The organism is Yoonia vestfoldensis DSM 16212 (genome assembly GCF_000382265.1).
Lineage (GTDB): Bacteria > Pseudomonadota > Alphaproteobacteria > Rhodobacterales > Rhodobacteraceae > Yoonia > Yoonia vestfoldensis.
On sequence record NZ_KB907985.1, the window covers coordinates 1 to 114,447 of the forward strand.

The following is a 114,447-nucleotide window of genomic DNA, read 5'->3' on the forward strand; positions in this document are numbered from 1 at the left end:
ACCACCAACCTGAGCTTCAGCGAATGGGCCAGCGTCTTTGGCGATGCCAAAATGACCACGGCACTGCTCGACCGTCTCACCCATCGCTGCCACATCCTCGAAACCGGCAATGACAGCTACCGCTTCAAGGCCAGCTCCGAAACAGCCAAGAAAAAGCGAAAGGAGACACCACCATTGACGCCATCATAATACGCAGATCATAACGACTGGGTGGGTCAGATCTCGATGAAAATGCCGGGTCAGTTCTCAGTGACAATCAACAACCGCTGTTCCAATGAAAAGCCGGTTTCTACCCGCTGGTAGAGTTATGACGCATTCCCTGGTATCAGCCAGTCGAAGGTTAAAGTCCGCTCTGGACTGCCAGATCGGCAAGGACGGCGGTGGTTGCATAGGGGCAGCAGTTGATCATCACGAAACTGATTGGTGGCCTTGGAAATCAGATGTTCCAATATGCCGCTGGCCGATCACTTGCCATGCGGCACGGCGTGCCGTTGCTGCTTGATATTACGGAACTGCGGTCTTATCCGAAACACCAAGGCTACCAGTTCGAAGATGTCTTTGCGGGGCGCTTCGAGATCGCCGGGCTGATCCCTCTTATCCGGGTTCTGGGTCGAAAGGCGCGCAAGGTGCCCAAAACCGTGGCCGTGGTCTCGCCGAAATGGCCCCCTATGGGCGACCATGTCTGGGTGCGCCAAAGAACCCATGATTATGATGCCGCCTTTGAGAGCATCGGCGCGGATTGCTACCTGAGCGGTTTTTGGCAGTCGGAGAAATACTTTGCCACCATCGCCCCGCAGATCAGGGAAAGCTTTCGGTTCAAAGAAGCGTTGACTGGCGCAAATGCCGCCATCGCCAGTCGGATGAAGGAAGCACCGTCAGCGGCGATACATATCCGGCGGGGTGACTATGTGACCGACAAAGGGGCCCATGCATTTCATGGACTCTGCGCTTGGGATTATTATGACGCGGCGATCGACCACATCAGCCGCCATGAACCCGATGCGCGATTTTTCGTGTTTTCCGACGACGTCGTCGCAGCGCAAGAGCGGTTTGCCAATCGGCAACGAGCAGAGGTGGTCGCCGTCAATTCTGGGCGACACAGCTATCGCGATATGATGTTGATGGCGCAGTGCAAGCATCAGATTATCGCGAATTCGACCTTTAGCTGGTGGGCTGCATGGCTTAACCAGAACCCGGACAAGATTGTCGTGGCGCCCGGGACGTGGTTCTCGGGCAATGATGGGCAGATCAAGGATATTTACTGCAAAGATTGGATTGTCATTTGACGGGACGCATGCACCGGCAGCGTGTGCGCTATAAAAGAAGAATAACGCGACTTAGGGGCAATTTCAGACTTGCTCTACGCTGGCTGCGCGCTGGCAAAAGCGGACTAGCGCCCGTTGTCGGCACAGCGACAGGTCTAGGGCGATGTGACGTCGTCTACATTAACCTTGCCCACCGTGTTGACCGGCGGGACCACATCGAATCCGAACTGGTACGTATGGGCGTGTCTTCGTTTGAGCGTTTCGACGCGATCGAGAACAACCTCGGGGCGTTGGGCTGCGCCATGTCGCACCGCGCAATCCTGCGTCAGACGCAGCTGGCAGACGGGCGCTTACTGATGGTGTGCGAGGACGACTGCGCGTTCATCCTCGCGAGGCCAGAGATCGACGCGCTAATCGAAGCGTTTTATCAAGACGACCGACTGGATGTCCTTTGCCTCGCCTATAACGCCGCAAATGGGATCAAGGTGTCACGCTGGTTACGAATCACGTCGGACACGCAGACGACGTCGTGTTATATCCTCAAAGCGCACATGATCCCAAGCATGCTCGAAATCGCTGAGATAAGCACTGCAAAACTTTTGCGAGGGGAACCCGTCCCAATTGGGGCCATCGACATCGTCTGGAAGAAGTTACAGAAGACAGTCTTCTTCGCGCTCGCGGTCCCAAGGGCCGCAAAGCAGATCCCGTCCTACTCGGACATCGAAAGAAAGCTGATGGATTACAGGCTCTGACCCAAGCGGCAGGGTCGCCAGAGCTCGCGCGGGCGTGAATGACGCAAGATGCAGGAACGATATTGCCTCCGGCCGGTGATCGGCTTTGTCCCTGTAAAGATTGCGGTTTGGGCATCGCCGATGAAATAGGCACTAACGGGGGGCGGTCTTACAGCCCGGTGACGCCGATGCCCGGCTTGGCAGTCAGGCGTCCTTCGGGCGCGAAGGCGATCGCCAATACCCCGATGTAGGCGATCGCAAACACAAGGACCGCAGCGAGAGGGGGCTTGCGCCTGCTCATCCCCACGCGATTTTGTGGGCGGGGCGGATCAAGATGCGTCATACGATCTTCCTTTGCGCTGTTTCCTGGCGACGGATCACAGCAGGGCGGACCCAAAGCTGCGCACGTTGTGCAAGTCTGTCGCGTAGGTCCAGCCCTTGCGCCCAAGGGCCAAAGCCGCTCGCGACATTGATGTGACCGGCGAAACCCAGATCGACAAGCGTGGCACCCCAAGCGTCGGCAAGGTCGGCGGCATCCTCGAACGGCAGCAATGCGTCGTTCCGGCTGGCAACCACCGTGACCGGGACCGGAAGCTGTGTGCGGGGTGCTTTCTTGAACTGCCGAAGCCGGTCGCTCCGCATCGGGTCGACGGGGGCCACGAGCAAAGCGCCGGCGATGTTCAGGTGGGGCCATGTCGCCAAAAGCCGCGCCACGACGAGACATCCCAGCGAATGAGCGACCACGATCGCGCCCGGATGGTGCAGAACGGCGCCTGCAACCTCGGCCTCCCATGCTTCTGGCGACGGGTTCGTCCAATCGTCCTGATGCACGGTCAGCGCCATGGCGTCGTTTTTCTGCCACCACGCCTGCCAATGCGGGTCAGGCGAGCCGTCGATACCGGGGATAAGCAAGGTGCGTGTCATGCGGAACTTCCTTTCAAATCTTCTAAAACACTAGCATGTTTATCGTGTATCAGGCGTTCGTTTTTGGTCGTTGTCCGAGAATATCGTTCTCTTGGTCAGGCTGTCGTGATGTCGATCGGCAGAACCGTGGTCGCCTTGATCCGTTCCATCGAGAATTTCGACGTGACATTCCGGCAGAAAAGCTTGCTGGTGAGGTCCAGATAGAACGCGTCATATGCGTCCATATCCGGCACCACCACCTTGAGCAGATAATCGACCTCACCGGCCATCCTGTGTATCTCGGTGATCTCGGGATAGCTTGGCACAAGGGCGGCGAACGCCTCTTGCCACTTGTGCGAATGGTCAGCCGCCTCGATCTCGACAAACACGGTCAGGCCAAGGCCGATCCGCCCTGGATCAACGATAGCCACACGTCCTGTGATGACCCCTGCGGCCTCCAGTTTTTGCACGCGTTTCCAGCACGGCGTTTGCGACAGCCCGACGCGTTCAGCCAGTTTCGCCACGGGCAGGGTACTGTCCTGCATCAGCTCATGCAGGATTTTCCGGTCGATCCGGTCAAGGTCGGGGACTGGCGCGCTCATGCTGACAAAAACTCGCGGACGAAATCGGTTTTGGGGCGGGCGCGGATGTCGTCGGGTTTGCCGACTTGTTCGATCCTGCCCATCGACATCACGACGACCAGATCGGCCAGTGCCATCGCTTCTTCCTGATCATGGGTGACAAAGACCGAGGTCAGGCCGGTGGTGTCGTGGATGTCGCGCAATCCTTGGCGCAATTCCTTGCGCACCTTGGCATCCAACGCGCCAAAGGGTTCGTCAAGCAGCAGCATCCGGGGTTCGATCGCCAGCGCGCGGGCAAGCGCCACGCGCTGACGCTGCCCGCCGGACAACTGGCTGGGATAGCGCGCGCCGATATCGGGCAGCTTGATCAGCTCCAGCAATTTCGTCACCCGCCGCGCGATTTCGGCCGCCTGCGGGCGCGTTTTGCGCGGCCGTGCGCGCAGGCCGTAGGCGATATTGTCGAACACGGTCATGTGCCGGAACAACGCATAGGACTGGAACACAAAGCCCGCGCGGCGGTCCTGCACGGTCAGATGCGTGGCGTCCTGCCCGTCGAACAGCACGCGGCCCGCATTGGGACATTCCAGACCGCCCAGAATGCGCAAGAGCGTGGTTTTCCCCGACCCCGACGGGCCGAGCAAGGCGACAAGCGTGCCCGACGGAATCGCCAGCGACACCGGATGCAGCGCGACCGTCTTGCCAAAATCCTTGGAGATGTCTTCGATATCGATATTCATGGCAGGCTCTTTCAATGGCGGTGGGTGGCGGCCAACTGGTCGGCATAGCGCCATTCCAGTGCCGATTTCAGGGCAAGGGTCACAAAGGCCAGCAGCGCGAGCACAGCCGCCATCGTGAAGGCCGCGACCGAGAGGTATTCGTTGTAAAACATCTCGATCATCAGCGGCATGGTGGTGGTCTGGCCCCGGATCTTGCCCGACACGACCGCGACAGCGCCGAATTCGCCCATCGCGCGGGCGTTGCAAAGCAGCACGCCATAAAGCAGCGCCCAGCGGATATTGGGCAGCGTCACGGTCAGAAACGTGCGCCAGCCGCTGGCCCCAAGGGTCAGCGCCGCCTCTTCCTCGGACCGACCCTGTTCAAGCATGATCGGGATCAGTTCGCGCGCGACAAAGGGAAAGGTGATGAACAAGGTCGCGAGCACGATCCCCGGCACGGCAAAGACGATGGGATAACCGTTCGCCACCAGCCAGACCCCCAGCGCGGAATTGGACCCGAACATCAGCACGAACAACAGCCCCGCCACGACCGGCGAGACGGAAAAAGGCAGGTCGATCAGCGTGATCACCCAGGCCTTGCCGCGCCAGTCGAATTTGGTGACAGCCCAAGCGGCGGCAATGCCGAAGGCCGCATTCAGCGGCACGGTCATCGCGGCGACCAGCAAAGTCAGCCTGATCGCCGATTGCGCATCAGGTTCGGACAACGAGGCCAGCGCAAAGGCCGCGCCGCGCCGCAACGCCTCTTCAAAGACCGCGATCAGAGGCGCAAAGAGCAGCACCGTCAGGATCGCCAGCACCAGCGCGATCAGCGCCCATTTCACCAGTACCGGTTCGGTTGTGGCAGGGCGAAACGCACGGGGTTTCGGTAAGGTCAAAGTCTCGGTCATGATGTCCCCTCAGACCGCGCCCATCCGGCGCCGGCTCCATATCTGGATCAGGTTGATGGCAAGCAGCAGGGTGAAGGAAATCGCCAGCATCGCGATGGCGATGGCGACGCCACCGTCATAGTCGAATTCCTCCAGCCGGATCACGATCAGAAGGGGGGCGATTTCGGTCACATTGGGCAGGTTGCCCGCGATGAAGATGACCGATCCGTATTCCCCGACCGACCGCGCCAGCGCCAGCGCAAAACCCGTCAGCGCGGCAGGCGTCAGCATCGGCAAGACCACATGGGTCAGCGTGCGCAGGCGGGATGCGCCCAGCGTGGCGCTGGCTTCTTCGGTTTCGCGGTCGATCTCCTCGATCACCGGCTGCACGGTGCGCACCACAAAGGGCAGCCCGACAAAGATCAGCGCGATCCAGATGCCGAGTTCGGTATAGGCGACGCGCATCCCGAAGGTTTCCATAATCACCGACCCCAGCACGCCATTGGGCGCATAGATCGCCGTCAGCGCGATCCCCGCTACCGCCGTCGGCAAGGCAAAGGGCAGATCGACAGCGGCATCGATCAGCCGCTTGCCCGGAAAGCGGTAGCGCACCAGCACCCAGGCCAGCAGGACGCCGAAAACCAGATTGAACAGTGACGCGACCAGCGCCGCGCGAAAGCTGAGTTCCAGTGCGTTCCAGACACGCGGGCGGTTGATCACCTCCCACATGCCCGTCGCACCGAAACCGACAAACCCACGCCACAACAGCACAGTTATCGGGATCAGCACGACGACGGATAGCATCGTCAGCATGATCCCGAACGATAGCCCCCACCCCGGCATCGGGGTGGGCGACTTGATCGCGAATGATCGCAGGTGCATCTTATTGCACCGTGTAGATCTGGTCGAAGATCCCACCGTCACCGAAATGTTCCGGCTGCGCTTGTTCCCAGCCACCGAAATAGTCGATGCTGAGGCGGTTCACGTCTGGGAAACGGGCCACATCCGCGGGATCGGCGGCGGATGTATCCCAGGCGCGGTAGAAGTTCTTCAGCGCGATCGCCTGTGCTTCGGGGCTGTAAAGCTGTTCCAGATAGGCGGTCGCCAGCGCGTGGGTTGCGTCATCGGGAATATTGCCTTCGACGACCGCCACGGGGGGTTCGGCCAGAACCGAAACCGATGGGACCACGATATCGAACTGATCCTCGCCCAGCTCGGCCAGCGCCAGATACGCTTCATTCTCCCAAGCCAGCAGCACGTCACCCAGGCCCCGCTGCGCAAAAGTCGTGGTCGATCCGCGCGCGGCGGTATCCAGCACCGGCACATTGCGGTAAAGCGCGCCCACGAAGTCTGCCGGGTCCAGCCCGTTTTCCTGCGCATAGCCCCAGGCCGCCAGATAGTTCCAGCGCGCGCCACCCGATGTCTTGGGGTTCGGCGTGATCACCTGAACGCCTTCGGCGATCAGATCATCCCAGTCCTGCAGGTTCTTGGGGTTCCCTTCGCGCACCAGAAACACGATTGTCGATGTGTAGGGCGAGGAATTGTTCGGCAAGCGCGATTGCCAATCTGCGGGGATCTTGCCGGTATTGGTTGCGACCGCGCTGATATCGCCCGCCAGTGCCAGCGTGACGACATGCGCGCCCAAGCCGTCGATCACCGCCCGCGCCTGCGCGCCCGACCCGCCATGTGAGGTCTGGATATGAGGGCGCGGATTGCCCTGTTCTACCCACCAATCGGCGAACCATTCATTGTATTCGCGATAGAGCTCGCGCGTCGGATCATAGCTGACATTCAGTAAGGTCTGCGCCGAGACGGCGGGCGCCAAGAAGCTGACAGCCCCCAGCCCCACGGCTGCGACAGCAACCAGATGAGGCCACGCAAAGCTGGCCCGATAGGTTGATTGCGTGGTCAGCATATCATTCAGATCGGTGTCGTTATTGATCGTTCGCGCGCTTTCCGGCTGACGCGGCTCGCGCGCTTCGGTCGGGATCAGCGCCTTGTCGATCTTGTTTCGCAGGGTATTCAGCAAACGCATTGTTCATCTCTCCGGTAGCAGCCGCAGATGCAGCCTGATACCCACTATCTCGACAGAGTTAGTCGTCAAATACAACGAAATAATCACGTCAAAATCTGTCGTGTAAGAGGATGAATATTCTACGGCATCGCGCTGATGTCAGAACATCGGGTTGTTCAGATGCCGATTTGCTGCGCGATCTCTTGCGCTGACCCAGAGACCGGATCAACGACAAGATCCGCGAGCGTCAGTGAATCGATCAGCACGAGATAGGACCAGAACACCTGTGCAAAGACCCGCCGCAGACGGCAGGCATTCTCGTCCGGGCAATCCTCGCAGCGCTGATAGGCCCGGCGGGACAGGCAGGGCAACGGCGCAATCGGTCCGTCGATCAGGCGCATTAGCTCGCTCAACGACACCTCGCGCGGGTCCTTGATCAGCACGTATCCACCATGCCGCCCACGCACCGACGCGATGAAGCCGGCATTGCGGATTTCCAGCAGGATATGTTCCAGAAACCGCTTGGGCGTGCCGGATTTGGCCGCGATTTCTTCGATCCGCAGCGGCCGCCCGTCGCCCGCCCGCGCAGCGGCAAGTTCCATCAGGGCCTTAAGGGCGTACTTCATCTTTTGCGTGATCATACCTCTGACTACGCTGGCCTGCGCGGCATCTCAACAAAAATCACGGTTGCAGCGGTCGTGTATTGGCGCATGACGGAATTGCGGCCATTCAAGGATGTCATGGTCCTGCGCCGATTGTGATCTGCTTGGCGGTTGAGAGCACGGATTGTAGCTGGATCAGGGTGCGCGGACGGGGGCGACAGTTCATGATCCCTCGCCTGGGATTATTTTGTCGACAGTGAAAATATTATTTGCCGACATAAATGACCTGTGGCATGCTTCTTGTCATGAACCATGCTGCGGACCCCTGTTTTGACGTGATTGTTGTTGGCTCTGGCGCGGCAGGGCTGACCGCCGCATTGACGGCTGCGGACAACGGGCTTTCGGTCGTGGTTCTTGAGGCTGACAATCTGATGGGCGGGGCCACGGCCTTGTCCGAGGGGATGATATGGGTGCCCAACAACGACGAGGCGCGCAATCTGCCGGATGCGCCGGACCCAGACGAAGAGGCCGAAGCCGCCGCCGCCTATCTGCGGGCGAATGCCGGCAATCACGTCGATCAGGCCAGGCTGCGCAGCTATATCGCCGGCGCGCCGGCGGCGCTGAGCTTTGTCGCCCAAGCGGCCGGTCTGCATTTCAAGCTGAACCGCTACTCGCGCGATTATTATCCTGATGCGCCCGGCGCGACTGTCGGCAGGCGCGCTCTCAATCCGTTGCCGGTGACAATGCGGTCGATGGACAGGGCATTGTTCGCCCGAATTCGCCCGCCCCTTGGGACGATGATGCTTTTCGGCGGGCTGAGCATCGCCAGTCAGGACGCGCCCGACTATCTGAGCATCCTGCTCAGCCCAAAGGCGGCGCTGCGGGTCGCCCGCCATGTTGCATATTATGCCCTCGACCGGATCGGCGGTTGGCCGCGCGGCACCAGATTGGCCAACGGCAACGGCATCGTTGCCCGGCTGGCGCAGGCCATCGTCGCGCGGCAGGGGCAAATCAGAACGGGTTGGGCGGTGTCGTCGCTTACCCTGCACAATGGAAAAGTCATCGGTGTAGCCGGTCCGCAGGGTCGTCTGCTCGCCCGCGTCGGCGTGATCCTTGCCACCGGCGGGCTGAACGCGAGCAGGGCCGCGCGAACCGACCTTTTGGGCGCGGCGCCCCATGTCGCCATCCCGGCCGCGGTGAACGTCATGACGCTCGCTCATCTGGTCGGTCCCGCGGGTGCCGAGATCGTTACCTCAGTCTCTCAGCCGGTGCTGTGGGCACCCGCGTCTGTCGTGCCGCCGTCACTGGCACGGTCGGGGCCATGGCCGCATTTCGGGGATCGGGCAAAGCCCGGCGTGATCTGCGTGGCGCCGGATGGCAAGCGTTTTGCAAATGAGGCGCAGGTTTATCATGATTTCGTTCCTGCCATGATGGCGGCGACAGCCGATGCCGCAAACGGCCCGCATTGCTGGATCATCGCGGATCACAGATCGTTGCGGCGGTACGGGTTGGGGCCGATTGGTCCGGTGCCGGTGCGCCTTGGACCCTACATCCGATGCGGCTATCTCAAATGCGGGCGAACCCCGGAAGACCTCGCCAGGGCGATTGATGTCCCGGCCGATGTGCTCGCGCAGACCGTCGCCCGCTTCAACGCATTGGCGCAGGCTGGCAAGGATACCGATTTCGGACGAGGCGACAGTCCTTATGACCGCAGCAACGGCGATCCGGGGGATGGGCCCAATCCGACATTGGGGCCACTGCAATCAGGGCCATTCTATGCAATCCGCATGGTTCCCGGCGACATAGGCGGCTTTGTCGGGGTTGCGACGGACGACAGAGCGCGTGTGCTGACGTCCGCTGGCGTACCCGTCGGCGGCCTTTGGGCTGCCGGGTCAGCGGCAACGCCGCTGACGGGCGGCACGTATCCCGCTGCCGGGCTGACAATCGGCCAAGCCATGACGTTCGGCTATCTTGCGGCGCTTGACGCGGTCGACAGAACGACGCAAAGGCAGGCCGCCGAATGGTACCTGTCGCGGGGTTCAGTCACGATCTGTTCGCGGGGCGCCGCGTTGTCATCAGCGGTGCGGCCGGGGGAATAGGCCGTGATGTCGTCGCCGCTTTCGAAGCCTGTGGCGCAACCGTGGAGCAAATCGACCTTGCCGATGCTTTCGCCGCGGTTTCGCCGCAGCACCGCCAATACAATTGCGATCTGACGGACAGAGCGGCGCTTGCCGATCTCGCAGACCATCTTGTCGCACAAGGTCCGATTGCCGCGTTGGTCAATTGTGCGGGTGTTTTCGTCAGAAAAGCGATGGACGACCCCGCCGCGATGTTAACTTGGGATCGCACGATCGCGATCAATCTGACCGCGCCTTTCATGTTGACCCGCGCTTTGCTGCCCAGCCTGACAGGCGGGGCGATCGTGAACATCACGTCGGTGCGGGCCGATACATCCGCCGAACTGGCGGCGGCATATACCGCGTCCAAAGGCGGGCTTGCCGCATTGACCCTTGCGATGGCCGACGAACTGGCGGCTCTTGGTATCCGCGCGAATGCGATCGCACTAGGAGAGGTCGGCACCGCGATGGGCCGGACCGATCCCGCGATTTCGCAAAAGCTGTTCGCACGTACCCCGATCAAGCGCATGGCGCGGCCCGCCGAAGTCGCCGCCGCCTGCGTCTTTCTTGCTTCCCCACTCGCCAGCTTCATCACCGGCGCGACGCTTCGTGTCGATGGAGGTTTTCTGGCTGTCTGAACGACCCCTGAAAAGCCGCCGGATCAAAAAAGGCGGCACAAACCTGAAACAACGGAGGACATCATGAACAGACGCTTTTTCGGACTAGCCCTGGCAACCGTCGTCGGGCTGAGTGCAATGACACAGGCCGCCATCGCCAGATCACTCGAGGACATCCTGTCCAGCGGTGTCTTGCGCGTGGGCACCTATGCCGACCAACCCCCGATGGCAGCGCTCAATGACGCGGGAGAGTATGAAGGCTTTGACATCGATGTGGCGAACCACATCGCCGAGATCATGCAGGTCGAGCTCGAGATCGTGCCGCTGACAACGGCGCAGCGCATACCGTTCCTGCAATCAGGCCAGATTGACATATCGCTGGGCGCGCTGACCCGCACACCCGCCCGCGCCTTGCTGGTGGACTACACGATCCCGCTGCATTCGGAATCCGTGCTGGTGCTGACCACAGAGGAGAATGCGATCGAGACATGGCGCGATCTGGATGCTGCGGACCAAACGCTGGCATCGGGCCGCGGCTATTGGACGACGGATATGGTCAGGGCCGAACTGCCCAATGCGCAACAGGATCTTTATGATGGCCCCGCCGATCAGGTCCGCGCCGTCGCACAGGGCCGCGCGACGGCCATCGTCGACATCATCGACACGATGATGGTCTTTACCGAACAATACCCGGACGTGAATTGGCGTGTCATTGAATCAGAGATCTATTCCGCATGGTGTGCCATCGGCGTTCCGCGCGGCGAAGAAGGCTTGAAGAATTTTCTCAACGTCGTGATCCATGATATGCATACTTCTGGCAAGACGCAGGAATTCTGGACGACTTGGTATGGTGCCCCCAATCCCAAGCCGGTCCCGCTTGACCCCGTGTTCTGATGCCAGAGGGCGGGGCACCCGTTGCCCCGTCCACCCTGATCGAAAGCACCCTCGATGACCTACAGTCTGCAGTTCGGCCAGATCATGCGCGACATCCCCTATATTCTGGGCGGGGCATGGCCGACCCTCTGGCTGACGTTCGTCATCTTCTTCGCCGCCGCCGCCCTTGGGCTGTTTATTGCGCTGGTGCGGTTGCGCGGGGGGCCTGTCACATCACGGCTTGCGGGCCTTTGGGTGACGCTGACCACAAATTCACCGCTGTTCGTGATCCTGTTCTTTCTTTTCAACGGTTTGCCCAACTGCGGCATCCTCCTGAGCCCGATTGCCGCGACATTGATCGCGTTTATCGCGATTTCCTCTGGCTATCTTGCCGAAATCCAGCGCGGTGGTATCCAGTCGGTGCGCCAGTCCGAACTTGATGCCGCCGAAACGCTGGGCATGTCGCGCTGGCAAACCGTCCGCCATGTCATCGCACGGCATGTGATCAAGACGGTCTCTCCGGCGCTGTCGAACTTTTTCATCTTTACGATGCTGGGGACATCCATGGCGTCACTGGTCGGTGTCAATGAACTGACAGGCCGCGCGATCGAGGTGACATCGCGCACCTTCAGGTCGATTGAGGTCTTCAGCATTGTCGCAATCGCTTATGTCGTCCTGTCACTTGCGGCGAGCATGGCGCTGGCGCTTGTGGGGCGGATGTTGTTTCGCGTCAGGATGCGGGTGGTGTGATGATCGATGGTCTCGAAGCTTTGGTGAAGCCCAGCACGCTGATGTTCCTGCTGCGTGGTGCCGGGATGACCCTGTTGCTGACGGCTATCGGCTGTTCTGTGGGCCTGCTGGCGGGGTTCGTCCTCGCCTATGTCCGCACCGGGTCCGGCTGGGTTTTCGCACCTTTGCGATGGGCGGCCACGCTGTTTGTCGAGGTTTTCCGCCGCATTCCGTTTCTTGTGACGCTGTTTCTTGTGCTCTATGCCGCGCAGATGGTTGTGCCACGCGCATCGCTGTTCTGGGTCGCGGTCACCGCGATCTGCCTGATGTCCAGCGCCTACATGGCCGAGATCATGCGCGCCGGATTGCAAAGCGTGCCGCGCGCGCAACTGGACGCGGCCATCGTGTTGAACTTTTCGCGCTGGCAACTGACGCGCATGGTCGTGCTGCCGCAGGCCTGGAAGGTCATCCTGCCATCGGCCATCGCCTATATCGTGATGTTCGTGAAGGACACCGCGCTGGCCAGTCAGGCCGGCGTATTTGAACTGATGTTCGCAGGCAAGGCGCTGGCAAATCGCGGGATCGACCCGTTCGTTGTCTTTGGCGCCGTATTGTTGGCCTATTTCGCCATCTCCTGGCCCTTGGCCCGGTTCGGCCGCTACCTGGAGGTGCGGTTGTCGCGCCCCGTCACTGGAGGAAAATGATGATCAAGGTCATGTGGTTTCTGAAACGCGCCCCGCATCTGACGCAGGCCGAATTTGCCGATTGGTGGCTGAACAGGCACGCGCCCGACATTATCGCCGACCAGTCGCCGCATCTGAAACGCTATGTCGTCGACATCCGCGCTGATGATGACAGCGCTTTGGCGGGCAAGCCTGCGACAGAACCCGACTGGGACGGGATCGCCGAACAATGGTTCGAGGATGAGGCCGGCTATAACGCTGTCTATGGTCGCAGCGACCGTCCGACACGCGCCGATACGCTAGCCAATACGTCGGCGTTTCAGCGCATGGTCGTGCATGAATACGAACAGGAACTGTAAAGGATGGCACATCTCGAGATCACCGCGCTTGGCGCGTGTTATGGCAAGGTCGCGGTGCTCGACGATGTCAGCCTGTCGGTCGAACGGGGTGAGCTGGTGGGGATCGTTGGCCCGTCTGGGTCGGGCAAATCAACTCTGCTGCGCGCGCTCGTCGGGCTGGTTCCGCCAACCGCAGGCACGGTTGTGCTGGACGGCCATGCGGTCGACTACGCCAATGCGCTGTCCCTGCGGGCCATGCGTGACCAGACCGCGATCGTCTTTCAGCAATACAACTTTTTCCAGAACATGAACGTGCTTGAAAACCTGACCGTTGCCCCGGTCAAGATCAGAGGTCGCAACCGCAGCGAGACCGAAAAGGAAGCGCGTGCGCTGCTGGCCCGCGTCGGTCTTGCGGATAAGGAAAAGGCGTATCCCGACGAATTGTCCGGCGGTCAGCAACAGCGCGTGGCCATCGCGCGGGCGCTTGTCCTCAAGCCCGCGGTTGTGCTGCTCGATGAGGTGACGGCGGCGCTGGACCCCGAATTGGTGCGCGATGTGATGGATGTGGTGCAGGACCTCGCGCGTGATGGGATCACCATGTTGCTGGTCAGCCATGAGATGGGTTTCATCCGCGAAGCGGCGCACCGCGTCGTCATGATGGACGCAGGTCGGGTGGTCGAGGTCGGCCCACCCGCACAGATTTTCGGTGACGCGCAGCAGGAACGCACACGCGCGTTCATGTCGCGCATCATCCGGCACTAGGGGGTCGCGATGCGTTTTTCGGGTAAGACAGTACTGATCGTCGGCGCGGCGTCGGGTCTGGGCGCGGCGGTGGCAGAGGCATTCTCGGCGGAAGGCGCCACGCTCGTTCTGGTTGATCGCAACGCCGATATTGTCGATATCGCCGCCGCGCTGCCCGCAGCCTCTGGCATCATCGGAGATGCGACACAGCCTGCGACCGCCAGTGCCGCCATTGCCGGTGCTGCCCCCGATATTCTGTTTCACGCCGCTGGCATCGACCCGCTGTCCGCAAGCGATGTGCCGGGCACCAGCCTCGCGGATTGGAACACCATCCTTGCCGTCAATCTGACGTCGGCTTTCGTCTTTGCGCATACGGTCCTGCCGGGGATGATAGCGCGCCGCGCGGGCACGATCCTGTTCACCGCGTCGACCGCCGGGATCAAGCCAACCCCGCGCGAAGTGGCCTATGCCGTGTCAAAGGCCGGTCTGATCCAGTTGGCCCGTGCCATCGCGCTGGATCATGCGCGCGACGGGATTCGCGCCAATGCTCTCTGCCCCGGTTTTCTGGAATCGGTCATGGCCGATCGCAAGGCCGCCATGACCGCACACGACCGGGCAGAGCGGTCCATGAACGCCGCCGCCATCGTGCCGTTGCAACGTGAAGGCCGCTATGCCGAAATGGCGGCGCTGGCATTGACGCTTTGCGACGATGCGGTTTCAGGCTATGTGACCGGACAGGCGATCGTCGCGGACGGTGGGCTTCTTCTGACATGATGGGGGACGGTGTGGCGAAAGATCAGACATCGGGACGTAAACCGCGGGGGGGCAACGTCGACCTTGTCTATTCGGCACTGCGCGACGACATTCTCGAATTGCGCCGGGCGCCGGGCGAAGTTCTCGACGAGGCCGAAATAGCCAGCACGTTCGGCCTGTCCCGCTCGCCTGTCCGCGAGGCGATTGTCCGCCTGACCGCCGAAGGATTGGCGCAGGCGCTGAAAAACCGGGGCGCCGTCGTGTCGCGGCTCGATATCGAAGCGCTGCCAGCCTATTTCGACGCGCAGACGCTGTTGTTTCGCATGACCGCACGGCTGGCCGCGCAGAACGGCGGGCCGGTCGCGGCGGCGCGGTTGAAGAAAATTCAGGACCGTCACGAGGCCATCGTCGCCGCACGCGATGCGAATGGCGTCATTCAGAACAATCGCCTGTTCCACCTGGAAATCGCCCTGATCGGCGGCAACCGCTGGTATCATGACTGGCTGGCCAGCATTCTGGATCAGGGGCAGCGGGTCATGCGGCTTTATGTGCGGCTTCATGCCGAGAATGTTCCGATGGATCAGTTGTCCTATCACCACGCGTTGATCGAGGCTGTGGTGAACCGGGATATCGACGCCGCCGACCAGGCAGCACTGGCCGATGCGCAGATCGTGCGCGATGAAATCTCGCGGCAGGTGTCGACGGGTTCAGGTGTCGGGCTGCCTGACTAGGCAGACCTACCGCCCCCCGCAGGTCAGGCGTCGGGTTCGCGCGCCCCTGTCATGAAGGCCACGGCATCCGACATCGTGTAATCGCCCGGCTTGATCACGCAAAGCCGCTTGCCCAGCCGGTGTATGTGAATACGGTCGGCCACTTCGAACACATGCGGCATGTTGTGGCTGATCAGGATGATCGGAATCCCGCGCGACCGCACGTCCAGGATCAGTTCCAGCACCTTGCGCGATTCCTTTACCCCCAGCGCGGCGGTCGGTTCGTCCAGAATGATCACCTTTGACCCAAAGGCCGCGGCCCGCGCCACAGCCACGCCTTGCCGCTGGCCACCCGACAGCGTTTCCACCGCCTGATTGATGTTCTGGATCGTCATCAGCCCCAGTTCGCTCAGCTTTTCGCGGGCGAGCTTTTCCATGCGTGACCGGTCAAGCTGGCGGAACACTTTGCCCATGATCCCCGGTTTGCGCAATTCGCGGCCCATGAACATGTTGTCCGCGATCGACAGGGCAGGGGACATGGCCAGCGTCTGATACACCGTCTCGATCCCTTCGCGGCGGGCATCGGTGGGCGAGGTGAACTGGACCTTGCGCCCCTCGAGCAGCACCTCGCCTTCGTCGGGTATGATGGCGCCGGACATCGCCTTGATCAGCGACGATTTGCCTGCGCCATTGTCGCCGATCACGGCCAGAATCTCGCCCGGATAAAGATCGAAATCGCAATGGTCCAGCGCGGTGACGCGGCCATAGCGTTTGACGAGCCCGCGCCCTTGCAAAATGGGTTCCATCAGCCTGATACCTTTCTGATCCATTGGTCCACAGCGACCGCCGCGATGATCAGCACGCCGATCAGCAGGAAGGTCCATTGCGCATCCGCGCCCGCCAGCCGCAGGCCCAGCGTGAAAACACCCACAATCAGCGCGCCAAAGAACGTGCCAAGGATCGACCCGCGCCCGCCGAACAGGCTGATGCCGCCGATCACCACAGCGGTGATGCTTTCGATATTCAACAATTGCCCCGATGTGGGGCTGACGCTGCCGATCCGCCCGATCAGCGCCCAGCCTGCGATGGCGCAGATAAAGCCGGTCAGCGCATAAACCGAAATGATCGTGGCGCGCACATTGACGCCCGACAGTTGCGCCGCATCGGGGTCGTCGCCCACGGCATAGATATGCCGCCCCCAGGCCGTGTGGCGCAGCATATAGGCAAGGATGAGAAAGATCAGCACCATGACGATCACGCCATAGGTAAAGGTCGCGCCACCGCCGCCGGATTCATCCGCTCCGACCTTGAAGGTCGTGCCAAGAAACTGGAGCAGCGACGCCTCTGACTCGATATCCTGCGCGCGGATGGTTTCGTTGCGGGAATAAAGGAAATTGGCCGCCAGCACGATCTGCCACATGCCCAGCGTGACGATGAACGGCGGCAGCTTCATCACCGCGACCAGCCATCCGTTCAGCGCACCGATGGCCGTGCCAAAGGCCAGACCGCACAGCACGGCGATCTCGACTGGCAGGCCGTAGCGGAAGGTGAATTGCCCCATGATGACACTGGACAGCACCGCGATCGCGCCCACGCTCAGGTCGATGCCTGCCGTCAGGATCACAAGGCTTTGCGCGGCAGCGACGATGCCGACGATCTGCACCTGTTGCAGGATCAGCGTCAGCGCGAAGGGCGAAAAGAACTTGGTGCCCAAGAGCAGCCCGAAGGTCACGATCGACATCGCCAGCACGAAGAGCGGCACAAGTGCTGGTTGCAGATGCAGCATGTGCTGGATCTGTGCCAGTGCGCCTTTGCGTGCGGGCGCAAAGGCCGCAACGGTGCCTTGATTGCCGGTTTTGACGACGGCCTCGTAATCATCATTCTTGGTGGACATGGTGCGCCTCCCTGCGGTCGTGCCACACCCGCAGTCTAGCGCGGGGTTGGAAAAAGGGGCGGATTTTCTCCGCCCCTCTTGTGTCGGTGTGCGTCAGACGATCAGCCCCAGCACAGGTCCTGACCTGCAGCGACGTCGATGCTGTCGACGCCATCGACTGGCGCGCCGGTCACAAGCGCGACACCCGTGTCAAAGAAATCCTTGCCCGGTGTGTTTTCAGGCAGCGTGCCATCGGCGGCGAAGGCCGCAATCGCCTCGATGCCAAGAGAGGCCATGCGCAACGGGTATTGCTGCGATGTCGCACCGATCACACCGTCGGCCACGTTCTGCACACCGGGGCAGCCACCGTCGACCGAGACGATGAGCACGTCGTTTTCACGGCCGATGGACCGCAGCGCCTCGTAAGCACCGGCAGCGGCGGGTTCGTTGATCGTGTAGACCACGTTGATCATCGGATCGATGGCCAACAGGTTTTCCATCGCGCGGCGACCGCCTTCTTCGTTGCCTGCGGTCACGTCATTGCCGACGATACGCGGGTCGGTTTCATCACCGATCCGGTTCGCATCGCCCAGATCAATGCCGAACCCTTGCAGGAAGCCTTGGTTGCGCAACACATCCACCGATGGCTGGCTGACGGCCAGATCGAGCATCGCAATACGCGCATCGGCAGCGGCGTCGCCAAGCGAGGCTGCCGCCCACTGGCCGATCAGCTCGCCCGCCAGAAAGTTGTCGGTCGCAAAGGTGGCGTTGGCGGCATCAATGGGTTCCAGCGGCGTATCCAGCGCGATCACCAGCAGACCGGCGTCACGGGCCTGTGTTACCGCACCCACGATGGACGACGTGTCCGATGCGGTGATCAGGATACCCGAGGCGCCATCGGCGATACAGGTTTCGATTGCAGCGACTTGGGTTTCATGGTCGCCGTCAACGCGCCCGGCATAGGACCGCAGCGTGATCCCGGCTTCGGCGGCGGCGGCCTCTGCACCTTCACGCATCTTCACGAAGAACGGGTTGGTGTCGGTCTTTGTGATCAGGCACGCGGACACGTCTTGCGCTTGGGCCGTTGTGGCTGCGACGCCGGTGATGGCGACAAGCGCTGTCGAGATAAGCAGTTTCTTCATGGTTTCCTCCCAGGAACGTTATGGGCGAAACGTTGCATGCCATGCAGGCAGACCTTTCGCCAACTGATGGTAAAAGAGGCGATTCGCAAAGGCCTGTCAATTTATTAATTAACTTTATTAATTTACGATAAGCCGTTAAGCAGACAATAATCAGTGGTTTCAAGGTGTCACATATGGACGATGCATTGGTCAGATCGCTCAGTACGGGGCTGAGCCAGAAAGGTGTCCGCGATCACAACGAACGGCTGCTGCTTTCATTGTTGCAGCGCCACGGATCATTGCCGGCACCGGACCTTGCGCGTCTTTCGAGCCTGTCACCGCCGACGATCTCCGCGATCCTGCGCAAGCTTGAATCCGATGGGCTGTTACAGCGCGGCAAGCCGTTGCGCGGCAAGGTGGGCAAGCCGTCCGTGCCGATGATGCTGGCCCCGGACGGTGTCTTTGCCATCGGGATCAAGATCGGACGGCGGTCGGCGGATTTCCTGCTGACCGACTTTACCGGCGGCATCCGGCTGCATCGCCAACTGACCTATGCCCATCCTCTTCCGCGAGAGGTGTTCGCTTTCGTGCAGGACGGCCTTGCCGCAGCCGCGGCTGAATTGCCTGAGCGTGATCTTGCGCGGATCTGCGGAATCGGAATCGCGGCCCCTTTCGATCTGTGGAACTGGCACGATCTGACGGGTCCGCCTGCGGCAGAATTCCAGTCGTGGAAGGACGTGGACTTTGCGCGCGAACTGGCACGGTTCACCGATCTGCCTGTCTCGGTCATCAATGACGCGACGGCGGCCTGTCAGGCGGAACATCTTTACGGGCGCGGCAAGCAGTTTCGTGACTATGCCTATTTCTTCGTCGGTGCCTTTGTCGGGGGGGGAATCGTGCTGAACAATTCCGTCTATGAAGGGCGGCAGGGGAACGCGGGCGCTCTGGGGTCGCTACGCAGCATCGGACCCAATGGAGAAAGCCGCCAGCTTGTCGATCGCGCGTCGATCCACACGCTGGAAACGCGGTTGCGGAATGCGGGTCACAACCCCATCGTGCTGTGGCAGGACCCCGCAAGCTGGGCCGACCTTGCCGATCTGGTCGCCCCATGGCTGGACCAGACAGGGCAGGAATTGGCCAAGGCCAGCCTATCGACCTGCGCGGTCATCGACTTTGAGGCGATCGTGATCGACGGTGCGTTCCCGCCCTTTATCCGCAGCAGCCTTGTCGACAAGGTCCGTAGCGCGATCCAGTGCGAAGACACGCGCGGTCTGATCCTGCCGGTGATCGAAAGCGGAAGCATCGGCAATGACGCGCGCGCGCTTGGTGCCGCCTGTAGCCCGATTTTGGCGCAATTCCTGCTCAACAGCAATTGAGCGGTGCATCGGCGATTTGTCCGGGCAATCGGATCACGGCGATATCGTCTTTTGATCCTTGGCAAAAAGGCCGGTTTCAGCGCGCTGCAAGGTCATATCTTGGCCCGACGCGGCGACTGATCAGGCGCTCGGCAAAAAATGGGGGTGCGCGAAGGGACGCACCCCCATAGGTTCAGATTTCAAACCGCAGCGGTTTGACCTGCTTGAACTTGCCGGTTGCCTCCAGCTCTGCAATCGCCTTGGTGGGCAGCGGTTCGTCGAGATAGAGCAGGGCAATCGCCTCGCCTTTCGCGTCGGACCGGCCGAGGGTAAAGTTGGCGATGTTCACGTCATTTGCACCAAGGATGCTGCCCAGCACGCCGATGATGCCCGGCACGTCGTTGTTGGTGGTATAGACCATGTTTTCACCAACCTCAGCGTCTATGTTGATGCCCTTGATCTGGATAAACCGTGGCTTGCCGTCGTTGAATACGGTGCCCGCGATGGACCGCTCGCGGCTCTCAGTCACGACGGTGACCTTGATATAGCCTTCGAATGCGCCGGACTGGTCCTGCTTGGTCGTCGAGATCTTCACGCCGCGTTCCTTGGCGATTACGGGGGCGGAGACCATATTCACATCGGGGTTCGTGGCCTTCATGATGCCCGCGACTGTCGAGGCGGTCAGTGCCTTGAGGTTCATTTCCGATGCGGTGCCGTCGAACAGGATGTTGATCGCAAGGATCGGTTCATCCGTCATCTGGCCGATGAAATTGCCCAGATGGCCGGACAGTTTGATCCATGGTCCCATGATCTTGGCTTCTTCTGCCGTGACCGACGGCATGTTCAGCGCGTTGCTGACGGCCCCTGTCAGCAGGTAATCCGACATCTGTTCGGCGACCTGCAAGGCCACGTTTTCCTGCGCCTCGGTGGTCGCGGCGCCCAGATGCGGGGTCACGACGACGTTGGGCAGGTTGAACAGCGGGCTGTCGGTGGCCGGTTCAACGGCGAACACGTCGAACGCGGCACCGGCGACATGACCCGCCTTGAGCGCATCGGCCAAGGCCTCTTCATCCACCAGACCACCACGGGCGCAGTTGACGATGCGCACGCCTTTTTTCAGCTTGGCGATGTTTTCGCGCGACAGGATGTTGCGGGTCTGATCGGTCAAGGGCACATGCATGGTGATGAAATCGGCGCGCGCCAGCAGATCGTCGAGTTCGACCTTTTCGACACCGATTTCGGTTGCGCGATCCTCGGACAGGAAGGGGTCATAGGCCACAACCTTCATCCGCAGACCCAGCGCGCGGTCGATCACGATGGACCCGATATTGCCCGCGCCGATGACGCCCAGCGTCTTGGCGGTCAGTTCCACCCCCATGAAACGGGACTTTTCCCATTTTCCGGCATGGGTCGATGCGTTCGCCTCGGGGATCTGGCGGGCGACGGCCATCATCAAGGAAATCGCATGTTCGGCGGTCGTGATCGAATTGCCGAAAGGGGTGTTCATCACGATGATGCCCTTTTTCGACGCGGCAGGGATATCGACGTTATCGACACCGATCCCTGCACGGCCGATCACCTTGAGGTTGGTGGCGGCGGCGATGATCTTTTCAGTCGCCTTGGTTGCTGACCGGATCGCGAGACCGTCGTAATTGCCGATGATTTCCAGCAGCTTTTCCTTGTCCTTGCCAAGGTTCGGCTGGAAATCCACGTCAACGCCGCGGTCGCGGAAAATCTGCACGGCGGCTTCGGAAAGTTCGTCGGAGATGAGTACTTTGGGTGCCATCTTGGCGCTCCTTGAAAATGGGGGTATCCGAGCCCCGGACCTGATCCGGGGCCACTGGTAAAGGTCCCGGGTCAAACCCGGGACGGGGTCATTGGTGTGAAATCTCGGTCTCGAAGGCCCAGACAAGCCAAGGCAGCATCGCCTCGATATCCGAGGTTTCCACCGTTGCGCCGCACCAGATCCGCAGACCGGCAGGCGCATCACGATAGGCCCCGATATCCAGCGCGATGTTCTCCGCTTCCAGCCGCTTGGCCACAGCCTTGGCAAAGGCTTCGCCGTCGGTGATGCGCGGATCGGTGAATTTCAGGCAGACGGACGTGTTCGACCGTGTCGCCGGATCAACGGCAAGATTGTCGATCCAAGGATGATCGGCGCAGAAATTCCAGATCGCGCGGGCATTGGCATTGGCGCGGTGGATCAGCGCATCCAGCCCGCCGATGGACCGGCCCCATTTCAGCGCGACAAGGTAATCCTCGACCGCGAGCATCGAGGGCGTGTTGATCGTCTCGCCTTTGAAGATGCCTTCGATCAGCTTGCCTTTGGAGGTGAGGCGGAAAATCTTGGGCAGCGGCCACGCGGGACTGTAGCTTTCCAGCCGTTCCACAGCGCGCGGGCTGAGGATCAGCATGCCATGCGCGCCTTCGCCGCCCATCACCTTTTGCCAGCTGAAGGTGGTGACATCGAGCTTGTCCCACGGCAGTTCCTGCGCAAAGGCGGCAGAGGTCGCATCACAGAGCGTCAGGCCCGCACGATCACCGGGGATCATGTCGCCATGCGGCATCCGCACACCCGATGTGGTGCCGTTCCAAGTAAAGCACACATCGTGGTCATAATTCAGCGCCGCCATATCGACGATTTCACCATAAGGCGCTTCATGCACGGTGGCGGCGATTTTCAGCTGCTTGACCACATCGGTGACCCAGCCTGCGCCGAAACTTTCCCAAGCGACCATTTCCACATGGCGTTCACCCAGCAGCGACCACATCGCCATTTCATAAGCGCCCGTGTCGGAGGCAGGCACGATCCCGATGCGGTAATCGGCAGGCACGCCAAGGATGTCACGGGTCAGGTCGATGGCTTCGGCCAGTTTGGCCTTGCCGATGCTGGCACGGTGCGACCGACCCAGGGGGGCGTCACGCAGGGCATCCAGTTTCCAGACGGGGGGTTTGGCACAGGGGCCGGAAGAAAACCGCGGATTGACCGGCCGCGATGCCGGTTTGGTCGTAACCATTTCTGGTATCCTCTCAGATAATCGCCCTTCGTTGGGGAAGGGTGTCCCACCGCCGCAGATAGAGGGCGCGGCACGCTTTCACAATCCGGAAAATGCAGCTAGACCGCCGCTTGGCACGCTTTTTGCGACATCGCTGCCGCCGATCGGAAACCGGGCCTGAAAGGATGCTGGAAATGTTCATGGTGACCTTGCTTTCGAACCCCGTCCGGCGCGGGCTGGACGCGGCCCTTGTCGACAGTCTGCGCAATGCGCTGGGCGGTGGTGACGCGGTCTGGCTGGCCCCCGACGAGGCCGCCGAATTCGCCGTGCCCGTCATGCCCGGCAACCGTTGGGACATCTGGGCCGACCTGCAGGCGCAGGGTGTCGATATGGTGATCCAGCCCGCCCGGAATCGCCGCAAGAAGATGCTGCTGGCCGATATGGACAGCACCATGATCCAGCAGGAATGTATCGACGAACTGGCTGATGCGGCGGGCGTGGGCGCGCATGTGGCAGGCATTACTGCGCGCGCGATGAACGGCGAGCTGGGTTTCGAAGCCGCGCTGCTGGAACGTGTCGGCCTGCTGCGCGATCTGCCGGAGGCGGTGATCACGCAGGTGCTGGCCAGCCGGATCACCTATATGCCGGGCGGTGCGGTGTTGGTCGCCACAATGAAGGCGCAGGGCGCCTATGCGGCGCTGGTGTCGGGCGGCTTCACGGCCTTTACTGCGCAGGTCGCGGGCACGCTGGGCTTTGACGAGAACCGCGCCAATACGCTGCTGGTGGCGGATGGCAGGCTGACCGGCGATGTCGCCCGCCCCATTCTGGGCAAGGCCGCAAAGGTCGCGGCGCTGGAAGAGATCACCGCGCGGCTTGGCATCGCAGAGGCCGATGTGCTGGCCGTGGGCGATGGCGCCAACGATCTGGGCATGCTGGGGCGCGCGGGGGCGGGTGTGGCCTTGCATGCAAAACCGGCCGTGCAGGCGGAATGCGACATTCGCATCAACCACGGCGATCTGACGGCGCTGCTGTTCATACAAGGCTATGCCAGCGCAGATTTTACCGTCTGACGCAGGACCGACCCGGCGACGCGCGCAGGTGTGCCGCGTCATTTTTACTATATTTTTACCATTCTTCTGCCGCCATGTCGCCTAAGTGCTTTGTGGAGCGAATCAACCGTGGTAACTCTAGGTCAATGTTTGTTTAAAGGAGCCTTATTATGGCTATTTTCAAAGCGATGCATGTGGCGGTTTTGGCTGCTGCGGCAAGTCTCGGCAGCATGGCGACGGCGCAGGATTTTCAGCAGGATTGGGAAGGTTTCTATGCCGGTCTGCACCTTGACGCCAATGTTTATGACATCGTGATCACCGACCTGAACAATACCTTCCTGAGCCAGTCGCCGAACCCGTCGGTGCTGATCGCGACAGGCGGCCTGATGGGCGGCTACAACTACGCGTTGCAAGGCAACCTGCTGATTGGTGCCGAACTCGATTTCACTTCGGAAATGGTCTACGATGAGTTTTTCGCGTCCAACCTCGCGGAAACGACCGGGACACAATATTCCCTGAACCTCGACAGTGTGATTGCGATCAAGGCCCGTGCTGCCTTTGTCCAAGGCAACGCGCTTAGCTTTCTGTCGATCGGGGTCGCCAGCGCGGCGGCCAATATGGAGTCGTACTCCGTTGACACCGGAGACGGCATTAACTCGTGCGAAGACAGCATCTGTGCGCGGACCACCGATGATATTCTGGGTCTGACACTGGGTGCCGGTGCAGAATGGGCGTTTCGCGAAAACTGGATCGGGCGGGTCGAATTGCAGCATTATGCGTTTGAAAGCGTCCAGGCACCTGTCCAGAACTCGTTGGGGAACGCCCTCTGCGGGTCGGGTGACACCGATCAATGCACCGTGGGCTACACCCCCAGCGCGTCGTCGATCAAGTTCGGCATTTCCTATATGTTCTGATCCTGCCGACAGGCAGACAAGAAAAAGCCCGCGTCCAGCGCGGGCTTTTTGCTTGAATGGGGGCCGGATCAGGCTGCGTCGCTGGTTTTCGTGCGTGCCGCGATGCGCTGGGTCATCGGCGTCAGGTTGTTCAGCGATTGCAGGTGCAGATAGCACAATTCCAGCTCGTCGGTTTTCGCCATTTCCGCCAGCTTTTCCGCAGGCAGGTTGCGCAGCTTTTCGCGATTGATCGTCTTGAAGCCGGACAGTTGCATCCGCTCTCCGCCTGCCATGCTGAACTGCGCCTGCGCGGGTTCTAGAAGGTCGAGGTCGTGCAAGCGTTTGGCAAAGGCCTGCGTGCGGGTGAACTGCGCCTGATATTCGGTCGAGAAGGCGAGCACGTTCTCAAGGTACTGCGTGCGCTTGCCGTCGCCGTCGAACAGGCGTTCGCCCTTGTCCTTCTTGTTCAGGCCCTCGTATTCCTCGTCGATGCACAGGGTAAAGGTCTGCTGATCCTCGGATGCGGCAAAGACGAAAGGATAGCGGCGGAAGAAGGCAGGCACATAGCGCCCGTCCCAGGTGCCGTCGTCCTTTACATGCGCGTTCTGGCCTTCCTTCATACCCAGGATGACGGACGGGAACACGACATCGCCGTCGCCTGCGAAAATGATCGTGTATTCCATCGCGGCGGGGGCGAATTCGGCCGCCAGCACCGGAACGGAATTGACCCCGCGCGCAAAGCCGAAGGTGTTGTCAGTTTTCACCGACCACCCTTTGTGGGCTTCGACGGAAACGGGCACGGCGCGTTCGTAGATCATCAGTTGTTTGGCCATCAGGCAGGGTCCTCTTTCTTTGTATTTGCATCGCTGACGAAGGTGTCAGGGATGAGGTCTAGCGGGTGAAATGGGCGAATTTGGGGCTGTTATGGTGTCTGACGATTGCCCGCGAAGATGCCGAAGATGTTGTTGATGTCGTTTTCGCCGATGACGGTGAACACACCCCCGACTTCTGTTGGACCGCTAGGGTCGCCACCGAAGAAGGCGCCGCTGGCGGATGGTCGAGGATCGTTCCGGATGGGTTGTACGACTTCAGTGCCATTCCGAAAAGTGATTGTGCCGCCGCTGAAAGTCGCGTTGCCGTTTGTATTCGTAACGTTCAGGCCGTTCAGCCGGACCTCATCAAACGACAGGCCGCCATCAAGCCCGCTGATCGTGACGTCCACGAGATCGGTTTGAAAGTTCGACGTCAGAGTCATGTTGCCCGTGCGATCTGCACGACCTTCCTGACCCTCCAGAAGCGCAGAGACCTGTGCCCTTCCGGCAAAAATGAAGGTGCCGCCTGCTGGCAGGTCTTGTGTCCGTGACACCACACCGATGATGTAGGGGGCATCAGAACCACCATTAATTCCAGACACCTGCACCGGTATCATGAATTGAAAGTTATCCGACGCGAACAAGCGCGACTCGCTGACGAAAGTCGTGCCATCTGTCCAGGTTCTCTGATTTTCGTCGAAAACGCCATCGATCACGACATCACCAATCGTCAACTGTCGGCTCTGGCGGTCAAGCGTCCCGATTTCGATCACGGTGTTGGTCGCGACACCACCTTCACCTTGGACAATTCCGACCCCGGCAAGGGTGCTTTCGCCCGCCACGGCACTATTGCCAAACGTCTGATACGTGAACACCGTCTGCGGTCCGCCACCGCCACCGCCACCGCAGGCCGACAAAAGCGCGATTGCGGCGCAGGCTCCGAATGTCTTGGTTGGAAAAGTCATGGTCGAACCCTCGATCCGGTCAATTGCGGCTTTAGAAAATGAAGCTGTCGGCGGTGAGCTGGTCGGCGGTCAGACCGACGAAGGTCAGCGAATTATCGTTGTCGTCGATGAATCTCAGTACGGCACCGTTGTCGCTGTCGGTCACCGTGAAGTCGTTGAAATCAGATCCTGCAAAGGCGCGAAGGTCGACCTTGTCCAGCCCGACGGTGAAGTCGCGCGTCGGGGTGCCGACGATCTGGAACGTTCCGCCGACGAAATCGGCATCGAAATCGGCAATCCTGTCATTCCCGTAATCCGGGCCGAACACGAACACATCCGCCCCCAGACCGCCGCGCAGGTAATCGTCGCCCGCGCCACCGTCGAGCCTGTCACCCGCGCCGATCAGGCTGGACGCGTAATCGCCGTCGAGGAAATCGTTCCCCGCCCCGCCGGTGATCGTGTCGCGTCCGACGCCGCCCTTGAAATAGTTGCTGTCGCCGGGCAGGCCGTTTGCGTCGTCGATCTCGTTCGACCCGCTCAGCGCGGTGATGTTGTCATTGCCCGCGCCACCGGACAGCTTGTCATTGCCGAACGGGTCGGTGATGACGTCATTGCCCGCGCCACCCTGCACCGTATCATTTCCCGCCCCAGTGTCGATCCTGTCTCCCGCGCTGCTGCCGGTGATAAATTCGTTGCCGCGCCCGAAAAAGGCGGCGGGTCCGTCAGCGACCAGCGTATAGGCCGCGCCGGTGTCCGCGACGTTATCCTCGGTGCGCGCCTCGATGGTGAAGGAGAAACTGTTGCTGGCGCCTTCGGGCAGGATCGTTTCGGTCCGGTCTTCGGTTGAATCCGCCAGACCGGGGTTCAGGATATAGGTAAAGGTCGTCCCGTTATCGCTGATGATGAACGTGCCGAACTCGCCCACAATCGTCTGCCCCGAGAAGTCGGGGTTTTGCCCGTTGTCGGGGTCGTTGGTCGCAAAACTGCCAGTGATTGAGGCAAAATCCTCGGTCAGGAGCACGTCACCCAGCAGCAGGCCCGCCACAGTCGGGTTTGGAGTGAGGGTGTACACAATCGGATCATCCTCGCCGATGATCGTGATGTTGATCGCGCGCTGGCTGCCGTTGGAGGCGGTCAGGATGATCCGGTCGGTGATGGTTTCGCCGTCCGCCAGAGCGCGGAGCGTGTCGATGCCAGCCCCGTTGAGCGTATAAATCCAGCGGTCGAGGTCGTTGTTTATCTCGTCGTCCTCAACGACCAACGTGCCATATTGGCCGAGGCCTTCAGGTTCATCCTCTTCAAGTTGATCAAATGTTGCATCCGGATCGCCGACCACGGAAATCGAAATGGTGCCTGTGGCAGTTGTCTGGTTTTCGCCAAGGTCGATCATACCAATCGTCGTGCCGCCGAACATCACGTTGTTGTTTGTGATGATGAACGGGACTTCTGGCGCAATGTTACCTAAGAACGTGCTGACGTCGATTTCGCCTTCTGCGGTTTCCAGCGCCTCGATGTTGGCACGTCCGCCAAGAACGCCAAAGACTTGGCCAGCGCCGAAACCGGCGTCACTCGCGCCAAATGCGAGGTCGTTGATCCCGTCGTTGTTCACGTCGCCGATGGAGCCACCTGCCAAGGCCTCTCCGAAAAAACCGAGGTCGATATTGCTAAAGATGAACCCGTTCGTGCCGTCCAGAGTTTCGACGTCAAGGCTGGCAAGGTCCACCCCGCCGAATACCAGATAGGCCCGACCTTTTTCATCTACCACGCCGCCGATCAGCAGATCGTCAACCCCATCGCCACTTACATCACCGACATTGGTGGCAAAGAAACTGCCTGGGTTGTTGCCGATTGGACCCGTAATGACCGCACCGTCCATCGCGCTCAGTGACCCAAGGTTATAGCTGTCATCGAAGCCGCCAGCCGTACCAAACAGAACATAGGTTTCGCCGGCATTGGGCGCCACAATGATCAGGTCGTCGATGCCGTCATTGTTCAGATCGCCCGATGAAAGCGTCGTGCCTGCACCGCCGCCAAGGTCGGCACCTGTCAGGGTAAAGGTCTGGCCCCCATTGATTGAAACAGTCACCGTCCCTGCGCCGGATGCCGCGTCGGGGGACCCGATGGCCAGATCGGCGGTGCCGTCGCCGTTCAGGTCGAGGTCTGCGACGATCGCGCTGCCGAACTTGCCGCCCTCGGCCACGACTTCCAGATCGTATTCGGTAAGATCGATGTTCTCGGTTTCATCCGAAAGATCAACGATAGCCACTGAACCCGCAGATGCATTGGCAAGCGAGTCGCCAATATAAAGCGTCGCACCACCCGGCCCCTGCACCGCCGCCAGACTGCTGCCAAAGCCGCCTGTGCCCGCAAAGCCGTTGATGATGATCCCTTTGGTGCCGTCAAGGTCCGCGACTGTCAGATCACCCGACAACGGGACCGCGCTACCGAACAGGATATAGACCGCTCCGTTGTCGCTGTTTGCCAGCGGTGCGGCGATGGCGACATCGTCGAACCCGTCGCCGTTGAAATCGTAGCCGCCAAGAAGGACGACACCCGCCCCGCTGCCTGCCTCGACCGAGAAGGTCAGCTGCGCAAGGCTGCTCGCATCGGATGGAAACCCAGGCTCGGTCTCGGACGCGACGCCCGTGTATATGATCGCGCCGACTGTGCCCGTGTTGGCTGTCCCGACAATGAATTCACGGTTGACGCCCGATGTGTCGAAATTCCCCGCCGCAGCGATCGACCTGCCAAGGCCGTCAGCATCAGTGCCCTCCAGGATGAAAAATGCTGAGCCGGCCATGTGAATTCCTTTGAAATCGTTATGCTGTCGTCACAAATATACTAATCGGCTCGCGCCCTCGAATGTGGAAACTTAAACACCGTCGCAGGCTGTGCCGCAATTGATTTGTTAAGAAAATGCAAACTTCCGAACAGATTGGCGCGAAAAATCCGGCAAGGCCATCGGTTTCGCGGCACGACGACAACCATGGTCGCTGGCCAAGAGATCGCTTTCCAATCCGGCTGCGCCCATGGCAGGTTGCCGCGGGGGCGCATCAGCCGCCCGGTGGCGCCGGCACTGGCGCAAAGCGGAGCCCGAGACATGTCCGACTTTCCATGGCTTGAGACCTTGCAGGGGGCGGCGGCCGTCGATGTGGCGGCACGCTCCGATCTGCTGGCGCGCCTTGCGGAGGGGGCGGGAACCGTTGCCTGCCCGCCAGTGCTGGAAAGTTTGCTGATCGGGGCCGGCGTGCTGCATCAGACCGGCGAAGGGCCGGTCCTGACCGCTGGTTTCGCGCAGGCATGGCGGCGTGATGCTGCGGGGATCATGGCGCGCGCATCCTTTATCCGCCGGGCTGCGGCGGACGTGGCGACGGGCCTCGACGACCTCGTGTCGGACGTGCCAGCCTTCATGGCGAAATCAGCGACCTTCCGGCTGTTCCGTTACGACATGGCCGAAGGGATCAGCGCGCAACATCTGGCGGCGACGCGGCCGTGGGTCGACTATGTCGAATCACTTTCGCAAAGTGAAATTCCGCTTCTTCTGCCGCTCATTGATGTGCGCCCCGGCGACCGTGTGCTGGAAATCGGCGGCAATACGGGCCTGCTGTCGGCCGCGCTGGTTGCAGCCCATCACGGTGTTACGGCGCAGGTGCTGGACCTGCCTGCCGTCTGCGTGTTGGGGGACGAGCGGCGCGGCAGCGACACGCTGCGATTCGTGCCGGGGGATGCGCGCAAGGCGGAAACGATCAAGGGTTTTGCGGGTGCGGTGGATGTGGTCGTGTTCAAGTCCGTCCTGCATGACTGGCCCGAGGCGGATGCCGCCGCGATGATCGCACGCTCTGCCGCGATATTGCCTGCGGGTGGGCGGTTGGTGATTTGCGAACGGGGGGCGTTCGGGGCCAGCGATGCGGCAGGCAAAGACATGATGGCGCTGGCAAATCTTGTTTTTTCACCGTTCTACCGAGACCCTGCGTTTTATGAGGGACTGATGACGGACCTTGGCTTGCGCGTGGCACGGGCGCAGGTCGATTGCGACATGATATTTCATGTCACCACGGGGCAACGCCCATGACGCGCAGGATCATCGCGATCTCTGGGCCGCCTGGTGCAGGGAAGTCGACACTGGCCGATGCCTTGGGTGCGCGCCTTGGAGGTGTGGTTGTCCGCTATGACGACCACGAGGTGATCACTTCATGGCCGCCCGAGCGGGTGATCGGCTGGCTTGATGCCGGGGCACCGCTGGAACAAGCTGTCGCGCCAGGCTTGCACGCCGCGTTGCTGGCGCAGACCGGGCTGGTCCTGTTTGAGACCCCCTTCGGTCGTGCCTGTCCCGACACCGGCGGGCTGATCGACTTTGCGATCTGGCTGGAATGTCCCGATGATATCGCGCTGACGCGCAAGCTTGGGGCGCTGGCACGGATGAACCACCGCAACCCCGCATTTGCGCAGTGGCTGACCGGGTGGCTGGATTCCTACACGGTCTTCACACGAAGGGCGCTTGCCGTTCAGCGCCTGCGCGTCATGCCGACAGCCGATGTCGCCATCATGGCCGATGCGGACCCCGCTACGGTCGTGTCAAGAAGTTTAATCCACCTAGTGGCATAAATTTAACCACAAATTCGCCCAATTCTCTTGAAAAAGTAAACGGATAGCGCAAGAGTGGCCGCGTGTAGGTGGGTCAATTTCTGGCCTTCGTCCAAATATTTTGCAGGCGCTCCCAATAAAAGCCTGTGGTTCTGGTTTTAATTTTTGCTTGGGGTGCGGGAACTCCAAGGCTTTGGAAGGATTGGCTCATGTCAATGCCATTTGATCGTCAAGCTGCTGGCGTGCTTCCTAAAATTCCATTGAACCGTCGAAATCGCGCGCGTCTGCGGCACAACGACCGGGCCCGCTTTGAGCGGATCAGGGACGCGGCATGGCGTCTTCTTCTCGACCCGATGGAACAGCGCGTGCTGCTGAGCGCGGACCCGTTGACGGTGAATCTGAACACCACAGCCGGTAGTACTGAGGCCGTGACGGTCCGCTTCTTCCAAGAAAGCAGTGCTGCTGACAACACGATCATCGTCCAGAAGGTGTCTATCAACTGGAGTGGTGCGGCGAGCGGTGTTCAGGACATCTATGAAATCGGCGTGGACAACAATGGCTTCACCATCAACACCGGCGCTGGCAACGAAGACGTCAGCATCGTTGTCGATACGATCACCGGCACGCTTGATCCCGCGTTTTCGATTGTCGTGAACACCGAGGGCGGTGACGACAGTATAACCGTCACCAGTTTTGCCGAAGGCTATTCGGGCGATCTGAACCTGTCGGCCGAACAGATCACCATCAACAGTGATGTGTCGCTGGGCACCGATACCGCCAAGATCGGCGCGGTAAACCTTGTCGCCGCGGATAGCGGAACAGCCGCCTTGGTTGGCAGTACGTCAGTTCAGGCCAGCGTCACCATCGAAGGCTCTATCGTTTCGGATGACGTGGTCACGGTATCGGCAACAGCTGCCGTCACAGCCGACCAAACCTTTAGCGTCAGCGGTTTCAGCGGGTTTGACCTTGATGCGACGGCGACTGTTTCTGTTGGTGAAGATGCGCGCATCGAAGGCAGTGCTGTCTCGTTGACGGCAACGACAAACGCGAATGTCGATATCGACGGCAATGCCTTGCTGGCATTGGTTGCGCTGACCGACCTTGAAACCACCACGACCGTGTCCATCGCGGAAGGTGCGATCATCACCGCAGGCGCGGGCGATCTGGATGCAGCCACCGCAGGCAACCAGTCGCTCATCATCGCCGCTATGACCGACACTGATGTTGATGTCGCGCTGCAATCTGCCGCTGACTTCTTCACCGGGGTGACGCTTGGCGGTTTTGACCTTCTGGTCTCCACCCTCGATGTCGCACGCAATACCAGCGTGGAGATCAACGGGGCGGCAGGTCCGGGCAATGGCGCGACGATCAACGCGGGCGGTCTGGCTGTTATTTCGGCCACCAGCAGCGGCGACATCAGCAACATCATCGAGGCCGATTTCGTCGGCGTGGCGCTGACCAATTTCAGCAACGACGTGACCGAGATCATCGGCAGCCATCTGTCCAGCACCACGCTGGGCCTGTCGCTGCAGGCGACCGCGCTGACCCAGACCGTCACCGAAGGCAAGGTCGCCACGAACACTTCGGGCGATGCGGGCGCGAATACTGCTGCCTCTGTTGCGGCGACGCGGGTGTCGTTCTCGGATTCCGTGCTGAACGTGACAGGCGGCGGTATCGCCGTCGGTGCGACCGACAGTGCGCGTTTTTACGCGACATCGACATCGGCCAAGCTGAACCCGACGGTTTTTGCCAAGGTCGATCTTGATTACGCCGCCGCGCTGAACCTGCTGAACCGTGACACGACGGTTGCCCTGACCAACACCACGCTGGATTCGGATGGCGCGACGGTGGTGCAGGCGAACAGCGCGGTCTGGTCGATCGTTCTGGCCGAAAAGATGCAGGCCATCGGCAATACCGCGACACCGTTCAACAATGCCAATGCCGGTGACCAAGGCTTTATCTTTGGCGGCACCTTGGCCGTGAACGAGATGAACGGCGATGTCAGCGTCACGACGACCGGCGGCCAGATCGACGGCGCGACCGTCACCGTGGCTGCGGCGAACGACGCGATCTTCAATTCACGGGCTGAAGCGGGCCAATCACTGAGTGGAAGAAGCGGCGGTGCCGTCGGTGTTTCCGTCGCGATGAACGTGCTTGGCTTCAGCGTCGACAATTACCTTTTGTTCGGGATCGACGCGCTGATCGGCATCGGCATGGGGACCACACTGGACGGCTACGGCGCTGTCGTCACGATGAACGGCACTGCCGTCAACGCGACAGGCAATGCGGCGATGACCGCAAACAACCAGTTGAAGGCCAATGCCTTCATGTCGAACGCTGCCGAAAGCGTGGCGGATAGTGCGTTCAAGAACAATTCCGGCGGGGCTGTGGCTCTCGCCATGGCGACGAACAAGATTGCGACACGGGCGCGGGTCGATATTTCTGGTGCGGCGGGCGACATTGTCGCTGCCAAGCTTGATGTGCTGGCCAATGATGATGCACAGATCACGGCCGAAACCCTGATTGTCGCCTCAAGCGTGTCGTCGTCGAACTTCGGTCTGGCGCTTGCCGATACGCTGATTGCCACGTTTGCCGATGCGAAGTACCGCACCGACGGCACCAAGGTCTATGAGGACGACATTCGCGGTTTGGCGCTGGATGAAGTTATCGGCACGGTCAGTCTCCAGTTCGGCGACCGCGTCATGCTCTTGCCATCGTTCGAGGCGTCAGGAGATGGCGACGGCGTCGAAAGCACGACCTATACCTTTATGGGTGCCGCCGCGACGGACGTTGATCTGACGAACACCGATTTCACCGACAAATCGCTTTGGCAGGCGACGCCGGAAACCAATATCGTACCCACCGGCATCAACTTTGCCGAAAGCGAAAGCACCGCGCTGGGTGGTATGCTGGTCCGCAACGAAGTGAACACAGAAGCCCTGGCAACCGTGTCGCAAGTCACCCTGACGATCGGTGGTGATACCACCATTTCGGCGATCGAAAACACGCTGGTCACAGCGTTGGGCGATCTCGGCATCTCGTCGTCGGGTGGCAGCAGCATCACAGGCGAAGGGTCCAGCCTTGCCGCAGGTGGCGCGCTTGTGATCAACACGGTGCAGGGGCAGGCGACGGCGACGTTGATAGATGCGGATGGGTCCGTCATTGCGGGCCAACTGGCCGTAAATGCCACCAGCACGATCACGCTGGATGCAACCCTGAACGCCCTGGTCACGTCCGAGGATGAAACCGGCTTTTTGTTGGTCGCGTTCAACACGCTGGGCTATAACCCCGGTAACATCCTTCTGCAGACGCTGGATGCCCTGATCGGGCTGGAACTGGGCGATAAGAACGCCGCGACGACCACCGCCGGAATTGATAGTGACGGCATCACCGCGGCTGGCATCAGCGTGACGGCGACCAATGCCGCGACCCTGTCGTCCGATCGCACGTCCAACGCGGAATCGGCTGGCGCGGCGCTTGCAGGTGCCGGAGGCGAGGTGATGGCCGGCACGCTGGTGTCGAACGCGCTTGTCGGCGGGGCAGAGGCCTATATCCGCAACGCCGGCACGACTGCCATCACCACGACAGGCGGCGCCATCACGGTGACGGCAGATGACGCGGCGACCTTGTCGGCAACCAGCGCTTCGGTTGCATCACAATCGGCGGCCAGCGATGTGCTGGGCACCGTGATCAACGAAATCGGGCAGGCGTTGCTGGATGCCTATACCTATACCGACAAGTCCGGCACGCGGGACCTGAAATTCGGTGACACCGTCTATGTCGATGATGTCGTTTACAAATTCATGGGCAAGAGCGCGACAGGTGTGGACCTTGCTGACGCGACCTATACCGATATCAACCTGTGGAAAGTCATGTCCGCGACGACCATCGTACCGTCGCAGCTTTCCAAGGGCCTGGCCAAGCTGGCCGGGCTGAAGGCGGGGGATTCCAAGTCCAGCTTTGCGATGATCACCCGCAACGAGGTCGAAGGCGGCGCAAAAGCCTTCGTCATGAACGCCACTCTGACGGCGAACGGGTCGATCGAGGTGACGGCGACTGAGCGGTCCCGTCTGACGGCATTGGAAACCAGCCAGATCACTGCGAAGGTCACGAAAGCGGGCGTTCTCGCCACCAATGCGGTGCTGTCGCAGGCGCAGGCCTTTGTCGAAGGATCGAGGCTGACCGCCAACGGTGCAGACAGCGAGATCAACGTCAAGGCGCTGAACCTCGTCGTGGCCGATGCGACCGTGACACTGGCGGCGAGCGCCAAAGGCGATGCTCTCGGCCTCGTTTTCGCGTTCAACACGGTCGGGTACGACAATCACAACGTATTTTTTCAGGCTGTAGAGGCGCTTTTGGGCGCCGACTACCTGACGCCGCTGGTCACGGAATCCCGGACCTATGGCGCAGAGGCCTATGTCAACGCGTCCAACCTGACTGCTGCCGGTGACATCAGTGTCACCGCCGAAAGCCGCGAACTTGTCGGCACAACCGATGGCTCGGTGACCGCGCAAATGCTGGACGACATGGGTGTCGAAAGCGGTGATGACGTCGATGCCGAAGGCGATGCCGCATTCGCCGATGCGCTGCGCGCGCAGCTGATCGCGATGGGCGCTCTGGAAACAGGGTCTGAAACCGCGCTGAAGGTCGAAACGCTGGCCGTTGGTCGCCAGTGGTATGTCATGGATGACGCAGGCACGATCTGGCAGGTGCTGGCGGAACGCAACGCCGCCGATACGGCCACCCTCATCAACGTCTATCTGGTCAACCTGCTGAATGCGCGTGTGGGCAACGACCAATCGGTCAAGGCCAAGAACGACGCCGTGCTGGTCGACCGTTTCATCGCGCAAGACAAGCTCGACAAGGACAAGGCCGCTGCCGACAAGAAAGGCGAGGAATTCAAGGGCAAGCTGAAATACGGCACAAGCGGCGCGGCTGCCGGTGGTATCCTTGCGTCCAACAAGGTCCTGAGCGAGACGAAAGCCTGGATCAAGGGCGATATCGCCAAGTTCAAATCGACTGAGACCGTCACGGAATTGTACACCGGCGATGTCGTGCGCGCGGGTGATGCGTTCTATGAATACACCGGCGCCGATCAGGTCCGTGTGACGGATTACGACCATCTGAGCATCGCGGAACCCGTGACGCTGGACGATGGGGACACGATCAAACTGTCCGCGGATATCCGTCAACCCGGCACCATGGGTGTCGGCGAGATCATCATCCCTGGCGCGCTGGTCTTCAAGGCAGGCGATATTGTGCGCTATTCCGGTGCTCCACAGACAGACACCGACGGCATCGACCTCGAAGCGTTGATCCGCGCCAACGCGGCAGCCTTTGCGGTGATCAATCCGGTGGTGTCCATCGATCTGTCCACGATCGATTATGCGACGAGTGCAGACTGGACCGCCGTCGTCGCGACTGCGACCTACACCGTCAATTCCACCGGCGGCACCGTCAGTGTTTTCGCTGCCGACACTGCCAACCTGCGCGTCGATACCTCGCTGTCCGTGCTGGCCGAAGTGTCCAACAACATCGACGGTTTCAAGAAGCTGGCGAACATTTTCACGCAGGACGACTATAGCTATACGACGGCATCAGGCGCGCAGAAGCTCTTCAAGGAAGACGTCGTGCGGATCACCACCGCCAATGCTCCCGCAGGTCAGGAAGGCAAATACTACCGCTTTATCGGCAATGACATGGCGTCCGAACCCGGCGACCTGATCCCGCTGACCGTCGTGGTCAATCTGGGCGCGCTGATCGCGGATGCGAGCCAAGGCGCTGTCATGGGTGCGCAGAACCTGCTTGATACAAGCTATTGGGAAGAACTCACCCAGACTTCGGACCTGTCAGATATCCTGTTCCCCGATGTGGGGAACCTTGCCGATTCCGACAGCAAGGCGTTGGGCGGCGTGATTGTTCTCAACGATGTGCAGGGCGGGGTGTCCGCCAGCATCGACGGCATGGCGATCATCGCCAGCACGGGCGTCGATGTGACCGCGATCGCGAATGCATCGCTGCTTGCCAATCTGATTTCTTCGGTCAAAAGCTCGGGCGGGTCCGCCTGGGGTTCGGGCAGTTCCATCGCAAAGCAGGGTGCCATCGCGACCAACGTGGCAAGAAACTCTGCCTTGGCTGAGATCAACAAATCCGACGTGTCCACAACGACCGGCGATGTCGCCGTAACTGCCTTGCAGCAAACCGTGATGGATTCGACCGTCAATACCTCAGGCGAGAGTGGCGACGAAGCCAAGTCCGTCACGCTTGCCTTCAACTCATTGGGCTATAACGCGTCCAACGTCCTGTTCAACACGATCGAGGCGGTGACGGCAGATCCGACGTTCCACCGGCTGATCGACCCGTCGAACCCAGCCTCCGCGACCGCGCGGATTACTGCAAGCGATGTGACCGCTGGCGGCGACGTGATCGTCGATGCACAATCAGCCGAATTGCTGAACGCGACGGTCTCGAACACCACCGATTCCGCCGCTGGCGCGTTGACAGGTGCGAACGGGAGCGCTTTTGGTCTGATCATTGCGTCGAACAAGGTGCTGGGCGAAGCCTCGGCGCTGATCGACAACGCAGGTGCCGCGGCAGCGGCCACCATCGACGCGGGCGGCGATATCGACGTGACCGCGCTGGACCGCCAGCGCCATTTTGCGAATGTCAAACTGGTCGCGGCGAGCGCGACGACCAATGACGGCGGTGCAGCGGTCTTGCAGGAAACCCTCAACGACGTGACCCCCGTTGATTGGGTGACGACAGGCAGCACGCAACCTGTTGCGCTGCGTTTCGGCGATCTGGTCCGCGTGGCGGACGGGGTCGAGGATTTCGGCGGCAAGGTCATGCAATACATGGGCCCCAGCGATCCGTTGCAAGGCGCCAATGTGTTTGACGGCGCAGGCCGCACGACTTTTGTCGAGGCTGGCGATTACGTCCGCGTCGTGGATGGCTCTGGTGTGCCAAGCTATTATCGCTATAGCGGTCTCACTCTCCAGACCCTCAGCGGCGATGTGCCGGTGACAAATGGCGTCGACCTTTCCGGCATCACATTTGCGAACAAACCGGCTTGGACGCTGGTCACCGCAACGGCGGCAGGCCTGCCGCCAAGCGGGATCGTCGACCTCAATACGGTCGATTTCGGTGATACCGATTACTGGAAAGAATCGCTGAGCTCCAAGCTGATCCCGCAGGGTCTGAACATCCCCAACGCGGGCGAAGGTGGTGCGGACAGCAACAGCACCGCGACCGGCGCGATGTTCGTCTATAACGAACTGGGCGGCGAAGCCCGGGCCGAGGTCCGCAACGCGATCCTGCGCGCGGACGACAACATCACGATCCGCGCAACGCTGGACAGTGAAATGAATGCAACGACCGATGCGGCGACCTCGTCCTCGGGCGGCACCGTCGCTGGCACCGGCGTGAGCCGCGCGATCAGCGGCGTCGTGGCGACCAACCTGATGACCGGAAGCGCAACCGCTTCGGCCCAGGATGCGAGCCTGACAGCGCGCGAAAACGCAAGCGACACAACCGGCACCGTCACGGTCGAGGCGTTGAACACCGTGACAATGACCGCCCTGACATCGGCTGTCGTGGCGACGGGCGATACCGGCTATAACGTCCTTCTTGCCTTCAACTCCATGGGCTATGCGCCCACCAATATCCTGTTCAATTCCTTCGACGCGCTTGCAGGCGATGCCAACCTCGCCAATGATCTGGCCGAGCTGAACACCCGCCGCACGGTCGAGGCGGTCGCCTTCATGACCGGCGTGACCGTCGATGCAGCGGATGCGATCATCGTCAACGCCGTGAACGAGGCGACGATGAACGCCGAGGTCAACAACGAGACGACGAGTGCTGCCAGTGCCTTTGTCGATGCGTCGGGCAAGGCTGTCAGCGTCGTGTTGTCGCTGAACAAGATGTTGTCTGGTGCGCGTGCCGAAGTTGACGGGGCAGAGTATCTTGCCGCAACGGCGGGACAGGTCGACATCAAGACAGGCGACCGCGTGCTTGCAGCTGACGGCACTGTCTATGAGCGCACAGGCGCGGATGAGACCGTCACGCTAAGCGCCGCTTTCGCAGGCGGTGATGACTGGGTTTTCGTCGACAAGACGGACCTCGACGCAGGACGCGCCGTGATCGTCACGGCCAGCGACGATTCCCAATTGAACGCCGACAACCGGATGGAAACCACGACCACCGTCATCAACGACGGCGGCACAAGCATTCTGACCGGATTCCTTGAAAACCTGATCGCGGATTACACGTTCACCACCCTGTCGGGGCTGCAATTGCTACGCACCGGCCAGCAGGTGCTGGTCGGATCCAATGGACCTCCAGCCCAGCAGGACAAGCGGTTCATGTATACCGGTAACGCGACTGCGGCACGGGTCGATCTGGGCGCAATCAACTTTGGTGCGATCGATCCCGATCTGGTGATCCGCAACGGCAATTCCAATGTCACCAGTGTCACCGCCGGGCATATCGTCCGCGTCGTCGAGGCAGGGGTTGATGTCTATTACCGCTATGCTGGGGCGTCGCCATTGCAGGCTCTGGACGGCAACAGCGATGTGACCCCTGACGGGGTCAACCTGCGCAACGTCGATTACACAACAACCGACTGGCTGCGCGTCACAGACGGTGCTGAACTCGCCACGATCATCGCGAGCCAGTGGGTCGAGGTCACGATCGACGATATCGAAAGCCTGATCCCTGCGGGGATCAACCTGAACGTCACGAAATCCGATGCGACGGCTGTCGGCTTCCTCGCCTCGGTCAACGATCTGCAGTCGAGCGTGATTGCGCGGATCGCGGGTGCCGAAGTCGATGTGGTCGACGGCTATGTTTTCGTCTCGGCGGTTGAAAACGCGCTGATGGACGCCAAGAATGCTGGCAGCGTCAAAGCCGACGGCGGGTCGTTCTTTGCCGCAGGCAGCAAGGTTCTTGCCGTCAACGTCAACATCGCCACCAATAACGTGACATCGGGCGCCTTGGCCGAGGTCACGGACTCCGCTGTCACTGTCGGCAATGCCAACGCCACCAACGAATCGACACGCGAACTCAAGATCGGCGGCCGCGAGGCTGTGCTGGACGATGAGGGCGCAATCGTCACGCCAAGCACGGTCCAGACCGTGACACCGCAGGACGGCGATCTGGTCGTCATGACCAACAATACCGCGGGCATCCATGCCACGCTCGACACCACCACAATCGCCGAAGGTGGCGGTGGCAACACGGTGGCCGTCGGCGCCTCTGTCGCGTTCAACTCTGTCGGCATCGACGGGCAGAACATCCTGTTCAACCTTGCCGATACGTTCATTGGCACGACCGTGGCGACCCCGAACCCCAGCAGCGCCACTGCGCGCGTGGCGCGGTCCACCGTAGATGTGGCCGACGACGTGCTGGTCACCGCCGACAACCAGACGACGATCACCTCGGAAATCGTGAACGCCGCTGTCGCGACGGGTGTGTCCGTGGCCGACAAGTCCAATGCCGTCTCGGTGGGCGCTGTCATCGCGATGAACCGCACGGCTGCCGATACCGTTGCCGAAATCGTGGCATCGCCCACTGTCACCGCGACACGCGGCTCTGTCACTGTGACAGCCGATGATGTCTCTGCGGTGGATGCGACCGTTTCTGCCGCCAGCGTTTCCGCTGCCGTGGGTACAGGCGGGTCGAAATCCGTCTCTGTCGCGGCAAGTTTCGCCCGCAACGAGGTGACATCGAATGCCCGTGCGGAAATCAGCGGCGCGACTGTTGCGGCAGGCACCGACCTGACGATCGCCGCGAAACGTGATGCGCAGATCATGGCCAAAGGCCTGTCTGCCGCCGTGGCTGTCGGCCTGACCGCCGGTGGCGACAGTGGCGATGTCAGTTTCTCTGGCGGTGGGGCTGTCGCCTTCAACTCCATCCGGGGTCAGGCCGCGGCGAAAGCGACCAACAGCACGTTCAATGCTCTGGGCGACATCAAGGTCGATGCAACAAGCACCAGCCGGATTGATGCGACAGTGCTGGCGGCCAGCGTGTCGGGGATGATCAACATCGGCGGGTCGGGGACCAAGGCTGTCGGGATCGGCGTCGTCTATGTCGACAACATGATCGGCTATGGCCAGACTGCCCTCGATCTGACCGGCACTGTGCTGACGACATCGCAGCAGGTGACGACCGTTACCAATGGCACCTATGTGCGCGGGGCCGACGGCACGCCGATGACGGGCCATGTCTATCGCTATATCGGCAATGCCCCGCGTCAGGTGCAGGCCCCCGGCGACAACGAGGGCGATGCGCCAATTGCTCTGGAAAACGGCGTCGATCTGGCGCTCGAAGATTATTCCGACACCAACCTGTGGGAACGCGTCGATCTGCAACGTCTGGGGCAGGCAACCGCGCTCGCTTCGGTCGATAATGTGGATATCGCCAACCAAAGTGGCGATATCGCCCCTGAATCCCTGTCCGTGACCGCGTTGGCCGGTCAGACGATCAACGCGACGGCGGCGGCGGCGGCTGTGGCCTTGGCAGGGTCGAATGCGGCAGCGACAGCCGTTGCCGGTGGCGGTGCCGCCGCGCGCAACCGTATCGCCGGTGGTGCCATCGCCGAAATCACCGGGTCCGGCAGCGACATCACGGCCGGGTCCGTAGAGGTGCTTGCCCGCGATGCCAGCACGATCAACGCGCTGGTCGGGGCTGCCTCTGTCAGCGCTGCTGTGTCGGGTAAGAACGCGGTCTCGGTGTCGGTCGGCATCGCGCTGGCGTTCAACGAGGTTGTCAACGAAACGACTGCCCGCATCGTCGGCGCGGATCTGACCGCGACGGATGTGGATGGCGTGACGGTTCACGCCGAAACTGCGCCACCGCAAAGCTTCGACATCACGAGCGGTATCACTGCGGCCCAGCTTGACGATCTGGCCACCGAAGAGATCGACGAAAACGACGAACTGGTCGAGGAAGACGTGACCGGAGACGCCAGCGTGCTGGGCACGCTGGTCGGTCTGATCGATGCGGAGCTGGCAGGCGACAGCGTTGCAGGCACAGTCGCAAACCTGAGCGATCTGGTCTTTGCAGCCTCTGAGGACGGCAACGGCTGGTTCCTGATCGACGGGCTTGGGCGCAAGTTTTCGTTTATCCCCGGCGCGGACGGTGCGTTCACCGTCGAAGTCGCGACGATCAACGCGGTGTCCGGTGCGGCGTCCTTTGCGCTCGGGGCAGGCAAGGCCGGTGTCGCCATCGCTGGGGCAGGTGCCTATAGCGAAAACGTCATCCAGTCCAACACATCGGCCTATATCGACGTGGCCACCGTCGCCGCGACGACAGGCAATGTCGCTGTGACTGCAGCAAACAAAAGCGCGATCAACGCGATCACCGTTGCCGCCGCCATGTCGGTCGGTCTGGGCAAGACAGGTGTGGGCGTGTCCATCGGGGCCGCGATTTCGCAAAACCTGATCGGCCGCGAAGCGCGCGGCGAAGGCGATGCCATCGGCACCTTCGCCTTTATCCGCAACAGCGATGTCAGCGCCGATGGCGATGTGATCGTCGAGGCTGTGTCCGAACAGGATATCAATGCGCTGAACGTGGCCGGATCGGTCGCGCTCGCGGGGGGGAAGGTCGGTGTCGCGATTTCAGGATCGGGCGTCTATGTGCGCAACGTCATCGACACCGAGACCTCGGCCCGCATCATCGGCGATGTCGGCGGGACAACGGCGGCGGTCGACGGCGAGAACGTGACCGTCACTGCCGAAAACAGATCCACGATCAACGTCATCGCGGCAACGGTGTCGGCCTCCTTTGCCTTTGGCAAAGCGGCCGTGGCCGTGGCCATGGGGGCGACCGTTGCGCAGAACGAGATTTTTGGCCTGACCTCGGCACAGATCATCGAAGTCAATGACGGCGGTGTTCTGGCCCGCACTGGCGACCTGACCGTCGAGGCGCGCGACATGGCGCGGATCAACGCGATCGCCGCCGCCGGTGCGCTGGCAATCACCGGGGGTGCCGTCGGCATCAGCGTTGCCCTGGCCGGTGCCTTGGCCTTCAACCGGATCGGCGCCAAGGTGTCGGCCACGGTCGAAAACTCCTCTGTCACCGCGACACTGGGCAATGTGGATATCCTTGCCACCGCCGACGGGCGGATCGACGCGCTGAACGGCGCGGTCTCTGCGGCACTTGCCGCTGGCGGGACCGGCGTCGGCGTGGCGATCGGTGCGGCCTTCATCAGCAACCAGATCGGCTATGGCTACGGATCGCTTGTCGCTGATTTCACCAGCGGCCAGACCGTCGCGCCCGGCGAAATCGTCAATGGCACGACAGTGCGGATCACCAGCGGCATCAATGAAGGCCGTACATTCCAGTACATCGGTCAAAACCGGCTGGAACCGAACGTCGATACGAATGGCGTGGACGGAATAACCTCGGCGGATCAAATCCCGCTGAGCGCTGTGGATTACAACAACCCCGAACAATGGGTTGAAGTGAACCTTGCCAAGGATGCCGCGCTGATCACTGCCGGGTCCATCGGCAGTGACATCACCGCTGGTGGCGATGTGCTGATCGACGCGCAAAGCAACCAGAAAATCAACGCGGCCTCGCTTGCGATTGCAGCAGCTGTCGCGTTGGGCGGCACGGGTGTGGGTGTCTCGGCATCTGGCGCTGCGGTGCTCAACCGGATCGCGACCAGCCCAACGGCCACGATCAGCGGCAAGTTGCTGAATGGCGTGACGGCGGGCACCGTGACGGTGCAGGCCGACGACGAAAGCACGATCAACGCGGTCAGCATCGCGGGTGCGTTGTCTGTGGCGGCCGGATCTAACGGCGTGGCCGTTTCGCTGGGCGTTTCGCTGGCGTTCAACGCGGTCGAAAATGCCGTTACCGCCAAGATCGACAATAATGCGACGGTTGTGGCAACGCAGCTTGTCGACGGAAACAGCGTGCTGGTGCGCGCGGGGTCCGCGACGCAGAACGCTGAAAACCCGCTGGATCTTGATAGCCTCGGGTCTGCGGATGCCACGGCCGCGCTGCTTGACGACGCCGCAGGAACCGAGCTCGTCGAAGTCAACGGCGCGGAGCAAGCGGTGCAGTCTGATGTGACCAACGACCGCGCTGTTCTGAATACGCTGAAATCCGCGCTCGAGACGAATTACACCGTCGAAGGCGATTTGCGCATCAGCGTCGTGCTGGAAGGCCAGCGCTGGGTCGTCGTGGACGAATCCGGGACCGCTTGGAACCTGACACGCATGGGTACGGCATTTGTTGCGGAACGTGTGACCATCAATACGCTGGTCGGCGCGGTGTCTTTGGCCGCCGGATTCGGCGCGACAGGGATCGCTGTCGCGGGTGCCGGCGCCTTTGGGCAGAACGTCGTTCTGTCCAACGTCGATGCACATATCGCCGGATCGACCGTCACCGCAGGGGCGGGGACCGTGAAGGTACTGGCTGACAGCGCATCGCTGATCAACGCGGCTGTTCTTTCCACATCGCTGGCGCTGGCCGCCGGGTCCACAGGTGTGGGCATCGCGATCGGCGTGTCCGTGGCGCAGAACTATATCGGGAAATCCGTGGGCCGGGCGACGCTGGCCGATACCGCCAAGACGCAAGCCTATATTTCCAACAGCAATGTCACCGCCTCCAATGACCTGATCGTCAAGGCGACATCGTCCAAGACGATCAACGCGCTGGTGTTTGCTGGTGCGGGTGCCGTCAGTGTCGGTGCGACAGGCGTTTCCGTCTCCGGATCCGGCGTATATGCCGAAAACATCATCGGAGGATCGACCGAGGCTAACATCACGCTTGGCAACCAGAACGTCAGCGGCGGCAAGATCACCGTTCAGGCGCAGGATACTTCGCGGATCGAGGCCATCGCCGCCGCTGTCTCGCTTGCCCTGTCATTGGGCAATGTCGGAGTATCCGTGGCACTCGGAGCCTCCGTCGCGGAAAACGCCATCGGCACTGTCATCCGTGCATCTGTCACCGAAGTCAGCACCGCCAGCACGGGCCAGCTGATCGCGACGGGCGGCAACGTCCTGATCGACGCCCGCGATGATGCCACGATCCGGGTCATTTCCGCTGCGGCTGCCATTTCGCTGGCGGGCGGCATTTCCGGCGGTGTGGCTGTGTCGGGGGCCGGCGCGCTGGCCTTCAACCGCATCACCAACCGTGTCGCGGCCGAAGTGATCGGTGCGACGATCAGCGCCGCATCCGCAACCGCACTTGTGCCTTCGGGCAACCTGATCGCTGCGACCGCCGGCGTCGGCAGCCAGATTTTCAACAGCGATGGCACGCTGAAGCCCGCCTTTGCGGAGGCTTACACGATTGCGCGCAACCCTGCGACGGGGGCGATCATTACCAACGGGAACCAGATTGCCTATGTGCCGGTGACCGGCCCGACGGCCGCCAATGATCAGGCTGTCTTGCCGAACCCGGCAGCGAATGCCCGTCCGTTGAAGGAATTTAAAGTTGCGTCGGCCCAGCAAACCCGCACGATCCCAAGCGCCTCCCGCGAGCAGGTCACCGAAACGATTACGGTCCTGACCTTCTACGAACTGGGCGACGCGAATGCGACGTCCGACATGCTGAGCGTCTGGCTGCCCGACGCAACCTTTGACGAGTTCGATCCGGCCAATCCCGTCCCGGCTGTCGTCACCGCACTGGTGCCGGAACTCGTGCCGGGTGCCGTTATTCCGCAGAATGTGTCCGTCACAGCGACCGGCAACGCCAAGATCGAAGCCGCGATCATTTCCGCTGCGGCATCGCTGGGTGTCGGTGGCGGCGCGGGCGTTGGTGTTGGCGTCGGCACATCCTATGCCAAGAACGATGTCGGCGCGGGGGCGCAGACGGGTGTCTTTGCCAAGGTGGAAAATGCCACGATCAGCGCCAGCCGCAACATCACCGTCAGCGCGCAGATGACGTCTTCCATCGACGCGGTGGTCGGCAGTTTTGCCGTGGCCCTTGCGGGCGGATATGTCGGCGTTGCCGGTGCCGGTGCCGGTGCCTTTGCGGTCAACACAATTGATTACAACGTGATTGCCGACGTGACAGGGTCGACCCTGACGGCTGGCAACACGGTTTCCGTGACAGCGACCGATATGGCGACGATCGATGCCGATGTGGCGTCTGCCGCCCTGTCTGTGGCGGGTGGTGTTGTGGCCTTTGCAGGGTCGGTCGCCGTGTCCACTGCTGAAAACACCGTGGACAACACGATCGCCGCAACGGTCAACACTTCGCGCGTGACCACGACGAACCTGACCGTCAGAGCGACTGATGACACAGAGGTGGACGTCCAGTCGCGCGCGGCTGCCCTGTCCGCATCCATCGGGCTTGGCGGGGCTCTGTCGGGCGGCGGTGCCCTTGCGGAAATCAATGCAACCAGCACTGTTCTTGCCGAAATCACAGGCACGGGTAGCGCCAATCACCGCATCAACGCCACCGGCACTGTGACAGTATCGGCGCTGAACCAGTCTGACCTTGACGCGCGGGTTGAAGTCCTCAGCGTCGCTGCCGGTCTTGTCGGTCTTGCCGCCAGCGGGTCGGTCGCCAAGATCAACACCCGCCAGTCAGGTTCCGGCAACAGTGTTGCGGCGAATGTCGGCGGCGTCACGCTGACGGGTGGCGCGCTGAACGTGAACGCGCAATCCCTGATCCGCGCTGTCGCAAATGTCGAAGGCATCACCGTCGCGTCCACCGCCGCCGTTGGCGTCAGCGAAGCGACGATCCTGACAGGTGCGCGCGTGGGTATGCAGATCGGCAACAGCCAGGGCAGCATCACCGTCGGCACGCTGACCGCGAATGCGGCGTCCGACGGCAACCCGGTCAACACCCGGATCGCGACCGCGACGGCAAAAGCGTCTGGCGGCGGTCTGCTGGTCGGTATCAACTCGACCAGTGTCACCGTGTCCAACAATGACGTGGTCGCGGCGCGTGTCGGCGACGGTGCCACGATCAATGCCACCAATTTCACGATGAACGCCTATTCCAACGTGTCGCAACTGGCCGTGTCCAAGGCCGCAAGCGTCGGGTTGGTCGGTGTCGGTGCGGCAGCATCGCGTGCGGAAAGCAACACGAATGTCTCCGCGCTTGTCGGCGCCGGGGCGACCGTCACGGGGGGCAACGTAACGATCGGTGCGAATGGCCAGTCGGTCAACGATGCCGAGACTGAAACAGGGGCCTATGGCCTTGTCGGCGGTGCCGCTGCCAGCCCCGAAACCGATACCCGTGCCACGATCCTGGCTGGTCTGGCGGATGCGACATCGACTGCAAACCGTGCCGAAATCGACGCCACAGGTCTGTTGCGGATCACTGCATCGCAGCTCAGCACGCTGGATACCGAGGTGGTGACAGCCGCCTATGGTGCCATTGCCGGGGCCGGTGCCGTTGCCAACAACAGGCTGCTATCCACGGTGGATGTGCTTTTGGGTGATTTTGCCAAGGCGCAGGCCGGCGAAATGGATCTGCAAGCGACCAACAAGCTGGTCCGTGTCGTCGGGGGCAATGATATCGACGGCAAGACGGGCGGTATCGCATCCGGTGCCAGCGCAAAAAGCGACACGCGTGCCGAAATGCACACGACCGTGACCTTTGGCGATAATTCCGACATCGACACCCTGAATCCGCAAGGCGACCTGCTGGCCAAGGCCTTCAACGAGATCGCCTATGCCGACAAGGTCCGCCTTGAAACGGCGGGTGCGATTTCGGGGGCGGGTGCCTATGTCACCTTCAACGAACGCGACGAGGACGGCGACTCTGTGCCGATCCGTGCCGATATCGTTGTCGGCACCAAGGCCGATATCGAAGCGCGCGGCGAGCTGGAATTCGAAGCCTCGGGCAAGTTCAACGTCTATCTGCAATCCTATTCGGAAACCTATGGTGCGGCGACAGTGGCCCTTGGGTCCGCGCTGATCGATATCCAGCCCTATAACACGATCACCATCAAATCAGGTGCCGACGTCCTGAGCCATCGCGACATGTTCATGTCCACAGGTACGGACCGCAACCTGACGATCGAAGACAGCAACCTCGAGGCGCGGGTCGATAACTTTGCGGGGTCGGTGATCCCGATCGACGATCTCAAGACGCAGGCGATCTATATCGCGCGCAACGTAATCCATGTACAAAGCAGCGCCTTGGTCGAAAGTTTCCTGAACATCGACCTGAACGCCGATGAACTGGGCCTTGCGTCGGTCATCGGGATGGCCAAAGGGACCAACTGGACCTCTGCCGTGACCGATGGGATCAACAGCCTGACCGGCGGGTCGGACAATTCGACCGGCCCCGGCGAAGGCCTGTCGGACGCAAGGTCCGAGATCATCAACGACGGTCTGATCAAGACCGGCGCGCGGCGTAATCTGACACTGACGATCGGTGATAATGCCAACCCCAGCCCCAATGGCTCTCGCTTTACCTACGAAGGAACAATCGATCCTGACTTCGAAGGCGACCGCGCCGCAGGCTCTGCGGAAGGGTTGCTGATCAAGACCACTGAAAAAGTGACGGTTATCCCCTCGGCTGGCCAGCTTGCCCTGACCAACGCGGAACGGAATCTCCAGACATATGGCGTATTCATCAATGGCCAGCCCGACCAGCCCGATCTGAACAATCCTTTCACCCGTTCGTATGTTGAGGCAATCCAGCGCATCCAGGGCCAGATGCTGGCATCTGGCGAAGCTGTCTTGGTGAATGGTGCTTTTGTCACAATCGACCGTGAAGCCACCGTTATTGTCATCGACGATATCGTCGCGGCTGCGGGTCGCATTCGGATCCTCACCGACCAATTGCATGGAACCGGCACGTTCGACTCACCGCAAAACGTGAATGTCCAGATCATCAGCGACACATCGGCGTCCATCGAGTTCGGCGAAATCTTCATCCCTGAACGCAATGGCGGGATCGATTTCAACGGCATCACGGTGACGGCGGAATCGCCGATTGCCGATGTTCGCGCGGCGATCCTCGAAGAGAACCGTGTTTCGGTAAACAAGGACAACCGGCCACTCGACGTTGTGCCCGCGCTGCAATTCCTCGGCTTCGTCACTGAAAAATCACCCAATGGGTTGAACTTTACCTCGCAAAGCTTTGGCCAGGGAGTGGGGGCAGCACCGACTATCAATGTGCAGGTGGACAAGAACGTCCGCACTGTGCTGTTCGGTGACGTCAACCTGCCAACGAACGACCAGGTGATCACATTCGCAGGACGCGTTTTTGCCCCGACAGCGAATGTCGGCATCTTCGGCCCGGCGGGCCCGAACCAAGTCAGCGTCGTCTTCCTTGCCGACGTGACCGTCAAGTCGCAGACCGTGATCGTTGGTGGTACGATCGCGGTCGACATCAAAGGCGACATCCACACCAACGGCGACCCTTATGGCAAATACATCGGCAGCGGTGTGATCGGGGACACCGCGACGACCGCGGGTACCGAGAACGCAAAAAGCCAGCCCAATGGTCAGGCGATCATCACGGCGCTCGGCGGCCCGCAGGCAGGCAGCACAGCGACCTTTATCGATGAGCGGACAGGTCAGGTTGTCCAGCAGGGGCTGAAGGCGAACACGATCCTGCTGCGCGGTGGCTATGTGAACGTGAATGGCCTGATCCAGGCTGGTCAGTCCGAGTTCGAACTCGTGCTGGACAACACCATCCGCCAGCAATTGCTGACTACGAATGGTGTCCGGTTCATCAACCTCGGCAACCCGGATTTCCTGGCCAAATACGACAGTGGTCTGAAGCAGTTGACGATCATCAGCATGAGCCCGAAGGGCGGCGAGATCGACATCGAAGGTCGTATCGTGGCGACAAGCCAGGGCAAGATCGTCAGCCATGCCGGCTATCCAAAGATCAGCATCATCAACCAGATGGATCTGGCCGGCATTGCTGCCTTGGCCGGTCTGGATATCGTCATCGAGTCGATGGACGTGTCCCAGAAAGGCGTGGGCAAGGTCACGCTCAAGGACAAGACCCGCGGTGTGCGCAGCGATGGTTCGGATCTTGCGCTCTATTCCACGATCTACGAATCAGACGCAAATGGTGTCGTGACCACGCTCGATGGCCTGATCGACCCGACTGGTTGGAACCCGGCCAGTTATACCCCGGAACAACTGGCGCGTTTCGGCGGCAAGGGCACGGTCATGATTGCCGACACCCATTCGTCCGGTAGCAACATCATCGCGTCGACTGGCGCTGAAATCACCTCGCGTCTGGGTTATGGCACCGCCGACGGGTTCCGCTACGGCTGGGTCGTAGGCCAGGGTGACAGAACAGAGATCATCCGCGAAAAGACCTACAACTCGCTTTGGGGGCTGGATTTCCTGTTGGCCGACGTGACGGCGATGCCGGTTATCGACACCACGATCCTCAGCACTGAACTGATCCCGAATTCCAATTATTTCTACTACGACGATAACCCCGCAACCAATCAGGCCGACTATACCTACAGCTCGAGCCGGCAGGTCACTGGGTCCGAAACCAAGCAGACGGCCTACAAGACCACGACAAGCTGGTACGGCAAGTCGTCGACCTTCATCCAATTGACCACGATCGAGACCAGCTTTACCAAGCACAACCACACGATCGCCGCGAACAAGACCATCGACATCGAATTCACCGGCTTCAACCGCAGTGAGCTTTATGTCGATGCGGGTCAGGCCAATCTGATCGTTGCCGGTCCGGTCACCAACCTGAACGGCACCACGACGTTGATATCGCAAGGCACCGTGACCACACAGAAAGTTGCGGCGCAAGGGATCGCACCATCGGTCGGCGGCACGACGATCAACATCACAGGTCTTGCTGGTGTCGGCGTGCGCGACTTCGGCCTGATCCGGCCAGTAGATGCGCAACCCTATACCGCCGGCGACAGCCGGGCGTTGAACGCGCTGCAATTGCGCCAGAACGCAGGCGGCGTGCTGAATGTCACGTCGAATGGCGATATTCTGTTGCAGCAGCGCACGGGCGATCTGTCACTCGGCACGATCCGGTCCAATGGTGACGGCCTTGTGGAAATTCTCGCGGGTGACCGTGACGAAGGGGCCATTGGGGCCGCAGGTGGGTCTATTCTGTCGTCCGCCGGTGGAAGCCTTGTCAAGGGCGGGTCGATCCGTCTGGACGCCGATGGCGCGATCGGCGGGGCGACCGCCATCGTCGTCGATACCGGCACGCGCAGCAATGATGTGCTGACCGCCTATGCCGCGGACGACATCACCCTGTTCCAGAACACAAATGACCTGCGTGTGTTCAAGATCGCATCTTCTTCTGGCGATGTGACGCTGACACTGGAAGGCGAAGGCAACGACCTGCTCGACGGCAACCAGATCCAGGAAGCCGACACCCGCTCGCGCGAAGCGCTTTTGGGCGGTGTCTGGGGTGACATGCAGCTGTTGGGCGACGTGACTGTTCTTGACGCGAACGGCATCGCGTCCGGCCCTGCAGGCGACAAGATCCGCGACGCCATCGCGCGCCTGAACAACGCCCGCGTCGATGATTACCGCACCTACTGGGAGTGGCGGAACAGAATGACCGCAGAAGAGCTCGCGGCGGTTGTTGACGACGGTGTCTGGCTCAAACTGGGCGAAAACGTCGACGATGATACCAGAGCGAGCATCCTTGCGGACTTGTTGGCCGCCGGCGTGGACTCTGTCGAGGCCGAGACACAGGCTGATGCGGAATTGGACCGACTCCGGCCGACTGGTGATATCAGGGGGCTGGAAGCGAACATCCGCGCCCAGCTGATCGCCCTTGGCCAGACCCCGGAAGATGCAGCGGCAAACACTGCATCGCAGATAGTGACGCTGCAAATTGCACGCACCGCGCAGTTCTTGGAGCAGCACCAGCGCTATCGCCTGGAACTTGTCGAAAACACAAATCCGAACCTCGACCTGACCAGCGCCGCCGAGAAGGAAGAGCTGAAGAGCCGTTTCAAGGTCTGGACACCGGACGAGCTTCTGAATGCCATCGGCTCTGGCCTTCTCAAGCCCGTGGTCGATACGACGATCAACATCGAGGACCCCAATGTCGTCGGCGCAAGCGTCACGATCACGGTCGATGGCAAGGTCGGCCGCACCGAAGGCGATGTCACTATCCTTGTCACCGATGGCCGCACCCTGACGCAGGACGAGCAGTTGATCATTGCCTCTGCCGAACGCAGCGACCTGTTCTTCCTTGTCACCGAAATTGAAACCGTCAACGTGACCTTCAACGCAGCGACCAATTCCATGTCGCGCAGCGCGGGTGCTTGGAACGATGCCGCAGCGACCGGCCAGCCGCAGTTCCGTGTGGGGCAGACAATTCAGGTGCAGGGCGGCGATCCGGTCAACGCGACCGAGAACGAACGCTATTACGTCATCGAAAGCTTCTCGGGCGATGGCCAGACGATCTTTTTCGAAGATACCGGCACGACATTTGCCAAGGACGTTCTGACCGTCAGCATCACCGACCCGATCGCCAAGCAGGTGCAGGTTTCGGCGATCGTGAACGATCCGTCCGGTGCCGCCATCCCCGTGACGGCCAACATTTCCGGCAATACGATCACGCGCACGGATGGGAATTTCAATTTCCTTGGCCAAGCTACCACTGGCGATCACATCCAAGGATTCATGGTTGGCGACCTGATCCTGTTGTCGACGACCCGTGCTTATACTCCGGCAGATGCTGCCGCCCTAAGACCGACCCAGAACGCGAATACCAGCACAAATCTGTACCGCGTTTTGGCGGTCACCGCAGATACGATCACCCTGACCAACCGCGACGGCAGCCCTGTGACGCTGATCGCGGAAACGGGTGTGACGATCACGGTCGACGAATTCGTCGAACTGGTCGGCGTACAGGTCCAGCAGCGCGAAGATTTCAACATCGAAGCCAGCGCCGACGTGAACATCGCGTCGGTGGGTGAAACCTTCATCGGATCGGAAAAACAGATCCTGCTGGGCACGATCACCGTGGCTGGCGAAGAAGGGGATGAAGGACAACTGCGCCTGAAGGCCGGCAACGGCATCATCAACAACATCGGCAACACCGCGACCAACATCACGGCGGACTCCGTGGTGCTGGAAGGCGGGCAGGGCACAATCGGCCGCCTTGCCGCCCCGGGCGTTGTGGAAAACCGCGTGTACATGGACCTCTCGGCGGGCAGTATCGTGATCGCCCGCGCGCAGGGTGCTGTCGTGCTGGCCGAACGGGCTGGCGATTTCCTTGTCGGGACGATCTATTCCGCCAGCAGCGACGTCGATTTGCAGGCGCTGGATGGGAGCATACTTGACGGATACGGCAACGGGCTCGTCAACATCGAAGCCGACAACATCATCCTGGCCGCAAGCGGCAGTATCGGTGCTATCGACAACGATCTCGATCTTGAGGCGCGCGATGCCGACAACGGTCGCCTGACCCTTTTGGCCGGTGGGGACATCTACGTGTCCGAAGACGGCGATATGAACATCCTCGACGTGACCTCGACGGGACTTGAGGGGACTTTTGTCCGCCTGACGTCGGAATCGAACATGTTCGATGGGGACGCCAGCCAGACGACCGGCAATGCCGTCATCACCGGCTACAACATCGAGACAATTGCCGAGGCTGGCCTGATCGGCAGCCTGTCGCAGAACCTGCGGATCAACACCACGGGTGGCGTGCTGAACGCCTCTGCCCTGTTGGGCAACATCCGCATCATCGAAGTTTCCACCGCCGCCGGTGGCGCGGGCGATGACCTGATCGTCAACCAGATCGGCACGGGTGCCGATTTCACCGCCTTCCTGACATCTGCCGCCGGGCGCATCCTGAACGGTGCCGCCTTGGGGCTGTCCAACGTCACGGGTGGCCGTGCCTTCCTTGTGGCGAACAAGGATATCGGCCAGGCCGACAAGCGCCTGTTCACCCGGATCGGGTCTATTCAGGGGGTCTCGACGACGGGATCGTCCTATATCTTCAACGACGGTGCCATTCGCACCGAAACCGAAGACGGCAGTGGTGTCGCCTTCCGTGTGGCTAACGACTTCTTCATGACGGCGACCAGCCCGATCAACGTGCGCCAGAACATCGTGGCCACCAGCGGCAATATCAACATCATCGCCAATGAAAGCGTCTTTGCGACACAGCAAGACTATGACGACGCTTTTGCCGCGCTCGAAGATGCCTATTACGGGCCACGCACCACGCCCGAAGAGATCGAGGCAGCCGATGCTGCGAAAGAGGCAGCGCTGTTGGCCTTCCCGCAGAACCTCGATGAATACAACAACGACTATGACACCGTCACGATCCATGCAGGCGTGCTGGTGCAGGCGTTGGCAGGCAACGTCAACATCTGGGCTGGCGATCATGTGGTCGTCCAAGGTGCTGATGGGGACGATGATGCGGCACAAGTCATCGCGGCTGGCAACATCAACATCTACAGCGATGTGACGACCAATGCCGAAAACGCGGACGGGTCGGTGAACCTCGGGTCCGATCCGCAGATCGTGTTCGATGCGGCGCGCTATGACAATGCCGGTGGCGATGTGACCATCGACGGGGTGCTGCGGGCGACAGGCAATGTGCTGATCAACACGCGGGCCGCTGGCACGGCCAGCCCTGCCAACGTCGAACAGCGCGACATCGTCCATGTCACCGGGACCATCACCGCCACCAACGGCGGCATCCAGATCCTGAACCGTGGCGACATCACGCTGGATGGCGCGCTGTCGGCGGGTGCGTCTGTCCTGCTGAACACCGTGGCTAATCCGGCCGACGGGCAGTCCGGACCAGAGCAACAGGACGTCGTGACGATCAATGCCGCGATCACCGCGGGCAACCGGATCGACGTGCAGACGCGCGGTGACGTGACCGTCAATGCAACGGTGACAGCGACGACCGGCGACGTGACCATCACGACGATTGCCAGCACGCCCGATGCCACGCTGGCCACCCATCAGGCCGACACCGTGATCTTCACGGCGGACTCGACCGTCAACGCAGGCGCGCGGATCGACGTGCGCACAGGTGGCGATGTGACCGTTGCGGGCGATCTGAACGCGGGCAGCGCGGTCGAGATCAACACCGTGCCGGATCTGGCCACCAGCCTGACACCCGCGCAGGTACGCGACAGCGTGATCGTGACGGACACCGGCACGATTGACGCCGTGACCAGCATCACCGTTCTGACCAGTGGCGACATCACGGTTGGTGGTGCGCTTGGCGCGGGCACGTTCATCCTGCTCAACACCGTCGATCCGACGGTGACCGACCAGCCATTGCTGGAACAGCAGGATTTCATCACCGTGAACGCCGCGATGACGGCAGGCACGCGGATCGACCTGCTGACCGGTGGCGATATCACCATCAACGCGGCTGTCGTTGCCGGTGGCACGATCTTTGCCAACACCCGCCAGAACGGCCAGAGCGCCACGCCGCCTGAATTCCTGCGCGACCGCTTCGAGGTCACGCGCCTTGGCGTGCTGGAATCGACAGGGGCCGAGATCAGCATCCTGACCGGCGGCGATGTCATCATCACCGGCGAGATGGACGCAGAGACCACGATCCTGATCAACACGGGGTCCGCGGATGCGAACCCGATCGTCGAATTGCGCGACAACGTCACCGTGACCGGCAGCATGACGGCTGGCTCGCGGATCGACGTCACGACAGGTGGCGACAAGGACAGCATTGTCCTGACGCAAATGACGATGGTCGCGCCCGTGATCCGCATCGACGGACAGGACGGCGACGACTTTATCCAGATCAAGGACAATGTGGTCGCGACCGGTGCCATGACATTGGCCGGTGGCACGGGGTCCGACCGGATAGAGGTGATCCGCCTTGCGTCCCATGCGACGGGCGACAGCCTGACGCTGGACGGCGGCGATCATGCCGATGACATGATGATCCAGACCTGGGGGTCCCAGACCGGGGCTGCCGCAGGCATCGACTACCGGATCACCATCGCCAGCGCTTCGGCGATCAGCGTTGAAAACGGTGTGGATACGCTTGAGGTGCTGGGCACCGACGGCGATGACGACATCTTCCTCAGCCGCGCCAATTTCGTGGCGCTCCTGCATGGCACCGAAGGTCAGGCTGTCGGCACGGAATCCGGCCGGCCGACGACGGTCGAGCGGATCGACTATGACCGCAGCCTGAACGGCCGCCTGAGCCTGATCGGCCTTGACGGTGACGACGTGTTCATCTCTGACGACAACAGCACGATCATGACGATGGACGGCGGGCTTGGAAACGACCGCTTCCAGTTCGGCCAGATCTTTGGATCGCGGCCTGTCGCCGGTGGCACCTATCAGACCGATAGCGGGGTCGTGTCGAACGGCATCGCTGTGGGCGATGACATCGCCACAGTGGCAACGACGCGCGGCTTCCTGTCGAACGGTCTGTCCTATGCCGTCACCGCCTTTGGTGGCGAAGGCGCGGATTCCTTTACCGTCTATGCCAATCGTGGCGAATTGCGTCTTGAAGGCGAGGATGGCAACGACCAGTTCATCGTCCGCGCCTTCCTGCTCGATGCCGAGCTTGAAAGCGAATCCGCCAGTGGCGATATCAAACTGCTGGCCGGTGCAGGCGACGACAGCATCGAATACAACATCAACGCGCCGGTCGATATCGACGGCGGGGCCGGTTTCGACCGTGTCATCGCCATCGGGACCGAAGGCGACGATGTGTTCGTCATCACCGAGGACGGCGTCTTTGGGGCCGGTCTGAACGTGCGGATCAGCAATGCCGAAGAGGCGATCGAGGTCGATGGTCTGGAAGGTGACGATACCTTCTACATCCAGTCCACAAGCGCTGGTACGGTCACGAACGTGATCGGTGGCCTTGGGTCCGATACGTTCAACATCACAGGCGATGTGAACGATCAGGTCTTTGCCGCCGATCTGGCGGGCCGGTCGAGCGGGATCAACCACCGCGCCGACACAACCGATACCGAATACGCGACCACCCTGCTGAACGGTCTGACCGCCACTGTGGCCGACGCCGAACAGGGTGCGATTGTGATCGCACAGACCGGCAGCGGCACCACCGTCGCCGAAGGTGGCGTGCTTGATACCTATACCGTATCGATGGCCGCGACGCAGCCGCCGGCCGATGGCCGCAGCGTGTTCATCACAATCTCTGCGGGGATCGCATCGCGGCAGGATCGCCGCCTTGATGTGCCGACCATGGCGGATGGCACCGAACTGACGCTGAACGGCAACACGATCACCCGCACGACGGGGTCGTGGACGACGGATGGCTTTGGCGATTGGCAGGGCATCACCCTGACCGGCGCGGGCGACAATTCCGGTCACTACAATGTGGTGTCCGTGTCCGACAATGGGCGGACGCTGACCATCGACGGCACCTTTGCGGCCAATGCCAATGCGCCGACTGGCGTCGTGGTTGGCGCAAGCGTGTCCGGCCGGATCGCCAGCACCGTCGAAATGCGGGCCGGTGGCACCGGTGCCTTTACCGATGGGATCGTGCTGGAATTCAACGCGGCGAACTGGAACACCGCGCAGGTTGTCGAACTGCGCGCCATCGACGATGCCGCAGAAGAAGGCCAGCGGATCGTCCAGATCAGCCATGCCGTCGACAGCGAAGACCCTGCCTATCAAGGGACGAAAGTCACCAACCTTGTCGTAGTGGTCGATGATAACGACCTGCCCGAGGTCCGTCTGACACAGACCGGCGCCGATACCTTCGTGCACGAAGGCACCTCTGGCACCGAGATCAACGACAGCTATGACGTCGTGCTGACCCGTCAGCCCGCTGTGGGCGAAACCGTGACCGTCGCGCTGACCGATGACACGAACTCGGCGGATCTGACCTATCGGGTCAACGGATCGCCCGTGTCGCAGATCGTGTTCGACAGCACCAACTGGAACACGCCGGTCACCGTCACCATCGTCGCCAACGCCGATGCCGTGGTCGAGAACCGCGAACGTGCCGTGGTGTCCCATACCGTGACGTCGAATGTCACGGATGGCGTCTATGCATCGGCTGCCATGGCCGAACTTGACGTCACCATCTCGGACGGGGACAGCGCGGGCATCATCATTCGCGAAAGCGATGGCCAGACCGTCATCGTGGATGCACCGGGTGAAACCGACAGCTATACGATCCGCCTGACCAAGGCACCGACCGCGCCTGTCACCATCAATATCGTGGATGACGGCCAGAACCGCGTCGTGAAGGGCGGTCGCGTGACCGAAGCGGTGCTGGTCGATGGCGTCGCCATTCCGCTGACGTTCGTGTCGAACCCGGACGGGCCAGACACCATCCTGCGCACCGATGGTGGAAATTTCCGCACCGACGGTTTCCTGTCGGGCACCGTGATGGACATCACCGGCACCACGCTGAACAACGCGCCTTTCGGCATCGGCGAGATTTCCGAGGATGGATCGACCATCACCCTGTCTGGTGGACAGACGGTATTCGCTGAAACCGCCACCGCGACGGTCACGGTCATCGTGGCACAGGTCACGTTCACGGCGGACAACTGGTCCGAAGCGGTCACGATCACGCTGGAAGCGGATGCAGGCTTTACGCCCACAGCCATCGACCGCGTGACCAAATCCTTCCCGATCGAGCCGCATACGACATCGCGCATCAACGGGCCGCTGATCATCGACGGCGGGCCGACGACATCGCGCGAAATCCGCGCGGCAATCATGCTGGCGACCGAACGCGACCCGGGCCCCATCGGCCTGACTGTCGTGACAGACGAACCGTCGCAGAATGACCGCGTGAACGTGTTCAACGACAGTTCCGTGATCGACGACACGGGCCGGATGTTCAACACCGCCGATGGCCGGACCCAGATCGACGGGCTTGGCATGGGCAGTGGCACTGTCACGATCCCGCAGGGCGAAGGTCTGGATGATCTGGTATTCAACCGCGGCATCTCGATCTCGACCGTGGAAATCATCGAGGTGATGCTGGGCCGCGGTGACGATACGTTCACCATCGACGGCACCAACATCAGTTCCGACTACAACGTCGGTGGCGGTCAGGTGAACCTGCCGATCACGCTGATCCATGGTGGCGGCGGGGCCGACCGGATTACGGTCAACCAACTGACCACCGGCGAAGGTGGCAAGCGGACATTGCTCGCGCTCTTTGGCGACACCGATGCCGACGGACGGCGCTACAACTTTGAAGGCGGCGCGCCGAACGGCAATGCGTTCAACTTCAACGCGGTCGGCGCACCACAGGATCACGCGGACATCATCGACGCCTCGGGCGCGGAGCTGTCGGCGGATGACATCGGTGTCGTGATCTATGGCGGCATGGGCAACGACACGCTGATCGGGTCCGGCGGACGCGATCATATTGCAGGTGGCGGCGGCGACGACACGATCACCGGTAACGCTGGCGACGACATCCTGTATGGCGACAACGGCTTCAGCATCGACCTTGTCACGCGCGGCCTGATCCAGATCAGCGCCTCCAACCTGACCCCGCAATACCTGAGCGCGGATACCCGCGCCGGTGGCCGCGACACGATCGACGGCAACGATGGCCGCGACATCATCTTTGGCGATCATGGCCGGGTGTGGCAGCTTGCGGGCACCAACTTCATCACCTCGACCGGCGATTATGCGCGGATCGAAAGCAGTGATTTCGCGGCTGGTGCCGATGACATCATCGACGGCGGCAATGGCGACGATATCGTCTTTGGCGGCGCTGGCGCAGACCAGATCACGCTGGGCAGTGGCAACAACATCGGCTTTGGCGACAACGGTCTCGTGGATTGGACAATCTACGACGACAACAACCGGTCTATCGACCTGATCCAGACGCTTGCGGCCTCGATCGGCGGCAACGACACGATCACCGGCGGCAACGGCAACGACGTGGCGCTGGGCGGGCAAGGTGCCGATACGATCAACCTTGGCGACGGCACCAATGTCATCATCGGTGACGCGGGCCGGATCACCGGCTACAGCACCGGCGCGGGCCTTGGCTCGCTTGAGCTGACGCTGGATACGCTGGTCAGCACCGATGCGGCAACGGGCGCGGGCGATACCATCACGATCGGGACGGGCACGGATTACGTGGTTGGCGGGTCGGGTGGCGACAGCATCCTGTCGGTCGGCAGCAGCCTGCTGTCCGATGTGATCTTCGGCGACCACGCGCAGTTGAAGTTCCGCGTTGCGGTCGGCGACGAAGTGACGCCTGTCATTCTGGCGGCGCGGTCGATCTTTACCGCGAACGGCGGTGACGATCTGATCTCGACCACGGGTGGCGGCGATATCGTCGTGGGCGGCGTCGGTACGGATACGGTCACGGGAACCGGTGGCGCCGACATCATCTTTGGCGACAACGGCTATCTGGCCGGCTACGAGACCGACCCTGTCGGCGGAGCGCTGATCAGCCTTGCGCTGGCGCAGACGCTGGCGGCAACCATCGGTGGCCGCGACGAGATTCGGATCGGCACAGGCGCTGCCATCGTCTTTGGCGGCGCGGGCGACGACCTGATCGACACAGCTGTCGGCGGCGGGCTTGACGCAGCGGACATCCTGTTCGGCGATCATGGCCGCGCACGCTTTGATGTGCCGACCGAAACAACACCGCAGCCGATTGCCGTCTTGATCGAAAGCACGGACGCAACACGGGGTGGCGATGATACGATCACATCCGGCTCTGGCGCGGACATCGTCATCGGCGGATTTGGCGCGGATACGCTGACGGCAGGCAACGGCGACAATATCGTGCTGGGCGACAATGCCCGCCTGATCGGCACCGCCGATACGGACCTGGCTCTGGATGGTCGTCCGATCAGCCTTGCCAGCATCGTCACCATCAATCCGACCATCGGCGGCGATGACATCATCGCGACCGGTCTTGGTGCCGATATCGTCATCGGCGGCGCAGGCAACGACCGGATCAACGCGAATACGGGCGAAGGTCCGGCGGTCTTTGACAAGTCGAACATCCTTGTGGGCGACCATGCAGAGATGCTGTTCCACAACCCTGTCACGGGGACGAACTTTGCATCACTGTTACGGTCGCTGGATGCCACGATTGGCGGCAACGACACGATCCAGTCCGGTGCAGGCCACGACCTGATCATCGGCGGAACAGGCAGCGACGTGATCTTCGGCGCAGGCGGGAGCGACGTGGTCGCAGGCGACCACCTGCGCGCGCAAGGCACGATCGACCTGTCGACGCTGCCCTTGTTCAACCCTGAGAATGCGTCCTTTACTGCGACCTCCATCGCGACCGGGATCACAGATGGCGGCGCTGCCGACACGATCTATGGCGGTGCCGGTGCCGACTTCATCATGGGCCAGCAAGGGGCGGACACGATCTTTGGCGGGGCGGGCGACGACGATATCATCGGCGGTCACAACGTCTCGGGCGGTGTCGATACGGGCGATGCCATCGACGGTGGCGCAGGCGATGACGTGATCCTCGGCGACAACGGGACGATCTATCGCAAGATGACGCAGGAAGATGCACGGATGCGGGCGCTGCAAGGCACAGTCATGTATGGCACCAACGTCCATGCAGCCGCGGGCGTCGTGGATGACGGCCAATTGCTCGTGACCGAGACGGCGCAGATCAACGTCGACGGCACGGCACAGCGCGAGGTCGTGGTTTTGGATCACGCTCCGGGCACCAGCGCGACTTTGTTCGGCAGCGACTATATCGCTGGCGGGGCAGAGGATGACATGATCTTTGGCCAGCTCGGCAATGACATCATCCAGGGTGACGGGTCCATCGACTTTGACCAGAACGGCATTGCGGATGTCTTCGAAGGCAAGGGTGTCCACGCCTCTCGTGATGCGGATCGGTTCCTTGTGATCAATGCTTCGATCGACGATTACAACGGGGTGGGCCGTGACGGCGACGACTATATCGAAGGCAACGGCGGCAACGACACTGTCTTTGGCAACCTTGGCCGCGACGATATCATCGGCGGATCGTCGAGCCTGTTCGGGCTGACCACGCGCACCCAGCGGATCGACGGCAGCGACATGCTGTTCGGCGGTTCTGGCACGCAGACCGAACGCAACGAACTGGGCGATCCATCCGCCGAAGGTCATGCACGCGACAACGACACCATCGTGGGCGACAACGCGAATATCTACCGCATCGTCGGGATCAACGGCGAAAGTTCGGGTGCCTATCTGACCTTTGCCTACGACACCTACAGCGATACGATGCGGATCGTGCCGCGCGGTGTCGACCTGCTCGACTACACCGAAGGCGGCTTTGACGTCGATCCGGGCTCTGCCGCGCTTGACCGGGGCGCTGCGGATGAAATCCACGGCGAAGACGGCGATGACACCATCTATGGCATGGTCGGCAATGATATCCTGTTCGGGGATGCCCATAACGACGACATCATCGGCGGCACCGGCAACGACTGGATTTCCGGTGGCACCGGCAGCGACGGGGTGATCGGCGACGACGGCCGTATCATGACAAGCCGCAATTCCACGGAATCCGGTGAATCGCTGTATGGGATCGCAGCGCTTGACGCGGTTGACGTGCTAGTGATCGCGCAGGATCAGGATGCGTTGCGGACGGTCATCAACAGAGACGGTCTGCTGGTCAAGTCGGTCAACCTGACACCCTATTCGACCAACCCCAACAATCCCAACGACCAATACTGGAACGCGTCGAACGCATCTGACATCATCTTTGGTGGCTGGGGGTCGGACTTCTTGCACGGTGGTGTGGGCAACGACGCGATTTCGGGCGCAGAAGCGCTGCCCTACGAGGCGCGTCCACAAGACCACAACGGCAACATCGTCAGCTTCGATACGCCGTTCAACCCCGGCAATACCGCTGTGGTGAATGAGACGACGTTCGCCGGTTCGCCATTCCCGGCGGTCCATGTCGTCTATCTTCCGCTTCTTCTGGCTGGCCAGCCGCGCGGTGTGATTTCGTTCAACGCCAACAATCAGGTCACGCTGGAAGCAGGCAACAACCCGTTCTTCCTGAACTTCGATCACACCGAAGGTCAGGCCGACAGCCGGTCCGAAAACGGGCTGTTGTCAGACGGCGATGACCGCATCTTTGGTGGTATCGGAAATGACATCATGTTCGGGGGTACCGGGCGCGATTCGATGTATGGCGGCTATGGCAACGATCTGATCAACGGCGATGACAAGCTGGATACCGGCGGCATCGACAACGCGACAACACCAACGGTCGATGAATCCTTGCCGGGCTACAACAACCTGCCCGACGAAGACATCAGCTATGAAGACTTCATCTTCGGCGGGGCCGGGCGCGATTTCATGATCGCCAACACCTCGGGTGATCGCCTTGTGGACTGGAACGGCGAATTCAACGAATTCTTTGTGCCATATCGCAACGCGGGTGCGCCGACCGTTATCACCAGCTTCAGCGCTGCACTGGAAGCCTATATCGTCCTGGTTGGTCGCGCCGATGGTGCCGACCCGACGCGGGCTGGCGATGTCGATCCGATCCTGGCCGTGAACGGCGCACCGCTGTCCTTGGCAGGAGAGCCGTTCGGCGAGCTTGGCCTCGTCAACGACAACCTTGGCAATGCGTTCAACCTCGCCGAGTTCCAAAAGCAGACCGGGCCGGGCATCCTGACAGGGCGCGGCACCGTCGATGACGGCAACGTGCTGTTCCCAGATCCGATCCCCGTGGGCGCGCGGCTTGCCGACAGCCCGCTGGACGACTACGGCTTTGGGCCGGGACTGGCGGGCACGACCGGGATTTATGCAGGTGACGCCAGCACGGTGAACGGACCGATCACGGCGGATACCGGCGCGGACCGGCCTGCCGCGGACTTGATCACGACATTCTCGCAAAGCGTGGGGATCATCGTCGGTGACAACGGAATGGCGACGGTGAACGACCTGAACATCGGTGGCCAAGCACTGAGCTATGTCTACAACGAGGATACCGGCGAATTCGAACAGATGGCGACAGGCCCCGCGCAGGTCACCGGCACCAATTCCGTGCTGGAACTATTCGACACCAACGGCGAACTCTTTGCCTACGTGGACCAGTACGGCGGGGTCTGGATCATCGACGATGTCGTGGACAATCCCGCCGGTCAGCGTGACCGCGTCGATCCCGACGACGGTGTCGACCTGATCGAGGATGACTGGCTTCTGGAAGCGACTGTCGTTACCAATGGTGCTGCTGCCGCTGCCATGCCTTTCCGCACGACACGGACAGAACAATAACCAGGTGGACCAAGGCGCATGGCCGATGACAAGACGCAGATGGGCGGGATGAACCCCGCCCTCGAACCCGGGCAGCATCGGTCGGCGATCGCTTGGGATGACACCAACATGGCGACCAGTTTCGCCAATGTCGTGAACATTCAGGGCACGCGCGAACAGATCGAATTGTTCTTCGGCACGCATCGGTCATGGAATCTGGCCAGTCACGGCGACGTGAAAGTTGATTTGACCAACAGGGTCATTCTGACGCCTTATGCGGCCAAGCGCCTGAATACGATCCTGACCAAGGTCCTGTCGGAATACGAGGCGCGACACGGTGTGTTGCGAACGGACGACCAGAAATGACAGCTGAAAATCAGGAAGCCCTGATTATCAAGCAGACCCCATCCGACCCCGAGGAAACCGTCGTTGCGGCGGTCCCGTCCGGGCAGTCCGCGTTGTGGCGCGACCTGTCCGACCGCGAGGATTTCCGCAAACAGGCGCAAAGCTGGACGGAACTGCTGTTTGCGCAACTGGCCGAAAACCCCGATGTGACGCCGGTGGCTGTCTTTGCCTTTCGCTATGACGCCCCGTCGCGGCAACTGACGCCGATCGGATCGCATCCGCGCAACCGCGTGGGCTCCACCTTGACGGTCGAGGCGGCGCAATCGGCGGTCGACAATGGCCGCCCCGTCGCGCGCGGCGACATGCCGGGCAATGACGGGCTGGCCAAGTCCGCACCGATGGCCGCCGCAGCACCGCTGATGGTCAAGGACGCAGCCCTTGGCGTTGTCGTGGTCGAGATGCGCCCCGCCGGCCAGACCCAGATGCGCTGGGCCATGCGCCGCCTGCAATGGGGGGCGGCATGGCTGCGTGACGCCTTGCGCGAAGAAGAAAGCCAGCGCGAAGAGGTCCGCTACACCGCCGCCGTCGAAGCGCTGAACACGATCATCGCCGCCGCCGAGCGTGAGGATTTCATCACCGCAGCCGGTGCGACTGTCACCGATCTAGCAACGCGGTTCGGTTGCGACCGCGTTTCTTTGGGGATGCGCAGCCTGCGCCGCACCAAGATCAGGGCGATTTCCCATTCCGCGCAGTTTTCCAAACGGATGGAACTGGTCGCCCGTCTGTCGGCGGCGATGGACGAAGCCATCGACCAGCGCGCCGCCGTGCTTTGGCCGGATGATGGCACCGACGACATCCTTGCCACCCATGCCGCCGCGGCATTGGCGCGCGAACACGGGGCAGGGCATGTCTATTCCGTCCCGCTTTACGTCAACGGCAAATTCACCGGCGCACTGACATTCGAACGACCAGCGGACAAGCCTTTTGATGCGCGCGAACTGGAGGTGCTGGAGGCCGTGACCACCGTCCTTGCCCCGATCCTGGACGAAAAGCGCCGCAATGACCGCTGGCTGATCACCAAGATCGCCGACAGCGGGCTGTTGCAACTGCGCCGCCTGCTGGGGCCTGCCCATCTGTTGCGCAAGCTGTTCATCGCCTGCATGATCGGGCTTGTCGTTTTCTTCTGGTTCGCGCGCACCACCTATGAAGTCAGCGCCGAGGCGCGGGTGATCGGAACCATCGAACGGTCCATCGTGCCCGGTTTCGACGGGTTCATCGCCGCCGCCCCTGTGCGTGCAGGCGACCGCGTGGCAGAGGGCGATCTTCTGGTGCAGCTTGACGACCGCGACCTGTCGCTGGAACGGCTGCGGCTGGTCACGCAGCGCCAGCGTCAGCAGATCGAATACGACCGCGCCGTGGCGATCAGGGACCGGGCGGAAATGAATATCCGCCAGACGCTGATCGATCAGGCCGACGCCGAAATCGCCTTGCTTGACGAACAGATCGCGCGGACGCGGCTTGTCGCGCCCTTCGACGGGCTTGTCGTTTCGGGCGATCTGAGCCAGTCCATCGGCTCTTCTGTGTCGCGCGGCGAAACCTTGCTGACGATTGCGCCCGCCGATGCCTACCGCGTGATCCTGCAGGTGGATGAACGCCAGATCGCGGACCTGCAACAAGGTCAGACCGGCGCCCTGCGGGTGACAGCCCTGCCCGACCAGACCTTCGAGGTCGCCATTTCCAAGATCACGCCCGTCGCGACCTATGCCGAAGGTGCGACGACCTTCGAGGTCGAGGCGCTGTTTTCCGGCGATGCCATCGCCTTGCGCCCCGGCATGCAGGGGATCGCCCGTGTCGGCGTGGATGAACGCCGCTTGATTGCGGTCTGGACGAAACCTCTGCTGGACTGGGCCCGCATCGCGTTGTGGCGCTGGACCCCGGCATAGGGGCGGGGAATGGTGCGTGCCCTTCTCTCATCCGACTGGTATCGCGTCGCGCCGCTGAAGCCGCGCCTGCGCGGGCATCTCGAGGTGCATCGCCAGCAATATCGCGGCGATACGTGGTTCGTCTTGCAGGACCTGCACAGCGGCAAATATCACCGCATCACGCCGGCCGCCAATTACATCATCGCGCTGATGAACGGCCGTCGCACGATGCACCAGATCTGGGAAGCCGCCTGCCTGCGGTTCGATGACGACCCGCCGACGCAATCCGAAACGATCAAGCTGATGGCGCAATTGCATCGGTCCGACCTGATCGCAAGCGACCTGCCCCCCGATATGGAAGAGATCGGGCGCCGCCACGCCAAACAGGAACGCCAGACGATGATGGCGCGGATCAAGAACCCGATGGCCCTGCGGCTGCCCTTGCTTGACCCTGACAGGTTTCTGGGGGCCACCGTCGGGCTGGTCCGGCCTTTGTTCACGCCTGTCGGTTTCGTGCTTTGGCTGGCGCTGGTCCTGTCGGGTGTGGTTCTGGCGGTGCTGAACTGGGACGTGCTGACGCAGGGGTTCACCGATCAGGTGCTGGCGGCGGAAAACCTGCTGCTGATCGCGCTCGCCTATCCGTTCGTCAAGGCGGTCCACGAACTGGGGCATGGCTATGCCACCAAGGTCTGGGGCGGCGAGGTGCATGAAATCGGGCTGATGTTTCTTGTGTTCATCCCTGTGCCTTATGTGGATGCTTCGGCGTCCTCTGCGTTCGACAGCAAATGGCGGCGCGCGGTTGTGGGGGGCGCGGGGATCATGGTGGAAACGGCGCTGGCCACAATCGCGCTGATCGTCTGGCTGAACGCCGAACCGGGGCTGGTGCGGGCCTTTGCCTTTAACGTCATGCTGATCGGCGGGGTGTCGACGCTGCTGTTCAACGGCAATCCGCTGTTGCGCTTTGACGGCTATTTCGTCTTTTCCGACCTGATCGAGATCCCGAACCTCGGGCAAAGGTCGAATGCCTATGTCTTCTATCTGATCCGCACCTACCTGTTCCGGGTCAAGGATGTGCCCGACGGCGTGACCGCCAAGGGCGAACGCAAATGGCTGTTTACATATGCGATCGCGGCGTTCGTTTACCGCGTGTTCATCAGCTTTGCGATCGCGCTGTTCGTGGCGTCCAAGTTCTTTTTCATCGGCATCCTGCTGGCGCTTTGGGCCTTGTTCAATACCTTCGTGCAGCCTTTGCTGAAGGGCATCAAATACATGCTGACCAGCCCCGAGCTGCGCCAGAAGCGCGGCAAGGCGATGGGGCTGGTCGCGGGCGCGCTTGCGGGGGTGGCGGCGCTGTTGTTCAGCTTGCCTGCGCCTTATGCCACCGTGGCGCATGGGGTCGTCTGGCTGGATCAGGATGCGATCCTGCGCGCGCGCACCGATGGTTTCGTGGCCGATGTCGCCGCCGACGGAACTGCACCTGTCATGCAAGGCGCGCCTGTGGTCACGCTCGACGATCCGATCCTTGAAAACCGGATCACCATTCTGGAAAGCCAGCTGCGCGAGGCCCAGTTGCGCCTCCGGGCGATCCTGCTGGTGGATCAGGTGCAGGCCCAGTTGCTGCGCGACCGTGTGCTGCTGCTTGAGGATCAGCTACGCGGCCTTGAACAGCGCCGCACCGATCTGGTCGTGCAGGCCAGTGCGGATGGCACCGTCGTCGTGCCGTCAGCGGAAAACCTCAACGGGATGCTGATCCGGCAGGGCGAGGTTTTGGGCTATGTCATCGGCAACGACGACATGCGCCTGCGCGTGGCGATCCCGCAGGGGCTGGCCGAAATCGTGCGCAACCGGACGCAGGACGTGCAGATCATGTTTCAGGACGCGATCGGGACGTCGGTTCCGGGTCGGCTTGTGGTCGAGGTGCCGCAATCGCAGGACACGATCCCGTCGCTTGCGCTTTCGACCGAGGCGGGCGGCGACATTGTGCTGAACCCGAGCGGTGCAACCGAATTGTCGACCCTCCAAAGCGTGTTCCAATTCGAGGTCGCGACCCGCGACCCGATGCCTGTCACGCGGGTGGGCGCGCGAGCTTTGGTCAAGTTCGACCACGGGCGTGAACCCATCGGGTTCCGCATCTATCGCAGCCTGCGGCAATTGTTCCTGCGGCAGTTCCGTGTCTGATTTCACCGCATATCCCCCCACACGCCGCATCCGCCTGCCCCGGATCGTCAATTATGCCGAGGCACCGGACCGCGAGGAAACCGAGGTGGACCGCGCCTGGGCCTGGGTGCAGGGGGCGTTCGTCGCGCAGGGTGCGCGCTGGCGGGCGTTGCAGCTGCGCCCGATCCTCTGGGCGGTGCGATGGCACCAGAAACGCTATGCCGCGATGTCGGACGAAGATCTACGCGCCGCTGTGCGCGATCTGCGCATCCTGCTGCGCCAGCGGTTGCGCGACCAGGACCTGCCCGTGATGGTGGCAGGACAGGCCTTTGCCCTGATCCGCGAGGCGTCAGGGCGCGTGCTGGGCAAACGGCACTATGATGTGCAGATCCTCGGCGCATGGGCCATGCTGCGCGGCCAGATCGCGGAAATGCGCACCGGCGAGGGCAAGACGCTTTGCGCGACCCTTGCCGTGGCGACCGTGGCGCTGTCGGGGCGGCAGGTGCATGTGATGACGGTCAACGATTACCTTGCCGCCCGCGACGCCGAAGAGACAGGGCCGCTTTACGACTTTCTTGGCCTGACCCGCGCCACCGTGCTCGAAGGGCAGTCCGGACCCGTCCGGCAGGCCGCCTATCTGCAGGACATCGTCTATGGCACCAACAAGGAAATGGCGTTTGATTATCTGCGCGATCGCGCCATCCTGCGCCGTGCCCCCGGCAACCTGCAACGCAAGGTCGACAAACTGGTCCCCGGCGGCGGGCCGACCGAGCCCCTGCGGATGCGGGGCCTGCCCTTTGCCATCATCGACGAGGCTGACAGCGTCCTGATCGACGAGGCGCGCACGCCGCTCATCATCTCGGGCGCAGGCGCGTTGCAGGGCGGGATGCCTGACGGCGTTTTCATCGCGGGGATGGACGCCGCCAAAGGCATGGTCGAAGGCCGTCATTTCACGCTGCCGCGCGGGGTCAAGCGGGTCGAGATCCTGGATGCGGGCTATGATTACCTTGAAGATCTGACGATTGACCGTGACGACAGCTTTGCCATTCCTGTGATCCGCGATCACGCGGTCCAGCAGGCGCTGAACGCGCTTTACCTGTTCCATCTGGGCGACGCCTATATCGTCAAGGACGGCAAGGTGCAGATCGTCGATGAAAACACCGGCCGCACGATGCCGGACCGGACATGGTCGGACGGGTTGCACCAGATGATCGAACTCAAAGAAGGGCTAGAGATTTCGCCCACCAACGAAACCCTGTCGCGCATGACCTACCAGCGGTTTTTCCGCCGCTATACCCGGATCGGCGGGATGACCGGCACCGCGCAGGATGCGGCTTGGGAGCTGTGGACGGTCTACAAGCTCGCTGTGGCGAAAATCCCGACCAACAAGCCCGACATCCGCACCCGCGCGCCGGACCGTGTGTTCCGCACGGCGGATGCAAAATGGCGGGCGATCACGCGCCGCGTCGCTAAACTGCATGCCAACGGCCAGCCGGTGCTGATCGGGACGCGGTCAATCCTCGCCTCTCAGGAAGCCAGCGCGCGCCTGACCGAGGCGGGGCTGCCGCATCAGGTCTTGTCTGCCGATCAGGACGCGGACGAAGCCGCCATCGTCGCGCAGGCGGGACTGCCGGGCCAGATCACGGTGGCCACCAACATGGCCGGACGCGGTACCGACATCAAGCTTGGTCCCGGTGTCGCGGAAAACGGCGGGTTGGTCGTGATCCTGACCGAACGGCACGACAGCCGCCGTGTTGACCGCCAGTTGGAAGGGCGCTGCGGACGGCAGGGCGAACCGGGCCGCAACGAGGCCTATCTGAGCCTTGAGGATGACCTGATGCTTGGCCCCGATGCCGCCCGTGCGCGGCGGCTGGCCTATGCGGTGTCGCTGGTGCTGGGCACACGCGCGATTGGCCGCTTTATCCGTGACCGGCAGCGCCGGACGGAAACGCTGCACGCGCAATCCCGCCGCGACCTCATGAAGCAGGACCGTCAGCTTGGGGACATCATGGCGTTCTCGGGTCAACTTGAATAGGATAGCGACAAGAGCGCAATGTTGGAGATTTCGATGAAAAGCACGATCACCCTTGCTGCCCTGTTCTGCATGTCGGCGTCGCTGGTGCAGGCGCAGGGGCTGGCGGACGAATCCTTTGACTGCGTGATGGACCCCGCCGATATCATCGACGTCGGCGCCCCCGTCGCGGGTGTGCTGGAAGATGTCACCGTCCGGCGCGGCAACACAGTTGCGGCAGGGCAGGTGATCGCCAATCTGGAAAGCAGCGTGGAGCGCGCCACCATCGGCCTGCTGGAAACCCGCGCCGACAACAATGTCGCGATCGAGGCCCAGACCGCGCGGCGCGACCTGATCATGGTGCAGCGCGAACGGACCCAGACTCTGGTGGACCGCAATGTCGCCTCTGCTGACCAGTTGCAGGAAATCGAGGCTGAACTGGTCACCGCCGAAGCCTTGCTCGCGCAGGCGGTGCTCGACAAAGAAATCGCCGTGCAGGAACTGGCCCGCGCGCGCCAGCAACTTGCCCAGCGCACGATCACCAGCCCCACCGAAGGGGTCGTCTTGATCCGCAATAAATCCGCCGGGGAATTTGTCGCCACGAACGAGGCGATCGTGTCCATCGTCCGGCTGGACCCCCTGCTGATCGAGGCGTTCCTGCCGGTGGAACTTTACCCCGCAATCTCGAACGGGATGCTCGCGACCGTCGCGCCCGCCGCCCCCATCACCGACAGCTTTCAGGCGCGTGTGATCGCCTTTGATCAGGTGTTCGATGCGGCCTCCGGCACCTTCGGCGTCGAGCTGGAACTGCCCAATCCGGGGGCGCTTTTGCCTGCGGGGCATCGCTGCATCCTGACCTTTCCTACCGCAGGCTGACATGGGTGTGGCGGATCTGCTGGCTGTGACAGCGACGCTGGATGCGCCCCGGATCTTCGAGCGGTCGGTCAAGCTGTCGCAAGGCAGGTTGTCGGATGATCGCGGACTGGTCAGCATGGGCCGCCGTGCGCTGTATCCCGCCCCGCGCACGACATTGGCCGAGCTTTGCGCCGCACTGGGTTGCAACGATTGCACGGCGCTGCTGCCGCATCTAGCGGCGGCACATGCGGTGCATTTCGGCGCGGATGACGGGATCGGGAAATGCTATCTGGAATTCGCACCCGACACCGCACCCGCCCCGGACCTCGTGTTTCTGGCTTTGAAATGGGCGGGCACTGACAAGCGGTTGAACCGCTATACCAGCGTCACCCACCAGAGCCACGACGCCAAAGCCGCGCTGGTCGCGGGGCTGGTACCCGCAGGCCCGGTGCGCGACGCGATGCTTGCCTGCCTTGATCTAGCCCGTGACGGCGACCCCGACCGCACGGCGGTCGTGCTGCATGTGACCGAGACGGGCAGCCCGCGTGCGTCGGTCGATATATCTGTCGCCGATGCACGGTTGACGCTAGCGGATGCGGCGGGACTGATCGCGCCGGTGTTCGCAGGCTTTGGCCTTGATCCAGCCCCGTTTCTGGACGCGCATGGGGCAGCGCGGTTTGGTCATATCGCGGCTGGCATGGACAGCACGGGCGCGGCTTTTGCCACGCTCTATTTCGGGGCGCGGCAGCTATGATGGATTGGGACGCAAAGGCGCGCGCGCAACTCAGCAGGCCGGGCGATCTGGCGCAGGATTTCTGTCTGTGGCCCTATGATCCGCCGCGCGCGCCCAGCGATGACGCGCTGCGGTCCGTGGCGCTGCTTTACAAATCCTTTGATGGGGCAGGGTTGGGGCCGGAAATGGCGGCGCTGACCGATGCGATCCGTGACACTTGGGGGCGGTTCGCCACGGTCTGGGGGATGAAATGGTCGGCGGCTGGCCCGTCGTGGGAATTCTATTTCTACGACTATGCCCGCGCACACAGGCGTCTGGGGATCGGTGATTTCCTGAAAGCGACAGCCCCTTGGCTGAATTGCGCGCTGACACCTGACGATAGCCTGCCCTATTTCATGTTCTCGGTGGAAATCGCGTCGCAGCATCTGGCGGGCGCCCCGCTCGACCAGATCGACATCTATATGGGCAATCCGGGGTCGAATGTGTCATCGGGCATCTGTTACGGGCTGACGCAGGCGGGATACGAGATGCGCAATTTCTATTTCTTCTTCGATGCGCAGCGCGAGGCGCAGCAGATCCACGACAAGCTGACCGAATCCATCTACTTGCCGCTGGCCAAGGTCAACGTGACCGATCTGCTTTGGCCTGAAATGGCAGGGGTGCAGACCGTGGTGGTCGCCAACAAGCAGCGCCGCGACGGGCTGTATTTCTCGCGTATCCGCGCGGCGCAGCTGGCGCATTTTCTGCAAAAGCAGGATTTTCCTGCCGCACTTCAGGGCTTTCTTGCAGAAAACCATGACGCGCTGGACCATCACCTTTATGATGTGGGTTGGGATTTCGCCTGCGATGCGGACGGGCGGGTCCATCCGGTGAAAGGCAGTTTCTATGGCCTCCTCTGATCATGACCCCATCCGCGCCTTGGACGTGGTGCAGGCGCCGGGCGCACGGGTCGGACTGACGACGCCGGTTGACCGCTTGGGCCGGCTGCGCGGGCTGAGCCTGCGAGACCATGAAAAGTATGTTTCCTTGACGATGGAGTTTCGCTGTAACCTGAAATGTGTGCATTGTATGATCGAAGGCACGATGGACCGGCTTGCGCCCACATCGGACGAGACGCTGGACAGGATCTGCCGCGATCAGGCCGAAACCGGACGCTGGGAAGGGCTGGTCCTGACGGGGTCGGAAATAACGCTGCGCCGTGACCTGCCCGACATCGCCCGCAAGGCGCGCAGCGCAGGGTTCGCCCATGTGCGCATCCAGACGCACGGGATGCATCTGGGCCGCACCGATTACGCCGACCGGCTGGTGGATGCGGGCGTGGATGAATACTTTGTCTCGGTCGCGGGGTCTGACGCTGAAAGCCACGACCGCATCACGCAGGTGGCGGGCGCGTGGGACAAGATGATGCAGGGCATGGCGCATCTGGACAGCTACGACCATGTCCGGCTGATCACAAATTCGGTCATCACGACGCAAAGTTACGCTCTGCTGCCCGGCATGGTCGACGCGCTGGCGCATCTGAAGCGGCTGGTCCAGATGGAATTCTGGAACTTCTTTCCGATGGCCGAAGATGACCCCAAGGACCTTGCAGCAAAGCACACGGACATCCTGCCCTATCTGCGGGAAGCGATCGGCAAATGCCGCGCGCAGGGCCGCTATGTCGAGGTCAAGAATTTCCCCGAATGCCTGCTGGGTGATTACGGCGATGCGGTGGTCAATGCCCAACCGCTGCTGGTCATCGACCCCGAATTCTGGACCGAATTCGACCGCAACGGGTTTTATCAATGCCCGCATCAGGCCAGTTGTGGATCGACCGAATGTCTGGGCCTGACGACAGCCTATATCGGCAAGTTCGGCGATGAACGCGACCTGCTGGCGCCATTGCCGAAAACCTGAGTAAGGCCCCTTGCATCGGCTAGCGGACATGCCACAGATAGCGGCATGAAAAAGCCATTGCACCCCGCCACCATCGCCGCCCATGCCGCAGGCGCGCTTGACCCGCAATCAGGGGGGGTCGTGCCTGCGCTGCAGCCGTCCACCACGTTCCTGCGCGATGAAAACTACGCGCTGGTGCGGCCGGACAATATCTATTCCCGCGACAATTCCGACAATATGCGTCAGGCCGAGGCGGTCATCCGCGCGCTGGAAAACGCGCAGGATACGCTGCTGTTCCCCTCGGGCATGGCCGCCATTGCCGCCGTGTTCCGCGCGCTGCCGAACCGTGCGACGGCGATTGTCCAGTCGGGCATCTATTGGGGCACGACTGCATGGGTGCGCGAATTCTGCGCGCGGCGCGAAATCACGCTGATCGAGGTGCCTGCCGCCGATCTGGTCATGACCTGCCAGACGCGCCCCGCCGATCTGGTGCTGATCGAAACACCGTCGAACCCGTGGCTGCTGACGGTCGATATCGCTGCCGTCAAGGCCGCGACCCAAGGTGTCCTGCTGGTCGATGGCACCGCTGCCACGCCGATCCTGACGCGCGCGCTGGATCATGGGGCCGATATCGTCATGCATTCCGCGACCAAAGGGATCAACGGCCATTCCGATGTGCTGGCGGGGGTGCTCTCCACCGCCGCCCCCGATGCGGGCGTCTGGCAGGCGATCAAGGCCGACCGCAAGATGGCGGGCGCGATCCTTGGCCCGTTCGAGGCGTGGCTTCTGACCCGCGCCATGCGCACCCTGCCTTTGCGGGTGGAACGCATGTCGCAGAACGCGCTGGCGCTGGCACAGCACCTGATGGCGCATGATGCGGTCGCGGATGCGTTCTATCCCGGTCTGCCGCACCATCAGGGCCATGACATCGCCCTGCGCCAGATGCAGGGCGGTTTCGGCAGTCTGTTGTCGGTGCTGGTGAAAGGCGGGCGCGATGATGCGCTGCGTGTGACAGGCAAGCTGGCGCTGTTCCTGCGTGCCACGTCACTGGGCGGTGTCGAAAGTCTGGTGGAACACCGGTACACGATCGAGCCGCATACCGGTATTCCGGAAAACCTGATCCGCGTCAGCGCGGGGATCGAACATATCGACGATCTGATTGCCGACTGGGATCAGGCGCTGGCTTAGTCCTCGACGGGGCCGCCTGCGTCCTTCCAATCGCCGATGCCGCCTACGTTGATGACATTGGGATAACCCATGTCCTTCAGCGTCTTGCCCGCAAGGGCCGCCTGTCCGCCCAGACCGCAGACAAGGTAATAGGTCTTGTCCTTGTCAAAGAAGGGTTTGTGAAACTTTGACGTCGGATCGGCGGCGAATTCGATAAAGCCGCGCGCCACGCGTTCCGCGCCTTTGATCGTGCCCGAATGGGCGATGTCGCTGCTGTCACGCACGTCGATAAAGACCCCGGCCCCTTCGGCATGCTTCGCGATAGCATCCTTGCTGTCGATGCGGGTGACGACGGCATTCGCTTCGTCAAGATAATCCTGCGCTGTTTTCATGATGATATCCTAGCTGTTTGTGACGTTGAAAAAACGCCCGGGCACAAGGCCCGGGCAAGTCCAACAGGGAGGGTGGTGATATAACCCGATCACCGGCAGGGTTCTTATGAAACGAGCCTGTAGCCGCCTTGTTCCGTCACAAGCAAACGCGCGTTGGACGGATCGGGTTCGATTTTCTGGCGCAGACGGTAGATATGGGTTTCCAGCGTGTGCGTTGTGACACCCGCATTATAGCCCCAGACCTCGTGCAGCAGCACATCACGGGCGACCACGCCGTCTGTGGCGCGGTACAGGTATTTGAGGATATTCGTCTCTTTCTCGGTCAGGCGGACCTTTTTGTCATCTTCGGTGATCAGCATCTTTTGTGCGGGCTTGAACGTATAGGGTCCAAGCTGGAAGATCGCGTCTTCGGATTGTTCATGCGTGCGCAGCTGGCTGCGGATCCGCGCCAGAAGCACCGGAAACTTGAACGGTTTGCTGACGTAATCATTGGCACCCGCGTCAAGGCCAAGGATGGTGTCGGCATCGCTGTCCTGCGCGGTCAGCATGATGATCGGGCATTTGACGCCTTGCTTGCGCAAGCGGCGGCATAATTCGCGGCCATCGGTGTCGGGCAGACCGACATCGAGGATCATCAGATCGTACAAGCTTTCCTTTGCTTTCACGATGGCGCTTGCCCCATCATCGGCCTCGAACACGTCGAAATCCTCGGTCATCAACAACTGCTCGCCCAGCGCTTCGCGCAGGTCGTCGTCGTCGTCCACAAGCAAAATCTTTTTGAGTTGCCCCATGACAGCCTCCATCATTACATCATCGATCTGTGAACAAGATACGGATCAGACAAGATTTCCGGTGCGTGGTTCACACGGACGTGTGATCAGGCGGGGTTTTGTTTCACTTTGCGACGAAAACGGCTATCAGGTGAAACAATTGACAGGTGCCCGATGACTGGATTTTCCCCCGACATTACCGAACGGCTTGCGCGCGCACGTGCGGACCTGCGCATGGGCGTGCCCGTGGTGCTGGACGGCGGGGCTGTCATCCTCGCCGCCGAGACGCTGGACGCCGACAGGCTGGCGCATCTGCGCACCTTGGGCGGTGCGGCGGTGCTTGCGATCACCGGACGGCGGGCGGCGACGCTCAAAGCGCATGTCTATGACGGCGATCTGGCGCGGATCGCCTTGCCGCCGGATGTAAGCCTGGCATGGGTCCGGTCCGTCGCCGACCCTGCCGACGATCTGCGTGCCCCCATGAAAGGCCCGCTGCGCAGCCTGCGGGATGGCAACGCCGATCTGCACCGCGCCGCCATCGCGCTGACCAAGGCCGCGCGCCTGTTGCCCGCCGCGCTGGTGTTGCCGGTCGATGATGCCGCCGGTTTCGCGCAGGCGCACAACCTGACGCTGGTGCCTGCGACGGCGGCGGTGGATACAGCCCTCAGCCCGCTGCGCCCTGTCATCAGCGCGCGCCTGCCGCTGGAGGTGTCCGAGGCTGGCCGCCTGCACATCTTCCGCCCCGATGACGGCGCCGAGGAACATTACGCCGTCGAGATCGGCCAGCCCGACCGGTCGCAGCCCGTGTTGTCGCGCCTGCATTCGGCCTGTTTCACCGGCGATCTGCTGGGGTCGCTGAAATGCGACTGCGGCCCGCAATTGCGCGGTGCGCTGGCGCAGATGGGGGCCGAAGGGGCAGGGGTCCTGCTTTACCTCAATCAAGAAGGGCGCGGGATCGGGCTGGCCAACAAGATGCGCGCCTATTCGTTGCAGGATCAGGGGTTCGACACCGTCGAGGCGAACCACCGTCTGGGATTCGAGGATGACGAACGCGATTTCCGCATCGGGGCGGAGATCCTGAAAAAGATGGGTTTCAGCGCCGTGCGGTTGCTGACAAACAACCCCGCCAAGGTCGCGCGGATGGAAAGCTGCGGGATCAAGGTGGTGGAACGCGTTCCGCTGAAAGTGGGTGAGAATCGGCACAACACCGGCTATCTGGCCACGAAGGCCGCGAAGTCGGGGCATTTGTTGTAGGGGTTGGCATGTCCGCTTTGCGGACCTTACGGCCCTTGGTTTAGTGCGCTCTAAGGTCCGCTTAGGTACACCGTCCAACAACCGGCGGTTTTTAGAGTTTCAAATTCAACCGAGAGGGTGCGAAATTTTTACGGCGAATGGCTGTTGCTATGGTCAGTCATGAATCCTGACGTGGCGCTCCTCGCGATTGCACCTCGGTCATATCCAGGACCTGGACAATGTGCAGTGTGCGTCTGGCGCGGAGCGTGCGCTTTTTTGTAACGCCTACGTGCTATCGTCAGGACCACGGTGATCGCTAAAATCACAAAAACCAAAGTAATGATGATTTGACTAGCTGTCATACAAAAGGCCCCATGCTGTAAGTTCCCTCTTGGACATGTGTAAATCAAGGTTTCAACTGACCTCAAGTTTGGCTTGTCGGTTAGTAATCTTTTTCACAGAAACGCTTCTGATTGTATGTCCGCTAAACGACTTAACTTATGTTGCCACATAGTTCGCTCAAAACCCAAACAGTTATTGAAGGTCTTTGCATCGACGGCGATAGCGGACGTCGATGCATCATGCAGCATACGTAAAAGAGGGCTAAAGCAGCCTCACTTCAACAGCATATTTCTACTGACACCCCCGCCGCCGCCCGTTATCCCTCACCCCATGAAACCCACCGACCTTGTCCTGACCCCGACCCATCTGCGCTTTCTCAACCGTCGCTTCCCCTGCACCATCGGGCGCGGGGGCTTGAGCAAACGCAAGAAAGAAGGCGATGGCGCGACCCCTATCGGCACGCACCGGCTTGTCGGCATGCTCTACCGCCCCGACCGGATGGCGCGGCCTGCGGATTGGGCGCTGCCGATCAAGCCCGGTGATTTGTGGTCCGACGATATCCGCGACCCCGATTACAACATGATGGTGCGCGCGCCGCACCCCTTTGGCCACGAACGCCTGCGCCGCGCCGATCCGATGTATGACCTCATCATCCTGACCGACTGGAACTGGCCCTATCCGGTCAAGGGGCGGGGGTCGGCGATTTTCATCCACCAATGGCGCGGCAAAGGGCGGCCCACGGCGGGCTGCATCGGGCTTGACCGCGGCCATCTGCGCTGGATCGCCGCCCGTATCCGGCACGAAACACGGCTTGTTATCGCATAACCGCTGGACCTTGTGGCTATCTCTGGTCAAAGAAACAGGAGCAGCCCATGAAACACCAAGGCCCTTTCATGACCACCGACGAAATCGCCAATCTTCCCTATCGGCCCTGCGTCGGCGTCATGCTGATCAATCCGCGCGGCCATGTCTTCGTGGGCCAGCGCCTTGATCGCGACACCGACGCCTGGCAAATGCCCCAAGGCGGCGTCGATCCGGGCGAAAGCACCCGCACCGCCGCCTTGCGCGAACTGGAAGAAGAAACCGGCATCACCCCGAACCTTGTCAGCGTAGAGGCTGAAACGGCAGGGCTGATCCCCTATGATCTGCCCGTCGAACTGGTGCCCCATATCTGGAAAGGCCGCTATCGCGGTCAGGAACAGAAATGGTTCCTGATGCGTTTTCACGGGCGCGACAGCCAGATCAATCTACAAACCGAACACCCGGAGTTTTCCGCCTGGAAATGGGTACCACCCGCCGATCTGGTCGCGGGGATCGTGCCGTTCAAACGCGCCGTCTATGAACGCGTGCTGGCGGAATTCGCAGGCAAGCTGTGATGCGCGGCCTTGTTTGGATTGCAACGCTGCTTGCTCTTGCGGGACAGGCGCAGGCGCTCAGCTGCATGCGCACCGATGCGATCAGCACGTTTGAGGACCTGGCAGCAGCGCCAGAGGCGTATTTCGTCCTGCATGGCGTGCTGACCTTCGACGAAAGCGGCCTGCCACCCTTCGTCCAGCAAGACCCCGTTTCGGATCCGGCGCCGCTGCAAGCGCAGTTCACGGGCAAGGGACTGACGGCACAGGGCTTCAGCAAAGATTACACCGGGCCGGTCACCTTGCAGATCACCTGTGCCGGCCCCTGGTGTGGCCGCGTGCAAAGCGGACAGGACGCCATCGTTTTCGTCCCGGCGGATGATCCCGCATTGACGGTGACCGCCGGTCCTTGTGGCGGGCGGCTGTTCTATGATCCAACGCCCGAAACACTCGCGATGCTGACCGCCTGCATGCAGGGCGGAGTCTGCTCAGCGGAGTAGTTGCAACAACGGAAGCGACGGATGCCCATCAGGCACCAGACCCCGGCTGCGCTGGAACCCCATGATCGCGCCGCGCGTATTCGGCCCGATCCGGCCATCCACGCCGCCGGTGTTGAACCCCGCGCGTGTCAGCCGTTCCTGCAATTCGCGCCGCTCTGCGCTCCGCAAAGGCTGGTCGTCGGCGGGCCAGGGGCGGGTGAACGGGCCAGCGCCGCGCAACCTGTCCGCCAGATGACCGACGCCAAAGATATAGGCCTCGGCGTTGTTATAGCGCCCGATCACGCTGTAGTTTGAAAACAGCAGGAACGCCGGGCCATTCGCCCCCGTCGGCGTGGTCAGCGTCGCTTCGCCGTGGTCAGGCACGGCCCGCCCGTCGGCCCCGACGACACCGATCCGCGCCCAATCGGCAGTGCGCTGGCTGACGCGCCGCCCGGTCTGGGTATAGTCGAACCCTTGCGGCAGGCGCACCTCAGCACCCCAAGGCTGACCACCTGTCCAGTCAAAGGCGCGCAGATAGGCCGCCGTGCTGGCCAGCGCGTCGCTGGGGTCATCGCTCCATATATCCCGCCGCCCGTCGCCGGTAAAATCGACGGCATAGGCCTGATAGGAGGTCGGGATGAACTGCGTATGGCCCATCGCCCCCGCCCATGATCCGGTCATGCGGTCGGGTGTGGTGTCGCCGCGTTGCACGATCAGTAGGGCGGCAATCAGCTGTTCTTCGAAAAACGCCCCCCGCCGGCCGTCATGGGCCAGCGTCGCCAGCGTCGAAATCAACGGGACAGTGCCACGGTTCGCGCCGAAATTGCTTTCCATGCCCCAGATCGCCGCCACCACATGCGGTTCCACACCGAAACGGGCCTCGATCGCGGCAAGAACCGGCGCAAGTTCGCTTAGCTTCGCTTGCCCCGTGCTGATCCGCGTGTCGGACACGGCCGAGGCCATGTAATCGCCAAAAGGCCGCACGAATTCGGCCTGATTGCGGTCCCGCTCGATACTGTCGGTCAAGTATTGGACCTGCGCGAATGCCGCCGAAAACGTCGCGTCGCTCACTCCCGCAGCCGCCGCGCGCCTCCGAAAGCCCGCCACCCAGTTCGGGAACGTGGCCGCGTCAGCGCGTGCCGTTTGTCCTGTGATCAAGGCGCTGCCTGCCAGCGCAAAAAAATGCCTGCGATTCATCGCTGCCCTCTTTGTTTTTTCCAAAGATACACGATTTGCCGAAAGGCGATACGATGCCTCTGGTCGCAGGGCAGCTTTCTGCTGCCGCGCTTCTTTTTTCCACAAATACTCCCGCCGGAGGTATAAAAGTTCTTACTTGCGGCTGCGCTTGACCTTGCGGGCGATCTTGACCGCTTTTGCCTTGGCACTGGCTTGTTTGCGGCGGGCAGGCTTGCCACGGGTCACGCCGGGCCCGCGCGGCATGGTCCGTTCATCCAGCGTCAGTAGTTCCACGATCAGCCCGCCGGTCACGGGGGCCGCCTCGATCAGTTTGACGGTCACACGCTGGCCCAGCCGGATCAGCGTACCGGTGTCGGACCCCATCAGCGTCTGGCTGTCGGGATCGTAATGGAAATATTCGCGCCCCAGCGTGCGGATCGGGATCATCCCGTCGGCGCCGGTCTCGTCCAGTTTCACAAAGACCCCGAATTTCGCGATCCCGCTGATCCGCCCGCCCATTTCGACCCCGATCCGGTCGGACAGAAAGGCCGCCAGATAGCGGTCGGTCGTGTCGCGTTCTGCGGCCATTGACCGGCGTTCGGTGTCGGAAATCTTTTGCGCGGTATCGCCAAGATTCTCGACATCCCAAGGCGACAGCCCGTCCTTGCCCCAGCCATGGGCGGCGATCAGCGCACGGTGCACGATCAGGTCGGAATAACGCCGGATGGGTGATGTGAAATGCGCATAAGACCGCAACGCCAGCCCGAAATGCCCGAAATTGTCGGGACTGTAATAGGCCTGCGTCATCGACCGCAGCGTCGCCATGTTGATGAGTTCGGATTGTTCCGTCTCGCGCGCGGCCAGCAGAAGGCGGTTCAGATGCGCCGTTTTCAGCACCTGCCCTTTGGCCAGCACAAGGCCAGACGCCTGCACCACCTCGCGCAGAGCATCCAGCTTGTCGGGGTTCGGTTCTTCATGCACGCGGAACAGCAGGGGTGATTTCTTGGCGATCAGCGTTTCGGCGGCGGCGACATTGGCCAGCACCATGAATTCCTCGATCAGCCGGTGCGCATCCAGCCGTTCCTTGAATTGCACCGACGTGACCTTGCCCGCGTCATCCAGCACGATCTGGCGTTCGGGCAGGTCCAGTTCCAAGGGCTGGCGCTGGACGCGGGCTTTGACCAGCGCGGCATAGGCGGCATAGATCGGGCGCAGGATATCCTCTACCAGGGGTGCCGTCTTGTCATTCGGCTGCCCGTCGATCGCGTCCTGCACTTCTTCGTAGTTGAGCGAGGCGACCGATTTCATCAGACCGCGATGGAATTCGTGTCCGATCTTCTGCCCATGGGCATCGACCCGCATGGCGACGGCGATACAGGCGCGGTCAACGCCTTCGTGCAGGGAACACAGATCGCCTGACAGACGGTCCGGCAGCATCGGCACCACGCGGTCGGGGAAATAGGTGGAATTGCCGCGCTTGCGCGCCTCATGGTCCAGCGCGGTATTGGGGCGGACGTAGGCCGCGACATCGGCGATGGCGACCCAGATGATGAAACCGCCGTCGTTCTTCGGGTCTGTGTCCACCTCGACATAGCAGGCGTCGTCGTGGTCACGCGCATCCCACGGGTCGATCGTGATCAGCGGCAGGTCCCGCAGGTCCTTACGGCCTTTGACGCCGACGGGCTTGGCGGCATCGGCTTCGGCGACGGCATCGTCGGGGAAATGGTCGGGAATGCCGTGCTGGTGGATCGCGATCAGCGACACCGCACGCGGCGCTGTCGGATCACCTAGTCGCGCGACGATCCGGGCCTTTGGCAAACCGAGGCGGCCCTTCGGCCCCGCCTGTTCGGCCTCGACCAGTTCGCCGTCCTTGGCGCCGCCCGTGGCACCGGCGGCGACGACCCATTGCTTGTCCGCACCCTTGTCGATGGGCAGGACGCGCCCGCCTTCGGACCCGGCACGGAACACGCCCAATATCCGCATCGGATTGGTCCCGATCCGGCGGATCATGCGCGCGGTATGGGTGTGATCTTCGGTCTTGTCCAAGGTCAGACGCCCCAGAATCCGGTCGCCCGCGCCCAGAGCCGGATCGCTGGAGCGCAACAGCATCAGGACACGCGGTTCCGGCCCTTGGCCGGTCCATTCCAGCGGTCGCGCGAACAGGTCCCCATCCGCATCGGGGGCCATGATTTCCAGAACGGCGACGGGCGGCAGATCCTCCACATCACGATAGGACGACCGGCGCTTGGTCAGCTTGCCCGCTTCTTCCAGCTCCTTGAGTATGCGTTTGAGGTCAATCCGCGCAGCACCCTTGATCCCGAACGCCTTGGCGATGTCGCGCTTTGCGGTTTTGGTCGGATTGTCGGATATCCATGCGAGGATTTCGGATTTGGAAGGGATCTGTGTCATGCCGCTGCCTAGCATGGCGCGTGCAAGGCGTCATCCACTATCATCGGGGGGCGATTCCAGCAGCTTTCTTGTGGCGTCGTCCGCCGGGAAATAGAGCTCGATCCGCAGGTCATGCAGGGTAAGGTCCGCCGCGGTGCCAAACTGGGCGATCGTTGCAAAAAGCGACAAGCACAGGTCACCAAGCATGATCTTCATCGGCACGAATGGTTCCTGTACCTCGGCTGACTGCCCCTGTACCCGGCCCAGACAAGCGGCGGCGCGGTCGAGTTCGGGAACCCCGCCTTGCGCAAGGCTTTCCAGCCGCAGGCGTTGTGCCGCGTGATGTGCGACGTCCGGCCAGTTGGCGATGGCCTGCGGCAGATGGGCCCCGGTCATCGCGTCCAGCAGGCTGTCACCTGTCACAAGCCCAAGTCCACCGAACAGGCGCGCTGCGGGGGCGTTCATCTGTACGATCCGCCACAGCTGGTCGATGGCGATGCCGGGAAAGGGTGCGTGCCGCTGCAACGTATGCGCGACCGCCGTCCGGACGGGTGCCATCGCCGCATCGTCCCATGGACGCGCCGGATAAAGCGGGGCGAACCCGGCCTGCAACAGCATCGTGTTGCGCGGGGCGAGCGGCATTTGCAACGCGTCACCCAGACGGGCGATCATGGCGCGGCTGGGGCGCGCGCGGCCTGTCTCCAGAAACGAGATGTGGCGCGACGACACCTCCGCCGTCAGTGCCAGGTCAAGCTGGCTCATCCGGCGGGTCTGGCGCCAATTCTTGAGGGTACGGGCAAAGCTGTCCATGCGGCCATCATAGCATGGCGCGTTGTCCCGCGTCAGTTACCTGTGAGGTAATTGTCCGGCAGCCCTATGGCCGGTTAGGTGCCTTCAGCGCAAAAGAGGCATTCCGCATGACACATGACTTTCATCAATTCTGGCTCCGGGTCACCGCGATTGTCGTGGGTGTTTTCGGGCCGGTGTTCTTTCTTGGCACCATGCTGCCCACAGCCGGACCCGCCGCGCTGACGCTAGACCTTCTGGGTTGGCCGCTCGACGGCGCACAGACCTTTGCCGACCCGACAACGCGCTTTCTGTCGGCGCTGACGGGCGGGTTCCTGCTGGGATGGGGTGTCATGATCTGGATGCTTGCGACGCGGGTCCACCATCACGCGCCAGAGGCGGTGCGCCGCAGCGTGCTGGTGGGCCTGCTTGCGTGGTTCGTGCTGGACAGCCTTGGATCGGCCTTGTCAGGTAACCCGTCCAATGTCCTGTTCAACATCCTGGTCCTGCTGGTGGCGGTCGGGCCTCTCTGGTGGCCTGCGAGGCCGCTGGATCAGCCGAAATAGTCGGACAGGATGCGGCCGTAAATCGCCTTTAACTGCGTGATCTGGTCCACCGCGACCCGTTCATCGACCTGATGCATGGTTTTGCCCACAAGTCCGAATTCGACGACGGGGCAATGGTGCTGCACAAAGCGCGCATCCGATGTGCCGCCCGAGGTGGACAGCACAGGATCGCGGCCTGTTTCGGCCTTCACGGCGCGGCCCACCAGATCAGACAAAGGGCCGGGCGGGGTGATGAAACTTTCGCCCGACACCTTGACCTGCATCGCGATCCGCACACCGAAATCGGCGGCGATCTGATCGGCGATGTCCTGCATCCATGCGGTCAGGCTTGCGCCCGAATGCAGGTCGTTGAAACGGATGTTCACGCCTGCGCGGGTCTGCGCGGGGATCACATTGGTGGCCGCATTGCCCGTGTCGATGGTCACCACCGCAAGTGTCGAGGGATCAAAATGCGCGGTGCCTTGGTCCAGCTCGTGACTGGCCAGAACATCCACCAGCCGCGCGACCGCGGGCAGCGGGTTCTTTGCGCGGTGCGGATAGGCGGAATGGCCCTGCACGCCGGTCACGGTAAAGGTGGCGTTCAGCGACCCGCGCCGCCCGATCTTCATCGCCTCGCCCATCACGTCGGGGCAGGTGGGTTCGCCGACCAGACAGACCGACATCGCCTCGCGATTCGCGGCCATCCAGTCGAGAAGGGCAGTCGTACCGTCCAGCGCATCGCCTTCCTCGTCCCCCGTGATCGCCAGAATGATCGCGCCATCGGGTGGCGTGGCTGCCACGAAATCAATCGCGGCGGCGGCAAAGGCCGCGACGCCGGATTTCATATCCGTGGACCCGCGCCCGTAAAGATAGCCATCCTTGATGACCGCACCGAAGGGCGGCATCGTCCATGCGGCCTCGTCCCCCAAAGGCACGACATCGGTGTGGCCGTTGAAGCCGAAGGTCCGGTTCGCCCCCTGCCGTCCCCAGCGGGCGAAAAGGTTGGACACGCCGCCACGGTCCACGCGGGTGCAGGTGAACCCGCCTTTGGTCAGCAGATCCTCCAGCAGGACCAGCGCGCCGCCTTCCGTTGGCGTGACGGATGGGCAGCGGACCAGATCGGCGGTCAGGGCGACGGGATCAATCATGGGATTTTCTGAACGCCTCTTGTGCGGCGGGGCTTGCCTCGATCTGGTGCTGGGCGCGCCAGTCGTCATAGGACATGCCATAGAACGCCTCGCGGCCTTCGTCCTTGGTCATGGGAATGCCGCGTGCGTTCGCGGCTTCCTGATACCAGCGTGACAGGCAGTTCCGGCAAAAGCCCGCTAGGTTCATCAGGTCGATGTTCTGCACATCGGTCCGGTCGTCCTGCAGATGCTGGCGCAGGCGGCGAAAGGCCGCTGCCTCCAGCTCCATCCGTGTCTGGTCGTCCATGTCGTGCTCCTTCATAGCTGGCTGTCTTTCAGGACATTCTGCAGGATGGGCGCAAGCCTGTCGGCCCAGGCCATCTGCCCTGCCGTATCCGCGATCAGGTCTTGGCGCAGTTCGATCAAGACATTGGGGCGGCCATGTTGCAAGGCGTGCCGGTCGATTGCATCCCCGGGCAGGTGGCCTGCATAGGGCTCGTTTTCGCCCGTGCACCAGCCCTGCGCGCGGCAGGCGGCGATGAAAGGCTTGGCCAGCCGGTCGTCATGGGCGAACAGCACGCCAACCTCCCAGGGGCGGGGCGCGCGGGATCGCAGGCGGGGGGTGAAGCTGTGGATCGCGCAGATCACCGGGCGCTGCATCTTTGCGGCCAGATCGGCATAGGCATCGTGATAGGGGCGGTACAGACGGTCGAGCCGTTCGGTCAGGTCCTGCGGCCCCGCATGGCGGTTTGCGGGAATGATCGTGCCGTCGTAAAGGCGCATCAGCAGGGTCGGGTCATCCTCGCCCCGGTTGGGGTCGATCACCAGCCGCGAAAAGCATGACAGGATCGCGGGGCTGTCGAGCAGTGCTGCCAGATGCCGCGTTACGCCTGCCGCTCCGATGTCATAGGCGATGTGGCGGCCCATGTCGGCGGCGGGCAGGCCCAGATCGCCGCCCTGCACCCAATCGGGCACATGGTTGGTCGCATGGTCGCAGGTTACAAGCCAGCGGCCGGGCCTGTCCGCGCCTTCGATACTATAGGCAGGGTCTGTCATTCTCATGTCACTGCATTTAGGCTAGTTGTCGCGGGAATGGAATTGCGCAATAAGGGCGGAAAGCCGACCGTTACCGCTAACGGGCATTACCAAAGGGATTGAGTATGAAACGCCACCGCAACGTCAAGATCGTCGCCACGCTTGGCCCAGCTTCCAACGACTACGCGATGATCCGCGCCTTGCATGAAGCAGGTGCAGACGTGTTCCGTCTGAACATGTCGCATGGCGATCATTCCGAAATCCGCGCGCGGCATGAAATCATCCGGCAGGTGGAAAAAGACCTCGACAGCCCGATCGCGATCCTTGCGGATTTGCAGGGACCGAAGCTGCGGGTCGGCGTCTTTGCCAATGGCGAAGAGGAACTGGTGCCCGGAGCCGCTTTCCGTCTTGATCTGGACAAGACCGATGGCGATGCGACGCGCGTCTGCCTGCCACACAAGGAAATCTTTGACGCCCTCGAACCCGGCGCGCATCTGCTGGTCAACGATGGCAAGATCAAGCTGCGGGTCAAGGACTGCGGCGCGACCTTCGCAGACTGCGAAGTGATCGTCGGCGGCACCATTTCCAACCGCAAGGGCGTGAACGTGCCTGACGTTGTGCTGCCGCTGGCGGCGCTGTCGGACAAGGACCGCAAGGATCTGGAATTCGTCTGCGAACTGGGTGTCGACTGGCTGGCGCTGTCCTTCGTGCAGCGCCCCGCCGATGTGGACGAGGCGCGTGTGCTGGCCAAGGGTCGCGCCGCGATCCTGTCCAAGATCGAAAAGCCCGCTGCCGTGAAGAACTTCGACGAGATCCTCGCCGTCAGCGACGGGATCATGGTCGCGCGTGGCGATCTAGGCGTAGAACTGCCGGTGCAGAACGTGCCGCCGATCCAGAAGCAACTGGTGCGCAAATGCCGTGCGGCGGCCAAGCCGGTGATCGTGGCGACGCAGATGCTCGAATCCATGATCGAAAGCCCGATGCCGACCCGAGCTGAAGTGTCCGACGTGGCCACAGCGATCTATGAAGGCGCCGATGCGATCATGCTATCGGCGGAATCCGCTGCCGGTTCCTATCCGATCGAGGCCGTCCAGACGATGGACAATGTCGCGGTCGAGGTAGAGGCCGACCCCACCTATACCGAGATCATCGAAGCGTCGCGCCGTGCCGTGCGCACCAGTGTCGCCGACGGGATCGTATCCGCCGCCCGCGAGATCGCGGAGACCACCAACATCAAGGCGATCTGCTGCTTTTCGCAATCGGGCACGACCGCGCTTCTGGTGGCGCGGGAACGTCCGCGTGTGCCGATCATCGCGCTGACCAGCCATATCCGCACCGCGCGGCGGCTGTGTCTGTCATGGGGCACGAACTGCGTGATGACGGGCGAAGTCAACCGCTTCAAGGATGCCGTTGTCGCGGCGGTGCGCGCGGCACTGGCGCAGGGCATGGCCACGAAAGAGGACATGGTCGTCGTGACGGCGGGTGTGCCGTTCAACACGCCGGGGTCCACCAATATCCTGCGCGTCGCCCCCTGCGAGGAACGTTTGATTTACGCCTCCGAAACGGAATAAGGTCCGGCAGAGGCGACAGGGACAGCTTTCGTGGACTTAGATCTGATTTTCGTGGCCGGACTGGTCGTCGTGGTGTTCGGGATACCGATGCTTGTCAGCGCCTATGCCGACAGGCGCTGGCCACGCAACGCGGTGCTGATGTTCCTGCTTGGCGGCGGAGCGATTTTCTACGCTATTCAGGAAAACCCCGGCGTCTATACGGCCGGGACGGTGGACGAGGTGATCGTCGCTGTCATCGGCCGTTATATCAACTGATCAGGCTTGCGCCTTGGGCCGTTGCGTCCTATAGGGCAGCCTTCACCCGCGCGTCCGGCCAGTATGGCATGCCGAGTCGCGCGTAAGACCGACCTTTGAAGGAGACGGAAATGCCGAAGATGAAAACGAAATCGAGCTGCAAAAAGCGGTTCAAGGTGACGGCCACGGGCCGCATTCTGGCTGGTCAGGCCGGAAAGCGCCATGGCATGATCAAGCGCACCAACAAATTCCTCCGTAACGCTCGTGGCACGTCCACATTGAGCAAAGCTGACGAAGGTATCATCAAGCCGATGATGCCTTACGCACGTTGATTAGAGGGATTTGAGATATGCGCGTTAAAGGCGGAACCGTTACCCATCGTCGTCACAAGAAAGTTCTTGATGCGGCAAAAGGCTATTATGATCGCCGGTCCAAGACCTTCAAGGTCGCCAAGCAGGCCGTCGACAAAGCCAACCAATATGCCACCCGCGACCGGCACAACCGCAAGCGCAACTTCCGCGCTTTGTGGATCCAGCGGATCAACGCCGGTGTGCGTTCGGTGGATGAGACCCTGAACTACTCCAAGTTCATCAACGGTCTGGCATTGGCCGGCATCGAAGTCGACCGCAAGGTTCTGGCCGATCTGGCCGTGAACGAACCCGAAGCGTTTGCGACGATTGTTGGTCAGGCGAAAGCGGCGATGGCGTAAGCCGAGGCTGCTGAGTGATACGAAGGGCCGCTCCGAAAGGGGCGGTCTTTTGCATTTTGGGAACAAGAGTTGACAAGATCTCGGATCACTTTCAAAACAGCGCCATGACCAACGGCAACACCACGACCTCGACTTATTTCAGCCGCCTCGATTGAGCGCGGTGCATGTTTATGTTGCCGCCGTATGGTGGCACATGATCTGGCTCCTACGGCGGGAAGGAGCCCTGAATAGAAAACACCGTGCTACCCCTGAAAACCGACTTTGGCCTGATCCGGGAGGCGCAGCCATCGGATGCCGATTGCTTGCTGCACTTGATCGGGCAATTGGCGGCACATCATGCCGACACACAGACGCTGTCGCGTGACGATCTTTTGCGCGATGCTTTCAGCGAAGCGCCATGGATCCACGTCATGGTCGCGGAAACCGACGGCCGCCTTGTCGGATACGCCGCACTTTGTGGCCTGATACAGTTGCAGTTCGGCGCGCGTGGCATGGACATGCACCACCTTTTCACCGAAGCCGCTTTTTGTGGGCGTGGCGTGGGGCGCGGTCTGATCCAAGCCAGCAGGATCAAGGCGGTTTCGTTATCATGCCGTTACCTTGCTGTCGGCACTCACCCGGACAATCTGGACGCGCAGGGTTTCTATGTCGCTGCTGGCTTCGTGCGCAAGGATGCGTTCCCGCCACGCTTTTCCATGCTGCTGGATGCCTGACCACATCACCCCCAGCACCTTGCGCGAACCCCGCCCTTTCGCTAACCCCTGCACAACCAGATCAAGAGGCGCGACATGGACGACCTGAAAGCCAAATACCTTTCCCTGATTGCCGCAGCCGGTGACGAGGCGCAGATCGAGGACCTGCGGGTCAGTGCCCTTGGCAAGAAGGGCGAGATCAGCCTGCAGATGCGCGAACTGGGCAAGATGTCGCCCGAAGAACGCCAGACCGCCGGCCCCGCGCTGAATGCGCTGAAGGACGAGATCAACAGCGCCTTGGCCGCGAAAAAGGCAGCCCTCGGTGATGCCGCCCTTGATGCGCGGCTGCGCGGCGAATGGCTCGACGTGACCCTGCCATCGCGCCCCCGCCGTCAGGGGACGATCCACCCGATCAGCCAAGTCACCGAAGAGGTCACCGCCATCTTCGCCGATATGGGCTTTGCTGTCGCCGAAGGGCCGCAGATCGAATCAGATTGGTATAATTTCGACGCGCTGAACATCCCCGGCCACCACCCCGCGCGGGCGGAAATGGACACGTTCTACACGCACCGCCGCGAGGGCGATAACCGCCCGCCGCATGTGTTGCGCACCCACACCAGCCCCGTGCAGATCCGCAGCATGGAGGCGTCAGGCGCCCCCACCCGCATCATCTGCCCGGGCCGCGTCTATCGCGCCGATTACGACCAGACGCACACGCCGATGTTCCATCAGGTCGAAGGGCTGGCGATCGACAAGGACATCTCCATGGCCAACCTGAAATGGGTGCTGGAGGAATTCGTGAAATCCTATTTCGAGGTGGACCACGTCGACATCCGCTTCCGCGCGTCGCATTTCCCCTTCACCGAACCTTCGGCCGAGGTGGATATCCGCTGTTCATGGGAAGGCGGCACGCTGAAAGTGGGCGAAGGCGACGACTGGCTGGAAATCCTCGGCTCCGGCATGGTGCATCCCAAGGTGCTGCAGGCCGCAGGCGTGGACCCGACCCAGTGGCAGGGCTTTGCCTTTGGCATGGGCATCGACCGCATCGCGATGCTGAAATACGGCATCCCCGATCTGCGGGCCTTCTTTGATTCCGACCTGCGCTGGCTGCGGCATTACGGGTTTGCGGCGCTCGATGTGCCGACGCTGCATGGCGGGTTGTCGCGCTAGGTTCGATCTTTCCCGCCCGGCATCGCCGGGCAGCCCCCGACCCTCCCCCCGGGGAGGGGGGCTTCACTCCCACCCCAGGCTCGGGGCCTGCCCTCTTTTGTGATGGTCCCTACCGCCCCAGCGCCGCCGCTCTGACCGCGCTCAGTGTGGCGCCTGTGCTCAGCGCCTCTTCATCCACCTTGCAGGCGATGATCGCAAAGGTGCCTGCGGCCTGCGCGCGGCCAAACGCCGCGACGAAATCGGCGGAGGTCGTGACCGTCTCGCCATAGCCGCCATAGGCGCGGGCGAGAGCGGCGAAATCGGGGTTGGCCAGCATCGTGCCAGACACCCGCCCCGGATAATGCTTTTCCTGATGCATTCGGATCGTGCCGTAGCGGCCGTTGTCCATCACCACGACGATCGGTGTCGCCCCGTGCTGGGCGGCGGTCGAGAGTTCGTTGCAGGTCATCTGGAAACAGCCGTCGCCCGCCAAACAGACCACCGTCCGGTCGGGATATTCGAGTGACGCCGAAATCGCCGCCGGAAAGCCGTATCCCATCGACCCCGATGTGGGTGCCAGCTGGGTGCCGTGTGTCTTGTAGACGAAATAGCGGTGCAGCCATGCCGCGTAATTGCCCGCGCCGTTGGTCAGGATCGCATCGTCGGGCAGATGGTCGGACAGCCATTTGATGACCTGTTCCTGTTTCAGCGCGCCGGGGCTTTCCTGCGGGCTGATCCATGCGTCGTAATCGGCGCGTGCGGCGGCGGTCCAGTTGGTCCAGTCACCGACAGGGCTTGCCGCGACGAGCGCGCGCAGGGCGGCAGGGGCGGTCGCCACCACGCCGATGTCGGGGGCATAGACGCGCCCGATCTCGTCCGCGTCGGCATGGATGTGGATGATGGTTTTCTGCGGGGCTGCGGGATCGACGAGCGTGTAGCCCTGCGTTTCGATATCGCCGAAGCGCGTGCCGATCAGGAGCAGCAAATCCGCCTCGCGCACACGCGCGGCAAGGCGCGGGTTGATCCCGACGTTCAGATCGCCCGCATAGCAGCCGTGGTGGTTGTCGATATAATCCTGCCTGCGGAAACCGACCGCGACAGGCAGGTGTTGCTGTTCGGCAAAGGCTTGCAGGTTGGTCTGCGCCTGGGCCGACCAATGCGGCCCACCTACCACGACCAGCGGGCGTTCGGCCTGTCCCAGCGCGTGCAGGATGGCGTGGGTCGCCTCGCTGGACATCTGGGCCTCATGCATCTCTCCCAGCCGGATATCGGGCACATCGGCGACATCGCTCAGCATGTTTTCGGGCAGGGCGAGCACGACAGGGCCGGGGCGGCCCGACATGGCCACGCGGAACGCGCGCCCGATATATTCGGGCAGCCGGTCGGTGTCGTCAATCTGGGCGACCCATTTGGCGATGGGGCCGAACATGGCCTTGTAGTCCACCTCCTGAAAGGTCTCGCGGTCGGTGTGGCGGTTGTCGATCTGGCCCACGAACAGCACCATCGGCGTGCTGTCCTGCATCGCGATATGGATGCCCGCGCTGGCATTGGTGGCCCCCGGTCCGCGCGTGACGAAACACACGCCGGGCTGGCCTGTCATCTTGCCATAGGCTTCGGCCATCATCGCGGCGCCACCTTCCTGTCGGCAGACGATATTGGCGATGCCGCTGTCATAAAGCCCGTCGAGGGCGGCCAGAAAGCTTTCGCCCGGCACCGAAAACACGCGCCGCACCCCCAGTTTCACCAGTTGATAGCTGAGTATCTTGCCGCCGTGCCGTTCCATGACCTGTATCCTTGCCGTTTTGGCCGGATCATCTGTGAAAGCTGTGCCTTGCGCAATCGCGCAATCGGGTTAGGTCTAGGCGCGAACAAGAAAAGACGGACAGATGACGACACTTCTGGGAATATCGGGGTCGCTGCGCAAGGCGTCGACCAACACCATGCTGATGCGCAACGCGGCCGAAATCTTTGGCCCCGACACCTTTGTCGAAGGGAACATCCGCTTTCCGCTTTATGACGGTGATCTGGAAGATGCCGAGGGTATCCCCGCCGCAGTCCAGACCCTTGCCGACCAGATCGCCGCCGCCGATGCGGTGATCATCGCGACACCCGAGTATAACAAGGCGATATCAGGGGCGCTGAAAAACGCGCTTGATTGGGTCAGCCGGACCAAGGGTGGCGTTTGGAAGAACAAGCCGCTCGCGATCATGTCTGCCACTGGCGGGCGTGCAGGGGGCGAGAGGTCGCAGTTTTCGCTGCGTCTGGCGATGATGCCGTTCCGCCCGCATATCCTGCAGGGGCCTGAGGTGCTGGTCGCCAGTTCGTCGAAGGAATTCGACGAGAACGGCAAACTGACCGGCGAGATGTATATCAAGCTTTTGACCGAACTGATGGGCGATCTGCGCGCGCTGACGTAAGTTGCGCGAAAATACTGGCAATTTTGGCCCGCGCCACCTACATCGGCCAGAACCGCAACAAGGGGTGCAAGGGTGATGGGTGCAGGTGGCAGCGACGGGGGAACCGGCCAGTTCCTGATCGGTCTGATCATGATGATCGGCGGCGGCTATCTGCTGCTGAACGGAATCATCGTGCGCCCCAATTTCGGATTCGGCGCGCGGGTCTTCGGGATCGGCGGCGTGCCGATTACCTCGGGCATGATCCTGATCCCGATGATGTTCGGCATCGGGTTGATCTTTTACAATTCCCGCAACTGGCTGGGCTGGATACTGGCGGGCGGATCGCTGATCGCGCTGATCTTCGGTGTGATCGCCAGCACCACCCTGCAATTCGCGCAGATGAGCGTGTTTGACCTGATCGTCATCCTGATCCTGCTGGTGGGCGGTCTGGGCCTGTTCCTGCGTTCCTTGCGCAAGTCAGGCTGACCGCCCCGCCATCAGTATCCCTGCGCGCAACCATCCTTGCGCGGGTCGCTGCCCCCTTCGAGCACGCCATCCGCATGAATCAGGATCGCCTGTGATCCGCCGATCGCCGTGTCGGGCGTCTGGACATTGTGGCCCATCGCACCGAGTTCCGCCTTGACCGCATCGCTATAGCCGTTCTCGACGTTCAGCACATCGCCTTCGGCAAAACAGCGCGGTGCATCCATCGCGGCCTGCGGGGACAGACCGAAATCGGTGACGTTTGACACGAACCGCGCATGACCCGTGGATTGATACTGCCCGCCCATGACACCAAAGGGCATCATGACCTTGCCATCCTTTTTCAGCATCGCCGGAATGATCGTATGCATCGGGCGCTTGCCGCCGCCGACCTCGTTCGGATGGCCCTGTTCGAGGGTAAAGCCCGCGCCGCGGTTCTGAAACAGGATGCCGAACTTGTCCGACGCGATGCCCGACCCGAAGGAATGGAATACAGAATAGATCAGCGATACGGCCATCCGGTCCTTGTCGACGACGGTGATATAGATCGTGTCCTTGTGGACCGCCTCTGCCCCCGGCAATCCGGCAGGCATGGCGCGTTTGGGGTCGATCAGCGCCGCCAGCTTTGCCGCCGTGTCGGGCGACGTCATGTGATCCAGCCGCGTCATGTAATCGGGATCGGCCATGAAGCGGTTGCGCGTGTCATAGGCAAGCTTGGTCGCCTCGGCCTCGATATGCGCGCGCTCGGCCCCCCAGGGGTCCATCGCGGCGATGTCGAACTGTTTGAGGATATTGAGCAGCAGGATCGCGGTGGCGCCTTGCCCGTTCGGCGGATGCTCGCACAGGTCCAGCCCGCCATAGCCGCCCGTGATCGGATCGGTATAATCGCAGGCAGCGGCGGCGAAATCCTCCAGCGTATGGGTGCCACCCTGCGCGCGCAGGGCGGCGACCATATCCTCGGCCACCTCGCCTTCATAGAAACCGGCGCGGCCTTCCAGCGCGACGCGGCGCAAGGCCTCGGCCTGACGGGGTGCGGCAAAGACCTGACCGGGGCGCGGCGGTTTGCCGTCCAGCAGGAACAGATCGCGCGCCGTGCCCGACAGGTTGCCATCGGCCTTTGCCCAGTCAGAGGCGACACGTTCCGCCACAGGCACACCCGTTTCGGCGTAATGGATCGCGGGGGCGAGCACGGCTTTCAGCCCCAGCTTGCCCCAGTCCTTGGACAGGCGACAAAAGGCATCGACCGCCCCCGGCACGCTGACGGCATCGGCACTATAGGGCGCGATCACCGGCCCCTTGGCGCGCAGGGCCTCCGCGTCGATACCCGCAGGCGCGCGGCCCGACCCGTTCAGCGCAAGGACGCGGTTTTCACCGGGCGGTGTAAAGAGCACAAAGCAATCACCGCCGATGCCGGTCATCTGCGGCTCGCAAATTCCCAGCAGCACCGCACCTGCGATGGCCGCGTCCATGGCGTTACCGCCTGATTCCAGCATCTGCACGGCGACTTTGGCCGCCAGCGGATGCGACGTGGCGCACATGCCGTTCGTGGCATAAACGGCCGACCGGCCCGGTTTGTGAAAATCGCGCATCTGTCTCTCTCCCCCTCGATACGGTGGCGACCCTACGACAATCGCGGGCGGCTGCAACGGCAAACTGGGGGGTTTTCCTTTGCGCGGCACAGGCATAGTTTCGGCGCAATCAAGGAAGGGTTCAGCAATGCAGGATGTGGTGATCACCGGGGCCGCGCGGACAGCGATGGGCGGCTTTCAAGGCGTTTTTGCCGATGTGGATGCGCCGACACTGGGCGGTGCCGCGATCCGGGCGGCGCTGGAGAACGCAGGCGTGGCCACGGTGGACGAGGTCCTGATGGGCTGCGTCCTGCCTGCCGGGTTGGGGCAAGCCCCGGCACGACAGGCCGCTTTCCTCGGCGGATTGGGCGAAGAGGTGCCCGCCACCACACTGAACAAAATGTGCGGGTCCGGCATGAAGGCCGCGATGATGGCTTTTGACCAGATCGCGGCAGGCGGTGCTGACGTGATGATCGCGGGGGGCATGGAAAGCATGACCAACGCCCCCTACCTGATGCCCAAGATGCGCGGCGGCGCGCGGATCGGGCATGCACAGGTGATCGACAGCATGTTCCTTGACGGGCTGGAGGACGCCTATGACAAAGGCCGCCTGATGGGCACCTTCGCCGAGGATTGCGCCACGACCTATCAATTCACCCGCGCCGCACAGGACGAGTATGCGCTGCGATCGCTCGCGAACGCGCTGGCGGCGCAGGACAGCGGGGCCTTTGATCGCGAAATCACCCCTGTCGCGCTGAAAATCCGCGCGGGCGAGGTCACGATCAGCGCCGATGAACAACCCGCCAAGGCGCGGCCTGAAAAAATCCCTACGCTCAAACCCGCCTTTCGTGACGGTGGCACGGTGACGGCGGCCAATGCGTCCAGTATCTCGGACGGAGCGGCGGCGCTTGTGCTGGCGCGCGGTGAAACCGCCAGCAACATCCGCGCGCGGATCATGGGCCACGCCAGCCATGCGCAAGCGCCCGGTCTGTTCACGACCGCTCCGGTGCCTGCCGCGCAAAAACTGCTGGCACGCCTTGGCTGGTCCGCAGATGACGTCGATCTGTGGGAGGTGAACGAAGCCTTCGCGGTGGTCCCGATGGCCTTCATGCGCGAGATGAACCTCCCGCGCGACCGCGTGAACGTGAACGGCGGGGCCTGTGCACTTGGCCATCCCATCGGGGCGTCGGGTGCGCGGATCATCGTGACCCTGCTCAACGCGCTTGAAACCCGCGGCTTGCAGCGCGGGATCGCCGCAATCTGCATCGGCGGCGGCGAAGGCACGGCCATTGCCATCGAACGCCCCTGACATCATCAGAGTATAAATATCCTCCGGGGGACATGCCGCAGGCATGGGGGGGTGGAAAACCCCCTCCAACATCAAATCAGGACATAAAATGCCCGTCGATTACCCAACCTTGCACAAAACCATTGCGGCCCTGACCGAAGGCGAGACCGACAGCGTGGCCTTGATGGCCACCGTCGCCTGCGAGGTCCACCACAGCGACGACCGGTTCGACTGGACGGGTTTTTACCGCGTGGTCGCACCTGAACTGCTCAAGATCGGGCCCTATCAGGGCGGGCACGGCTGCCTTGTCATCCCCTTCGCGCGGGGCGTCTGCGGTGCGGCCGCGCGCACGGGTAAGGTGCAACTGGTGCCCGATGTCGATGCCTTTCCCGGCCATATCGCCTGCGCCAGCAGCACAATGTCGGAAATCGTGTTGCCGGTGTTCGATGCCAGCGGCGCGCTGATCGGGGTGTTCGATATCGACAGCGACCAGCCCGATGCCTTTACCCATGCCGATGCCGATGCCCTGACCGACATCCTGCACAGCGTTTTTGCGCGCTGAGGTATTTGCCGCGGCCAAGGCCGCGCCAAGCCTCCGGCGGGGATATTTCGGCTCGGAAGATGTCGGGGACCGGCGCTTTTCTGGCGCAAAAGGCGTTTGCAGATCGGCGCGAACCCCCTAGCGTGAAAATTGATGGAAGATTTTCACGCCTCTGACTCGTTTGACCTGCAAGGGGCCGATCTGCGCGCCCTGCGCAAGGCGCGCGGGCTGACGCTGACCGCCTTGGCGGAGCGTGTCGGCAGGTCGGTCGGCTGGCTGAGCCAGGTCGAACGGGACCTGTCCAGCGCCAGCGTCGATGATATCGCAGCCCTTGCGCGGGTGCTCGATGTCGCGACATCAAGCCTGTTGGCGTTGGGTGGCGGGCAAGAGGCGGGCAGGATCGTGCGCGGGGACAATCGCCGCCCGATCGGCAACCGCAACCCCGGCCTGACGGAAGGCTTGCTGTCGCCCGATCTGACCGATGATTTCGAGGTCATCCATTCCCGCTTTGCCCCCGGTGCGCGGCTGGACCATGCCGTCAGCCGCCCGACCCAAGAGGTGGGCTATGTCGTCGCGGGTCATTTCGATCTTTGGATCGAGGAAACACTGTTCCATCTGCACCCTGGCGACAGTTTCCGGCTGCGCGGCGACCTGTTCCGCTGGGCCAACCCCTATCCCGAAACCTGCGAGATCATCTGGGTGATCTCGCCTCCGATCTATTGAGGTCCGTGATGTATCAAGGAAGTTGTCTTTGCGGGTCCGTCACATTTACCGCCCGTGGTGCCGCGCGCGACCCGGCGGCCTGTCATTGCAGCCAGTGCCGCAAGCAATCGGGTCATTACTGGGCCGCGATGCAGGTTCCGGATGCCGATCTCAGCGTCACGGGCGAGGTGCGCTGGTACGCCGCGACCCCGGCCGCACGGCGCGGCTTTTGCCCGACCTGCGGGTCGTTCCTGTTCTGGAAGGGGCGTGATGATCCCGATACCGGCATTGCATTGGGCGCGCTGGATGGGCCGACGGGACTAACACTGGCGCGGCATATCTTCGTCGCGGACAAGGGCGATTACTACGAAATCTACGACGGCATCCTGCAAGAGGAGCAAGAGACATGAGCGATTTTCCCACGTCGGCCCGCGTGGTCATCATCGGTGGTGGCGTGGTGGGGGTTTCGACGCTCTATCATTTGGCCAAGAAGGGCTGGACCGATTGCGTGCTGCTGGAAAAGAACGAATTGACCGCCGGGTCCACATGGCACGCGGCAGGCAATTGCCCGTCCTTCAGCACGTCTTGGGCGGTGATGAACATGCAGCGGTATTCGCTGTCGCTCTATAAACGGCTGGCGGCCGAGGTCGATTATCCGATGAATTACCACGTCACCGGATCAATCCGGCTGGCGCATTCCAAGGAGCGGATGCAGGAATTCGCCCGCGCCCGTGCGATGGGGAATTACCAGGGGCTGAACCTTGCGCTGATGACGCCCGAGGAGGCGCAGGCGGCCTATCCGTTCCTTGAAACGCATGATCTGGCGGGGGCGTTATATGATCCCGACGATGGCGATATCGATCCCGCGCAGCTGACGCAGGCGCTGGCCAAGGGCGCGCGGCAGATGGGCGCGCGGATCGAACGGTTCTGTCCTGCGACAGGGGTGACGCAGACGCCGGGTGGCTGGATCGTGCATACCGACAAGGGCGATATCGCCTGCGAAAAGGTGGTGAATGCCGCGGGCTATTATGCCCAGCGCGTCGGTGAATGGTTCAAGCCATACGGCGGGCGCACGGTGCCGATGGTGACCATGTCGCACCAGTATTTCCTGACCGATGAAATCCCCGCGCTGGCCGAATGGACCGCCGCTAATGGCCGCAAGGTGCCTTTGCTGCGCGACGTGGACAGCAGCTATTACCTGCGGCAGGACAAGAACGGCCTCAACCTCGGCCCTTACGAGCGCAATTGCCGCGCGCATTGGGTGACACCCGATGACCCGCAGCCCGATGATTTCAGTTTCCAGCTTTACCCCGACGATCTGGACCGTCTGGAATGGTACATCGAGGATGCGATGGCACGGGTGCCGATCCTTGGGACCGCAGGCGTGGGGCGTGTCATCAACGGCCCGATCCCCTATGCGCCGGACGGTCTGCCGCTGCTTGGCCCGATGCCCGGCGTCAAGAATGCCTATGAGGCTTGCGTGTTCACCTTCGGCATCACCCAAGGCGGCGGCGCGGGCAAGGTCGCGGCGGAATGGATCGTCGATGGCCAGCCCGAATGGGATATGTGGGCATGCGATCCGCGCCGGTATACGGGCTACACAGATCAGGCCTATTGCCACGCCAAGGCGGTCGAAACCTATGGCCATGAATATGCGATGCATTTCCCCTATCACGCCTGGCCTGCGGGGCGCGACAAGCGCCTGTCGCCCTTGCACGACCGGATCAAGGCGCTGGGCGGGGTGATGGGGGCCTATAACGGGTGGGAACGGGCCAATTGGTTCGCGAAATCCGGCGATGATCTGTCCGAGGACGCGACCCAGACATGGGGCCGCGCTGGTCCTTGGCAGCCGCGCATCGCCGCCGAATGTGCCGCCGTGCGCGACCATGCCGGTGTGATTGCGATTTCCGGGTTCACCCGTCTGGCGGTGGAAGGTCCACGCGCGCGCGCGCATGTGGACAGGCTGACCGCCTCGACCCTGCCCAAACCGGGGCGCGTGGGGCTGGCCTATTTCCCCGATGATCGCGGCCGCATCTTGACGGAAATGTCGGTGATCCCGCAAAGCGATGATGAGATCTGGCTGATCACCGCGTCAGTCGCTGAATGGCATGACCGCGATGTGCTGCTGCGCGATCTGCCCGAAGGCGTCACCGTCCACGACCGCAGCGCCAGATATGAATGTCTGCTGGTCACGGGGCCAAAGGCGCGCGACATCTTGGTGCCGCTGACCGATGCCGACCTGACCCGGCCTTGGCTGTCGTTCCAGAACGCGGATGTTTGCGGCAAACCTTGCAACCTGCTGCGCGTGTCCTTCGCGGGCGAGTTGGGCTGGGAGGTGCATTGCGCCAACGCCGACGCGCCTGCGATCTATGACGCGATCCTTGCGGGCGGGGCTGTGCCTTTTGGCATGTTCGCGCTGAACGCCTTGCGGATTGAAAAGGGTTATCGCGCGTGGAAGGGCGATTTGTCGACGGATTATTCCCTGCTTGAAGGCGGGCTGGACCGTTTCATCGCTTTCGACAAACCCGATTTCGTCGGCAAACCCGCCTTGCTTGCGGAAAAACAGCGTGGCGTGGCCAAGCGGTTCGCCACATTGGTGCTGGACGAGGCAGGCGATCACGACGCGCCTTACATGTCGACGATCTGGGCGGATGGTCAGGTTGTGGGTGAAACCACCTCCGGCGCCTTCGGCTATCGCGTGGGCAAATCCATCGCGCTGGGCATGTTGCGCGCCGATCTGGCGGTGGCAGGCACCAAGGTCGAGATCGACATCTACGGCGCGCGTGTCGCGGCGACGGTGCAGGCGGACCAGCCGCTCTGGGATGCTGCTAACGCAAGGATCAGGGCGTGATGCTGGACCAGCCGATGCAGGACCTGATCGCCGCCTTCCCCCTTGGGTTCGTGGCCAGCGTCACGCCGGATGGCGCGCCTGCCGTGTCGCCCAAGGGGACCTTTGTGGTGCTGGACCCCGTCACTATCGCCTTTGCCGATATCCGCTCGCCCGGGACACGGCGCAATCTGGCGGCCGATCCGCGGGTCGAGGTGAATTTCATCGACCCCTTCGCGCGCAAGGCCGTGCGCGTGACAGGGCAGGCGGTGATCCATCCCAAGGGCAGCGACAGGTTCGCCGCGCTGCTGCCGCGCTGGATCGATCAGTTCGGCGATCTGGCCCGCCGCATCGGTGCGCTGGTCGAGATCAGGGTGACGAAAGCCGCGCTGATCTGGACCCCGCCCTATGACGATGGCGCGACCGAGGACGCGATGATCGCCCACTACAAAACCCGCTTTGCAAAGGTATATCCATGACGAAAATCACGCTTCTTGACGGTGGGATGGGGCAGGAATTGATCCGCCGGTCGGGCGAGGCGCCGACGCCTCTCTGGTCCACGCAGGTCATGATCGACCATCCGGGGCTGGTGGCGCAGGTGCATGCCGATTACCGCGCGGCGGGGGCCACTGTGCATACCACGAACAGCTATGCCGTGCACCGCGACCGGCTGGAAGGAACCGGATACGAGGATCAGTTCGAAGCCCTGATCGCCGCCGCCTTGGAAGAGGCGCAGGGCGCGGGCCGGATCGCGGGGTCGATCGGGCCTTTGATCGCGAGCTATCGCCCCGACATTCACCCCGCGCATGATGTCGCTGTACCGCTTTATGCCGAAGTGGCGGCGCTGCTTGCGCCCGCTGTCGACCTGTTGCTTTGCGAAACCGTGGCCTCTGTCGCCCATGCCCGTGCGGTGCTGGCGGCAACCCTGCCCACTGGCAAACCGGTCTGGTTGTCGGTGACCATCGATGACGAGGACGGCAGCCGCCTGCGCTCGGGCCAGCCTGTGGCCGATGTGCTGGAGGCGGCGCAGGGCGCAAGCGCGCTGCTGGCGAACTGTTCCGCGCCAGAGGCGATGGCCGCCGCCATGGCCGCATTTGCCAAAGGCGATCTGCCGTTCGGGGCCTATGCCAACGGGTTCACGCAGATCACCAAGGATTTCCTGAAAAGCAAACCCACGGTGGATTCCCTGTCCGCCCGCCGCGATCTGGGACCCGAGGCCTATGCCCATTTCGCGCTGGGCTGGATCGACCAAGGGGCCACCATCGTCGGTGGCTGCTGCGAGGTCGGCCCCGCCCATATCGCGCGACTGGCGCAGGCGATCGCTGACGCCGGACATGAGGTGATTTGATGCTGCCCCAACACGCGCGTGTGGTGATTGTCGGTGGCGGGGTGATCGGCTGTTCGGTCGCGTATCATCTGACCAAACTGGGCTGGCAAGATGTCGTCCTGCTGGAACGCAAGCAGCTGACATCCGGGACCACTTGGCACGCCGCCGGCCTGATCGGACAGTTGCGGGCGACCGCCAACATGACGCGGCTCGCCAATTACAGCCAGCAGCTTTACGGCGGGCTGGAGGCGGAGACGGGCATCGCTACGGGGTTCCGGCGCGTCGGGTCGATCACCGTCGCACTCACGGACGAGCGGCGCGAGGAGCTTTTCCGCTCTGCCGGGATGGCGCGTGCCTTTGGCGTCGAGATCGAGGAGATTTCCCCGTCCGAGGTCAAAAAAAGATACGAACATCTGAACATCGACGGGGTGACGGCGGGGGTGTTCCTGCCCAAGGATGGGCAGGGCGATCCGGCCAATATCGCGCTGGCGCTGGCCAAAGGCGCGCGGATGCGTGGCGCTGTGGTCGCGGAACAGACCAAGGTCACGGCGATCAACCGCACGGGCCGCCATGTTATCTCGGTTGATTGGCAACGCGGCGAAGAGACCGGCCAGATCACCTGCGACATGATCGTAAACTGCGCAGGCATGTGGGGCCATCAGGTGGGCCGCATGGCGGGCGTCAACGTCCCGCTGCATGCCTGCGAACATTTCTACATCGTGTCCGAGCCGATCCCCGGCCTGACGCAAATGCCCGTTCTGCGGGTGCCCGACGAATGTGCCTACTATAAGGAAGACGCAGGCAAGATGATGCTGGGCGCGTTCGAGCCCAACGCGAAACCCTGGGGCATGGCCGGCATTTCCGAGGATTTCGAATTCGACCAGCTGCCCGAGGATTTCGACCATTTCGAACCGATGCTCGAGATGGCCGTGCACCGGATGCCGATGCTGGCCAGCGCGGGCATCCACACGTTCTTCAACGGGCCGGAAAGTTTCACGCCCGACGATGCCTACCATCTGGGCCTTGCGCCAGAGATGGACAATGTCTGGGTCGCCGCTGGTTTCAATTCCATCGGGATCCAGTCGGCGGGTGGTGCTGGCATGGCACTGTCGCAATGGATGGATGCGGGCGAAAAGCCCTTTGATCTGGGCGATGTCGATATTTCCCGCATGCAGCCGTTTCAGGGCAACAAGACCTATCTGTATGAGAGGTCCAAGGAAACGCTGGGCCTGCTTTATGCAGACCATTTCCCTTACCGTCAAAAAGCCACCGCGCGCGGGATCAGGCGGACGCCGTTTCACGCCCAACTTCTGCAACATGGCGCTGTCATGGGCGAACTGGCGGGCTGGGAAAGGGCGAATTGGTACGCCACGCCGGGGCAAGCCCCGGCCTACGCCTATTCCTGGCAGCGGCAGAATTTCTTTGGCAATGTCGGTGCAGAACTGGCCGCCGTGCGCGGCAATGTCGGCATGTATGACATGTCGTCCTTTGGCAAGATCAGGGTCGAAGGGCGCGATGCCTGCGCTTTCCTTAACCATATCTGCGGCGCGCAGATGGATGTGGCTGTCGGGCGCATTGTCTATACCCAATTCCTGAACGCCAAGGCGGGGATCGAGGCGGATGTCACCGTGACCCGCCTGTCGGAAACCGCCTATCTGGTCGTGACCCCTGCCGCGACGCGGCTGGCCGACCAGACATGGATGCTGCGCAATCTGGGCGAATTCAATGCGGCCATCACCGATGTGACTGCGGGCGAAGGCGTGCTGGCCGTCATGGGGCCGAACAGCCGCGCCTTGCTGCAAAAGGTGTCGCCAAACGATTTTTCCAACGATCACAACCCCTTCGGCACAGCACAAGAGATCGAGATCGGCATGGCGCTCGCCCGTGTGCATCGCGTGTCCTATGTGGGCGAGCTTGGCTGGGAGGTTTACGTCAGCGCGGATATGTGCGGCCATGTGTTCGAAGTGCTGCACGCCGCAGGGCAGGAGATCGGGCTGAAGCTGTGCGGGATGCATATGATGGATGCGGCACGGATGGAAAAGGGTTTCCGCCATTTCGGCCATGACATCACCTGCGAGGATCATGTGCTGGAAGCGGGACTAGGCTTTGCGGTCAAAACCGACAAGCCCGCGTTCATCGGGCGCGACGCGGTGCTGCGCAAGCGCGACGCAGGGCTGGCGCGGCGGCTGGTACAGTTCAAACTGATCGATCCCGCGCCGCTGCTTTATCACAACGAACCTGTCCTGCGCGATGGCAAGGTCGTCGGGCACCTTTGTTCCGGCGGCTATGGCCACCATGTCGGTGCCGCGTTGGGGATGGGCTATGTGCCCTGCGAAGGCGAAAGCGTGGACGACCTGCTGGCCAGCCGGTATGAGATCGACGTGATGGGCACCCGTGTGCTGGCCGAAGCGCTGATGAAGCCGTTTTACGATCCATCGGGTGCGCGGGTAAGGATGTGATATCACCAGCCGAGCCCCGCCTTTGGCCGTGACCTACTGCAGCACGAACCCGCTGGGCCAGCGCAGCGTCGTTTCCATGACAACCTCCTGCTCGGTCCCCGCAGGCACGCTGAGGTCCCATTCCACGATGCCGCGCGCACCGTCTGGATCGCGACGTGTGACCTCTGGTGCAGCGGTCAGGCCGACCTGCAGATCGTCCTGTTCGGAATAGGGGACAGCATCGCGCAGCAGCACGTCCCAATCCTGTCCTGTCAGGTTTTCCACCGTCAGGACCGTGCGTTCGACCAATTGATTGGACGATGAAAAGACGCCCCTGTCGCCTGTCGACCGGTTGGGCGTGATCCGCGTCAGGCGCAAGCCATCCAGCGGGCCAAAGCCCACGTCCAGATCGGCCCCCGCCGCCAGCAGAGGCAGGTTGCTGAACCCGATCATCGTGCCGTCGGCATGCAGCATCGCGCGACCGGGCAGCAGCATTTCGTCGGTCGCGTTGGTGAATTCAGCCATGCGATAGGCATTCGCATCGGTCATCGGTGTTGCCTCGGCCCAGACATCGGCGTCAAAGGTCAGCTGATCCAGCGGCAGGCGCAGATCCTCGACCCCGTTGCGGATATCGACGCGGTTTGGATAGACATATGTCACCGCGGCACCGCTGAAATCAGCCTGTGCGGTGACGGGGGCGGCCTCCATCATCGGGGCGGGCATGACGGCGCTGTTGCGCTGCAATGTCATCGTATCGGCGGCCATGCCCGCCGCTGCCTCGCGGTCGCGCTCTTCTTCGGAAATGATGCGCCGCAGTTCCGCCCAGGCCCCGCCGGGGGCAATCTGTTCGCCGGGGCGGGCCGTGGACAGGACGAGTTGCACGTCAAGCCAGTCCTGCCCCGTGGCCTGACTGATGACGACCGCGCGGTCGATGTCCAGTTGCGGATCATCGCCGGTGGTCAAGCGCAGGTCATAGACCGGCGACCAGTTGGCAAAACCTTCGGTGGTGGCGATCTCCAGCGTGACCTCGCCCGCCTCGGCGGCATCAAGCGTGAAGGTCAGCACAGAGCCTTGATCCTCGGGGGCCAGCAGGGCGGCCAAAGCGCGGCGGGCATCCTCCAACGCGTCGACGTCATCTGCGCGTGCGCGGATGGCGGCCTGTGCCTCTTGCTCGGCGGCAAAGGCGGCCATCCGCAAGGCCAGCGTTTCCGACCCGACCATCTGCGCCAAGGCCTGCACGTCGGCGATGGTGGTCAACGTTCCGCCCGCGCTGGACTGACCAAGGCTTTGCAGAAAGGCGATCTGATCCTCGGCGGCCTGTACGGGCAGGCGGATCGCGGCAATCGCGACATCGCGTTCGCGCAGGACCTCTTCCAGACGCTCGACCTCTGCGCGGGCGGCGACGATGGCAGGGCTGGACTGGTCGGGCGTCACGGGCAGGCGGTCAAAGGCAAGGTTGACCGCACCCAGCCGAACCCTCCCCGGCACGGCGATACGCAGACCATCGGCGGACAGGGTCTGCGGCAGGCCGGGAATGATGATGTCATGCTGGCCAGCGGGCAGATCGAGCGTGACCAACCGCGTGACGGTCGCCAGACCGGGATAGATCGTGACGGTATCGACGCGCGCCTGCCCGGTGATGGTATCGGCAAAGGCGGGTGCGGCGAGGGCAAGCAGGCTGGTGGTCAAGAAAAGGCGGATCATCGCAAATCTCCAAGGTGTTTGTGCGCAGCTTACAGGCTGCGGCGGCCTGTCGCATGCATTGAAATGCACCATCGGCAGAATTCACCGCACAAAAAAAGAGGCGCCGGATTGGCGCCTCTTTCATTCAGAAATCTCAGGCGATCAGCCTTTTTTCAGGCATTCGCGGCCCAGCACTTCGGCGATCTGCACGGCGTTCAGGGCGGCACCCTTGCGCAGGTTGTCGGACACGCACCACAGGTTCAGCCCGTTGTCGATCGTGCTGTCCTGCCGGATGCGGCTGATGAAGGTCGCGTAATCGCCCACGCATTCGATCGGGGTGACGTAGCCGCCGTCCTCGCGCTTGTCGATCACCATGATGCCGGGACTTTCGCGCAGGATGTCGCGGGCTTCATGTTCGTCGAGGAAATCCTCGAATTCGATATTGATCGATTCCGAATGGCCGACGAACACCGGCACGCGCACGCAGGTCGCCGTGACCTTGATCTTGGGATCGAGGATTTTCTTGGTCTCGGCGACCATCTTCCATTCTTCCTTGGTCGATCCATCGTCAAGGAACACGTCGATATGCGGGATCACGTTGAAAGCGATCTGCTTGGTGAATTTCTTGGGCGGCTTGCTGTCGGTAGGGTTGTAGATGCTTTTGGTCTGGTCCCACAATTCGTCGATGCCTTCCTTGCCGGCACCCGACACGGATTGATAGGTGCTGACCACGACCCGCTTGATCCGCGCGCGGTCATGCAGCGGCTTGAGCGCCACGACCATTTGCGCGGTCGAACAATTTGGGTTCGCGATGATGTTCTTCTTGGAATAGCCGTGGATCGCCTGCGCGTTCACTTCGGGCACGATCAGCGGCACATCGGCGTCATAGCGATACAGCGAGGAGTTATCGATCACGACGCAACCGGCCTTGGCGGCCTTGGGCGCATAGGTCTTGGTCGCCTCGGAGCCCACGGCAAACAGCGCGATGTCCCAGCCGGTGAAATCGAAGGTCTCAAGATCCTTGGTCTTGAGGGTGGTATCGCCAAAGCTGACTTCGGTTCCCAGCGATCTGCGGCTGGCAAGTGCGACGATTTCATCCACCGGAAAGGTCCGTTCGTGGAGGATGTTCAGCATTTCGCGGCCCACGTTGCCCGTGGCGCCGACAACGGCGATTCGATAGCCCATCTGGCTGGCTCCTTGTTTGCAAGTGGTGCCTCTTAGCGCGTCAGGCCCATAAGGAAAAGGGCCGTTGCAAAGTGTAAATCCAACTGGACACTTTGCCTTTGCGCGGTAAGGTCGCGCCATGACAATCACGACGCCTGACTTTGCCGATCCGGCCCCGCGCGGCCTGTGTACCGATTGCGGTGTGTCGCGGATGTTGGACGCCAGCGCCTGCGGCAAGGCATGTCAGTTCATCAAGCCCGATTATCCGGCGATGGAGGCCCGCGTGCATGGCCGCAGTGCTGGCACCGCCGGCGACGAGGCGTTTTTTGGCGTCACGGGGGCGATGTATCGCGCGGCGTTGCAGCCCGCCCGCCAAGGCGCGCAATGGACCGGCCTGACGACGCGGTTGGCCGAACGCCTTCTGGAAACCCGTGCTGTCGATGCGGTTCTGACGATGGTGCCCGACCCCGATGACCGCTGGCGTCCACGCCCCGCGATCATCACCGTTGCCGCCGACATGGCCGAGGCGCGGGGGATGCGCATGGGTTATGCGCCCTTGCTCGCCCTGCTCGAACCGGCGCGCGCCGCAGGGCACAGGCGCATCGCCGTGATCGGGATTCCTTGCCAGATCTACGCGCTCCGGGCCCTCGAGGCGCAGTTGGGGTTCGCGCGGATCTATGTCATCGGCACGCCCTGTTCGGACAACACCACGACCGAGAATTTCCATGGCTTTCTGGCCCGTTTGACGGACGCCCCCGACACCGTGACCTATCTGGAATTCCGCGCGGATTATCATGTCGAATTGCGCTTTACCGATGGCAGCCGCCGCCTGATCCCGTTCCTGAAACTGCCGATCTCGGACCTGCCGCGCGATTTTTTCCCCACGACCTGCCGGACCTGCGTGGATTACACCAACCGGCTGGCCGATATCACCGTGGGCTATATGGCGGGCGAGGGGGACCAATGGTTGATCATCCGCAATGCGCGCGGGCAGGAGATGCTGGACAGTCTGGGCGCAGAGGTGACGCTGGCCGCACCCGGATCACGCGGCAAGCGGGTGGGAGCTGTGAAAGGCTTTGTCGAAAACACGCGGCTGGCGGCAGGGGGGCTACCCCTGCGCCGGATGCCCGATTTCATGCGCGGGATCATGGGCTGGCTGATGCCCAAGATCGGCCCGCGCGGGCTGGAATTCGCCCGTGCGCGGGTCGAGATGAAGGCGGCGGAAACCATCCTGCATCTGCGCCGCGAAGAGCCGGCAAAGATGAAGAACATGGTCCCTGCACACGTCTGGAACCTAGCGGCACCTTACGGGCTGACGCCGGAACCGGACGAAGTCTTAACCAACCCCAAGCACGATGATCATCAGCAGCGAATAAAGCGCGATGCCGCCGCCGATCAGCAGATAATGAAAATTACCCGCGAATGACGCCTTCGCCATGGTGGTCATCTGGCCGATCAGATCGGGCCAAGTGTAGCTGACGAAATCGCCCTGCGTGAACACCGCCTTGATCCGGCCTTCGTCATCGACGACGGGCAGTCGACGGAACCGTTCGTTGCTCATGATGCGCAGCCAGTCCAGCATGTCGTCAGTTTCCTTGGCCATGCGCGGATTGCGGGTCATGATGTCGGACAGTTTCGTCGCCTTGGGGTCCATCCCCTTGGCCACAAGCTTGTTCATGATGTCGCGTTCGGTCACGACTCCGATGACCTTTTCGTCCGCGTCAATGATGATGACGCAGCCATAGTTCTTGTCGGACATCTGGGCCACGGCCTCTGCCACGGTCGAGTCAGGACCGCTTGTCAGAGGCTTTGGCTTGCCAGGATATTCGCGGCGGTCCATCAAGCGGCCGCCGGGGCGTTTGTCATCGGCCATGAGCTGATCCTTTCAACTTTAAAGTTTCTATCTTCTGATGATAGGACGAAACGCCGCTGCGTCAAAATCGCCTAAACCGGCAATGCCGTGGTTTGCCGCACGTTGCGCAGCGCAAAGGACGATTGCATCTGCGCCACGCCGGGCAAGGTCGCCAGATGCTTGCGGTGGATGCGGGCGAAATCCTCGGTGTCGCCGGCCACGACCTTGAGCAGGTAATCCGCCGACCCCGCCATCAGGTGACATTCCAGCACGTCGGGGACCTTGGCCACCGCCTTTTCAAACGCGTCCAGCACCTCGTCCGCCTGCCCGCTGAGCGTGATTTCGACAAAGACGGTCGTGGGCCGCCCCATCTTGCGCGGGTCCAGCAGGGCGACATATTCGCGGATGTACCCGTCCTTTTCCAGCCGTTGCACCCGCCTGTGGCAGGCCGAGGGCGACAGGTTCGCCACCTCTGACAGGTCCGCGTTTGAAATGCGGCCCGATTTTTGCAGAACCGCGAGGATTCGGCGGTCGATACTGTCGATGTCCATAGCTTGCAAGATCCTTTCGTGAAGTGACTGTCTGACGCGCGATCCTAGCGTGAAACGAGGCCTGACCCAAGACAGGATTCCAAGACATTGCATCCTGACGCGCGCAGGATGGTGCCACAACGCGGGAGGTTCGCAATGCTGATCGGCTGTCCGAAAGAAATCAAACCACAGGAATTCCGTGTCGGGGTCACACCCGATGCGGCACAAGAAGCTGTCGCCCACGGCCACAACGTTATGGTCGAAACCGGCGCAGGCATTGGCGCGGGGTTCAGCGATGACGATTACATCGCCGCCGGTGCACAGATCGCGGGAACGGCGGCGGATATATTCGCCAACGCCGACATGATCGTGAAGGTCAAGGAACCGCAGGCGGTGGAACGCAAGATGCTGCGCGAAGGGCAGGTCCTGTTCACCTATCTGCATCTGGCCCCCGACCCTGACCAGACGCGCGACCTGATGGCTTCGGGGGCGACCTGCATCGCCTATGAAACCGTGACTGATGATCGTGGCGGTCTGCCGTTGCTGGCGCCCATGTCAGAGGTCGCGGGCCGGCTTGCCCCGCAGGTGGGCGCATGGACGCTGCAAAAGGCCAATGGCGGGCGCGGTGTGCTGATGGGCGGTGTGCCGGGCGTCGCACCTGCGCGGGTCGTCGTGATCGGTGGCGGTGTCGTGGGTACCCACGCTGCACGGATCGCGGCAGGCATGGGTGCGGATGTGACCGTGCTGGATCGTTCGTTGCCGCGCTTGCGGTATCTTGACGACACGCACGGGGGCCAGTTCAAGACCAGCTATGCCAGCAAGGCCAACACCATCACCCTTGCCCGCGAGGCGGACATGATCATCGGTGCAGTGCTGATCCCCGGCGCGGCTGCACCCAAGCTGATTTCACGCGCGCAGCTGGCGGACCTGAAACCGGGGGCGGTGCTGGTCGACGTGGCGATCGACCAAGGCGGCTGTTTCGAAACCTCCCGCGCGACGACGCATCAGGACCCGATCTATGACGTGGACGGAATCATGCATTATTGCGTGGCGAACATGCCGGGGGCCGTCGCGCGCACATCGACCATCGCGCTGGGCAATGCGACGATGCCCTTCATGCTGGCCTTGGCCGACAAGGGGTGGCGTCAGGCCTGCGAGGATGATCCGCATCTGCTGGCGGGGCTCAATGTCCATGCCGGGCATCTGACCTATTACGCCGTCGGCAAGGCCCTGGGGATCGACGTGCTGTCGCCTGCGCTGGCGTTGAAAGCGTAAACGAAAAGGCCCGCTGCTAGGCGGGCCTTTCCTCGATTATGGCCGCTTGGCCAGTGCGTCGCGGATTTCGATCAGGATATCCAGCTCCGACGGGCCGGTATGGACCTCTGGCGCGACGTCATCGGGTTTTTCGGCAATGGATTTGACGCGGTTGACTGCCTTGACCAACATGAACACCACAAAAGCGATGATCAGAAAGTTGATCGCCGCCGTGATGAAATTGCCGTACATTAACTGCGCATCACCAACCCCGAAGCTGAGCCCGCTGAAATCGATCCCGCCGATGATCAGGCCAATCAACGGCTGGATCAGATCATCGACCAAGCTGCTGACGATGGCTGTGAAGGCTGCACCGATGATGATACCCACGGCAAGGTCCATGACGCTGCCCTTGGCGATGAAGTCCTTGAATTCCTGAAGCATAACAGTTTCCCACTTGATGTTCCCTGCGGCCCGGTGCTGTTCCGGTTGCGCGACTACGCACAACATTATCGTCATTAACAAACATGAACACTGGTTTTTTTCGGTTTGGCCGGTGCTTAGGTCAGACACAGACGCATTGGAAAAGGAACCTCAACCATGCCCGACCTGTCCTCGTTCCCCATCACCGGACGCTGGCCCGCCAAGGACCCTTCCGTCATTCAGCTTTATTCCTACCCCACGCCCAATGGCGTGAAAGTGTCGATCGCGCTGGAGGAAATGGGACTGGCTTATGAACCCCACCTTGTGACGCTCAAGGATGTCGACGTCAAAAGCCCCGAATTCCTGTCACTGAACCCCAACAACAAGATCCCCGCGATCATCGACCCGAACGGCCCCGAAGGCCCGCTCGCCCTGTTCGAAAGCGGCGCGATCCTTCTGTATCTGGCGGAAAAGACAGGAAAGTTCATCGGCAAGACCACCGCCGACAAGCACAGGATCACGCAATGGCTGATGTTCCAGATGGGCGGCGTCGGGCCGATGTTCGGGCAGATGGGCTTTTTCTTCAAATTCGCCGGCGCGCAGATCGAGGATGACCGCCCCCGCGACCGTTACAGGGACGAGGCGATCCGCCTGCTCTCGGTGATCGAGAACGAACTGGAAGGGCAGGACTGGATCGCCGGGGATTATTCCATCGCCGACATGGCGATTGCGCCGTGGATCAACGCGCTGGAATTCTACGGCACCAAGGATGTCGTCGGCTATCACGACCTGAAAAACGTGCCTGCCTATGTGGAAAGGTTCTATGCCCGCCCCGCAGTCGCCAAAGGCAAATCGATCCCGGCAACATCCTAGGCCGGGTTAACCCTGACCGGCTGGCAACGAGCCGTTGAGAACATAGGCCAGCACATCGACGACCTGTTGGGGCGTTTGCACAACCGCGAGCGCCGCAGCATCCACCTCTTTCAGCGCATGCTGATGATCCGGCCCGTGCATCACGATCAGCGACTTGCCCAGTGCGGCTGCATAGCCCGCATCGAACGCGGCATTCCATTGCTTGTACTGATCGCCAAAGCGCACGACGACGATATCGGCAGTTTCGATCCCGTGGCGCGTGCGGATCGCATTCAGCTTGGCGCCTTTGTGGTCGTGCCAGAATTTGTCCGGCTCTTGCCCCAGGATTGCCACGCCGCAATCGTCCGACGCGGCATGGTCAGTCACAGGCCCGGTGAACGCCACGTCAAGATCAGTGGCTCCTTTCACGATCTGGTCGCGCCAGTCGGTGTGGATTTCGCCGGACAGGTAGATGTGCAGTGTCATTGTCCTTGCTCCTTTGCTTGGCCCCAACACTAGCGCCTTATGCGGGGCTGGCCACCCCCGGTTTGCGCGCAACGATATAACGGGCGGGCGCGGCGAAATCCCCGCTCTCGACAATCTCGAACCCGGCATTGCGCACGGCCTGTTCCAGGTCTGCAGCGCTGAATTTGCGCAGATAGGGTGCTTTGCCCAGCATCTGCGCAATCGGGATCACCGCGCCGATCAGCGCCCATTTCAGACCACGCCCTTTCAACGTCGCGGTCTTGGAAATGAAATAGCCCTCGGGCGTCAGCAGATCGTAAATCCCCGCCATGCGCCGTTCCATGTCGGGGACAAGGTGAAAGAAAGAATGTGCGAGGATCGCATCGAATTGCCCGGTTTCCGGCAGATCGGACGCCACATCAAAGCGCAGGTCGGCCCCCGCGACAGGCAGCTTGCCCTGCGCGATCCGGATCATCTCGGGCGAAATGTCGGTAGCTAGATAGCTTGCGACATCGGGGGCCAGCAGAACAGCGGTCGATCCGGTGCCACAGGCGATTTCCAGCACACGATCCGTCGGGCGCAGATAGTTGCGTGTGCGGCCCAGCGTATATGCATAGGCCGCAGGGTTGCCGATTTTTGATGCCGCGTATTTTTCAGCGGCACGGTTCCAGAACGTGGCGGTGTCGGTCATTGGTATCTCCTGTTTGCGAAACCTTACGTCCATACGGTTTGGTATGATATTGACAAATATCGTCCAATAGATATGCCTTTATGCATGGATAATGGCTTTGACTGGAACCGGATGCGCGGCTTTCTCGCCGTGGCGGAAACGGGGTCCTATTCCGCCGCAGCGCGTCAGTTGGGGCTGACGCAACCGACATTGGGGCGCCAGATCGCAGCGCTCGAGGATGCGCTTGGTCTGTCGCTGTTTCTGCGCGAAGGGCGCGGTCAGCGCTTGACGGAACAAGGCGCTAGTCTGTTGATCCATGCCCGCGCGATGGGCGAGGCAGCAGACCGTGTCGCGCTGGCCGCCAGTGGCCAGACGCAGGGTCTGACCGGCCGCGTCCGCATCACCGCCAGTGATCTGATGTCGGCGGTGCGCGTGCCTGCCGTGCTGCGCCGTATCCGCGACCTTGCGCCCCAGCTAGAGGTGGAAGTGGTCGCCGCCAATGATATCCGCAACCTGAACCGGCGCGAGGCCGATATCGCTGTGCGCCATCAGCGGCCCGACCAGCCCAACCTGATCGCCCGCCGCCTGCCCGATGGCGAAGCGCGGCTTTTTGCAAGCCCCGACTATCTGGCGCGCTATCCAGCGATCACGACTGCGGACGACCTCAAATCGCATGATTTCATCAGCTATGGCTGTTGATTGTCACTGAGAACTGACCCGGCAGCAGCAGAAATTGTCATCGAGAATTGACCCATGTGCAACCTTACCCCGGCTTGAATCAGCTGGGAGCACTTGGAGTGATAGACATGGGATTTTTAAAAGTTATCCGGAAATGGGCGCTGCGTGACAAGATGCCCATTCGCGAGATCGCGCGGCGGACGGGCGTGTCTCGCAACACGATCAAGAAGTATTTGCGGGAGGGGATTGTTGAACCTGCGTTTCACGCGCCAGATCGTCCCAGCAAGCTGGACCCTT

86 protein-coding genes are annotated in these 114,447 nt (G+C 62.0%); 53 read left to right on the forward strand and 33 right to left on the reverse strand.

Annotated features, from left to right (window positions below):
- From H147_RS19735 to H147_RS20370, 3 genes are all read left to right on the forward strand, one after another.
- Positions 1 to 189 (forward strand): ATP-binding protein (locus H147_RS19735; protein WP_019955905.1); only part of this gene is annotated, 189 nt, incomplete at its 5' end.
- Between the two features lie 212 nt (positions 190 to 401).
- A complete protein-coding gene (locus tag H147_RS0113485; RefSeq protein ID WP_019955906.1) occupies positions 402 to 1,286 on the forward strand; it encodes an alpha-1,2-fucosyltransferase in 885 nt (294 codons plus the stop codon).
- Between the two features lie 8 nt (positions 1,287 to 1,294).
- Entirely contained in the window at positions 1,295 to 2,017 is a 723-nt protein-coding gene (locus H147_RS20370) for a glycosyltransferase family 25 protein (protein ID WP_162561674.1), read from the forward strand.
- Positions 2,018 to 2,165: 148 nt separating this feature from the next.
- Here the strand turns inward: H147_RS20370 and H147_RS21035 are convergent, their stop codons facing one another.
- From H147_RS21035 to H147_RS0113530, 8 genes are all read right to left on the reverse strand, one after another.
- Positions 2,166 to 2,339, reverse strand: a complete 174-nt coding sequence (locus tag H147_RS21035) for a hypothetical protein (RefSeq protein ID WP_162561675.1) — start codon at positions 2,337 to 2,339, stop codon at positions 2,166 to 2,168.
- The gene (locus tag H147_RS0113500; protein ID WP_019955909.1) at positions 2,336 to 2,920 is read right to left on the reverse strand and encodes an RBBP9/YdeN family alpha/beta hydrolase; all 585 of its coding nucleotides are present in this window, start codon (positions 2,918 to 2,920) and stop codon (positions 2,336 to 2,338) included. Before H147_RS0113500 ends, H147_RS21035 begins: the two co-directional genes overlap by 4 nt.
- Before the next feature lie 95 nt (positions 2,921 to 3,015).
- Positions 3,016 to 3,501, reverse strand: coding sequence for an Lrp/AsnC family transcriptional regulator (locus H147_RS0113505; protein ID WP_019955910.1), 486 nt, complete (start codon positions 3,499 to 3,501; stop codon positions 3,016 to 3,018).
- Positions 3,498 to 4,217, reverse strand: a complete 720-nt coding sequence (locus tag H147_RS19745) for a sulfate/molybdate ABC transporter ATP-binding protein (RefSeq protein WP_019955911.1) — start codon at positions 4,215 to 4,217, stop codon at positions 3,498 to 3,500. Before H147_RS19745 ends, H147_RS0113505 begins: the two co-directional genes overlap by 4 nt.
- 11 nt (positions 4,218 to 4,228) lie before the next feature.
- Positions 4,229 to 5,104, reverse strand: coding sequence for a sulfate ABC transporter permease subunit CysW (gene cysW / locus H147_RS0113515; RefSeq protein ID WP_019955912.1), 876 nt, complete (start codon positions 5,102 to 5,104; stop codon positions 4,229 to 4,231).
- Positions 5,105 to 5,113: 9 nt separating this feature from the next.
- The gene (cysT, locus tag H147_RS0113520) at positions 5,114 to 5,965 is read right to left on the reverse strand and encodes a sulfate ABC transporter permease subunit CysT (RefSeq protein ID WP_019955913.1); all 852 of its coding nucleotides are present in this window, start codon (positions 5,963 to 5,965) and stop codon (positions 5,114 to 5,116) included.
- Position 5,966: 1 nt separating this feature from the next.
- On the reverse strand, positions 5,967 to 6,998 hold the full coding sequence (locus H147_RS0113525) for a sulfate ABC transporter substrate-binding protein (protein ID WP_110570982.1): 1,032 nt from the start codon (positions 6,996 to 6,998) through the stop codon (positions 5,967 to 5,969).
- A 275-nt stretch (positions 6,999 to 7,273) separates the two neighbouring features.
- Positions 7,274 to 7,738, reverse strand: a complete 465-nt coding sequence (locus tag H147_RS0113530) for an RrF2 family transcriptional regulator (protein ID WP_019955915.1) — start codon at positions 7,736 to 7,738, stop codon at positions 7,274 to 7,276.
- 266 nt (positions 7,739 to 8,004) lie between these two features.
- Between H147_RS0113530 and H147_RS19750 the strand changes: the two genes are divergently transcribed.
- From H147_RS19750 to H147_RS19760, 9 genes are all read left to right on the forward strand, one after another.
- Positions 8,005 to 9,798: an FAD-dependent oxidoreductase gene (locus tag H147_RS19750; protein ID WP_162561676.1), complete on the forward strand. Its 1,794-nt coding sequence runs from the start codon at positions 8,005 to 8,007 to the stop codon at positions 9,796 to 9,798.
- Positions 9,720 to 10,454: an SDR family NAD(P)-dependent oxidoreductase gene (locus H147_RS0113540; protein WP_043699963.1), complete on the forward strand. Its 735-nt coding sequence runs from the start codon at positions 9,720 to 9,722 to the stop codon at positions 10,452 to 10,454. The genes H147_RS19750 and H147_RS0113540 overlap by 79 nt, the downstream gene beginning before the upstream one ends.
- Before the next feature lie 63 nt (positions 10,455 to 10,517).
- Positions 10,518 to 11,327, forward strand: coding sequence for a transporter substrate-binding domain-containing protein (locus H147_RS0113545; RefSeq protein WP_081625861.1), 810 nt, complete (start codon positions 10,518 to 10,520; stop codon positions 11,325 to 11,327).
- 54 nt (positions 11,328 to 11,381) lie between these two features.
- Positions 11,382 to 12,056: an amino acid ABC transporter permease gene (locus H147_RS0113550; RefSeq protein WP_019955919.1), complete on the forward strand. Its 675-nt coding sequence runs from the start codon at positions 11,382 to 11,384 to the stop codon at positions 12,054 to 12,056.
- On the forward strand, positions 12,056 to 12,739 hold the full coding sequence (locus H147_RS0113555; protein ID WP_019955920.1) for an amino acid ABC transporter permease: 684 nt from the start codon (positions 12,056 to 12,058) through the stop codon (positions 12,737 to 12,739). The genes H147_RS0113550 and H147_RS0113555 overlap by 1 nt, the downstream gene beginning before the upstream one ends.
- Positions 12,736 to 13,077, forward strand: a complete 342-nt coding sequence (locus tag H147_RS19755; RefSeq protein WP_019955921.1) for an EthD domain-containing protein — start codon at positions 12,736 to 12,738, stop codon at positions 13,075 to 13,077. Before H147_RS0113555 ends, H147_RS19755 begins: the two co-directional genes overlap by 4 nt.
- A 3-nt stretch (positions 13,078 to 13,080) precedes the next feature.
- A complete protein-coding gene (locus tag H147_RS0113565) occupies positions 13,081 to 13,818 on the forward strand; it encodes an amino acid ABC transporter ATP-binding protein (protein ID WP_019955922.1) in 738 nt (245 codons plus the stop codon).
- Positions 13,819 to 13,827: 9 nt separating this feature from the next.
- On the forward strand, positions 13,828 to 14,571 hold the full coding sequence (locus H147_RS0113570; RefSeq protein WP_019955923.1) for an SDR family NAD(P)-dependent oxidoreductase: 744 nt from the start codon (positions 13,828 to 13,830) through the stop codon (positions 14,569 to 14,571).
- An 11-nt stretch (positions 14,572 to 14,582) separates the two neighbouring features.
- Positions 14,583 to 15,281, forward strand: coding sequence for a GntR family transcriptional regulator (locus H147_RS19760; protein WP_162561677.1), 699 nt, complete (start codon positions 14,583 to 14,585; stop codon positions 15,279 to 15,281).
- Between the two features lie 23 nt (positions 15,282 to 15,304).
- Here the strand turns inward: H147_RS19760 and H147_RS0113580 are convergent, their stop codons facing one another.
- The 3 genes from H147_RS0113580 to H147_RS0113590 all read right to left on the reverse strand — a co-directional run bounded on the left by H147_RS0113580 (position 15,305) and on the right by H147_RS0113590 (position 18,275).
- Positions 15,305 to 16,066 (reverse strand): ATP-binding cassette domain-containing protein, encoded by a 762-nt coding sequence (locus tag H147_RS0113580; protein ID WP_211216561.1) that lies wholly within the window; start codon positions 16,064 to 16,066, stop codon positions 15,305 to 15,307.
- Positions 16,066 to 17,154, reverse strand: coding sequence for an ABC transporter permease (locus H147_RS0113585; protein ID WP_019955926.1), 1,089 nt, complete (start codon positions 17,152 to 17,154; stop codon positions 16,066 to 16,068). Before H147_RS0113585 ends, H147_RS0113580 begins: the two co-directional genes overlap by 1 nt.
- Before the next feature lie 101 nt (positions 17,155 to 17,255).
- Positions 17,256 to 18,275: a substrate-binding domain-containing protein gene (locus H147_RS0113590; RefSeq protein ID WP_019955927.1), complete on the reverse strand. Its 1,020-nt coding sequence runs from the start codon at positions 18,273 to 18,275 to the stop codon at positions 17,256 to 17,258.
- Between the two features lie 173 nt (positions 18,276 to 18,448).
- Between H147_RS0113590 and H147_RS0113595 the strand changes: the two genes are divergently transcribed.
- Positions 18,449 to 19,630, forward strand: a complete 1,182-nt coding sequence (locus tag H147_RS0113595) for an ROK family transcriptional regulator (protein WP_019955928.1) — start codon at positions 18,449 to 18,451, stop codon at positions 19,628 to 19,630.
- Between the two features lie 172 nt (positions 19,631 to 19,802).
- Here H147_RS0113595 and serA read toward each other — a convergent pair whose 3' ends face one another.
- Both serA and H147_RS0113605 read right to left on the reverse strand, forming a co-directional pair.
- On the reverse strand, positions 19,803 to 21,395 hold the full coding sequence (gene serA / locus H147_RS0113600) for a phosphoglycerate dehydrogenase (RefSeq protein ID WP_019955929.1): 1,593 nt from the start codon (positions 21,393 to 21,395) through the stop codon (positions 19,803 to 19,805).
- An 88-nt stretch (positions 21,396 to 21,483) separates the two neighbouring features.
- On the reverse strand, positions 21,484 to 22,626 hold the full coding sequence (locus H147_RS0113605) for a phosphoserine transaminase (RefSeq protein ID WP_019955930.1): 1,143 nt from the start codon (positions 22,624 to 22,626) through the stop codon (positions 21,484 to 21,486).
- A gap of 173 nt (positions 22,627 to 22,799) precedes the next feature.
- Between H147_RS0113605 and serB the strand changes: the two genes are divergently transcribed.
- Positions 22,800 to 23,675 (forward strand): phosphoserine phosphatase SerB, encoded by an 876-nt coding sequence (serB, locus tag H147_RS0113610; protein WP_026352522.1) that lies wholly within the window; start codon positions 22,800 to 22,802, stop codon positions 23,673 to 23,675.
- 149 nt (positions 23,676 to 23,824) lie between these two features.
- Positions 23,825 to 24,568, forward strand: a complete 744-nt coding sequence (locus H147_RS0113615; RefSeq protein WP_019955932.1) for an outer membrane protein — start codon at positions 23,825 to 23,827, stop codon at positions 24,566 to 24,568.
- A gap of 68 nt (positions 24,569 to 24,636) precedes the next feature.
- Here H147_RS0113615 and H147_RS19765 read toward each other — a convergent pair whose 3' ends face one another.
- The 3 genes from H147_RS19765 to H147_RS0113630 form a co-directional block, all read right to left on the reverse strand.
- Complete coding sequence (locus H147_RS19765) at positions 24,637 to 25,380, reverse strand: SapC family protein (protein ID WP_019955933.1); 744 nt, start codon at positions 25,378 to 25,380, stop codon at positions 24,637 to 24,639.
- An 89-nt stretch (positions 25,381 to 25,469) separates the two neighbouring features.
- Positions 25,470 to 26,324 carry a hypothetical protein gene (locus tag H147_RS0113625; protein ID WP_019955934.1) on the reverse strand — a complete coding sequence of 285 codons (855 nt, stop codon included), beginning with the start codon at positions 26,322 to 26,324 and terminating at the stop codon, positions 25,470 to 25,472.
- 31 nt (positions 26,325 to 26,355) lie between these two features.
- The gene (locus H147_RS0113630) at positions 26,356 to 29,103 is read right to left on the reverse strand and encodes a beta strand repeat-containing protein (protein WP_019955935.1); all 2,748 of its coding nucleotides are present in this window, start codon (positions 29,101 to 29,103) and stop codon (positions 26,356 to 26,358) included.
- A gap of 300 nt (positions 29,104 to 29,403) precedes the next feature.
- Between H147_RS0113630 and H147_RS19770 the strand changes: the two genes are divergently transcribed.
- From H147_RS19770 to H147_RS0113690, 12 genes are all read left to right on the forward strand, one after another.
- On the forward strand, positions 29,404 to 30,375 hold the full coding sequence (locus H147_RS19770) for a methyltransferase (protein ID WP_162561678.1): 972 nt from the start codon (positions 29,404 to 29,406) through the stop codon (positions 30,373 to 30,375).
- Entirely contained in the window at positions 30,372 to 30,908 is a 537-nt protein-coding gene (locus H147_RS20375) for a nucleoside/nucleotide kinase family protein (RefSeq protein ID WP_019955937.1), read from the forward strand. Before H147_RS19770 ends, H147_RS20375 begins: the two co-directional genes overlap by 4 nt.
- 188 nt (positions 30,909 to 31,096) lie before the next feature.
- Positions 31,097 to 63,985: a beta strand repeat-containing protein gene (locus H147_RS0113645; RefSeq protein ID WP_081625862.1), complete on the forward strand. Its 32,889-nt coding sequence runs from the start codon at positions 31,097 to 31,099 to the stop codon at positions 63,983 to 63,985.
- Between the two features lie 18 nt (positions 63,986 to 64,003).
- Entirely contained in the window at positions 64,004 to 64,330 is a 327-nt protein-coding gene (locus tag H147_RS0113650; protein ID WP_019955939.1) for a DUF3467 domain-containing protein, read from the forward strand.
- Positions 64,327 to 66,252 carry a GAF domain-containing protein gene (locus H147_RS19780; RefSeq protein ID WP_019955940.1) on the forward strand — a complete coding sequence of 642 codons (1,926 nt, stop codon included), beginning with the start codon at positions 64,327 to 64,329 and terminating at the stop codon, positions 66,250 to 66,252. The genes H147_RS0113650 and H147_RS19780 overlap by 4 nt, the downstream gene beginning before the upstream one ends.
- Before the next feature lie 9 nt (positions 66,253 to 66,261).
- Positions 66,262 to 68,409 (forward strand): PqqD family peptide modification chaperone, encoded by a 2,148-nt coding sequence (locus tag H147_RS0113660; protein WP_019955941.1) that lies wholly within the window; start codon positions 66,262 to 66,264, stop codon positions 68,407 to 68,409.
- The gene (locus tag H147_RS0113665) at positions 68,402 to 70,423 is read left to right on the forward strand and encodes a preprotein translocase subunit SecA (protein WP_019955942.1); all 2,022 of its coding nucleotides are present in this window, start codon (positions 68,402 to 68,404) and stop codon (positions 70,421 to 70,423) included. The genes H147_RS0113660 and H147_RS0113665 overlap by 8 nt, the downstream gene beginning before the upstream one ends.
- Positions 70,424 to 70,456: 33 nt before the next feature.
- Positions 70,457 to 71,275: an efflux RND transporter periplasmic adaptor subunit gene (locus tag H147_RS0113670; protein WP_162561679.1), complete on the forward strand. Its 819-nt coding sequence runs from the start codon at positions 70,457 to 70,459 to the stop codon at positions 71,273 to 71,275.
- A 1-nt stretch (position 71,276) separates the two neighbouring features.
- Positions 71,277 to 72,008, forward strand: coding sequence for a hypothetical protein (locus H147_RS0113675; protein WP_019955944.1), 732 nt, complete (start codon positions 71,277 to 71,279; stop codon positions 72,006 to 72,008).
- Complete coding sequence (locus H147_RS0113680; RefSeq protein WP_162561680.1) at positions 72,005 to 72,886, forward strand: hypothetical protein; 882 nt, start codon at positions 72,005 to 72,007, stop codon at positions 72,884 to 72,886. The genes H147_RS0113675 and H147_RS0113680 overlap by 4 nt, the downstream gene beginning before the upstream one ends.
- Positions 72,873 to 73,883, forward strand: coding sequence for a radical SAM protein (locus H147_RS0113685; RefSeq protein ID WP_019955946.1), 1,011 nt, complete (start codon positions 72,873 to 72,875; stop codon positions 73,881 to 73,883). Before H147_RS0113680 ends, H147_RS0113685 begins: the two co-directional genes overlap by 14 nt.
- Positions 73,884 to 73,928: 45 nt before the next feature.
- Positions 73,929 to 75,050, forward strand: coding sequence for a trans-sulfuration enzyme family protein (locus H147_RS0113690; RefSeq protein ID WP_019955947.1), 1,122 nt, complete (start codon positions 73,929 to 73,931; stop codon positions 75,048 to 75,050).
- Here H147_RS0113690 and H147_RS0113695 read toward each other — a convergent pair.
- On the reverse strand, positions 75,047 to 75,421 hold the full coding sequence (locus H147_RS0113695; RefSeq protein ID WP_019955948.1) for a rhodanese-like domain-containing protein: 375 nt from the start codon (positions 75,419 to 75,421) through the stop codon (positions 75,047 to 75,049). The two genes, H147_RS0113690 and H147_RS0113695, sit on opposite strands and share 4 nt — an antisense overlap.
- A 104-nt stretch (positions 75,422 to 75,525) precedes the next feature.
- On the reverse strand, positions 75,526 to 76,212 hold the full coding sequence (locus H147_RS0113700) for a response regulator transcription factor (protein WP_026352525.1): 687 nt from the start codon (positions 76,210 to 76,212) through the stop codon (positions 75,526 to 75,528).
- Positions 76,213 to 76,365: 153 nt separating this feature from the next.
- Between H147_RS0113700 and ribA the strand changes: the two genes are divergently transcribed.
- The 4 genes from ribA (at position 76,366) to H147_RS0113720 (ending at position 79,618) form a co-directional block, all read left to right on the forward strand.
- Entirely contained in the window at positions 76,366 to 77,445 is a 1,080-nt protein-coding gene (ribA, locus tag H147_RS0113705; RefSeq protein WP_019955950.1) for a GTP cyclohydrolase II, read from the forward strand.
- A gap of 651 nt (positions 77,446 to 78,096) precedes the next feature.
- Positions 78,097 to 78,591: a L,D-transpeptidase family protein gene (locus H147_RS0113710; RefSeq protein WP_019955951.1), complete on the forward strand. Its 495-nt coding sequence runs from the start codon at positions 78,097 to 78,099 to the stop codon at positions 78,589 to 78,591.
- Between the two features lie 47 nt (positions 78,592 to 78,638).
- The gene (locus tag H147_RS0113715) at positions 78,639 to 79,142 is read left to right on the forward strand and encodes an RNA pyrophosphohydrolase (RefSeq protein WP_019955952.1); all 504 of its coding nucleotides are present in this window, start codon (positions 78,639 to 78,641) and stop codon (positions 79,140 to 79,142) included.
- Positions 79,142 to 79,618 carry a hypothetical protein gene (locus H147_RS0113720; protein ID WP_019955953.1) on the forward strand — a complete coding sequence of 159 codons (477 nt, stop codon included), beginning with the start codon at positions 79,142 to 79,144 and terminating at the stop codon, positions 79,616 to 79,618. The genes H147_RS0113715 and H147_RS0113720 overlap by 1 nt, the downstream gene beginning before the upstream one ends.
- Here the strand turns inward: H147_RS0113720 and H147_RS0113725 are convergent.
- The 3 genes from H147_RS0113725 to H147_RS0113735 form a co-directional block, all read right to left on the reverse strand.
- Positions 79,607 to 80,794, reverse strand: coding sequence for a lytic murein transglycosylase (locus H147_RS0113725; RefSeq protein ID WP_019955954.1), 1,188 nt, complete (start codon positions 80,792 to 80,794; stop codon positions 79,607 to 79,609). The genes H147_RS0113720 and H147_RS0113725 overlap by 12 nt on opposite strands.
- 132 nt (positions 80,795 to 80,926) lie before the next feature.
- Complete coding sequence (gene rnr / locus H147_RS0113730) at positions 80,927 to 83,182, reverse strand: ribonuclease R (protein ID WP_019955955.1); 2,256 nt, start codon at positions 83,180 to 83,182, stop codon at positions 80,927 to 80,929.
- A 30-nt stretch (positions 83,183 to 83,212) separates the two neighbouring features.
- On the reverse strand, positions 83,213 to 83,971 hold the full coding sequence (locus H147_RS0113735) for a helix-turn-helix domain-containing protein (protein WP_026352527.1): 759 nt from the start codon (positions 83,969 to 83,971) through the stop codon (positions 83,213 to 83,215).
- Between the two features lie 107 nt (positions 83,972 to 84,078).
- Here H147_RS0113735 and H147_RS0113740 point away from each other — a divergent pair, with 107 nt between their 5' ends.
- A complete protein-coding gene (locus H147_RS0113740) occupies positions 84,079 to 84,513 on the forward strand; it encodes a hypothetical protein (RefSeq protein ID WP_019955957.1) in 435 nt (144 codons plus the stop codon).
- Here H147_RS0113740 and dapE read toward each other — a convergent pair.
- The 3 genes from dapE to H147_RS0113755 are packed head-to-tail and all read right to left on the reverse strand — an operon-like array spanning position 84,501 to position 86,675.
- Positions 84,501 to 85,640 carry a succinyl-diaminopimelate desuccinylase gene (gene dapE / locus H147_RS0113745; protein ID WP_019955958.1) on the reverse strand — a complete coding sequence of 380 codons (1,140 nt, stop codon included), beginning with the start codon at positions 85,638 to 85,640 and terminating at the stop codon, positions 84,501 to 84,503. The genes H147_RS0113740 and dapE overlap by 13 nt on opposite strands.
- Positions 85,633 to 85,926, reverse strand: coding sequence for a DUF1244 domain-containing protein (locus tag H147_RS0113750; protein ID WP_043699992.1), 294 nt, complete (start codon positions 85,924 to 85,926; stop codon positions 85,633 to 85,635). The genes dapE and H147_RS0113750 overlap by 8 nt, the downstream gene beginning before the upstream one ends.
- An 11-nt stretch (positions 85,927 to 85,937) precedes the next feature.
- Complete coding sequence (locus tag H147_RS0113755; protein ID WP_019955960.1) at positions 85,938 to 86,675, reverse strand: N-formylglutamate amidohydrolase; 738 nt, start codon at positions 86,673 to 86,675, stop codon at positions 85,938 to 85,940.
- A 104-nt stretch (positions 86,676 to 86,779) separates the two neighbouring features.
- Here H147_RS0113755 and pyk point away from each other — a divergent pair, with 104 nt between their 5' ends.
- The 6 genes from pyk to pheS all read left to right on the forward strand — a co-directional run bounded on the left by pyk (position 86,780) and on the right by pheS (position 91,030).
- Complete coding sequence (pyk, locus tag H147_RS0113760) at positions 86,780 to 88,225, forward strand: pyruvate kinase (protein ID WP_019955961.1); 1,446 nt, start codon at positions 86,780 to 86,782, stop codon at positions 88,223 to 88,225.
- Between the two features lie 30 nt (positions 88,226 to 88,255).
- Positions 88,256 to 88,480 carry a hypothetical protein gene (locus tag H147_RS0113765; RefSeq protein ID WP_019955962.1) on the forward strand — a complete coding sequence of 75 codons (225 nt, stop codon included), beginning with the start codon at positions 88,256 to 88,258 and terminating at the stop codon, positions 88,478 to 88,480.
- Between the two features lie 110 nt (positions 88,481 to 88,590).
- Entirely contained in the window at positions 88,591 to 88,791 is a 201-nt protein-coding gene (gene rpmI / locus H147_RS0113770; RefSeq protein WP_026352528.1) for a 50S ribosomal protein L35, read from the forward strand.
- Positions 88,792 to 88,808: 17 nt separating this feature from the next.
- Positions 88,809 to 89,168: a 50S ribosomal protein L20 gene (rplT, locus tag H147_RS0113775; protein ID WP_007205994.1), complete on the forward strand. Its 360-nt coding sequence runs from the start codon at positions 88,809 to 88,811 to the stop codon at positions 89,166 to 89,168.
- A 239-nt stretch (positions 89,169 to 89,407) separates the two neighbouring features.
- Complete coding sequence (locus H147_RS19785) at positions 89,408 to 89,881, forward strand: GNAT family N-acetyltransferase (RefSeq protein ID WP_019955964.1); 474 nt, start codon at positions 89,408 to 89,410, stop codon at positions 89,879 to 89,881.
- Positions 89,882 to 89,956: 75 nt separating this feature from the next.
- A complete protein-coding gene (pheS, locus tag H147_RS0113785) occupies positions 89,957 to 91,030 on the forward strand; it encodes a phenylalanine--tRNA ligase subunit alpha (RefSeq protein ID WP_019955965.1) in 1,074 nt (357 codons plus the stop codon).
- 109 nt (positions 91,031 to 91,139) lie between these two features.
- Here pheS and H147_RS0113790 read toward each other — a convergent pair whose 3' ends face one another.
- A complete protein-coding gene (locus H147_RS0113790) occupies positions 91,140 to 92,792 on the reverse strand; it encodes a thiamine pyrophosphate-binding protein (RefSeq protein WP_019955966.1) in 1,653 nt (550 codons plus the stop codon).
- A 103-nt stretch (positions 92,793 to 92,895) separates the two neighbouring features.
- Between H147_RS0113790 and H147_RS0113795 the strand changes: the two genes are divergently transcribed.
- Positions 92,896 to 93,426 carry an NADPH-dependent FMN reductase gene (locus H147_RS0113795; protein ID WP_019955967.1) on the forward strand — a complete coding sequence of 177 codons (531 nt, stop codon included), beginning with the start codon at positions 92,896 to 92,898 and terminating at the stop codon, positions 93,424 to 93,426.
- Positions 93,427 to 93,501: 75 nt separating this feature from the next.
- Positions 93,502 to 93,891: a hypothetical protein gene (locus H147_RS0113800; RefSeq protein WP_019955968.1), complete on the forward strand. Its 390-nt coding sequence runs from the start codon at positions 93,502 to 93,504 to the stop codon at positions 93,889 to 93,891.
- Between the two features lie 11 nt (positions 93,892 to 93,902).
- Here H147_RS0113800 and H147_RS0113805 read toward each other — a convergent pair whose 3' ends face one another.
- Positions 93,903 to 95,477 carry a gamma-glutamyltransferase family protein gene (locus H147_RS0113805; RefSeq protein WP_019955969.1) on the reverse strand — a complete coding sequence of 525 codons (1,575 nt, stop codon included), beginning with the start codon at positions 95,475 to 95,477 and terminating at the stop codon, positions 93,903 to 93,905.
- Between the two features lie 127 nt (positions 95,478 to 95,604).
- Here H147_RS0113805 and H147_RS0113810 point away from each other — a divergent pair, with 127 nt between their 5' ends.
- The 8 genes from H147_RS0113810 (at position 95,605) to H147_RS0113845 (ending at position 104,600) form a co-directional block, all read left to right on the forward strand.
- A complete protein-coding gene (locus tag H147_RS0113810; protein WP_019955970.1) occupies positions 95,605 to 96,765 on the forward strand; it encodes a thiolase family protein in 1,161 nt (386 codons plus the stop codon).
- An 88-nt stretch (positions 96,766 to 96,853) separates the two neighbouring features.
- Positions 96,854 to 97,306, forward strand: a complete 453-nt coding sequence (msrC, locus tag H147_RS0113815; protein WP_026352530.1) for a free L-methionine (R)-S-oxide reductase MsrC — start codon at positions 96,854 to 96,856, stop codon at positions 97,304 to 97,306.
- A gap of 132 nt (positions 97,307 to 97,438) precedes the next feature.
- Positions 97,439 to 98,008, forward strand: coding sequence for a helix-turn-helix domain-containing protein (locus tag H147_RS0113820; RefSeq protein WP_019955972.1), 570 nt, complete (start codon positions 97,439 to 97,441; stop codon positions 98,006 to 98,008).
- An 8-nt stretch (positions 98,009 to 98,016) separates the two neighbouring features.
- Positions 98,017 to 98,397: a GFA family protein gene (locus tag H147_RS0113825; protein ID WP_026352531.1), complete on the forward strand. Its 381-nt coding sequence runs from the start codon at positions 98,017 to 98,019 to the stop codon at positions 98,395 to 98,397.
- Positions 98,394 to 100,838, forward strand: a complete 2,445-nt coding sequence (locus H147_RS0113830) for a GcvT family protein (RefSeq protein WP_019955974.1) — start codon at positions 98,394 to 98,396, stop codon at positions 100,836 to 100,838. Before H147_RS0113825 ends, H147_RS0113830 begins: the two co-directional genes overlap by 4 nt.
- Positions 100,838 to 101,293 carry a pyridoxamine 5'-phosphate oxidase family protein gene (locus tag H147_RS0113835; RefSeq protein ID WP_019955975.1) on the forward strand — a complete coding sequence of 152 codons (456 nt, stop codon included), beginning with the start codon at positions 100,838 to 100,840 and terminating at the stop codon, positions 101,291 to 101,293. Before H147_RS0113830 ends, H147_RS0113835 begins: the two co-directional genes overlap by 1 nt.
- Positions 101,290 to 102,162 (forward strand): homocysteine S-methyltransferase family protein, encoded by an 873-nt coding sequence (locus H147_RS0113840; protein WP_019955976.1) that lies wholly within the window; start codon positions 101,290 to 101,292, stop codon positions 102,160 to 102,162. The genes H147_RS0113835 and H147_RS0113840 overlap by 4 nt, the downstream gene beginning before the upstream one ends.
- Positions 102,162 to 104,600 (forward strand): GcvT family protein, encoded by a 2,439-nt coding sequence (locus tag H147_RS0113845; RefSeq protein ID WP_019955977.1) that lies wholly within the window; start codon positions 102,162 to 102,164, stop codon positions 104,598 to 104,600. The genes H147_RS0113840 and H147_RS0113845 overlap by 1 nt, the downstream gene beginning before the upstream one ends.
- Positions 104,601 to 104,633: 33 nt before the next feature.
- Here the strand turns inward: H147_RS0113845 and H147_RS0113850 are convergent, their stop codons facing one another.
- Together H147_RS0113850 and H147_RS0113855 are read right to left on the reverse strand one after the other, a co-directional pair.
- Positions 104,634 to 106,283, reverse strand: coding sequence for a DUF4139 domain-containing protein (locus tag H147_RS0113850; RefSeq protein WP_019955978.1), 1,650 nt, complete (start codon positions 106,281 to 106,283; stop codon positions 104,634 to 104,636).
- A gap of 141 nt (positions 106,284 to 106,424) precedes the next feature.
- A complete protein-coding gene (locus tag H147_RS0113855; RefSeq protein WP_019955979.1) occupies positions 106,425 to 107,447 on the reverse strand; it encodes an aspartate-semialdehyde dehydrogenase in 1,023 nt (340 codons plus the stop codon).
- Positions 107,448 to 107,565: 118 nt separating this feature from the next.
- On the opposite strand from H147_RS0113855, the gene H147_RS0113860 reads away from it, so the two are divergent.
- Positions 107,566 to 108,852 carry a Coenzyme F420 hydrogenase/dehydrogenase, beta subunit C-terminal domain gene (locus H147_RS0113860; RefSeq protein WP_019955980.1) on the forward strand — a complete coding sequence of 429 codons (1,287 nt, stop codon included), beginning with the start codon at positions 107,566 to 107,568 and terminating at the stop codon, positions 108,850 to 108,852.
- Here H147_RS0113860 and H147_RS0113865 read toward each other — a convergent pair.
- The gene (locus tag H147_RS0113865; RefSeq protein WP_019955981.1) at positions 108,763 to 109,299 is read right to left on the reverse strand and encodes a CBS domain-containing protein; all 537 of its coding nucleotides are present in this window, start codon (positions 109,297 to 109,299) and stop codon (positions 108,763 to 108,765) included. The two genes, H147_RS0113860 and H147_RS0113865, sit on opposite strands and share 90 nt — an antisense overlap.
- Positions 109,300 to 109,370: 71 nt before the next feature.
- Positions 109,371 to 109,829, reverse strand: a complete 459-nt coding sequence (locus tag H147_RS0113870) for an Lrp/AsnC family transcriptional regulator (protein ID WP_019955982.1) — start codon at positions 109,827 to 109,829, stop codon at positions 109,371 to 109,373.
- A gap of 135 nt (positions 109,830 to 109,964) precedes the next feature.
- Between H147_RS0113870 and ald the strand changes: the two genes are divergently transcribed.
- The gene (gene ald, locus H147_RS0113875) at positions 109,965 to 111,083 is read left to right on the forward strand and encodes an alanine dehydrogenase (RefSeq protein ID WP_019955983.1); all 1,119 of its coding nucleotides are present in this window, start codon (positions 109,965 to 109,967) and stop codon (positions 111,081 to 111,083) included.
- Positions 111,084 to 111,119: 36 nt separating this feature from the next.
- Here ald and mscL read toward each other — a convergent pair whose 3' ends face one another.
- A complete protein-coding gene (gene mscL, locus H147_RS0113880) occupies positions 111,120 to 111,506 on the reverse strand; it encodes a large conductance mechanosensitive channel protein MscL (RefSeq protein ID WP_019955984.1) in 387 nt (128 codons plus the stop codon).
- 156 nt (positions 111,507 to 111,662) lie between these two features.
- Here mscL and H147_RS0113885 point away from each other — a divergent pair, with 156 nt between their 5' ends.
- A complete protein-coding gene (locus H147_RS0113885) occupies positions 111,663 to 112,358 on the forward strand; it encodes a glutathione S-transferase family protein (RefSeq protein WP_019955985.1) in 696 nt (231 codons plus the stop codon).
- Between the two features lie 6 nt (positions 112,359 to 112,364).
- Here the strand turns inward: H147_RS0113885 and H147_RS0113890 are convergent, their stop codons facing one another.
- A complete protein-coding gene (locus tag H147_RS0113890; RefSeq protein WP_019955986.1) occupies positions 112,365 to 112,823 on the reverse strand; it encodes a YtoQ family protein in 459 nt (152 codons plus the stop codon).
- A gap of 37 nt (positions 112,824 to 112,860) precedes the next feature.
- On the reverse strand, positions 112,861 to 113,493 hold the full coding sequence (locus tag H147_RS0113895) for a class I SAM-dependent methyltransferase (protein ID WP_019955987.1): 633 nt from the start codon (positions 113,491 to 113,493) through the stop codon (positions 112,861 to 112,863).
- An 84-nt stretch (positions 113,494 to 113,577) separates the two neighbouring features.
- Between H147_RS0113895 and H147_RS19790 the strand changes: the two genes are divergently transcribed.
- Together H147_RS19790 and H147_RS20550 are read left to right on the forward strand one after the other, a co-directional pair.
- On the forward strand, positions 113,578 to 114,171 hold the full coding sequence (locus H147_RS19790; RefSeq protein ID WP_019955988.1) for a LysR family transcriptional regulator: 594 nt from the start codon (positions 113,578 to 113,580) through the stop codon (positions 114,169 to 114,171).
- Positions 114,172 to 114,278: 107 nt separating this feature from the next.
- Positions 114,279 to 114,447 (forward strand): helix-turn-helix domain-containing protein (locus tag H147_RS20550; RefSeq protein ID WP_019955989.1); only part of this gene is annotated, 169 nt, incomplete at its 3' end.

Coding starts and splice junctions, on each gene's coding strand:
- H147_RS19770 (WP_162561678.1), top strand. CDS start 29,404: ATGTCCGACTTTCCATGGCTTGAGACCTTGCAGGGGGCGGCGGCCGTC.
- H147_RS0113885 (WP_019955985.1), top strand. CDS start 111,663: ATGCCCGACCTGTCCTCGTTCCCCATCACCGGACGCTGGCCCGCCAAG.
- H147_RS0113715 (WP_019955952.1), top strand. CDS start 78,639: ATGAAACACCAAGGCCCTTTCATGACCACCGACGAAATCGCCAATCTT.
- H147_RS0113685 (WP_019955946.1), top strand. CDS start 72,873: ATGGCCTCCTCTGATCATGACCCCATCCGCGCCTTGGACGTGGTGCAG.
- H147_RS20375 (WP_019955937.1), top strand. CDS start 30,372: ATGACGCGCAGGATCATCGCGATCTCTGGGCCGCCTGGTGCAGGGAAG.
- H147_RS0113550 (WP_019955919.1), top strand. CDS start 11,382: ATGACCTACAGTCTGCAGTTCGGCCAGATCATGCGCGACATCCCCTAT.
- H147_RS19750 (WP_162561676.1), top strand. CDS start 8,005: ATGAACCATGCTGCGGACCCCTGTTTTGACGTGATTGTTGTTGGCTCT.
- H147_RS0113555 (WP_019955920.1), top strand. CDS start 12,056: ATGATCGATGGTCTCGAAGCTTTGGTGAAGCCCAGCACGCTGATGTTC.
- H147_RS19745 (WP_019955911.1), bottom strand. CDS start 4,217: ATGAATATCGATATCGAAGACATCTCCAAGGATTTTGGCAAGACGGTC.
- H147_RS0113840 (WP_019955976.1), top strand. CDS start 101,290: ATGACGAAAATCACGCTTCTTGACGGTGGGATGGGGCAGGAATTGATC.
- rpmI (WP_026352528.1), top strand. CDS start 88,591: ATGCCGAAGATGAAAACGAAATCGAGCTGCAAAAAGCGGTTCAAGGTG.
- dapE (WP_019955958.1), bottom strand. CDS start 85,640: ATGATTGATCCCGTCGCCCTGACCGCCGATCTGGTCCGCTGCCCATCC.
- H147_RS0113755 (WP_019955960.1), bottom strand. CDS start 86,675: ATGACAGACCCTGCCTATAGTATCGAAGGCGCGGACAGGCCCGGCCGC.
- H147_RS0113615 (WP_019955932.1), top strand. CDS start 23,825: ATGGCTATTTTCAAAGCGATGCATGTGGCGGTTTTGGCTGCTGCGGCA.
- H147_RS0113670 (WP_162561679.1), top strand. CDS start 70,457: ATGAAAAGCACGATCACCCTTGCTGCCCTGTTCTGCATGTCGGCGTCG.
- H147_RS19790 (WP_019955988.1), top strand. CDS start 113,578: ATGGATAATGGCTTTGACTGGAACCGGATGCGCGGCTTTCTCGCCGTG.
- H147_RS0113800 (WP_019955968.1), top strand. CDS start 93,502: ATGGGTGCAGGTGGCAGCGACGGGGGAACCGGCCAGTTCCTGATCGGT.
- cysT (WP_019955913.1), bottom strand. CDS start 5,965: ATGCACCTGCGATCATTCGCGATCAAGTCGCCCACCCCGATGCCGGGG.
- H147_RS0113525 (WP_110570982.1), bottom strand. CDS start 6,998: ATGCTGACCACGCAATCAACCTATCGGGCCAGCTTTGCGTGGCCTCAT.
- H147_RS19780 (WP_019955940.1), top strand. CDS start 64,327: ATGACAGCTGAAAATCAGGAAGCCCTGATTATCAAGCAGACCCCATCC.
- H147_RS0113675 (WP_019955944.1), top strand. CDS start 71,277: ATGGGTGTGGCGGATCTGCTGGCTGTGACAGCGACGCTGGATGCGCCC.
- H147_RS0113740 (WP_019955957.1), top strand. CDS start 84,079: ATGACACATGACTTTCATCAATTCTGGCTCCGGGTCACCGCGATTGTC.
- H147_RS0113855 (WP_019955979.1), bottom strand. CDS start 107,447: ATGGGCTATCGAATCGCCGTTGTCGGCGCCACGGGCAACGTGGGCCGC.
- rplT (WP_007205994.1), top strand. CDS start 88,809: ATGCGCGTTAAAGGCGGAACCGTTACCCATCGTCGTCACAAGAAAGTT.
- H147_RS0113830 (WP_019955974.1), top strand. CDS start 98,394: ATGAGCGATTTTCCCACGTCGGCCCGCGTGGTCATCATCGGTGGTGGC.
- H147_RS0113570 (WP_019955923.1), top strand. CDS start 13,828: ATGCGTTTTTCGGGTAAGACAGTACTGATCGTCGGCGCGGCGTCGGGT.
- H147_RS0113700 (WP_026352525.1), bottom strand. CDS start 76,212: ATGGGGCAACTCAAAAAGATTTTGCTTGTGGACGACGACGACGACCTG.
- H147_RS0113825 (WP_026352531.1), top strand. CDS start 98,017: ATGTATCAAGGAAGTTGTCTTTGCGGGTCCGTCACATTTACCGCCCGT.
- H147_RS0113630 (WP_019955935.1), bottom strand. CDS start 29,103: ATGGCCGGCTCAGCATTTTTCATCCTGGAGGGCACTGATGCTGACGGC.
- H147_RS0113845 (WP_019955977.1), top strand. CDS start 102,162: ATGCTGCCCCAACACGCGCGTGTGGTGATTGTCGGTGGCGGGGTGATC.
- H147_RS0113810 (WP_019955970.1), top strand. CDS start 95,605: ATGCAGGATGTGGTGATCACCGGGGCCGCGCGGACAGCGATGGGCGGC.
- H147_RS0113805 (WP_019955969.1), bottom strand. CDS start 95,477: ATGCGCGATTTTCACAAACCGGGCCGGTCGGCCGTTTATGCCACGAAC.
- serB (WP_026352522.1), top strand. CDS start 22,800: ATGTTCATGGTGACCTTGCTTTCGAACCCCGTCCGGCGCGGGCTGGAC.
- H147_RS0113735 (WP_026352527.1), bottom strand. CDS start 83,971: ATGGACAGCTTTGCCCGTACCCTCAAGAATTGGCGCCAGACCCGCCGG.
- H147_RS0113505 (WP_019955910.1), bottom strand. CDS start 3,501: ATGAGCGCGCCAGTCCCCGACCTTGACCGGATCGACCGGAAAATCCTG.
- H147_RS0113795 (WP_019955967.1), top strand. CDS start 92,896: ATGACGACACTTCTGGGAATATCGGGGTCGCTGCGCAAGGCGTCGACC.
- H147_RS0113750 (WP_043699992.1), bottom strand. CDS start 85,926: ATGGACGACCAGACACGGATGGAGCTGGAGGCAGCGGCCTTTCGCCGC.
- H147_RS0113590 (WP_019955927.1), bottom strand. CDS start 18,275: ATGAAGAAACTGCTTATCTCGACAGCGCTTGTCGCCATCACCGGCGTC.
- H147_RS0113500 (WP_019955909.1), bottom strand. CDS start 2,920: ATGACACGCACCTTGCTTATCCCCGGTATCGACGGCTCGCCTGACCCG.
- H147_RS19755 (WP_019955921.1), top strand. CDS start 12,736: ATGATGATCAAGGTCATGTGGTTTCTGAAACGCGCCCCGCATCTGACG.
- H147_RS0113710 (WP_019955951.1), top strand. CDS start 78,097: ATGAAACCCACCGACCTTGTCCTGACCCCGACCCATCTGCGCTTTCTC.
- H147_RS0113870 (WP_019955982.1), bottom strand. CDS start 109,829: ATGGACATCGACAGTATCGACCGCCGAATCCTCGCGGTTCTGCAAAAA.
- H147_RS0113690 (WP_019955947.1), top strand. CDS start 73,929: ATGAAAAAGCCATTGCACCCCGCCACCATCGCCGCCCATGCCGCAGGC.
- H147_RS0113645 (WP_081625862.1), top strand. CDS start 31,097: ATGTCAATGCCATTTGATCGTCAAGCTGCTGGCGTGCTTCCTAAAATT.
- H147_RS0113650 (WP_019955939.1), top strand. CDS start 64,004: ATGGCCGATGACAAGACGCAGATGGGCGGGATGAACCCCGCCCTCGAA.
- H147_RS0113860 (WP_019955980.1), top strand. CDS start 107,566: ATGACAATCACGACGCCTGACTTTGCCGATCCGGCCCCGCGCGGCCTG.
- H147_RS0113790 (WP_019955966.1), bottom strand. CDS start 92,792: ATGGAACGGCACGGCGGCAAGATACTCAGCTATCAACTGGTGAAACTG.
- pheS (WP_019955965.1), top strand. CDS start 89,957: ATGGACGACCTGAAAGCCAAATACCTTTCCCTGATTGCCGCAGCCGGT.
- cysW (WP_019955912.1), bottom strand. CDS start 5,104: ATGACCGAGACTTTGACCTTACCGAAACCCCGTGCGTTTCGCCCTGCC.
- H147_RS20370 (WP_162561674.1), top strand. CDS start 1,295: ATGCACCGGCAGCGTGTGCGCTATAAAAGAAGAATAACGCGACTTAGG.
- H147_RS0113580 (WP_211216561.1), bottom strand. CDS start 16,066: ATGGAACCCATTTTGCAAGGGCGCGGGCTCGTCAAACGCTATGGCCGC.
- H147_RS0113625 (WP_019955934.1), bottom strand. CDS start 26,324: ATGACTTTTCCAACCAAGACATTCGGAGCCTGCGCCGCAATCGCGCTT.
- H147_RS0113680 (WP_162561680.1), top strand. CDS start 72,005: ATGATGGATTGGGACGCAAAGGCGCGCGCGCAACTCAGCAGGCCGGGC.
- msrC (WP_026352530.1), top strand. CDS start 96,854: ATGCCCGTCGATTACCCAACCTTGCACAAAACCATTGCGGCCCTGACC.
- H147_RS21035 (WP_162561675.1), bottom strand. CDS start 2,339: ATGACGCATCTTGATCCGCCCCGCCCACAAAATCGCGTGGGGATGAGC.
- H147_RS0113725 (WP_019955954.1), bottom strand. CDS start 80,794: ATGAATCGCAGGCATTTTTTTGCGCTGGCAGGCAGCGCCTTGATCACA.
- H147_RS0113835 (WP_019955975.1), top strand. CDS start 100,838: ATGCTGGACCAGCCGATGCAGGACCTGATCGCCGCCTTCCCCCTTGGG.
- H147_RS0113605 (WP_019955930.1), bottom strand. CDS start 22,626: ATGGTTACGACCAAACCGGCATCGCGGCCGGTCAATCCGCGGTTTTCT.
- H147_RS0113530 (WP_019955915.1), bottom strand. CDS start 7,738: ATGATCACGCAAAAGATGAAGTACGCCCTTAAGGCCCTGATGGAACTT.
- ald (WP_019955983.1), top strand. CDS start 109,965: ATGCTGATCGGCTGTCCGAAAGAAATCAAACCACAGGAATTCCGTGTC.
- H147_RS0113720 (WP_019955953.1), top strand. CDS start 79,142: ATGCGCGGCCTTGTTTGGATTGCAACGCTGCTTGCTCTTGCGGGACAG.
- rnr (WP_019955955.1), bottom strand. CDS start 83,182: ATGACACAGATCCCTTCCAAATCCGAAATCCTCGCATGGATATCCGAC.
- H147_RS0113660 (WP_019955941.1), top strand. CDS start 66,262: ATGGTGCGTGCCCTTCTCTCATCCGACTGGTATCGCGTCGCGCCGCTG.
- serA (WP_019955929.1), bottom strand. CDS start 21,395: ATGGCACCCAAAGTACTCATCTCCGACGAACTTTCCGAAGCCGCCGTG.
- H147_RS0113865 (WP_019955981.1), bottom strand. CDS start 109,299: ATGGCCGATGACAAACGCCCCGGCGGCCGCTTGATGGACCGCCGCGAA.
- H147_RS0113890 (WP_019955986.1), bottom strand. CDS start 112,823: ATGACACTGCACATCTACCTGTCCGGCGAAATCCACACCGACTGGCGC.
- H147_RS0113540 (WP_043699963.1), top strand. CDS start 9,720: ATGGTACCTGTCGCGGGGTTCAGTCACGATCTGTTCGCGGGGCGCCGC.
- H147_RS0113820 (WP_019955972.1), top strand. CDS start 97,439: ATGGAAGATTTTCACGCCTCTGACTCGTTTGACCTGCAAGGGGCCGAT.
- H147_RS0113895 (WP_019955987.1), bottom strand. CDS start 113,493: ATGACCGACACCGCCACGTTCTGGAACCGTGCCGCTGAAAAATACGCG.
- H147_RS19765 (WP_019955933.1), bottom strand. CDS start 25,380: ATGGCCAAACAACTGATGATCTACGAACGCGCCGTGCCCGTTTCCGTC.
- H147_RS0113850 (WP_019955978.1), bottom strand. CDS start 106,283: ATGATCCGCCTTTTCTTGACCACCAGCCTGCTTGCCCTCGCCGCACCC.
- H147_RS0113595 (WP_019955928.1), top strand. CDS start 18,449: ATGGACGATGCATTGGTCAGATCGCTCAGTACGGGGCTGAGCCAGAAA.
- H147_RS0113695 (WP_019955948.1), bottom strand. CDS start 75,421: ATGAAAACAGCGCAGGATTATCTTGACGAAGCGAATGCCGTCGTCACC.
- ribA (WP_019955950.1), top strand. CDS start 76,366: ATGACTGGATTTTCCCCCGACATTACCGAACGGCTTGCGCGCGCACGT.
- H147_RS0113565 (WP_019955922.1), top strand. CDS start 13,081: ATGGCACATCTCGAGATCACCGCGCTTGGCGCGTGTTATGGCAAGGTC.
- H147_RS0113585 (WP_019955926.1), bottom strand. CDS start 17,154: ATGTCCACCAAGAATGATGATTACGAGGCCGTCGTCAAAACCGGCAAT.
- mscL (WP_019955984.1), bottom strand. CDS start 111,506: ATGCTTCAGGAATTCAAGGACTTCATCGCCAAGGGCAGCGTCATGGAC.
- H147_RS0113545 (WP_081625861.1), top strand. CDS start 10,518: ATGAACAGACGCTTTTTCGGACTAGCCCTGGCAACCGTCGTCGGGCTG.
- pyk (WP_019955961.1), top strand. CDS start 86,780: ATGAAACGCCACCGCAACGTCAAGATCGTCGCCACGCTTGGCCCAGCT.